The 115,343-nt window shown below is 68.5% G+C and carries 102 protein-coding genes, 1 pseudogene and 1 riboswitch (2 of these 104 only partly in view); of the genes and pseudogenes, 63 read left to right on the forward strand and 40 right to left on the reverse strand.

All coding sequences use genetic code 11. From position 1 onward, the window contains the following. From ACIBH2_RS21965 to ACIBH2_RS21980, 4 genes are all read left to right on the forward strand, one after another. Positions 1–370, forward strand: the 3' portion of a protein-coding gene (locus tag ACIBH2_RS21965) for an ArsA-related P-loop ATPase (RefSeq protein WP_397120146.1). 1,295 nt of this gene lie to the left of the window's left edge; the window shows 370 of its 1,665 coding nt (coding positions 1,296–1,665); its start codon lies off the left edge, out of view; it ends in the stop codon at positions 368–370. After that, on the forward strand, positions 367–1,485 hold the full coding sequence (locus ACIBH2_RS21970) for a hypothetical protein (RefSeq protein WP_397120148.1): 1,119 nt from the start codon (positions 367–369) through the stop codon (positions 1,483–1,485). Before ACIBH2_RS21965 ends, ACIBH2_RS21970 begins: the two co-directional genes overlap by 4 nt. Beyond that, positions 1,482–2,486, forward strand: coding sequence for an ROK family glucokinase (locus tag ACIBH2_RS21975; protein WP_397120150.1), 1,005 nt, complete (start codon positions 1,482–1,484; stop codon positions 2,484–2,486). The genes ACIBH2_RS21970 and ACIBH2_RS21975 overlap by 4 nt, the downstream gene beginning before the upstream one ends. A gap of 257 nt (positions 2,487–2,743) precedes the next feature. Next, complete coding sequence (locus tag ACIBH2_RS21980; RefSeq protein ID WP_397120152.1) at positions 2,744–3,469, forward strand: lysophospholipid acyltransferase family protein; 726 nt, start codon at positions 2,744–2,746, stop codon at positions 3,467–3,469. A gap of 94 nt (positions 3,470–3,563) precedes the next feature. Here ACIBH2_RS21980 and ACIBH2_RS21985 read toward each other — a convergent pair whose 3' ends face one another. Continuing rightward, positions 3,564–4,064 (reverse strand): polyadenylate-specific 3'-exoribonuclease AS, encoded by a 501-nt coding sequence (locus ACIBH2_RS21985; protein WP_397120959.1) that lies wholly within the window; start codon positions 4,062–4,064, stop codon positions 3,564–3,566. Positions 4,065–4,292: 228 nt separating this feature from the next. Between ACIBH2_RS21985 and ACIBH2_RS21990 the strand changes: the two genes are divergently transcribed. Beyond that, positions 4,293–5,681 (forward strand): class II 3-deoxy-7-phosphoheptulonate synthase, encoded by a 1,389-nt coding sequence (locus tag ACIBH2_RS21990; RefSeq protein ID WP_397120154.1) that lies wholly within the window; start codon positions 4,293–4,295, stop codon positions 5,679–5,681. Between the two features lie 63 nt (positions 5,682–5,744). Here ACIBH2_RS21990 and pknB read toward each other — a convergent pair whose 3' ends face one another. After that, on the reverse strand, positions 5,745–7,745 hold the full coding sequence (gene pknB / locus ACIBH2_RS21995) for a Stk1 family PASTA domain-containing Ser/Thr kinase (RefSeq protein ID WP_397120961.1): 2,001 nt from the start codon (positions 7,743–7,745) through the stop codon (positions 5,745–5,747). A gap of 107 nt (positions 7,746–7,852) precedes the next feature. On the opposite strand from pknB, the gene ACIBH2_RS22000 reads away from it, so the two are divergent. Then, a complete protein-coding gene (locus ACIBH2_RS22000; RefSeq protein ID WP_397120156.1) occupies positions 7,853–8,221 on the forward strand; it encodes an Rv2175c family DNA-binding protein in 369 nt (122 codons plus the stop codon). 708 nt (positions 8,222–8,929) lie between these two features. Here the strand turns inward: ACIBH2_RS22000 and ACIBH2_RS22005 are convergent. The 4 genes from ACIBH2_RS22005 to ACIBH2_RS22020 form a co-directional block, all read right to left on the reverse strand. Then, positions 8,930–10,102 (reverse strand): phytoene/squalene synthase family protein, encoded by a 1,173-nt coding sequence (locus ACIBH2_RS22005; RefSeq protein WP_397120158.1) that lies wholly within the window; start codon positions 10,100–10,102, stop codon positions 8,930–8,932. Next, positions 10,099–11,646 (reverse strand): alpha-(1->6)-mannopyranosyltransferase A, encoded by a 1,548-nt coding sequence (locus ACIBH2_RS22010; RefSeq protein WP_397120963.1) that lies wholly within the window; start codon positions 11,644–11,646, stop codon positions 10,099–10,101. Before ACIBH2_RS22010 ends, ACIBH2_RS22005 begins: the two co-directional genes overlap by 4 nt. Positions 11,647–11,844: 198 nt before the next feature. Beyond that, positions 11,845–13,425 carry a phytoene desaturase family protein gene (crtI, locus tag ACIBH2_RS22015; protein WP_397120160.1) on the reverse strand — a complete coding sequence of 527 codons (1,581 nt, stop codon included), beginning with the start codon at positions 13,423–13,425 and terminating at the stop codon, positions 11,845–11,847. A 51-nt stretch (positions 13,426–13,476) separates the two neighbouring features. After that, a complete protein-coding gene (locus ACIBH2_RS22020; protein ID WP_397120162.1) occupies positions 13,477–14,598 on the reverse strand; it encodes a polyprenyl synthetase family protein in 1,122 nt (373 codons plus the stop codon). Between the two features lie 789 nt (positions 14,599–15,387). Here ACIBH2_RS22020 and ACIBH2_RS22025 point away from each other — a divergent pair. The 4 genes from ACIBH2_RS22025 (at position 15,388) to ACIBH2_RS22040 (ending at position 18,984) form a co-directional block, all read left to right on the forward strand. Continuing rightward, positions 15,388–16,386, forward strand: coding sequence for a methylenetetrahydrofolate reductase (locus tag ACIBH2_RS22025; RefSeq protein WP_397120164.1), 999 nt, complete (start codon positions 15,388–15,390; stop codon positions 16,384–16,386). 78 nt (positions 16,387–16,464) lie between these two features. After that, a complete protein-coding gene (locus ACIBH2_RS22030; protein WP_397120166.1) occupies positions 16,465–17,364 on the forward strand; it encodes a hypothetical protein in 900 nt (299 codons plus the stop codon). A gap of 137 nt (positions 17,365–17,501) precedes the next feature. Further along, positions 17,502–18,074, forward strand: coding sequence for a hypothetical protein (locus ACIBH2_RS22035; RefSeq protein WP_397120168.1), 573 nt, complete (start codon positions 17,502–17,504; stop codon positions 18,072–18,074). Then, a complete protein-coding gene (locus tag ACIBH2_RS22040; RefSeq protein ID WP_397120170.1) occupies positions 18,067–18,984 on the forward strand; it encodes a hypothetical protein in 918 nt (305 codons plus the stop codon). The genes ACIBH2_RS22035 and ACIBH2_RS22040 overlap by 8 nt, the downstream gene beginning before the upstream one ends. A 6-nt stretch (positions 18,985–18,990) precedes the next feature. Here ACIBH2_RS22040 and ACIBH2_RS22045 read toward each other — a convergent pair whose 3' ends face one another. From ACIBH2_RS22045 to ACIBH2_RS22065, 5 genes are all read right to left on the reverse strand, one after another. Beyond that, the gene (locus ACIBH2_RS22045; RefSeq protein WP_397120172.1) at positions 18,991–20,166 is read right to left on the reverse strand and encodes a glycosyltransferase; all 1,176 of its coding nucleotides are present in this window, start codon (positions 20,164–20,166) and stop codon (positions 18,991–18,993) included. Beyond that, on the reverse strand, positions 20,163–20,909 hold the full coding sequence (locus tag ACIBH2_RS22050; RefSeq protein ID WP_397120965.1) for an LppM family (lipo)protein: 747 nt from the start codon (positions 20,907–20,909) through the stop codon (positions 20,163–20,165). The genes ACIBH2_RS22045 and ACIBH2_RS22050 overlap by 4 nt, the downstream gene beginning before the upstream one ends. Before the next feature lie 45 nt (positions 20,910–20,954). Beyond that, complete coding sequence (locus tag ACIBH2_RS22055) at positions 20,955–21,812, reverse strand: carotenoid biosynthesis protein (RefSeq protein WP_397120967.1); 858 nt, start codon at positions 21,810–21,812, stop codon at positions 20,955–20,957. 331 nt (positions 21,813–22,143) lie between these two features. After that, positions 22,144–23,733, reverse strand: coding sequence for a phytoene desaturase family protein (locus ACIBH2_RS22060; protein ID WP_397120174.1), 1,590 nt, complete (start codon positions 23,731–23,733; stop codon positions 22,144–22,146). 388 nt (positions 23,734–24,121) lie between these two features. Continuing rightward, positions 24,122–24,727 (reverse strand): GNAT family N-acetyltransferase, encoded by a 606-nt coding sequence (locus tag ACIBH2_RS22065; protein ID WP_397120176.1) that lies wholly within the window; start codon positions 24,725–24,727, stop codon positions 24,122–24,124. 181 nt (positions 24,728–24,908) lie between these two features. Between ACIBH2_RS22065 and ACIBH2_RS22070 the strand changes: the two genes are divergently transcribed. From ACIBH2_RS22070 to ACIBH2_RS22190, 25 genes are all read left to right on the forward strand, one after another. Then, a complete protein-coding gene (locus ACIBH2_RS22070) occupies positions 24,909–25,349 on the forward strand; it encodes an SAV_6107 family HEPN domain-containing protein (RefSeq protein WP_397120178.1) in 441 nt (146 codons plus the stop codon). Between the two features lie 126 nt (positions 25,350–25,475). After that, positions 25,476–25,898, forward strand: a complete 423-nt coding sequence (locus ACIBH2_RS22075) for a DUF3040 domain-containing protein (protein WP_397120180.1) — start codon at positions 25,476–25,478, stop codon at positions 25,896–25,898. A gap of 422 nt (positions 25,899–26,320) precedes the next feature. Then, a complete protein-coding gene (mraZ, locus tag ACIBH2_RS22080; RefSeq protein ID WP_397120182.1) occupies positions 26,321–26,752 on the forward strand; it encodes a division/cell wall cluster transcriptional repressor MraZ in 432 nt (143 codons plus the stop codon). Positions 26,753–26,961: 209 nt separating this feature from the next. Next, positions 26,962–27,942: a 16S rRNA (cytosine(1402)-N(4))-methyltransferase RsmH gene (gene rsmH, locus ACIBH2_RS22085; RefSeq protein ID WP_397120184.1), complete on the forward strand. Its 981-nt coding sequence runs from the start codon at positions 26,962–26,964 to the stop codon at positions 27,940–27,942. A gap of 49 nt (positions 27,943–27,991) precedes the next feature. Then, a complete protein-coding gene (locus ACIBH2_RS22090; protein WP_397120186.1) occupies positions 27,992–28,864 on the forward strand; it encodes a hypothetical protein in 873 nt (290 codons plus the stop codon). Positions 28,865–29,345: 481 nt separating this feature from the next. Further along, positions 29,346–31,133, forward strand: a complete 1,788-nt coding sequence (locus tag ACIBH2_RS22095; RefSeq protein ID WP_397120188.1) for a peptidoglycan D,D-transpeptidase FtsI family protein — start codon at positions 29,346–29,348, stop codon at positions 31,131–31,133. Positions 31,134–31,286: 153 nt separating this feature from the next. Then, complete coding sequence (locus ACIBH2_RS22100) at positions 31,287–32,996, forward strand: UDP-N-acetylmuramoyl-L-alanyl-D-glutamate--2,6-diaminopimelate ligase (protein ID WP_397120190.1); 1,710 nt, start codon at positions 31,287–31,289, stop codon at positions 32,994–32,996. Next, positions 32,993–34,477 (forward strand): UDP-N-acetylmuramoyl-tripeptide--D-alanyl-D-alanine ligase, encoded by a 1,485-nt coding sequence (gene murF / locus ACIBH2_RS22105; protein WP_397120192.1) that lies wholly within the window; start codon positions 32,993–32,995, stop codon positions 34,475–34,477. Before ACIBH2_RS22100 ends, murF begins: the two co-directional genes overlap by 4 nt. Then, complete coding sequence (gene mraY, locus ACIBH2_RS22110) at positions 34,474–35,547, forward strand: phospho-N-acetylmuramoyl-pentapeptide-transferase (RefSeq protein ID WP_397120194.1); 1,074 nt, start codon at positions 34,474–34,476, stop codon at positions 35,545–35,547. Before murF ends, mraY begins: the two co-directional genes overlap by 4 nt. A 52-nt stretch (positions 35,548–35,599) precedes the next feature. Beyond that, the gene (gene murD, locus ACIBH2_RS22115) at positions 35,600–37,036 is read left to right on the forward strand and encodes a UDP-N-acetylmuramoyl-L-alanine--D-glutamate ligase (RefSeq protein ID WP_397120969.1); all 1,437 of its coding nucleotides are present in this window, start codon (positions 35,600–35,602) and stop codon (positions 37,034–37,036) included. Continuing rightward, complete coding sequence (ftsW, locus tag ACIBH2_RS22120) at positions 37,033–38,553, forward strand: putative lipid II flippase FtsW (protein WP_397120196.1); 1,521 nt, start codon at positions 37,033–37,035, stop codon at positions 38,551–38,553. The genes murD and ftsW overlap by 4 nt, the downstream gene beginning before the upstream one ends. Beyond that, positions 38,550–39,689: an undecaprenyldiphospho-muramoylpentapeptide beta-N-acetylglucosaminyltransferase gene (gene murG, locus ACIBH2_RS22125; RefSeq protein WP_397120198.1), complete on the forward strand. Its 1,140-nt coding sequence runs from the start codon at positions 38,550–38,552 to the stop codon at positions 39,687–39,689. The genes ftsW and murG overlap by 4 nt, the downstream gene beginning before the upstream one ends. Then, positions 39,686–41,191 carry a UDP-N-acetylmuramate--L-alanine ligase gene (gene murC / locus ACIBH2_RS22130; protein ID WP_397120200.1) on the forward strand — a complete coding sequence of 502 codons (1,506 nt, stop codon included), beginning with the start codon at positions 39,686–39,688 and terminating at the stop codon, positions 41,189–41,191. Before murG ends, murC begins: the two co-directional genes overlap by 4 nt. A gap of 6 nt (positions 41,192–41,197) precedes the next feature. Next, on the forward strand, positions 41,198–42,010 hold the full coding sequence (locus tag ACIBH2_RS22135) for a cell division protein FtsQ/DivIB (RefSeq protein ID WP_397120202.1): 813 nt from the start codon (positions 41,198–41,200) through the stop codon (positions 42,008–42,010). A gap of 318 nt (positions 42,011–42,328) precedes the next feature. Continuing rightward, a complete protein-coding gene (ftsZ, locus tag ACIBH2_RS22140; RefSeq protein ID WP_397120204.1) occupies positions 42,329–43,591 on the forward strand; it encodes a cell division protein FtsZ in 1,263 nt (420 codons plus the stop codon). A 161-nt stretch (positions 43,592–43,752) separates the two neighbouring features. Further along, positions 43,753–44,325, forward strand: coding sequence for a hypothetical protein (locus tag ACIBH2_RS22145; protein WP_397120206.1), 573 nt, complete (start codon positions 43,753–43,755; stop codon positions 44,323–44,325). 107 nt (positions 44,326–44,432) lie between these two features. Further along, a complete protein-coding gene (gene pgeF / locus ACIBH2_RS22150; protein ID WP_397120208.1) occupies positions 44,433–45,173 on the forward strand; it encodes a peptidoglycan editing factor PgeF in 741 nt (246 codons plus the stop codon). Continuing rightward, on the forward strand, positions 45,170–45,946 hold the full coding sequence (locus ACIBH2_RS22155) for a YggS family pyridoxal phosphate-dependent enzyme (protein WP_397120210.1): 777 nt from the start codon (positions 45,170–45,172) through the stop codon (positions 45,944–45,946). The genes pgeF and ACIBH2_RS22155 overlap by 4 nt, the downstream gene beginning before the upstream one ends. Before the next feature lie 107 nt (positions 45,947–46,053). Next, entirely contained in the window at positions 46,054–46,839 is a 786-nt protein-coding gene (locus ACIBH2_RS22160; protein ID WP_397120212.1) for a cell division protein SepF, read from the forward strand. 129 nt (positions 46,840–46,968) lie between these two features. Continuing rightward, complete coding sequence (locus ACIBH2_RS22165) at positions 46,969–47,259, forward strand: YggT family protein (protein WP_067518664.1); 291 nt, start codon at positions 46,969–46,971, stop codon at positions 47,257–47,259. 83 nt (positions 47,260–47,342) lie between these two features. Then, the gene (locus tag ACIBH2_RS22170) at positions 47,343–48,164 is read left to right on the forward strand and encodes a DivIVA domain-containing protein (RefSeq protein ID WP_397120215.1); all 822 of its coding nucleotides are present in this window, start codon (positions 47,343–47,345) and stop codon (positions 48,162–48,164) included. 90 nt (positions 48,165–48,254) lie between these two features. Next, entirely contained in the window at positions 48,255–48,458 is a 204-nt protein-coding gene (locus ACIBH2_RS22175; protein WP_397120217.1) for a hypothetical protein, read from the forward strand. Between the two features lie 307 nt (positions 48,459–48,765). Beyond that, positions 48,766–51,939 carry an isoleucine--tRNA ligase gene (gene ileS / locus ACIBH2_RS22180; protein WP_397120971.1) on the forward strand — a complete coding sequence of 1,058 codons (3,174 nt, stop codon included), beginning with the start codon at positions 48,766–48,768 and terminating at the stop codon, positions 51,937–51,939. A gap of 248 nt (positions 51,940–52,187) precedes the next feature. Beyond that, positions 52,188–53,552, forward strand: coding sequence for an MFS transporter (locus ACIBH2_RS22185; protein ID WP_397120219.1), 1,365 nt, complete (start codon positions 52,188–52,190; stop codon positions 53,550–53,552). 81 nt (positions 53,553–53,633) lie between these two features. Continuing rightward, a complete protein-coding gene (locus ACIBH2_RS22190; protein ID WP_397120221.1) occupies positions 53,634–54,437 on the forward strand; it encodes a hypothetical protein in 804 nt (267 codons plus the stop codon). Positions 54,438–54,440: 3 nt separating this feature from the next. Here the strand turns inward: ACIBH2_RS22190 and ACIBH2_RS22195 are convergent, their stop codons facing one another. After that, entirely contained in the window at positions 54,441–54,854 is a 414-nt protein-coding gene (locus ACIBH2_RS22195; RefSeq protein ID WP_397120223.1) for an organic hydroperoxide resistance protein, read from the reverse strand. 76 nt (positions 54,855–54,930) lie between these two features. Between ACIBH2_RS22195 and ACIBH2_RS22200 the strand changes: the two genes are divergently transcribed. Further along, positions 54,931–55,509, forward strand: a complete 579-nt coding sequence (locus ACIBH2_RS22200; protein WP_397120225.1) for a TetR/AcrR family transcriptional regulator — start codon at positions 54,931–54,933, stop codon at positions 55,507–55,509. Here ACIBH2_RS22200 and ACIBH2_RS22205 read toward each other — a convergent pair. Next, positions 55,457–56,524, reverse strand: a complete 1,068-nt coding sequence (locus ACIBH2_RS22205; RefSeq protein WP_397120227.1) for an alpha/beta hydrolase — start codon at positions 56,522–56,524, stop codon at positions 55,457–55,459. The two genes, ACIBH2_RS22200 and ACIBH2_RS22205, sit on opposite strands and share 53 nt — an antisense overlap. A gap of 233 nt (positions 56,525–56,757) precedes the next feature. On the opposite strand from ACIBH2_RS22205, the gene ACIBH2_RS22210 reads away from it, so the two are divergent. After that, positions 56,758–57,294: a C40 family peptidase gene (locus ACIBH2_RS22210; protein WP_397120229.1), complete on the forward strand. Its 537-nt coding sequence runs from the start codon at positions 56,758–56,760 to the stop codon at positions 57,292–57,294. A 65-nt stretch (positions 57,295–57,359) separates the two neighbouring features. Then, positions 57,360–58,361, forward strand: a complete 1,002-nt coding sequence (locus tag ACIBH2_RS22215) for an SMP-30/gluconolactonase/LRE family protein (RefSeq protein ID WP_397120231.1) — start codon at positions 57,360–57,362, stop codon at positions 58,359–58,361. Between the two features lie 76 nt (positions 58,362–58,437). Here ACIBH2_RS22215 and ACIBH2_RS22220 read toward each other — a convergent pair whose 3' ends face one another. After that, positions 58,438–59,316: a UTP--glucose-1-phosphate uridylyltransferase gene (locus ACIBH2_RS22220; RefSeq protein ID WP_397120233.1), complete on the reverse strand. Its 879-nt coding sequence runs from the start codon at positions 59,314–59,316 to the stop codon at positions 58,438–58,440. A gap of 251 nt (positions 59,317–59,567) precedes the next feature. Here ACIBH2_RS22220 and ACIBH2_RS22225 point away from each other — a divergent pair, with 251 nt between their 5' ends. The 3 genes from ACIBH2_RS22225 (at position 59,568) to ACIBH2_RS22235 (ending at position 65,004) form a co-directional block, all read left to right on the forward strand. Continuing rightward, entirely contained in the window at positions 59,568–60,893 is a 1,326-nt protein-coding gene (locus ACIBH2_RS22225) for a DNA polymerase IV (protein WP_397120973.1), read from the forward strand. A 146-nt stretch (positions 60,894–61,039) separates the two neighbouring features. After that, on the forward strand, positions 61,040–61,576 hold the full coding sequence (locus ACIBH2_RS22230) for a hypothetical protein (protein ID WP_397120235.1): 537 nt from the start codon (positions 61,040–61,042) through the stop codon (positions 61,574–61,576). A 137-nt stretch (positions 61,577–61,713) separates the two neighbouring features. Further along, positions 61,714–65,004 (forward strand): arabinosyltransferase domain-containing protein, encoded by a 3,291-nt coding sequence (locus tag ACIBH2_RS22235; RefSeq protein ID WP_397120975.1) that lies wholly within the window; start codon positions 61,714–61,716, stop codon positions 65,002–65,004. A gap of 55 nt (positions 65,005–65,059) precedes the next feature. Here ACIBH2_RS22235 and ACIBH2_RS22240 read toward each other — a convergent pair whose 3' ends face one another. The 3 genes from ACIBH2_RS22240 to ACIBH2_RS22250 form a co-directional block, all read right to left on the reverse strand. Further along, complete coding sequence (locus ACIBH2_RS22240) at positions 65,060–65,518, reverse strand: VOC family protein (protein ID WP_397120237.1); 459 nt, start codon at positions 65,516–65,518, stop codon at positions 65,060–65,062. 83 nt (positions 65,519–65,601) lie between these two features. After that, complete coding sequence (locus ACIBH2_RS22245; RefSeq protein WP_397120239.1) at positions 65,602–66,312, reverse strand: hypothetical protein; 711 nt, start codon at positions 66,310–66,312, stop codon at positions 65,602–65,604. After that, positions 66,309–67,202: a hypothetical protein gene (locus ACIBH2_RS22250; RefSeq protein WP_397120977.1), complete on the reverse strand. Its 894-nt coding sequence runs from the start codon at positions 67,200–67,202 to the stop codon at positions 66,309–66,311. The genes ACIBH2_RS22245 and ACIBH2_RS22250 overlap by 4 nt, the downstream gene beginning before the upstream one ends. Before the next feature lie 214 nt (positions 67,203–67,416). Between ACIBH2_RS22250 and lspA the strand changes: the two genes are divergently transcribed. From lspA to ACIBH2_RS22270, 4 genes are all read left to right on the forward strand, one after another. Beyond that, positions 67,417–68,160: a signal peptidase II gene (gene lspA, locus ACIBH2_RS22255; protein WP_397120241.1), complete on the forward strand. Its 744-nt coding sequence runs from the start codon at positions 67,417–67,419 to the stop codon at positions 68,158–68,160. Next, positions 68,157–69,083, forward strand: a complete 927-nt coding sequence (locus ACIBH2_RS22260) for an RluA family pseudouridine synthase (RefSeq protein ID WP_397120243.1) — start codon at positions 68,157–68,159, stop codon at positions 69,081–69,083. The genes lspA and ACIBH2_RS22260 overlap by 4 nt, the downstream gene beginning before the upstream one ends. An 8-nt stretch (positions 69,084–69,091) precedes the next feature. Continuing rightward, a complete protein-coding gene (locus ACIBH2_RS22265; protein WP_397120245.1) occupies positions 69,092–69,763 on the forward strand; it encodes a hypothetical protein in 672 nt (223 codons plus the stop codon). Between the two features lie 94 nt (positions 69,764–69,857). Further along, complete coding sequence (locus ACIBH2_RS22270) at positions 69,858–70,433, forward strand: dihydrofolate reductase family protein (RefSeq protein WP_397120247.1); 576 nt, start codon at positions 69,858–69,860, stop codon at positions 70,431–70,433. On the opposite strand, the gene ACIBH2_RS22275 is transcribed toward ACIBH2_RS22270, so the two are convergent. Both ACIBH2_RS22275 and ACIBH2_RS22280 read right to left on the reverse strand, forming a co-directional pair. Next, a complete protein-coding gene (locus ACIBH2_RS22275) occupies positions 70,415–71,119 on the reverse strand; it encodes a helix-turn-helix domain-containing protein (RefSeq protein WP_397120979.1) in 705 nt (234 codons plus the stop codon). The two genes, ACIBH2_RS22270 and ACIBH2_RS22275, sit on opposite strands and share 19 nt — an antisense overlap. Positions 71,120–71,164: 45 nt before the next feature. Next, positions 71,165–72,364, reverse strand: a complete 1,200-nt coding sequence (locus ACIBH2_RS22280; protein WP_397120249.1) for an erythromycin esterase family protein — start codon at positions 72,362–72,364, stop codon at positions 71,165–71,167. A 112-nt stretch (positions 72,365–72,476) separates the two neighbouring features. Between ACIBH2_RS22280 and ACIBH2_RS22285 the strand changes: the two genes are divergently transcribed. Then, positions 72,477–73,169: a MerR family transcriptional regulator gene (locus ACIBH2_RS22285; RefSeq protein WP_397120251.1), complete on the forward strand. Its 693-nt coding sequence runs from the start codon at positions 72,477–72,479 to the stop codon at positions 73,167–73,169. Positions 73,170–73,309: 140 nt separating this feature from the next. Further along, positions 73,310–74,221: an ADP-ribosylglycohydrolase family protein gene (locus ACIBH2_RS22290; RefSeq protein WP_397120254.1), complete on the forward strand. Its 912-nt coding sequence runs from the start codon at positions 73,310–73,312 to the stop codon at positions 74,219–74,221. Position 74,222: 1 nt separating this feature from the next. Here the strand turns inward: ACIBH2_RS22290 and ACIBH2_RS22295 are convergent, their stop codons facing one another. Further along, positions 74,223–75,053: a PhzF family phenazine biosynthesis protein gene (locus ACIBH2_RS22295; protein ID WP_397120256.1), complete on the reverse strand. Its 831-nt coding sequence runs from the start codon at positions 75,051–75,053 to the stop codon at positions 74,223–74,225. Positions 75,054–75,150: 97 nt separating this feature from the next. After that, complete coding sequence (locus tag ACIBH2_RS22300; protein WP_397120258.1) at positions 75,151–77,592, reverse strand: HAD-IC family P-type ATPase; 2,442 nt, start codon at positions 77,590–77,592, stop codon at positions 75,151–75,153. Between the two features lie 193 nt (positions 77,593–77,785). Between ACIBH2_RS22300 and rarD the strand changes: the two genes are divergently transcribed. Further along, a complete protein-coding gene (rarD, locus tag ACIBH2_RS22305; protein WP_397120981.1) occupies positions 77,786–78,667 on the forward strand; it encodes an EamA family transporter RarD in 882 nt (293 codons plus the stop codon). Between the two features lie 125 nt (positions 78,668–78,792). Next, positions 78,793–79,197 carry a VOC family protein gene (locus ACIBH2_RS22310; protein WP_397120983.1) on the forward strand — a complete coding sequence of 135 codons (405 nt, stop codon included), beginning with the start codon at positions 78,793–78,795 and terminating at the stop codon, positions 79,195–79,197. Positions 79,198–79,249: 52 nt separating this feature from the next. Here the strand turns inward: ACIBH2_RS22310 and ACIBH2_RS22315 are convergent, their stop codons facing one another. The 3 genes from ACIBH2_RS22315 to ACIBH2_RS22325 are packed head-to-tail and all read right to left on the reverse strand — an operon-like array spanning position 79,250 to position 82,006. Then, on the reverse strand, positions 79,250–80,302 hold the full coding sequence (locus ACIBH2_RS22315; RefSeq protein WP_397120261.1) for an ABC transporter substrate-binding protein: 1,053 nt from the start codon (positions 80,300–80,302) through the stop codon (positions 79,250–79,252). Between the two features lie 2 nt (positions 80,303–80,304). Further along, positions 80,305–81,210 (reverse strand): ABC transporter permease, encoded by a 906-nt coding sequence (locus ACIBH2_RS22320; RefSeq protein WP_397120263.1) that lies wholly within the window; start codon positions 81,208–81,210, stop codon positions 80,305–80,307. Then, positions 81,200–82,006, reverse strand: a complete 807-nt coding sequence (locus tag ACIBH2_RS22325; RefSeq protein WP_397120264.1) for an ABC transporter ATP-binding protein — start codon at positions 82,004–82,006, stop codon at positions 81,200–81,202. The genes ACIBH2_RS22320 and ACIBH2_RS22325 overlap by 11 nt, the downstream gene beginning before the upstream one ends. Positions 82,007–82,215: 209 nt before the next feature. Between ACIBH2_RS22325 and ACIBH2_RS22330 the strand changes: the two genes are divergently transcribed. The 3 genes from ACIBH2_RS22330 to ACIBH2_RS22340 all read left to right on the forward strand — a co-directional run bounded on the left by ACIBH2_RS22330 (position 82,216) and on the right by ACIBH2_RS22340 (position 86,048). Next, the gene (locus ACIBH2_RS22330) at positions 82,216–83,874 is read left to right on the forward strand and encodes an ATP-binding protein (protein WP_397120985.1); all 1,659 of its coding nucleotides are present in this window, start codon (positions 82,216–82,218) and stop codon (positions 83,872–83,874) included. Further along, positions 83,856–84,539: a response regulator gene (locus ACIBH2_RS22335; protein WP_397120266.1), complete on the forward strand. Its 684-nt coding sequence runs from the start codon at positions 83,856–83,858 to the stop codon at positions 84,537–84,539. Before ACIBH2_RS22330 ends, ACIBH2_RS22335 begins: the two co-directional genes overlap by 19 nt. Positions 84,540–84,620: 81 nt before the next feature. Beyond that, a complete protein-coding gene (locus ACIBH2_RS22340) occupies positions 84,621–86,048 on the forward strand; it encodes a DUF222 domain-containing protein (protein WP_397120268.1) in 1,428 nt (475 codons plus the stop codon). Positions 86,049–86,419: 371 nt separating this feature from the next. Here ACIBH2_RS22340 and ACIBH2_RS22345 read toward each other — a convergent pair whose 3' ends face one another. The 3 genes from ACIBH2_RS22345 to ACIBH2_RS22355 are packed head-to-tail and all read right to left on the reverse strand — an operon-like array spanning position 86,420 to position 89,325. After that, positions 86,420–87,268: a class I SAM-dependent methyltransferase gene (locus tag ACIBH2_RS22345; RefSeq protein WP_397120270.1), complete on the reverse strand. Its 849-nt coding sequence runs from the start codon at positions 87,266–87,268 to the stop codon at positions 86,420–86,422. Between the two features lie 4 nt (positions 87,269–87,272). Continuing rightward, positions 87,273–87,890 (reverse strand): class I SAM-dependent methyltransferase, encoded by a 618-nt coding sequence (locus ACIBH2_RS22350; RefSeq protein WP_397120273.1) that lies wholly within the window; start codon positions 87,888–87,890, stop codon positions 87,273–87,275. A gap of 46 nt (positions 87,891–87,936) precedes the next feature. Further along, a complete protein-coding gene (locus ACIBH2_RS22355) occupies positions 87,937–89,325 on the reverse strand; it encodes an alpha/beta hydrolase family protein (RefSeq protein ID WP_397120275.1) in 1,389 nt (462 codons plus the stop codon). Positions 89,326–89,472: 147 nt separating this feature from the next. Here ACIBH2_RS22355 and ACIBH2_RS22360 point away from each other — a divergent pair, with 147 nt between their 5' ends. Together ACIBH2_RS22360 and dnaE are read left to right on the forward strand one after the other, a co-directional pair. Next, positions 89,473–90,723 carry a serine hydrolase domain-containing protein gene (locus tag ACIBH2_RS22360; RefSeq protein ID WP_397120277.1) on the forward strand — a complete coding sequence of 417 codons (1,251 nt, stop codon included), beginning with the start codon at positions 89,473–89,475 and terminating at the stop codon, positions 90,721–90,723. Positions 90,724–91,028: 305 nt separating this feature from the next. Next, positions 91,029–94,580 (forward strand): DNA polymerase III subunit alpha, encoded by a 3,552-nt coding sequence (gene dnaE, locus ACIBH2_RS22365; protein WP_397120279.1) that lies wholly within the window; start codon positions 91,029–91,031, stop codon positions 94,578–94,580. A gap of 9 nt (positions 94,581–94,589) precedes the next feature. Here the strand turns inward: dnaE and ACIBH2_RS22370 are convergent, their stop codons facing one another. Beyond that, positions 94,590–95,219, reverse strand: coding sequence for an MspA family porin (locus tag ACIBH2_RS22370; RefSeq protein ID WP_397120281.1), 630 nt, complete (start codon positions 95,217–95,219; stop codon positions 94,590–94,592). Positions 95,220–95,284: 65 nt separating this feature from the next. After that, positions 95,285–95,500 carry a hypothetical protein gene (locus ACIBH2_RS22375; protein ID WP_397120283.1) on the reverse strand — a complete coding sequence of 72 codons (216 nt, stop codon included), beginning with the start codon at positions 95,498–95,500 and terminating at the stop codon, positions 95,285–95,287. Between the two features lie 103 nt (positions 95,501–95,603). Between ACIBH2_RS22375 and ACIBH2_RS22380 the strand changes: the two genes are divergently transcribed. Both ACIBH2_RS22380 and ilvA read left to right on the forward strand, forming a co-directional pair. Continuing rightward, complete coding sequence (locus ACIBH2_RS22380; protein ID WP_397120285.1) at positions 95,604–96,038, forward strand: nitroreductase family deazaflavin-dependent oxidoreductase; 435 nt, start codon at positions 95,604–95,606, stop codon at positions 96,036–96,038. Positions 96,039–96,116: 78 nt separating this feature from the next. Beyond that, on the forward strand, positions 96,117–97,472 hold the full coding sequence (gene ilvA / locus ACIBH2_RS22385) for a threonine ammonia-lyase IlvA (RefSeq protein ID WP_397120287.1): 1,356 nt from the start codon (positions 96,117–96,119) through the stop codon (positions 97,470–97,472). 37 nt (positions 97,473–97,509) lie between these two features. Here the strand turns inward: ilvA and ACIBH2_RS22390 are convergent, their stop codons facing one another. Next, on the reverse strand, positions 97,510–97,878 hold the full coding sequence (locus ACIBH2_RS22390; protein WP_397120289.1) for a winged helix-turn-helix domain-containing protein: 369 nt from the start codon (positions 97,876–97,878) through the stop codon (positions 97,510–97,512). 190 nt (positions 97,879–98,068) lie between these two features. Between ACIBH2_RS22390 and ACIBH2_RS22395 the strand changes: the two genes are divergently transcribed. Then, entirely contained in the window at positions 98,069–99,301 is a 1,233-nt protein-coding gene (locus ACIBH2_RS22395; protein WP_397120291.1) for a DUF2235 domain-containing protein, read from the forward strand. On the opposite strand, the gene treY is transcribed toward ACIBH2_RS22395, so the two are convergent. The 4 genes and pseudogenes from treY to ACIBH2_RS22415 all read right to left on the reverse strand — a co-directional run. Further along, positions 99,298–101,703, reverse strand: coding sequence for a malto-oligosyltrehalose synthase (gene treY / locus ACIBH2_RS22400; protein WP_397120293.1), 2,406 nt, complete (start codon positions 101,701–101,703; stop codon positions 99,298–99,300). The genes ACIBH2_RS22395 and treY overlap by 4 nt on opposite strands. Before the next feature lie 11 nt (positions 101,704–101,714). Continuing rightward, entirely contained in the window at positions 101,715–103,835 is a 2,121-nt protein-coding gene (glgX, locus tag ACIBH2_RS22405; RefSeq protein WP_397120295.1) for a glycogen debranching protein GlgX, read from the reverse strand. Between the two features lie 9 nt (positions 103,836–103,844). Then, positions 103,845–104,036 carry a hypothetical protein gene (locus ACIBH2_RS22410; protein WP_397120297.1) on the reverse strand — a complete coding sequence of 64 codons (192 nt, stop codon included), beginning with the start codon at positions 104,034–104,036 and terminating at the stop codon, positions 103,845–103,847. 193 nt (positions 104,037–104,229) lie between these two features. Then, positions 104,230–104,442, reverse strand: a pseudogene (locus tag ACIBH2_RS22415) (cupin domain-containing protein); the annotation flags it as partial. A gap of 29 nt (positions 104,443–104,471) precedes the next feature. Between ACIBH2_RS22415 and ACIBH2_RS22420 the strand changes: the two are divergent. Continuing rightward, the gene (locus tag ACIBH2_RS22420; protein WP_397120299.1) at positions 104,472–104,924 is read left to right on the forward strand and encodes a MarR family winged helix-turn-helix transcriptional regulator; all 453 of its coding nucleotides are present in this window, start codon (positions 104,472–104,474) and stop codon (positions 104,922–104,924) included. 4 nt (positions 104,925–104,928) lie between these two features. Here the strand turns inward: ACIBH2_RS22420 and ACIBH2_RS22425 are convergent, their stop codons facing one another. Continuing rightward, the gene (locus ACIBH2_RS22425; protein WP_397120301.1) at positions 104,929–105,873 is read right to left on the reverse strand and encodes a GNAT family N-acetyltransferase; all 945 of its coding nucleotides are present in this window, start codon (positions 105,871–105,873) and stop codon (positions 104,929–104,931) included. A gap of 133 nt (positions 105,874–106,006) precedes the next feature. Here ACIBH2_RS22425 and ACIBH2_RS22430 point away from each other — a divergent pair, with 133 nt between their 5' ends. Then, entirely contained in the window at positions 106,007–107,278 is a 1,272-nt protein-coding gene (locus ACIBH2_RS22430) for an adenosylmethionine--8-amino-7-oxononanoate transaminase (protein WP_397120303.1), read from the forward strand. On the opposite strand, the gene ACIBH2_RS22435 is transcribed toward ACIBH2_RS22430, so the two are convergent. After that, on the reverse strand, positions 107,275–107,586 hold the full coding sequence (locus ACIBH2_RS22435; RefSeq protein ID WP_397120305.1) for a hypothetical protein: 312 nt from the start codon (positions 107,584–107,586) through the stop codon (positions 107,275–107,277). The genes ACIBH2_RS22430 and ACIBH2_RS22435 overlap by 4 nt on opposite strands. Before the next feature lie 107 nt (positions 107,587–107,693). On the opposite strand from ACIBH2_RS22435, the gene ACIBH2_RS22440 reads away from it, so the two are divergent. The 3 genes from ACIBH2_RS22440 to ACIBH2_RS22450 all read left to right on the forward strand — a co-directional run bounded on the left by ACIBH2_RS22440 (position 107,694) and on the right by ACIBH2_RS22450 (position 110,870). Beyond that, positions 107,694–108,848, forward strand: a complete 1,155-nt coding sequence (locus ACIBH2_RS22440) for an 8-amino-7-oxononanoate synthase (RefSeq protein WP_397120307.1) — start codon at positions 107,694–107,696, stop codon at positions 108,846–108,848. Next, positions 108,845–109,528, forward strand: a complete 684-nt coding sequence (gene bioD, locus ACIBH2_RS22445) for a dethiobiotin synthase (RefSeq protein ID WP_397120309.1) — start codon at positions 108,845–108,847, stop codon at positions 109,526–109,528. The genes ACIBH2_RS22440 and bioD overlap by 4 nt, the downstream gene beginning before the upstream one ends. A gap of 190 nt (positions 109,529–109,718) precedes the next feature. Continuing rightward, complete coding sequence (locus ACIBH2_RS22450) at positions 109,719–110,870, forward strand: alpha/beta fold hydrolase (protein WP_397120311.1); 1,152 nt, start codon at positions 109,719–109,721, stop codon at positions 110,868–110,870. A gap of 1 nt (position 110,871) precedes the next feature. On the opposite strand, the gene ACIBH2_RS22455 is transcribed toward ACIBH2_RS22450, so the two are convergent. The 4 genes from ACIBH2_RS22455 to ACIBH2_RS22470 form a co-directional block, all read right to left on the reverse strand. After that, entirely contained in the window at positions 110,872–111,897 is a 1,026-nt protein-coding gene (locus ACIBH2_RS22455) for an ABC transporter substrate-binding protein (protein ID WP_397120313.1), read from the reverse strand. Further along, positions 111,894–112,688 (reverse strand): ABC transporter ATP-binding protein, encoded by a 795-nt coding sequence (locus ACIBH2_RS22460; RefSeq protein ID WP_397120315.1) that lies wholly within the window; start codon positions 112,686–112,688, stop codon positions 111,894–111,896. The genes ACIBH2_RS22455 and ACIBH2_RS22460 overlap by 4 nt, the downstream gene beginning before the upstream one ends. Continuing rightward, complete coding sequence (locus ACIBH2_RS22465) at positions 112,685–113,716, reverse strand: FecCD family ABC transporter permease (RefSeq protein WP_397120317.1); 1,032 nt, start codon at positions 113,714–113,716, stop codon at positions 112,685–112,687. Before ACIBH2_RS22465 ends, ACIBH2_RS22460 begins: the two co-directional genes overlap by 4 nt. A gap of 33 nt (positions 113,717–113,749) precedes the next feature. Further along, positions 113,750–113,885: riboswitch (cobalamin riboswitch) on the reverse strand. Between the two features lie 67 nt (positions 113,886–113,952). Continuing rightward, positions 113,953–114,537: a TetR/AcrR family transcriptional regulator C-terminal domain-containing protein gene (locus tag ACIBH2_RS22470; protein ID WP_397120319.1), complete on the reverse strand. Its 585-nt coding sequence runs from the start codon at positions 114,535–114,537 to the stop codon at positions 113,953–113,955. Positions 114,538–114,645: 108 nt separating this feature from the next. Here ACIBH2_RS22470 and bioB point away from each other — a divergent pair, with 108 nt between their 5' ends. After that, positions 114,646–115,343, forward strand: the 5' portion of a protein-coding gene (bioB, locus tag ACIBH2_RS22475; RefSeq protein WP_397120321.1) for a biotin synthase BioB. 340 nt of this gene lie beyond the right edge of the window; the window shows 698 of its 1,038 coding nt (coding positions 1–698); it begins with the start codon at positions 114,646–114,648; the stop codon falls past the right edge of the window.

Raw genomic sequence — 115,343 nt, forward strand, 5'->3', positions numbered from 1 at the left:
CCTCGCGGCGCTGTCCGGTTTGTCCGTCGGGGTCGATGCGAGTGGCGAGTGGGTAGGAACCGAACCGGTCCCTATGCTGGGCTCAGAGGCAGCGGGCGTGCCCGTCGTCACCGGTGAGCCCATGGTGCGTTTGGAGTCCGGCGCGGGGGTGCATTCGGTGTACGCACTGCGCATGCACCTGCCCGTGGTCGACGCGTCGACCCTGCGACTGGGACGAGTGGAGGACGATTTGATCGTGGGAGCGGACGGAGTCCGGCGCCGCCTGCGCCTGGCCCCGGTATTGCGGCGGTGCACGGTCGATGGCGCCGAACTAGACGGCGAACACCTCATCGTCCGCTTCCGACCCGACCCCCAGGTATGGCCGAAATGACCGACCACGACCCGCGCGCCGCGCACGGCCCCCGCGAGGAGAACCTCGCCGAATTCGTCGACGAGCTGCGCCTGCTCGCCGAAGCCGTCCTCGAACGCGTGGAACCGGTACTGCGCAAAACCGCCGCCGACGGCCGCACCGAATGGTCCAGCTGCAGTTGGTGCCCCGTCTGCGCCGCCGCGGCCCTGCTCCGCGGTGAACACCACGACGTGGTGGCCGCCATCGCCGAGCACGGCACTTCGATAGTCACGGTCCTGCGCGAAGCCCTGGCGGGCGTCCCGGTCGACCCCCTCATTCCACCGGAGCTCGACCCGGACTCCCCGGAATATGCTGCGGCCCACCAGCGCTCGCACCACCACCCCGCACCGCCCGGAGACGACGCGACCACCGGCGACGAACCCGCCACCACCGGCGCGGACACCACCACAGCCGACCACCCGGCGAATCCCCAAGCGCCAGCCCCGGATTCGTCGCCCACCACCCCGCCGCCTTCCGGCAAAACCTCCTTCTGGAGCAACGTCGCCACCAATCTCCGCTCCTCGAGCCGAGATTCGGGCCACCCGCCCACCGGATCGGGTGCCGACCAGGCCCCGCAAGCCCGCGCGGGCGGACCGGAACCGTTCGGCGGCACCGGCCCAACCCCGAGCCGCGCCAACTGGTTCACCTCCGGCGCGGACCCGACCGTCGGCCGCGGGCCGGGGCAACCCGGCGACGCCGCCGGGCACAACCGCTCGTTCGGCCAGGAAGGGCCGACGTCGGCGGGCGCGGCCGGACAGCCGGGAAGCGTCATGGGGCGCGGGACTTTCGGTGAACGCGGTGGCGCGCCGACGGGCGAGGCGGGACGGTCCGGCGTTGCGGGACCTTCGGCCGGAGCGTATGAACGGAGCGCCCAGCCGTCAGATAGCACGGGTTCGGTGCGGCCGCAGGGTGGCGCTGGACGCGGCGACCGGGCGGCCGGACATGGCGTGGGTGCCGCGGGCACTGGGCGTGGCGCACCGCCCGAGGCGGCTGGGCGCGGCGGGTTGGGGCGCGGCGCGCCGGGGACCGGGCGTGCGTCGGGGGCGCGCGGCGGCTATGTTCCTATCTCCGTGACCATCAAGCCTCCTACGACATGAGCGTCGGCAACGGGCAGCCGTTGACCGTCGGCGTCGATGTCGGCGGTACCAATATCCGCGCCTCCGTGGTCGACGGGTCCGGTGAGGTGCTCGATACCGTGACCGCGCCGACCCCGCAGTCGGCGCAGGCCCTCGAAGACGGGCTGGCGCGGGCGGTGCGGGAACTGTGCGGACGCCATCCGATCGGGGCGGTCGGACTGGCCGTGGCCGGATTCGTGGACGAGGACCGGGCCACCGTGCGGTTCGCGCCGCACCTGCCGTGGGAGGACGCGCCGGTCGCCAAGCGGCTCACCGACCGGCTCGGGCTGCCGGTGATCCTGGAGCACGACGCCAATTCCGCCATGTGGGCCGAGTACCGCTTCGGCGCGGCGGCGGGCGGACACAATGTGGTGCTGGTGGCCATCGGCACCGGTATAGGAGCCGCCCTGCTCGTCGGCGGCCAGCTCTACCGCGGAAGCTACGGCGTGGCACCGGAACTCGGCCACGTGCAGGTGGTGCCCAACGGCCGCGCCTGCGCCTGCGGCAAACGCGGCTGCTGGGAACGGTATTGCAGCGGAACGGCTTTGGCGGACACCGCGCTCGAGGCCCTGGCCATCGACCCGCGCCGCTCCACCATTCTCGCCCGCGAGGAGTTCCGCGACCCGGGCTCGCTCACCGGCCGCCGCGTCGCGGGCGCCGCCCAGGACGGCGACCCGGTGGCCCTCGCCGTCATGGCCGATTTCGCCCGCTGGCTCGGCCTCGGCCTGGCCGCCGTCAGCGATATCTTCGACCCGGACATCATCGTCATCGCGGGCGGCGTGAGCACCTCGGCCCCGCTGTTCCTCGACGATGCCCGCGAGCACTACGCGCAATCCATCACGGGCGCCAAACACCGCCCGCTGGCCCGCATTCGCAGCGCTCAACTCGGCGAGGCCGCGGGCATGATCGGCGCGGCCGAACTGGCCCGCGCCGCCCTGGTCGCCAATCCGGACGCCGTCCCCGCCGGACGCCGCAACTGCTGAACGCCAGCACCTTTCGCCGAATCCGTTGGGCGCGTCGGCGAGTCGATCACGTCAACCCGACTCGGCATCCGTTTCACCGCCGCGTGACCGGGAACGCCGCATTCGTGAGGAACCGCTGTTCATCTCATGAGAGATTTCGCTCGAGTAGTGGACGACGGTTGGTCACGTCACGGTCTCGGCGGTAGAGTCCCTATCATCTGACGGTGGTGCCCGCGACGAGGCCGGTCCCGATCAAGAAAATCAGGGGAAAGGACGCGATGTTCTACTGGCTGCTGAAGTTCGTATTGGTGGGGCCGCTCATGCACCTCATCAATCGGCCCGAGGTCGAAGGCGTGGAGAACATCCCGGCGAAGGGCGCAGCCATTCTGGCCGGAAACCACCTGTCGTTCACCGACTGGCTGTTCACGCCGCTCATGAGCCCCCGGCGCATCACGTACCTGGCCAAGGCCGAGTACTTCACCACCCCCGGTCTCAAGGGCCGTCTGCAGAAGTTCTTCTTCTCCGGCACCGGCCAGTACCCGATCGACCGCAGCGGCGCCGACGCCGCCGAATCCGCCCTCAACACCGCGCGCAAGCTGCTGGGTGAGGGCCGTCTCGTCGGCCTCTACCCGGAGGGCACCCGCTCCCCGGACGGCCGTCTGTACAAAGGCAAGACCGGAGTGGCACGCCTCGCCCTGGAGACCGGTATCCCGGTGATCCCGGTAGCGCTGATCGGCACCGACGAGGTGTGCCCACCCGGTCCGTTCCGCTGGCGCAAGAAGAAGGTCATCGTGAAATTCGGTGCGCCCATCGACTTCTCCCGCTACGAGGGCATGGGCGGCAATCGCTTCGTCGAGCGCGCCGTCACCGACGAGATCATGTACGAGCTCATGCGGATGTCGGGCCAGGAGTACGTCGACGTCTACGCCGCCAGCCTGAAGAAGGGCGTGCCCTCGGGCTCCCGCCCGGACGCCGACCGCATGCCGCAGACCATGGCGGGCTGAGCCGAAACACCGTCGTCCCCCGAATTACCGAACGGGCCCGAGAGACACCGTCTCTCGGGCCCGTGTCGCGTCTCGGCGGATCGGGGTGTGCCGCTCAGGCCGAAGCCTGGCGGCGGCGATACGCCTCGATCGCCTCGAACTTGGCGAAATTGTGCCGGGCATCGGCCAGCGCGTCGTGCGCGTCCTGCGGAATCGGCGGCAGCGGCGGGCGGCCGTGCTGATCCCAGTGCTGGCGCAGCTCATTGGTGTAGCGCGGCAGATTGTTCGGCAGATCCACCATGGAACCCCACAGCTGGCACAGCGCCACATGGTCGTAGGCGCTCACCCACGCCCACATCTCCGGCTCGACGCCGGTGCGGGGGACCAGGAATCGGTACAGGTCGTCGCGAATGCGCTCCCGGCTGCGCCACAGCGGCGACGCGGGCGGCGGCAGCTTCGGCAGCACATTCTTGCGGACGAACGGCCCGGCCTTGGATTCGTCGAATTCTGTTGAGACCGCGTAAAATTCGCGGCCATCCTCGCAGACCACGGCAATGGAGACGAGGTCGATGGTGACGCCGTCCTCGATGAATTCGCAGTCGTAAAAGTACCGCAGGTCGGTCTGCTCCTCGGTGCGCGGCCGGTAGCGGCGGCCACCGACCCGAATCGTCGCGTCCCGGTCGGGACGTCCAACCATCCACCCTAGGTTCCGACCCATGGGACGGTTTCGGCGGGCATACCCGTCGAAACCGCGAGCGACCGGTCCGAACTGTTTTGTCCGGTGTGGGTGATTCCCACCCTGGGTGTAGTCCACCCGTCGATCGCGGGTCCGTATTCTGAACGGGTGAACTGGACCGTCGACGTACCGATCGATCGCTTGCCGGAACTGCCCCCGTTGCCCGCCGAGCTGCGTCGACGGCTCGATGACGCACTGGCGCGCCCGGCGCTGCAGCAGCCCTCCTGGGACCCCGAACTGGCCGCCAAGATGCGGACCGTCCTGGAGAGCGTGCCGCCCATCTGCGTGCCCGCCGAGGTGGAGGAGCTCAAGCTACGCCTGGCCGAGGTGGCGCGCGGTGAGGCCTTCCTCATGCAGGGCGGCGACTGCGCGGAGACCTTCGCCGACAACACCGAGCCCCACATCCGCGGCAATATCCGCACACTGCTGCAGATGGCCGTCGTGCTCACCTACGGCGCGAGCCTGCCCGTGGTCAAGGTGGCGCGGATCGCGGGCCAGTACGCCAAGCCGCGCTCGGCCGATATCGACGCGCTCGGCCTCACCTCCTACCGCGGCGATATGGTCAACTCCCTGGTCGCCGATCCCGCGCTGCGCGAACACGATCCCTCGCGCCTGGTCCGCGCCTACGCCAACGCCTCGGCCGCCATGAACCTGGTGCGCGCCCTCACCAACGCGGGCATGGCCGATCTGCACAAGGTGCACGACTGGAACCGCGAATTCGTGGCGCAGTCCCCGGCCGGTGCCCGCTACGAGGCCATGGCCGCCGAGATCGACCGCGCGCTGGCCTTCATGAACGCCTGCCGCGTCAACGACCCGAACCTGTCCACCGCGCGCCTCTACGCCAGCCACGAAGCGCTCGTGCTGGACTACGAGCGCGCCATGCTGCGCCTGAGCGAGCACCCCACCACCGGTGAGCCGGTGCTCTACGACCTGTCCGCGCACTTCCTGTGGATCGGTGAGCGCACCCGTCAGCTCGACGGCGCGCACATCGCCTTCGCGGAGCTGCTGGGGAATCCGATCGGCCTCAAGATCGGCCCGACCACCACGCCCGAGATGGCGGTCGAGTACGTGGAGCGCCTGGACCCCAACAACGAGCCCGGCCGCCTCACCCTGGTCGCGCGCATGGGCAATGGCAAGGTGCGCGATGTGCTGCCCGCCATCATCGAGAAGGTGCAGGCCACCGGCCACCAGGTGATCTGGCAGTGCGACCCCATGCACGGCAACACCCACGAGGCGTCCACCGGCTACAAGACCCGTCACTTCGACCGCATCGTCGACGAGGTGCAGGGGTTCTTCGAGGTGCACCACGCGCTCGGCACCCATCCGGGCGGCCTGCACATCGAGCTCACCGGTGAGAACGTCACCGAATGCCTCGGTGGCGCGCAGGACATCTCGGATCTGGATCTGCAGGGGCGCTACGAGACCGCCTGCGATCCGCGTCTGAACACTCAGCAGTCCCTCGAACTGGCCTTCCTGGTCGCGGAAATGCTGCGCTGAGAACGGCTTTCACGACTGTGGCCCGTGCCGATCGGCACGGGCCACAGGTCGTTCAAAGGGGTATCAGGGCAAGGCGACCAACGTAATGGTGCTTCCCGGCTCGACTTTCGCGCCCGGGACGCTGCTCTGCGAGATGACGATCGAGGAATCACTGGGGGCGAGCTGTTTCACCGAGACCTCCAAGCCGAGCGCTTGGAGCTTGGTTCTCGCATCGCCGACGCTGGAGCCGAGCACCCCGGGTATCTCCACCGCGTTCGAGACGATGAGCGTCACGCCGCCCCCGGAGTCGACCGTGGTGCCGATGGCCGGGTCGGTGCCGATCACCTGGCCCGCCTTCATCTTGGCGTCGAACTCGGTTCTGGTGCCGCTCACCGCGATTCCGGCGTTCTCCAGGGCCGTTCTGGCCTCCTCCTCGGTCTTGCCGCGCACGTCGGGGAGTTTGACCGGGGCCGAGCCCTTGCTCTTGTAGACCTTCACGTTCGCGCCCATGGGCAACACCGTGCCGGGAGCCGGATCCACCTTGGCGACAGTGCCTTTGGCGGCGGTACTGGAGACCTCCCCGGCGTCCACGGGGGTGAGCCCGGCATCTCTGATGGCCTGGTTCACCGACTTGACGTCTTGTCCCGCTTGGATATTCGGCACCGTGGGCTTGCCGCTGGAGATGAGCACCGCCACCGTGGAGCCCTTGGTGGCCTTGGATCCGGCCGACGGGTCGGTGCCGACCACATTGCCCACCGGAATGGTGTCGGAGGCCTTGTCGCGCACCTCGGCGGTGAATCCGGCGGCCTCGACGGCGGCGACCGCGCGATCCTTGTCCAGGCCCGCGGTCACCGGAACCGCTTCGTAGCGGCCGACTCCCAGCCACCAGCCGCCGATGCCGAGCAGCAGCGCCAGCACCACCACGATGCCGAGCCAGACCATGACGGTGCGCCGGGATTTGCCGCGGTCCTCGATGAAGTCGGGGTGCTGTGCGCGGTGCGGCATCGGCGCGGGCTGCGGGTAGTCCGGGGCGATCTCGCGCGCGGCCGTCATGACCCGGGTGTTCTGATGCGGCGGATGCGCCGACGGCGGCGGGGTGCGCGTGGTGGGCGGATCCGCGGGTAGTCGGGTCGTCATTTCCGTGGCGTGGGCGGGTGCCGGGCGCTGCCGGGCCTCGTGTGGCGCGGGGGTGGGGCCGACCCGGTAGCGGGTGCTGAGGTGTTCGGCCGACTCCTTGGGGGCGGGCACCCGGTAGGCGGGCAGTTGCAGCTGCTGGGCGATCCGGCGGATCTCGGCGGCCATCTCCGCGCCGTCGGCGAAGCGGTGGCCGGGTTCGCGGGCGGTGGCGTGCGCGACGAGATCGTCGAATTCCGGTGGGACGCCGGTGATCAGCTCGCTGGGGCTGGGCACGTCGTTCTCCACCCGCTGCAAGGCGATGGAGAGCGAATTGTCGCCGGTGAACGGGGTTCGGCCGGTGAGCATTTCGAAGATGAGCACGCCCGCGGCATAGACGTCGGAGCGGGCGTCGGCGGTGCCGCTGGTCACCTGCTCGGGGGAGAGGTAGGCGGCGGTGCCCAGAATCACGCTGGCGGAGGTGATGTTCGCGGCGGCCACCGCGCGCACCAGACCGAAGTCGGCGATCTTCACCTCGCCGGAATCGGAGATCAGGACGTTCTCCGGTTTGATATCGCGGTGCACCAGCCCGGCCGCGTGCGCCACGCCGATGGCCTGCATGACCGGTTCGATGACGGCGCGCACGGCGTGCGGCGGCATGGGCCCGCGCTCGCGCAGCAGTTCGCGCAGGGTGCCGCCCTCCACCAATTCCATGATGAGGAAGGGGTGATCGCCGTCCACGCCCTGGTCGTACACCGCGACCAGGGCCGGATGCTTGAGCTTGGCGACCGCGCGCGCCTCGAGTTCGAAGCGGGTGAGGAATTGCGGATCGGCGGCGAACTTGGGGTCCATCACCTTGATGGCGACCGGTCTGTCCAGGCGGGTGTCGACACCCCGGAACACCATGGACATACCACCGCGCGCGATCGGCGCATCGATGCGGTAGCGCCCTTCCAGCATCTGGCCGATCAACACTTGCCCTTCCAGTTCGTCATGGCCGTCGGAGTGCGGCCCAACCGATCGTAGTCGGGTCGGGGTGTGATGCGACGTTGCCGCCGCCAGGGACTACCGTTATCCCCGTGAGTGCCTTTCCTTGCAGCGACGATGTCCTCCCCGAGTCGGTAACCCTGCTGACGCTGCCCGACGTCGCCGACCAGCTCGGCATGGTGGTGACCCGGGTCCATCAGATGCTGCGCGACCACCAACTGATCGCGGTCCGCCGCGACGGTGTCGCCGGTATCCCGAAGGACTTCTTCGACTCCACCGGAGCCGTCGCCAAACACCTGACCGGTCTGATCACCGTCATGCGCGACGCGAAATACACCGACGAGGAAATCCTCGAGTGGATCTACACCGAGGACGACACCCTCCCCGGCCGCCCCATCGACGCCCTCCACGGCCCTCTGGCCCGCGAGGTCCTCCGCCGCGCCGCCGCCGACCCGTTCTGAGCGGCAACCGACTCTCGGGTCTCGTGTCCCCGATGCTGACGCATCGGGGACACAGAAGAAATATGGATAAAGGAGCCCGACCGGCCTCGACGCCCTAGTGAGCCGACGCTTCTTTGACGGCGACACCACCTGGCGAGCGCCTGCCGCATCGATGGCGAGACCAGCTGGCGAGCGCCTGCGACATCGCGTGACCCCATTCCCTGGCCCCGGCGTCGGACGGCCTCGCCACGGCTGTGCGCGCGCCCACCTTTGTCGCGAGGGGGAAGTGGTGGCGGCGTCGCCCGAGAGGCATCCGCCATCAGTGCCACCTGATCTTGTCGCGGGTCGCCATCGCCCGCTCGATTCCCACAGCGTTGGGTTGGGGCGGTCTTCGCGGCATCGGTGGCTTGGTTTCCTGATCCCGCGCGTGGTGCGGGAGGGACCTCAGCTCCACCTGATCGTGTTCTGGTGGGGTCAGCGGGGTTTGGTGGCTATCCAGTGGCCGGTGATGTGCCAGGAGGCGAGGATGAGGGTGGCCAGGGGTGGGACTTCGGTGAGGGCGATGACGAACATGTCCGACGTGTCGGGGTGCGGATGTGGATCGTCATGATTCCCCCAATTCGTTGTGCCACGGCACTCTATCGCGGAGGCTGGCCGCGATCCGAGCTGGAGTGCGCGGGGGCGAAGCGCTTGCGGGTGGATGACGGTGCGCGCCAGTGGGATCGAGGGCTACGCGCTCTGGGTGTGCGGTCGGCGGAAGGGGTGGGCGGTGGCGAATTCTTTTGCGGCGACGCGGAATCGGCGGTGGCGGGGGACTACGGCGCGGTGGGTGAAGATCTCGTAGTCGGTGTGTTCTATTTCGTCGAGGATGCCCGCGTAGAGGGTGGCGGCGGTGCGGATGGCGGGGCGGACGCGGGGGAGTAGGAGGTCGATTCCCGGTGTGGCCGTGCGGTATAGCGCGCGGTTGGCGGCTATGAGGTTGGCGAGGGCGCGGCGGACGCGGGGGTCGGTGCGGCCTCGGCGGCGGCAGTCGCGCAGGAGTTCCGGGTCGACGCCGAAGGCTGCCAATTCGTCGGCGGGTAGGTAGATGCGGCCGCGGTCGAGGTCCTCGGCCACGTCGCGCAGGAAGTTGGTGAGCTGGAAGGCTTCTCCGAGGGCGGCGGCCGCCGGTTCGGCCTCGGCGCGGGGGCCGACGGTGCCCAGGATCGGGAGCAGTTGTAGTCCGATGGCGGCCGCGGAGCCGCGCATGTACTCGCGCAGGGCGGCCATATCGGGATAGCTGGCACGGAAGAGCGGGCTGCCGGGAACGTCCATGCGCATGGAGTCGAGGAAGACCCAGAAGTGTTCGGCGGCAATCGAATACCGGGCGACCGTGTCGGCGACAGCCAGCAAGACCCGGTCGGTGTCGTCGAAACCGACCCGCGCTGGGCGAGTGGTGTCGTCGGCACCGACCCGCACTGGGTGAGCGGCGTCGTCGGCACCGACCCGCACTAGGTGAGCGGCGTTGTCGGCATTGAACCGCACTCGGTGAGCGGAGTCGTCGGCACCGAGCCGCGCCGCGCGGGCGGTGTCGTCGGCAGCGTCGCGCACCGGGCGATCGGCTTCATCGATACCGGTTTCTCCTGCCGGGCTGCTCGGCGTCGCCGCAGAGGTCCGGCGCGCCAGTCGGTCGCGCAACTCCCGCTCGATCCGATCCAATTGCGCGGCACTGAATTCCGCGCGTTCGGGGGCGTCCGCGGCATCGACGATGTCGTCGACCGTGCGGGCGAAGGCGTACAGCGCGTGGATGGCCGGTCGCCGCCCCGGCTCCAATAGTCGGGTGGCCAGGAAGTAGGTGCGCCCGTGGGCGGCGGCGATGCGGCGGCAGTCCCGGTAGGCGCGGTCGAGCTCGCCCGCGCTCATGGGGTCGGCGTCACCGTGGGGGTGGTGACGGCCGGGAGACGGGTCGAGTGCTCCGCGCCGAGGCGCAGCGGGTCCACGGTGCGCAGCGAGATCGCCGCCACCACCGCCACGAAGGTCGCGGCCGCGACATGCCACCAGTTGTAGAGACCGATGGACCCGTCCGGTTGGAATACCAGCATCAGCCAGGTACAGATCCCCACCAGTATCTGCAATGTCCTGGTGGACAGGGCGAATCCGGCCGCCAGCGCCAGCGGCCACGAGTAGTACCAGGGCAGCGCCGCGGGCGAGAGAATCACGATGGCGACGAAGGCGATGGTGATGCCGAGAATCGCCTCGCGCTCACTGTGCCGGAACCGCCACCACGTCCACACCAGAATGGCCGCCAGCGCCAGCGCGCAGAGGTTGCGCAGGATATCCAGCACCTGCCCCTCGGCCCGGAACGGCGTCACCCAGGAGACGACATAGGACATGGCGGTCGGCGCGGAGAGCCAGTTGATGATCTTCTTCGACCCCGACAGCGCGGTGAGCCAGCCGATTCCGACCCCGGCCAGCGCCGAGGCGGCGGCGAACACCACCGCGAACACCGACAGCCCCAGCCCGGCGATCTTGGCGAACATGAGCGTGGGATGCGGCAGATCGCCCTCACCCTGCTCCTGACGGCGCTCGCGCTCGTGAATCATCCAGATCCACACCAGGAATGGCAGCGCCACACCCGCCGTCGCCTTGATCGCCACACCGATGGCCAACACCACGAACCCGGCCACATGATGCTTCTCCAGCACCAGCGCGATGGCCGCGGCCATCAGCCCGACCATGAGCATCTCGTTGTGCACGCCGCCGATGAGGTGGATCAGCACGAGCGGATTGAGCACCGCCAGCCACAGCGCGGTGGTCGGCTTACCGCCGAGGTGTTTGGTCAGATGCGGCACCGCCCACATCATGAGCGCCAGACCGGGCAGCATGACGAGCCGCAACGCGATGGTCCCCGCCACCACATTGTCACCGGTGATTCGGGTGATGCCGTCGCCCAGCAGCAGGAACGCCGGACCGTACGGCGCGGTCGTGGTGGTCCAGACCGCCGAGACATTGTCCAGCAGCACACCGGGATTCACGACCGGCCCGACCTCGTAGGGATTGAACCCGTCGCGCAACAGCGCGCCCTGCGCGAGATACGAATAGGCATCGCGGCTGAACATGGGCACCGCGAACAGCAGCGGGAAGATCCAGATGCCGACAATGGCGCGCAATTCGTTGAGCGTCACCATGGGCCCGGGCACCGTCCCGATGGTGACGCGGCCCAACCGCACCCACGCGGTGATCATGGCGAGCACGCCGATCCACACGAACAGCGTGGAGAGCGCGTACCCGTGCCCGAATCGCAGCCACGACAGATGCGCCGCCTCGAGCAGCGGGTCGTTGCGGCGCACACTGCCCGCCCCGAACCCGCCGAAGGTGATCATGATGGCGCCGAAGAAGCCGAGCAGCGCCGCCTTGCCCTCCGGGTTGCGCGCGAAGTCCGCGTAGCGAACCCATCGGTTCGTCATGGGGTTCGGCGGCTCCGTCCCGGCGGTTCCCGATTCGTAGGCCGCAGTGCTCACCGCGCCGCCGGGAATGGCGGTGCGGGTGCCGGTACTGGCATCCGGTGACGTGACGGCATCCATATCGGGGGTCGGCATATCTGGTCGTTCCCCCCGGAAAGGTCGGCGGTCGGTTTCCCGCATCGGTTCTGGACGCGGGTCAGTCTAGTGCGTGCGCGACGGTGCTACCGCCTGGGTAGCAACGCCATGGCTCTCGGCATGTCGCAGATCACCTGTGATTCGCGCCGCGGCCAGTTTTCCGGACAGCAGCACGGTGGGTACTCCGACCCCCGGTGTGGTGCCGCAACCTGCGAGGACGACATTGTCGCGGCCGCGCGGCAGGTTCCTGGTGCGGAACGGTCCGGTCTGGCGAAACAGGTGCGCCGCCGAGAATGGAGTCCCCGCGAGCATGCCCCGCTCCGCCCAGGTGCGCGGCGTGTCGAGGTGGTCCACCCGGAAGTGCTCGGAAATGCCTTGGTAGCCACGGGCTTCCAGGATTTCGAGGAGCTCGCGCAGATAGGCCGGGCCGAGCCGGGCCCAGTCGAGCGGGGCGGCATCGAGATTGGGGCAGGGAGCCAGCAGGGACAGGGGTTCCCGCACACCCGCACCAGTCCGATCGATGAACTGGCTCGGGTCGGTCAGCGCGGGGCGGGTGAGCAGGAGCGACGGGTCGGTCATGAGCTTGCCGCGGCCGGGGCGGGCGGCGATCTCGGTGAAGGTGCGATCCCACTCGTGACCGAATTCGATGGTGTGATGCGCCCGCACCGGCCAGGTCGCGGCGATATCGGCGGGAATGGTGCCGTGCGCGACCACCGCCGAGGGGGAGGCGCGCAGGAAGCGGCGGCGGCGCAGGCCGAAGCGGTCCAGGGAGCCGAGGTCGGCGGTGAGGACGACGGCGTCGCAGGGGAGGATGCGGCCATCGGTGAGGCGGACGGCGGTGGCACGGCGACCCGCGTAGTCGATGCCCCCGACCTCGGTGTTCAGCGCGAGGGTGCCGCCCGCCGCGGTGAAGGCCCGGGCCATGGCGGCGGCGATGGCGCGCATACCGCCCTCGGGGTAGTACACGCCGAGGCAGGTGTCCATGTAGGGGATCGCGCCGTACACCGCGAGCGCCTGCGCCGGACCCATCCCCGCGAACAGCGCCTGGAAGCTGAACAGTCGAGACAGCTTCTCGTCCCGGATGATTCGCCGCACCCGCGGCCCGAGCCGCCCGAACGCGCCGATCCGCACCAGCTCGGCGAGCGCGACCCGCTTCTCGGGAATGCGCACCATATCCAGCGGCGAATCGAAGTTGGTGTCCATGAAGGTGCCGAATTCGGCGTCGTACACCCGATGCAGCCACGCCCGCAGCCGCCGGTACCGCTCCCCGGCCCCAATGCCGCGCGCCCGCGTGACCTCGGCCGCCATCTGCTCCGGATCGGAGTACACCCCGATCACCGAGCCGTCCGCGAACCGCGCCTGATACGCCGGAGCCATCTCGAGTATCCGCAGCCCCACCGATTCCCGACTGTGGCCCACGGCGGCCAGCGCCTCGTCCACCAGCTCGGGCAGGGTGAGAATGGTCGCCCCATTGTCGATCTCGTAGTCCGGGCCGCGGTACGAGCCCACCCGGCCCCCGACATGGTCGGCGCGCTCCACCAACGTCACCTGCCGCCCGGCCCCCGTCAAGTGCAGCGCAGCCGCCAATCCCGCGAGCCCCGCACCCACCACGACGACCCGATCGGTCTGCCCCGCAACAGTTCTCATTCCACCCGCTTCGCCAGAGTGATCAACTTCTCGATGTCGCCGAGACCGGTCTCAATACGCGCGGGCGGTGGCGGCCTGGGCCATCTTCCGCAGCTGCGCCTTGGCCTCGTCGGTGGCGGTGCTGCCCGCGAGCGCGGTGAGGCCACGGTCGGTGAGATCGCCGATGCGTCGCTCCACCGCGTCCACCGCGCCGAGTTCGGTGATGACGGTGCGCAATCGGGTCACCTGGTCGGCGTCGAGGTCCGCGCCGAGGCTGTCGCGCAGGAGCAGGGCCGCCGCCGGATCGGTCTCGTCGGCGCGTTGCAGCGCCTCGGCGACCAGAACGGTGCGCTTGCCCTCGCGCAGATCGTCGCCGGAGGGTTTGCCGGTGATCGCCGGATCGCCGAAGACGCCGAGCAGATCGTCGCGCAGCTGGAAGGCGATGCCGATATCGGTGCCGAATTCCCTATACGCCGCAACGAGTTCCGCGTCCGCGTCGGCGAGCGCGGCGCCCAGGTGCAGCGGTCGCTCGATGGTGTAGGCGGCGGTCTTGTACCGGTTGATGCGCAGCGCGGCCGCCACCGATTCGTCACCGCCCGCCTCACCGTGGATGTCGAGGAGCTGTCCGCCCAGCACCTCGGTGCGCATGGCCGCCCACACCGGTGCGAAACGGATCTGCGCGGCGGCGTCGAGCCCCGCCTCCCGGGTCATGTCGTCGGCCCACGCCAGCGCCAGATCTCCGATGAGAATAGCGACGCTGGCCCCGTAATGTCCTGCGTCCCCGGCCCATCCGCCGCCCCGATGCCGCTGCTCGTAGTCCACGTGCACGGTCGGGAAGCCGCGCCGAGTCCGCGAGGAGTCGATGATGTCGTCGTGGATGAGCGCGCACGCCTGCACCAATTCCAGTGCCGCGCAGGCACTGAGCACCGCATCCGCCGCCGGGTCCGCCGGATCCCCACCGGCCCCCAACCATCCGGTCCACGCGAAGGCGGGCCGAGTCCGCTTCCCCCCGCGCAAAACGAACTCCTCCAACGCCCGCGCCGCGTCCACGAACACCGGCCCGAGCGGTTCCACCAGGGCCCGACGCCCCACGAAGAAGTCGGCCAGTCGCTGCTCGACGGCATCGACCAGCGACCCCGCACCCACCACGGGCGCGGCCGGGTGACGGGTCGGCGTACCGGGTCCGGCGGACACGGGAAACCTCCTCGATAGCAACAACTCGGATGCCGCGCTGGCGGAAGTAATTCGACGCGGCCGCGACCAGGGGTTGGCCGCACAGCACTACGCGCTCGACTGTACTCAGCACCCCACCCACCCGCCCCCGTCGGTAGGGGTAGGAACCCCACACCGTTCCCTGCGGCCCCGACCCCGCAAGCGCGTGTCCCTCACCCGCTCGCGCCGCAACGGTAAGGCGTGGTCCTTACCCTGCCGCGAGGGAGAGGCGAGCTCCTTACTCCGCTCGCGACAAACCTCTAGCCATGCACGCGAAGCCCGATCACCTCCGGCGAATCGCACGTGCAGCGCGAAAGGCATCACATGGAGCGGTACGCGATCCGGACGATTCGTCGCGGCGGCAAAGTGTGAGAGGGCAGCGCCACCAGTTCCCCCTCGTGGTGGGTGCGCGGCGTCGGCGCACTGGTGGTGGGAGTGCTCGGGCGGGTGCCTCGGCTCGCGCCCCTTGGCGCGCGCGTTACCCGCGCCGGGGTGCGGCATCGACCAGGTACTGGTGGAGGGGCGCACTCGGCCTTTGCCGCCACCAGTACCTGGTGATCATGGAGACCGGCGGGCGGGAGGGGTGGGGGCGTGGGGCTTCGGGGGTTTCTGGGCGTGATCTCGAGGACTTTTCGGGGGTGGGTAATTCCCCCGTTTCTGCGGGAAATGGGGTGTTCGGGGGGCTGTTCGGGGGTCCCGCCGCCGGTCGGAGGGGGTGCGGGAGGTTGGGTGGCGGTCGAGTGGGGGGTTTGGGACCCCTACACTGGATCGGTGAGTTTCGACAACGTACGGGGATCTTCGACCCCAGGCCGAGTTTCCCGCACGCTGCAGGTTTCCGGAACTCCCTCCGTTGTGCAGCAGCTGGGACCTCGGCCGGACGGGTCCATTCCGTTCTCGGTGGAGTTCAATCCGCCGCGTGATGCCGCCGGTGAGGCGCGGTTGTGGCGGGCCGCGCGGGAGTTCGAGCGGATGCATCCGGCATTCGTGTCCATGACCTACGGGGCGGGCGGGTCCACGCGCGATCGCACCATTCGGGTGACCGGGCAGCTGGCGCGCGAGACCACGCTGCTCACGGTGGCGCATCTGACCGCCGTGGACCACAGCGTCGCCGAATTGCGCTCCATCGTCGGCGCGTACGCCGATTGCGGGATCCGGAATCTGCTCGTCCTGCGCGGTGACCCGCCGGGCGATCCCCTGGGCGAGTGGGTCAAGCATCCCGAGGGTGTCGAGTACGCCGACGAACTGGTGCGGATGGTGCGCGATCTGGGCGATTTCCACGTGGGTGTCGCCTCGTTCCCGCAGGGCCATCCGCGCTCGCGCGACCTCGACGAGGACACCCGCTTCCTGGTGGCGAAACTGCGTGCGGGAGCGGAGTATTCGATCACCCAGATGTTCTTCGACGTCGAGCACTACCTGCGCCTGCGCGACCGCGCCTTGGCCGCCGACCCGGTGGACGGCGCGAAGCCGATCATTCCCGAGCTCATGCCCATCACCTCGCTGCGCACGGTGCAGCGCGCCGAGGAGCTCTCCGGCCGTCCGCTGCCGGAGAAGGTGATGGAACGCCTGCGCAAGGCCGCGGGCACCGGCCCGGAGGAGAATCGCGAGGCGGTGCGCGCCGCCGGTATCGAGATCGCCACCGAAATGGCGCAGCGCCTCATCGACGAGGGTGCGCCGTGCCTGCACTTCATCACCCTGAATTTCGCCAAGGCCACCGGCGAGGTGCTGGCGAATCTCGGGTACACGGTCTCCCCGGCTCCGGTCCGCGCCTGACCACACCGGGGCAAATCCCCGGAATGCGCTGGTCACGGGAGTAGCGTCCGATCCGACCGCGACTCGGAGGAGACAGGCATGCCCGTGTTTCAGAATCTCGTCCGTATCGCAGGCGCCTGCGGCGTCTGCGCCCTGCTCGCGGGCCCGGCGGCCGCCGCCCCGGTGGAGAACCTTCCCGACGGTCGAGCCGCCGTGGAGACCGGCGGCCGGGTCGCCCTCGAGAGCATCTCCAATGGTCGAGTCGCGGTCGACAGTGCCGACCGGACCTACGGCGGCACCTCGGTCGACGACCTGGCCGGGGCCATCGCCCGCGCCACGCGACCCGTCGCCGGTGCCGAAAGACCTGGCGCGCAAGGCGATTCCACCCTGGATGCCACCGCCGCCGCCATCACGACAGCCATGGAGACCGCCGCGCCCGGCGACTGGCTCAATGCCTACGGCGACTCGGTAGATGGCTTGCGAGCCTTGGGCGTCGAACCCTTCCTCTATCCCACCGCCGCCCCGTTCTGCCTGAACTCCACCACCCTCGGCCTCGCCCCCGCCCTCGCGGGAGCCATCCCCGGCCCCTGGCCGCGCTTCGCCATGGACATCCCCGGCCTCGACCTCACCGCGGTGAAGGCGGGCCAGACCATGTTCGCCTTCGTCCCCTACGGTCTCGGTGCCGACAGCGCCGACACCTCCGGCATGCAGGTCGCCTGGCTCAATGTCGAGACCGGCCGCTTCGGCCTCACCCCGATGGGTTCGCTCGCCCAAGTGCTGCGCGCCATGGTCCCTCCGCAGGTTCCCGCCGAACTCCGCCCGCTGGTGGAGCAGGCCGTCACCGAGTTCTTCGCCTCCACCCTGCCGCGCGGCGGCGTCCGCGCCGTCCCGGTGAACACCGGCTCCGGCACCGTCCTGGCCGCCGTCTTCGGCGTGGTCCGCAATGGCGCGGCCTCCTGCGTCTTCCTGCCGACCGTAGGTATCACCGAGGTGCCCTGAAGCAGCGCCGGATGACCTTGCGGCCCAACCGTGCCCGGCCGCGCTGTCGCCTGGGAATTCTCGTGCGCCGACGCTCCGGTTGCTGAACAATAGGCTTCCACGACCTCGACGTTCGAGGTGCTGTTCGGGGAGCTCGAATGCGCGGACCGACACTGATTGTGGCCATTGCCGCCGCCCTGGCGGTGCTCGCGGGGTGCGATACCGCTGCCCCACCTCCCGGTGACAGCCCGGCCGGTCCGGCCGTCGGCAATCCCGGGGAGGAAGGCGAGGGCGGTGGGGGAGCGAAGGGCCTGCCGGAGATCGAACTGGGAGCCGAGCTGTACCAGGGCCAATCCCTCGATGACGCCTTCGAGGGAATCGAAACCCAGGTGGCGACCAAGTGCGCGGCACGTGGACTCGCTGCGGACTGCGTCGCCGTGGTCAAGGCCACCGACAAGGAAAGTGATGCGCCACAGTGCAATTCGGTGACCTATCCCGACGGTCCGATCGTGATGTACACCCGCACCGATCCGCCGCTGCCCGGTACGCCGGAGAGCGCTTTCGTCGTGGTGGGCGGCAAGGTAACCGTCTACGGCAGACTGTGTGAATCGGAGACCACGGAGCCGTCCACGCCGGAGTCGACGAAACCGGTGTCGCCGACGAAACCGCCCACGGGAACACGCCCGCCCACGACGACACGACCACCCGTGACCACCGGGTCCGATGGCTGACACGGAGCCCACCGGCCAAGGCGCGCAACGGCATTCGTCGCTCGCCGAGGTGTCGCAGGTGGCGCAGCTCATAGCGCAGTTCGTCGCACCGGCGACACTGTTGGCCGGACTGCTCTACTACTGGGGCTACTTTCACGCCCGCGGCTTCTGCCTCTACCTCGGCGTGGACTCCACCTCCCTGGGATTCAGTACCACGGAGTACGTAATGCGCAGTGCGGACGGGCTTTTCGTCCCCATCGCGACAATCGCCGCAGTGGCTCTCGCTGTCCGATGGTGGCGCTTGGCGCTGCCCGACCGGCTGCGCACCCGCCCAGCGCCACGGTGGTTACCCGTCGTCCTCGCCATTGTGGGCGGGCTGCTGCTGCTCAACGGGCTGTCGCAGTTGCGATTCGAGACACCGCTCAACCGACCGGTCGGTGTCGGACCGGCCTGTCTGATCGCCGGGTTGCTGCTGCTGTGGAGTGTGGTGAAGCAGCGACGGCAGCGACTCGCGGCGGCGACGGGCACGGAGGGGCCCGCGACCGCACCGCTCGAGTGGGGGCTGGTGCTCGTCCTGGTCGCGGGGACCTTCTTCTGGGGCGCGACCTCCTACTCCCTGGCCGTGGGGAAGGGGCGTGCGATGCTCTTCGAGCAGTCGCTGCCGAGAGCCGCTGGCCTGACCCTCTTCACCGAGAAGGCCCTGGATCTGACCGCGCCGGGCGTCGTCCGCTCCGTGTGCGCCGATCCGGGGTCGGCGTACCGCTACCGCTACGACGGCCTCGTACTGGTCCTCACCACCAGCGCGAATTTCGTGCTGGTTCCGCGCACCTGGACCTACTCGCAGGGTCGCGCAATGGTGTTGCCGCGCAGCGGATACGGTGCGGTTCGGCTGGAATTCACGAGAACGGTGCCTACGGCGGTCAGCTGCTGAACCGTCCTACCTAGCAGCTGGCAACGGTCGATTCTTCCAGGTCAACCGGCCTGCCTCGACCGCGCGATGAGAGCGCAGCGTCAGACGCAGATACGCGGCGATCGACAGTGGATGTGCCAAGGACGCAACGATATCGGCGGTTGTCAGGCGGCGGGATTCTGTCGAGCGGGCCAGCAACCGGGAGGTCACAGCCGCCGCGTACCCGAGTAAACCGATACGGCGCAGGCGGTTTCGGCCGAGGAGTGCCGCGAGCGGCGGCACCCAGTAGGCGAGGACAGCCGTGCCCGCGACCGCCGCGCTGCCCGCCGGACCACCGTAGGCGGACCACAACCACCGCGTGTACCCAGCATCGAGTTCTTCTGCACCGCAATACATCCGGGTGGACGCGTGGGGACCGGCGGCTGTGAGGGTGGTGCGCTCTCCCGCATGTCGGAGAGCGCGCGCTATCGCCAGATCCTCGGTGATTTCCGCCGCGACCGCCGCATGCCCGCCGATGGATCGGTAGGCGGCGGCGTCGAAGACGAGGAACTGGCCGCACGCCACCGCTGTCGAGGGGCGCAGGCTGCGGTTGGCGAGGGCTACTGGCAGGGTGGCCGCCCACGACCACGCCAGCAGCGGTTGGACCAGGTGTTCGGCGGGGGAGTCGGCGCGCTGCCGCGGCCACGGGCACACCAATGCGGCTCGGCTTCGGCGCAATTCGGTGATGGCGGCGGCGAGCGCGTCGGGAGCCAGGCGCACATCGGCGTCGAGGAATACCAGCGCGCCGGGGTGGGGACCGAGGTCGGAGATGGCCGATCGGTCGGCGAGTTCGGCGAGCCGTGCACAGGCCGCTGTCTTGCCGGTCCATCCGGCTGAAGGCTCGATATCGTTGCGCACCAGCGTGAATCGCTCGTCCGCGCCGATCGCGGCGGCGGCCGCCTCGTAGGTGCCGTCGGTCGACGCGTCGTCGAGAACGAACACCCGCAACCGCGGAATCCCCACCTGCGCACGCAGATCCGCGATCAGCGCGGGCAGCCGGTCGGCCTCGTCACGGGCCGGAACGCAGACGGTGACCGGTTCGATCACCGACGCTCCCGCCCGCAACCGCCGCATACTCACGCGATTCACCAGCGCGATCCCCGCGTTGAGACCCGCGATCGTGCTCGCGGCCAACACGATTCGGCCGAGCGAACCCTCGCTCACTCGCCGGTCGGCCGGTGCCCGCTGTGGCTGCGGTCCGGGCGGATCCAGCGGGCCGCGCGAACGTACTCCGGTGCGTCCGGATTGCGGTTCATGTAGGCCAGTACCGCCACGACGACGGCGACCGCCAGGGTGAGGCCGCCGACGATTCCGGCCCATCCGGCGAAGGAGCGGGTATTCGGGTCGGCGTAGCCGACTTCCGCGCGCAGGGTGGAGGACTCTCCGGCGGGCAGCTTCCAGGTGACCATGGAATCGCCCTCGCGGGTGCCGTTGGTGGTGCCGACGCGGGCCGGGAAGGCGACGGTGAACTGCACGTCGGAGCCGTGCGGCGGCAGGGATTTGAGATCCACGCTGCCGGTGAGGGTGACCAGGTCGCCGACGCGTTTGAAGGCGAGGTTGAACATGCCCTGGGTCTGGTCGGAGAGGGCGCTCAACTGCTGCACCTCACCGAAGGTCAGATCCTCGAAGTAGACCTGGCTGCCGACATAGCCGTCCTGGGAGTAGGACTCCACCCGCACCTTGCCGCTGAGCGGTTCCGGGGCTTTGAGCTGCGGCCCCTTGTCCCCGTCGGCCTGCGGTACGGCGGCGGCGACAATCCGCCCCGACACGCGATCGTTCGAGGACACACCCATGGAGGCCTGCACCCGCAGACAGCCCGCGAGCAGCGGCACGATCAGCGCCGCCAATACCAATACGGCCCATACGCGTACACCTCTGCGCGGACGCCGCGGCGAGGGCGCGGTCACGAGCGGGTCGGCGGCATTGGCGATATTCGGACTCGGCTGCACGGCTCACATCGTGCCATGACCCGAGGTCCCCAGCGTGATTCGACGGGCGGACAACGCCCACACCAGCGGTATCCCCACCACCCCCATGCCCACCAACCCATACCCAGCCGACACCGGCAACCCCAAGAACACCGCGTGCGCCAGCGCCGAACCCAGCCACGTCCACAGGAAAACAGCCACCGGCACGAGATCGCGCCCCACCGACACGCGCTGCTCAGCCGCTCCGGTGACGCCGACGCCCGGCGCGGCCACGGCCGACGGTGTGCGGCCGGTCCGCTCCCACACGGCCAGCAACCCGCCCATCACCACTGCCACCCCGAGCCACCCGAGGTAGTTGGTGACCGGAATGCCCGGCAACCCAGGTAACCCGGGCCAGCGCGAACACCACGTCCACTGCCCGTCCGCCACCATCTGCGGATCGAGGTACAGATCCCATCCGACGGCCCCGAGCGCGGTCATCGAAACCCGCACCGACACACGGGAATACAACGTCCCGCAGACGATCCAGATCGGATACACACCGCCGGTCCACGCCAACGCCACGATGAGCGGCACACCCGCGATCTCCGGCCCGATCCGCCCACTGGCGTAGTCGTAGCAGCCGAACGGAAAGCCCGTCGCGGTGCCCACCACCTCCGCCACGAGCCCGGCCCCCGAGACAATCACCAGCAACCCCAGCGCCCACCGGACTCCACGAGTCAGCGCCGCGTGAACCAAAGCCGTTCCCGCCGACAACAACACAACCGCCACGGTCACCCGATCCCGCGCCGCCCCGTCCGTGAGCGGATACAGAATCTGCGCACCCACCCACAGCACAGCGGGCACCCCGCCGACCGGCCACCACGTCGCGACGGCCCGCACCCGCCTCACCGCGCGACCCTGACGACGGAGCCCCACCGCGCCGTCGGGCGCGCGCTGCCCCGGCGGACTGGCCGCCTCGCAATTGCCGACGAGGTTGTCGCCCTGGCGCTGTGACGCCACTCCACAACTGCCTCCGCCACGTCGCGACGGCTTGATTTCGCCTGACCGCGGTGGGCTGGTGGTTGCACCCACCGCGTTGGCGGCCGGATCGATGTCAGCCACCGCGTGCGCGCCGACAACTGGCGCGCGGCCGCGCACAGTTCGGCCGTCGGGAACGCCGAGGCCAGGAGTTCGCGACCCGGGATGGTGATCGTGTCGAATCTCGCGGCCTTCATCGGCGGAGGAACCGCAGGCGCGGGCGCAGGTCGCGCTGGATCAGCCGTGCCACGGTGCGGCCGCTCGCGCCGGATACGCCGCCGCCCGGGTGGGTGGAGGCGCCGGTCAGGTACAGGCCGGGTGCGCCGGGGACGCGTTGGCCGGAGAGTTCGGGGAGTGGTCGCCACAGGAACATCTGGTCGAGGGACATTTCCACGTGCATGACATTGCCGCCGCGCAGGCCCATTTCGCGCTCCAGGTCGGCGGGGGTCTGGACGTGGCGGGTGAGGATGGTGTCGGCGAAACCCGGTGCGTGGCTGTCGACTTCGGCGATGATGCGGTCGGCTTCGCGATCGGCGTGTGCGCTCCAGTCACTGCCGTCAGCGAGGGCGTAGGGGTGCCACTGCGCCCAGAGGGAGAGCTGATGCTGTCCGGTGGGCGCGATGCTCGGGTCGAGGGCGCTGAAGCTCATGGCCAGCACCACGGGGCGCGGGGGCAGGTCTCCGGCCAGGGCGGCACCGTGCGCGCGGCGCAGGTGGCGGCGGTCGGTGGCGAGAAGTTGCAGGCCGTGGGCGGATTCGGTGGTGTCGGCCCCGGGGTAGCGGGGGAGGGCGCTGGTTGCGGCGCGCACCACCATGCCGATGCCGGGGCCGACGCGAATGCGGCGTCGCCACTGCGCCAGCGGCGCGGCGTCGAATCCGCCCGCCGCCAACAGATCCAGGGTGGTGAGGATATGCGATCCCGCGATCACGGTGTCGGCGTGCAGGTTTCGGCCGCTCTCGGTCCGCACCCGCCACCCTTTCCCGTCGCGGGCCAGCGCGGTGACCGCGTCACCGGTGCTGACCACGCCGCCGTCGGCGCGCAACCGCGCCGCCAACGCCTGGGTCAATGCGCCGCTCCCGCCGACCGCGCGACCGGGCGGCAGCGTGTGCATGAGCGCCGCGAACCCCACCATCGGCGCGGTCCCGGGCTCCGACATGGGCGGCCCGGACTGCGCGCCGAACCACGCCAGCGCCGCCTTCAACCGCTCACTGTCGAAGAGACTGTCCAGCAACGCGTCCCCGGTCTGCAGGAACTCCCGCGACAGCGCCCCGCCATCGCCGCGCCCCGTGGCCCCCGCCGCCTCGCGCGCGTCCAGCCCCCAGAACGACCGCAGCAACTGCCCACCCGTGGGCGCGCCGGAGAACGACCGCATCACCCGCGCCGCGCGCGGCCCCCACACCCGCACGAACCGCCGATACGCCTGCGCGTCCCGCTCCCCACAAGCCTCGGCGATCGACGCGCAGGTCCGCTCGACATCCCGTTGAAAAACGATCGGCGGCTCGTCACTCCCCGGCGGCGCTGGCGCGAAACCCCAAGGATTGCAATCGATATACCGCAACCCGAACCGCTCGAGCTCCAGAGCCTCGATGATCCCGGTATGCCGCACCATGATGTGCGCCGACGACCCCCTGTCCACCTGATGCCCGGGAAACCGCTCCACGGTCGACACCGCCCCGCCGATCACGGTGTCCCGCTCGAGCACCTCCACCGCATGCCCGTCCCGAGCCAGATAGCAGGCCGCGACCAGCGCGTTGTGCCCGGACCCCACAACGACAACGCTCACATCCACGCCCTTCCGCGCCCCACGGTGCAACAAGCGAACCGACCGATCGACCACGCGTCGGAGGAACCCGCGAGCACAGCCGTCCCGCGCGTCCGCCCGGCTCCTCGTACTCGCCCATCGAATTCACGCGACCCGATCCGAGCCGATCCAGGAAGGAGCCGTCGGTTCACGAGACCACGCACCCCGCAGTCGTGAAATGCCGTCGCGTCGAACTGCTCCGGATCGTGACAGCGCGCCGCATTGTTCGGGTGGGCTGTATCGCCTACGTCGGCTCCGACATCCGAGCGTGCCGCGCCCATCGAGACCGCCGTGCCTTCCGAATACGCCTCGCCCATGTACGCCGCCGTGCGCAACTGGGACACCGACCCCGCGCCCGAAAAGGCCACGCTCACAACGGCAGCTGCCGACCGAGGACCGCGAAACGGCGGGTATCCCCGGAGAACACGAAGTGGCGGACGATATCGCCGAATCCCTCGCGGCGGTAGAGCCGCCACGCGCGGTTGGCCTCCTCGTCCACCTCGGGGGTGGACAGCAACACCATGCGTTCCGGTCGGTTCGCCAGCAGGCGGTTCAGCAGCGTCGCCCCGATGCCGCGGCCCTGGGCGGCCGGGTGGACGTGCAGTTCGGTGAGTTCGAAGTAGTCCGAAAGCAGATCGCGGGCCGCGTATTCGGGCCAACCGGTCCGTCGCATGCCGGTGTAGACCTGCTGATGCCACCACTGGTGCGGCGCGCCGCGATAGCCGTACGCGATGGCCAGGACAGGGGCCTTGCGCACATCCACCCGTCCGTCGTCATCGGGCAGCAGCGCCGCGACGGCCTGCCATCCGGGCCGCGTGGTGTGCTCGGTCCACATGGGCGCGCGATGGTGTTCGGTACCCGGCGGATAGTCCATGGCCGCGACATATACCGACAGGGCGTCGTGCAACCGGGCGCGCATGGTGGCCGCCGACAGGTCGACGACGACGGGCGTGGGTTTCGGGGTAACGGCGGTCATGTAGGGCAGACGCGGCTTCCGTGAGCGCTGGGTTCCGGGCGGAACTTGTCGGTGGCTGTCTCTATATTCAAACCTAATTGAATCCTTCGAATACCTGTTCGATCTTCGATGGTGACTTTCACGAGTCCGACGATGAGCGAAGTGCCTGGTGGATCAGGGTATGCGAGTGGGGAGGTACCCGATGACCGGGAAAACTGAACGTCCGGGCCAGCCCGGCCGGGCGGGCGAACTGTTGAAGCGCGCCGACGGGCTGCTCATGCAGGCGGCGGGGGAGAAGGATCCGACCGAGCGATTCCGCACCGCGTATCTGGCCGCCCTGCGCGGCGCGGGCGCGGTGCTCGCCCTGACCGGAGCCGACCAGGCCCCGCGGGCGCGTTCGCGCAACGCCTGGGATCTCATGCAGCGCGCCGCGCCCGAATTCATCATGTGGTCGGACTACTTCCGCGCCCAGTCCGAGACCCGCGCCGCCCTGGAGGCCGGATTGCCGCGCGAGGTCGACGACACCCGGGCCGCCGAGTTCGCTTCTCGGGTAGGCGCATTCCTGCACGATGTGGAGGATCTGCTCGCCGCGGCGACCAAAGTTCGGCCCCCCGGGGGATGGATTGCGGGAATGCTCGCCTGAACATCGGCCGAGTAGGTGGTCGCTCTCTGATCGAACTCGTATCATTGGTGTCAGACAGCCGCCAACGTCGGCTATCTGTCGCTATCCCGGAAGCGACCGCCACTACCTAGTGCCGGGGGAGGTACCGTGCCACTCTCCGAGCACGAGCAGCGCATGCTCGAACAGATCGAGAGCGCTCTCTATGCTGAGGATCCCAAGTTCGCATCAACGGTTCGAGGCGGGCGGCTACGCTCGGCGACCGGACGACGCAGACTTCAATCAGCGGCTCTTTTCGTCCTCGGCCTGTTCCTACTCGTCGCGGGCATTGCCGCCCCGATCAAGCTCGGGGATTTCCCGATCATCAGCCTGATCGGATTCATCGTGATGTTCGGCGCCGGTGTGCTGTTGCTGATGGGTGGCCCCAAGCTGGGCGCCCAGAACGGCGGCACCGACGCGCATCCCGCCTCCGGCGGGACGCCCAGTAGTGGACGAGGCCGACAGAAGAAGCAGGGCGGATTCTCCGCCCGTATGGAGGATCGCTTCCGGCGTCGGTTCGAAGAAGGTAACTGACGCACGACTCGCCTCGGCGAGTCAATCGATCAAGCGCGACACGCCGCAGCGCCACACCGATTTACGGGTGTGGCGCTGCGGCGTGTCTTAGGCGTGTCGCGGTTCCCCCACCCTTGATTCCACCCTTCCCCACACTGCCCCACGGGCGTTCCCCACCTACCCCCACCGCCGTCGGATATGCGTGCTATCTGCGGGTTTGCTGATGGTTGTCGGGTGGTCGACACCGTGCGTCGCGCGTGTCGGGGGAACTGCGGCGAAAGTTCCCCACCTCGGTGATAGCTGGTGTGACCTGCGAAGTTCGCCAAGCGGGGACCGAGATCACCGCCGCTTTCGATTGAAAGTGGGGGAAAGTGGGGTAATGTGGAGCGCGCACTACAGGAGGCCGAACAGCTGAGGGGTGATCCAGTAGGAGGTGTCGGGAGTTGTTTCTCGGTACCTATACCCCTCGACTGGACGACAAGGGGCGACTGACGTTGCCTGCGAAATTTCGCGACGAGCTGGCGGGAGGGTTGATGGTCACGAAGAGCCAAGATCACAGCCTTGCCGTGTATCCCAAGGAAGAGTTCACCGCGCTCGCGCGGCGAGCCGCGGCCGCGTCCCGAAGCAACCCGCAGGCAAGGGCTTTCGTTCGCGCACTCGCGGCATCCACGGATGAACAGCGCCCGGACGGACAGGGCCGGATCATGTTGTCGGCCGAACACCGCCGCTACGCGAACCTGACCAAGGATTGCGTGGTGATCGGCTCGGTCGACTTCCTCGAAATTTGGGACAAGGCGGCGTGGGATTCCTACCTCGCCGAGCACGAGGAGGACTACTCGCAGGCCAGAGACGAGTCGCTGGGCGGAATCTTCTAGCCCGCAGCGAGGCGAGTGCCCTGCGGCCTCTGCCCGACGCCGACCCTGACGTACTTCCCCAACGCCAGGTGCGGTGCTTCGGTCAGAGACCACGGGGCATTGGCCCCCGACGCTGAAATCACGCCCTGAACATCTCAGCGTGAAGTCCCATCGCAAGCGACCCGTGTGGCCGTGCGAACGAACGTGAGGCAGGAATCCGGGAGGTCGAGGTGCACCGAAACACTGACGGTCCCCGCCACGTTCCGGTTCTCCTCCATCGCGCCGATGAAATCCTCGGTCCCGCACTGCATTCCGAGGGCGCCGTCTACCTCGACTGCACCCTCGGCCTCGGCGGCCACGCCGAGTACTTCCTGCGGACCTACCCGAACATCCGGCTCGTCGGCCTCGACCGCGATACCAATGCCCTGAAGTTGGCGGGTGAGCGGCTGAGCCCTTTCGCCGATCGAATCACCCTGGTGCACACCAGGTATGACGGGATCGCCGCCGCCCTCGAGGAGGCCGGACTGCCCGCCACCGGTTCGGTGAGCGCGATTCTCATGGACCTCGGCGTGTCGTCCATGCAGTTGGACGAGGCCGATCGCGGTTTCGCCTATTCGGTGGATGCCCCGCTGGATATGCGCATGGACCCCACCACCGGTATCACCGCCGCCGATGTGCTCAACACCTACAGCCACGGCGACCTGGCCCGGGTGCTGAAGAACTACGGCGACGAACGGTTCGCGGGCAAGATCGCCTCCGAGGTGCTGCGCCGCCGCCAGCAGAAACCCTTCAGCACCAGCGCCGAACTGGTGGAGCTGCTCTACGCCACCATTCCCGCCGCCGCCCGCCGCACCGGCGGCCACCCCGCCAAGCGCACCTTCCAGGCGCTGCGGGTGGAGGTGAACCGGGAACTGGAATCGCTGGAGGCGGCCCTGCCCGCCGCCCTGGACGCACTCGCCCCCGGCGGCCGGATCGTGGTGATGAGCTACCAGTCCCTCGAGGACAAGGTGGTCAAGGCCGAGCTCGCCAAGCGCTCCGCCTCGCGCACGCCATTGGACCTGCCTGTCGAATTGCCGGGTATGGGACCGGAATTCAAGATCCTCACCCGCGGCGCCGAGAAGGCGACCGATCAGGAGATCGAGGAGAACCCCCGGGCCGCGCCGGTGCGTATGCGGGCGGCCGAACGTATCGCAGGGGAGGAGACGGTATGACCCGGAGTCGACGACCGCGCGCGGGCGCAGACGGCGGTGGGGTGGTTCTATGACCATGACGCAGGGCAGACTGCAACGCCGGGAGGATCGCCCCGCCCGTCGGGTGCAGGCCGCTGATCGTGTGAAATCCGGTGCGGCGCAACGGGCCTACGCCAAGCGCCGCAATCGCGAACAGGACCGGGCGGGATCGCCGACGCTGCCCCGGGGCGGCGAGCCGGTGCTGGCGGGCCGAATTCCCTTCGTGGCCAGCATTATCGCCCTGCTCGGCTGCGGCCTGGCCCTCACCCTCCTGCTCACCACCCGCGCCGCCGAGGACAGCTACCAGCTCGGTGATGCCCGCGCCGTGAACACCCAACTCTCCGATGAGCGCGCCGCCCTGCAACGTCAGGTCGAGGCCGCGGACTCCGCGCCCGAACTCGCCGCCCGCGCCCGCGAACTCGGCATGATCCCGGCCCGCGACCCCGCGCGCCTGGTGATCGCCCCCGACGGCTCCGTGACCGTGGTCGGCACGCCCGCGCCCGCCCAGGGTTCGCCCGCGCCGCCGCTCAACACCACGCCGCCCGCTCCGGGCGCGACCCCGCCGAAACTGGTTCAGGCCCAAGGTGAACGCGTCGTCCCGGTGACGACCACCCCGAACGCGCCCCAGCCTCCGGCCAATCAGGCTCCCGCCAACCAGAACCCGGCCGTACTGGCGGCGCCCCAAACCACCGCGCCCGCACCACAACCCGCCGCGCCGCAGCAGGCGACCACCCCGCAGCCGTATCCGGTTGCCCCGGTCCAGGATCCGGCCGCCCAGCAGCCCGCCCCGGCGGATCCAGCCCCCGCACCGGTGACCCAGCCGGAGCCGAATCCGGCCGCTCCCGTCGCCCCGCAGCCGGTCCAGGCCACCCCCGCCCCCGTCATGCCGGGGGTGCCGGAGTGACGCCGACTCCCGCGAAAGCCTCTCCCGCGCCGCGTATTCGAACGGTATCGGTGCTGCCGACCCCAGCCACCACGCGGTCTGCCCCCGCAGGCGGTGCCGCGGCGAGCGGAGCTCCCGCCCGCCCGCACGCCGTGTTGACCGAGCGGACCGCGACGCCGCTGCCCACTACGGGTCGGATCCCCACCCGCACGCACGCCGCGACGCCCGCCCACACGGCCACCGCGCTGACAGCCGGGGACGGGGTTTCCGAGTGAGCCCCTCAGGGATGACACGAGGCCGTGATTCCGGCCGCGGCCGCGCCGAAGGTGGGCGGGGCCGCGGCCGTTTCGGTAGCGGACGCGGGGAATCCGGTGCGGGGCGCGGGAATTCGGGCGGTCGCACCCAGGCCGTGAACCGGTCGGGCAGCGGCCGGAGCGCGTCCGCGCCACCGCGCCCGCGCAAGGCCCCCAGACGCAGGCCCGCACCGGGGCTGGACGCCTCCATGCGGTTCCGGTTCGGTGTGGGGCGCATTGTCATGCTGGTGGCGCTGCTCGTCGCCGCCCTGCAATTGCTGTGGATTCAAAGTATCGCCGCGCCTCGGCTGTCGGCGGAGGCCGCGCAACAGCGCACCTGGGTGCAGCAGGATCTGGCCACCCGCGGGCCGATTCTGGACCGCAACGGGAAATCCCTGGCCTTCACCATCGCCGCCAAGAATCTGACCTTCCAGCCGGTGCGGGTGCGCAAGGAATTGGCCGACGCCCGCGAGAAGGATTCCACCAAACCGGAACCGGATCAGCGACTACAGGCGATCGCCAAGTTCATTCACGAGAAACTCGGCACCGCCGCGCCGGAACAGGACGTGCTGACCAAACTGCGCAGCGACGAACCGTTCGTCTATCTGGTGCGCAATGTGGACCCGCGCACGGCGACCGATATCAACGAGAAGTTCCCGGAAGTCGGGGCCGAGCGCAAGGATATGCGCGAATATCCCGGTGGTTCGCTGGCCGCCAATGTGATCGGCGTGACCGGCTGGGACGGCCACGGCCAGATCGGCCTGGAGACCGCCCTGGACTCCACCCTCGCCGGAACCGACGGCTCGCACACCTACGACCGCGGCTCCGACGGCGCGGTCATCCCGGGCAGTTGGCGCGACAATCAGCCCGCCGTGAACGGCAACGGCGTCGAACTCACCATCGACTCCGACCTGCAGTACTACGTGCAGCAGCAGGTGCAGCAGGCCAAGGAGCTGTCCAAGGCGCAGGCCGCCTCGGCGGTGGTGCTCGACGCGCATACCGGCCAGGTACTGGCCATGGCCAACGACTCCACCTTCAATCCCGCACTGGGATCGCAGTATTGGAACTCCTCCGACCTGGGCAATCCCTCGGTCCAGGAGGTCTACGAACCCGGTTCGGTGAACAAGATCGTCACCGCGGCCGCCGCCATCGAGTACGGCCTCACCACGCCCGACGAGGTGCTGCAGGTGCCCGGCAATATCTTCATGGGCGGCGTCACCGTCAACGACGCCTGGGCGCACGGCACCACGCCGTTCACCACCACCGGCATCTTCGGGAAGTCCTCGAATGTGGGCACCCTCATGCTGGCGCAGCGCGTCGGCGAGGACCGCTTCTACGACATGCTCATGAAGTTCGGCCTCGGCCAGCGCACCGGCGTCGGCCTACCCGGCGAATCCGGTGGCGTGGTGCCCTCGCGCGACCAGTGGTCCGGCTCCACCTTCGCCAATCTGCCCATCGGCCAGGGCCTTTCGATGACGACGCTGCAAATGACCGGTATGTACCAGGCCATCGCCAATGACGGCGTGCGTGTTCCGCCGCGCATAGTCAAGGCCAAGGTCGCCCCCGACGGCACCCGCACCGACGAAGAGCAGCCCGAGGGCGTCCGCGTGGTGAGCGCGCAGACCGCCGCCACGCTGCGCGGCATGTTCCAGGCCGTGGTGCAGAAGGACCCGCGCGGCATCCAGAACGGCACCGGCGCGCCCGCCGCCATCGACGGCTACCAGGTGGCCGGGAAGACCGGTACCGCACAGCAGATCGACCCCGCGTGCCGCTGCTACTCCACCGACCGCTACTGGATCACCTTCGCCGGTATGGCCCCCGCCGACAATCCGCGCTATGTGATCGGCCTGATGCTCGACGCGCCGCAGCGCAGCTCCGACGGCACCGGCGGACAGTCGGCCGCGCCGCTGTTCCACTCCATCGCCTCCTGGGCGCTGCAACGCGACCGCGTGCCACCGTCGCCACCGGCCGCACCGCTGATCCTGCAGGCGCAATAGGGCTGGAAACTCATGCGTGTCCAGGCCCGAGAACACCACTCGAGGACCGACGGGTGACCGAACCACGCCGTGCCGATCGCACGTCGAAACCACACGGGTAACCTGACTCGTCGATCCGAACCAGCAGCACCGTTTCACACCACCGACACAACCATGACCACCGAATCGGAGAGGAGCTTCGTGCCCGCGCAGCATCCGCGTAGCGGAAGTTCGGCAGAGCCGCAGGTGCTTCGGCCCGCCGCACCACCGACGACCCCCCTGCGCACGGTGGCCGAGCTCACGGGCGCGCGGCTCGCGCCCCGCGCCGCGGCGGAGACCGCCGATACCGCCGTTCTCGACGACGTGGTCGTCACCGGAATCGAGCAGCGCTCGAACGCGGTTCGGCCGGGTGACCTCTTCGCGGGTCTGGCCGGGGCACAGGCGCACGGTGCGCGCTTCGCCCACGACGCCATCGCGCGCGGCGCGGTCGCGGTGCTGACCGACGCGGCGGGCGCGGAACTCATCGGCGCGGTGGACGTTCCGGTCCTGGTGCGGGAGAACCCCCGTGCCGTTTTGGGCGAATTGTCCTCTGCCCTCTACGGAAATCCCTCCGAGCGACTGCGCATCGTCGGCATCACCGGCACCTCGGGCAAGACCACCACCGCCTACCTGGTGGAGGCCGGACTGGCCGCCGCCGGATTGCGCACCGCGCTGATCGGCACCATCGAGACCCGCATCGGCGGCCGTCGCGTGCCCAGCGCGCTGACCACCCCCGAGGCCCCGCAGCTGCACGCCATGTACGCGCTCATGGTCGAACAGGGCGTCGGGGCCGTCGTCATGGAGGTCTCCAGCCACGCGCTGGCCCTGGGCCGCGTGGACGGCGTGCGCTTCGACGTCGGCGCGTTCACCAATCTCTCCCAGGACCACCTGGACTTCCACTCCGACTTCGAGGACTACTTCGCCGCCAAGCGGCGCCTGTTCGTCGCCGCGGCCGACCGCCCCGCGGTGACCGCCCGCACGGCCGTGGTGTGCGTGGACGACCAGTGGGGCCGCCGCCTGGCCGAGGAGATCCGTGCCGCGCGCGAAAGCTCTTCCGCCGCTGGCGCATCGAGCCCCGCCGCCTCCGACACCCTGATCACCATCGCCACCCGCCCGGATATCGACGCCGACTGGCTGGCCAGCGCCTCGGCCGTCGGCGCGGGCGGCACGCAGTCGTTCACCGCCTCCGGCCTGGACGTGAGCGTCCCTGTGCGCCTGCGCCTTCCGGGCAGCTACAACATCGCCAACGGCCTGCTCGCCGTCGCCGTCTGCCAGGCCGCCGGGGTCGACGCCGCCGTGGCCGCCGCCGCGCTCGCCGAGGTCGACGTGCCCGGCCGCATGCAGCGGGTGGAACGCGGCCAGGACTTCCTCGCCGTGGTGGACTACGCGCACAAGCCCGCCGCCGTCGAGTCCGTCATCGCCACGCTGCGTGGACATCTCGCCGAACAGGGCGGTGGCCGCCTGGCCGTGGTGGTGGGCGCGGGCGGGGACCGCGATGCCGGGAAGCGCCCGCTCATGGGCGAGGCCGGGGCGCGCGGCGCGGATCTGCTGATCATCACCGACGACAACCCGCGCACCGAGGATCCGGCCGCCATTCGCGCCGCCGTCCGCGCGGGTGCCGAGACCGTGCCCGACGACGAGCGCGGCGAGGTGCGAGAAGTGGGAGATCGAGCGGCCGCCATCGCCGCCGCCGTCGACTGGGCGCGCCCCGGCGACGTGGTGCTGGTGGCGGGCAAGGGACATGAGACAGGGCAGGAGATTTCGGGTGTGAAGTATCCGTTCGACGACCGCGAGGTGCTCGCGGCGGCCCTCTCGGAGAAGACGAAGGACCTGACGGTTTCATGATCGAGATGACACTGCGGGAGATCGCGGAGGTCGTGGGCGGCACGCTGCACGACTGTCCCGACCCGGAGGTGACCGTGACCGGCGCGGTCGAATTCGATTCGCGCCGCATCGGATCGGGCGATCTGTTCCTGGCGCTGCCGGGCGCGCAGGTGGACGGCCACGACTACGCCGAGCAAGCCGTCGCCGCCGGTGCGGTGGCGGTGCTCGCGGCCCGACCGGTCGGTGTGCCCGCCATTGTGGTCACACCCCGCCCCAGCGCCCCCAGCCGCGCCGTCGCCCTGGCCGCCGACACCGACGGCTCCGGCGCCGCCGTCCTCGACGCGCTCGCCGCACTGGCCCGCGCCAGCGTGGAACGACTGGTCGCCGCGGGTGGTCTCACCGTCATCGGCGTGACCGGCTCCTCCGGCAAGACCTCCACCAAGGATCTGCTCGCCGCCGTCCTCGCCCCGCTGGGACCCGTTGTGGCCCCGCCCGGTTCGTTCAACAACGAACTCGGCCACCCCTGGACCGCGCTGCGCGCCAATGCCGAAACCCGTTTCCTGGTCCTGGAATTCGGCGCGCGCGGGGTCGGCCACATTCGCGCCCTCACCGAGGTGGCCCCGCCCAGCATCGCCGTGGTCCTCAATGTCGGCGTCGCGCACCTCGGCGAATTCGGCAGCCGCGCGGCCATCGCGCAGGCCAAGGGCGAACTGGTGGAGGCACTTCCGGCCACCGGGCTCGCGGTGCTCAATGCCGACGACCACCTCGTCGCGGCCATGGCCGCGCGCACCTCGGCGCGGGTGGTCCAGGTCGGCCTGGGCTCCGGCGCGGACGTGCGCGCCACCGATATCTCCCTCGACGAGCAGGCCCGCGCCCGCTTCACCCTGCGCCGCGGCGAGGAGACCGCCGAGGTCGCGCTGTCCGTGCACGGCGAACACCAGGTCGGCAATGCGCTGGCCGCCGCCGCGGTCGCCCTGGAGTGCGGCGCGGAGCTGAAGTCCGTCGCCGAATCCCTCTCCGCCGCCCGCGCCGCGTCCGCGCGCCGCATGGATGTGCGCACCCGGGCCGACGGCGTCACGGTCATCAACGACTCCTTCAACGCCAATCCGGATTCGGTGCGCGCCGCCCTCAAGGCCCTCGTCACCATGGCCAAATCCGCCGACACCCCGCGCCGCAGCTGGGCGGTGCTCGGCGAAATGGGGGAACTGGGCGAGGAATCCGTGCTCGAACACGACAAGATCGGCCGCCTGGCGGTGCGCCTGGACGTGGACCAGTTCATCGTCGTCGGCGCGGGCCGCCCGGTGCGCGCCATGTTCCAGGGCGCGGTACAGGAGGGCTCCTGGGGCGAGGAGGCCATCCACGTGCCCGATATCGCCGCCGCCATCGACCTGCTCGACCAGGAACTGGCCCCCGGTGACGTGGTGCTGGTGAAGGCGTCCAAGTCCGTCGGACTCTGGGCCGTCGCCGAGCACTTGACCGCCGCGCAGGAGGCCACCCGATGACTCAGATTCTCTTCTCGGCGGCCATCGCGCTCGCCGTCTCGATTCTGCTCACCCCCGTGCTCATCTCCATGTTCGCCAAACAGGGCTTCGGACAGGAGATTCGGGTCGACGGCCCGGAGAGCCACAAGGCCAAGCGCGGCACCCCCACCATGGGCGGCGTCGCCATCCTCGCCGGTATGTGGGCCGGATATCTCGGCACCCACCTCATCGGCATGAGCTACGGCCAGCCCGGACCGTCGGCCTCCGGTTTGCTGGTGCTGGGTCTGGCCACCGCGCTGGGCGGCGTCGGCTTCCTCGACGACTTCATCAAGATTCGCAAGCAGCGCAATCTGGGCCTCACCGCGGCGGGCAAGTACATCGGGCAGCTCTCCTCGGCCGCCATCTTCGGTGTGCTGGCGCTGAAATTCCGCAACGACGCCGGGCTCACCCCCGCCAGCAAGCACCTGTCCTACGTTCGCGACATCACCACGGTGTCCATGAGCGTGGCCATCTTCCTGGCCTTCGTCTGCCTCGTGGTGGTGGCCTGGTCGAACGCCGTGAACCTGACCGACGGCCTCGACGGCCTGGCCGCCGGATCCATGAGCCTGGTGCTCGGCGCGTACATGATCATCACCTTCTGGCAGTGGCGCAATGCCTGCGTCGACTACCCGGAGGCCGGGTGCTACAACGTGCGCGATCCGCTGGACCTGGCGCTGGTCTGCGCCGCCGGTGGCGCGGCGTGTATCGGATTCCTGTGGTGGAACGCGGCCCCCGCCAAGATCTTCATGGGCGATACCGGTTCGCTGGCGCTGGGTGGTCTGCTCGCGGGCCTGTCCATCACCACGCACACCGAACTGCTCATGATCGTCATCGGCGCGCTGTTCGTGGCCGAGGCGGCCTCGGTGGTGCTCCAGGTGGCGGTCTTCCGGACGACCCGCAACAGGTTGTTCAAGATGGCGCCGTTCCATCACCATTTCGAACTGAGTGGCTGGGCCGAGACGACGGTGATCATCCGATTCTGGATGCTCGCCGGTATGGCGTCCGCGGTCGGGCTGGGTCTGTTCTACAGCGAGTACTTGTCGGTCGGGTAGGTCAGAGGCGATGGTCGAACATTCTCCGCGGGTCCTCCGTTCACCGGGACCCATGCTCGAATTCCTGCGTGGCCGTGACGTTCTCGTCGCCGGTTGGGGAGTCTCGGGGCGCTCACTCATCGAGCCGCTCCAGGACATCGGCGCCCGCCCGGTGGTGACCGACGGCGGCCAGAAGGCGTTGGCCGAAGCGGCCGAACTCGGTCTGGCGACCGCCACCGCCGAGGATCTCCTCGAGCCCGACGCGCTTGACCGGTTCGCGCTGGTGATCACCAGCCCGGGCTGGCGGCCGGATTCGCCGGTCTTGGTCACCGCCGTGACCTCCGGCATTCCCGTCTGGGGCGATGTGGAGTTCGCGTGGTGGGTGGACCAGGCCCGCATCTACGGCCCGGTCCGCAAGTGGCTGGTGATCACCGGCACCAACGGCAAGACCACCACCACCAATATGACCCACTCGATTCTGCGCGCCGCCGGAATCTCCAGCGTGGCGTGCGGCAATATCGGCACCCCGATCCTGGACGCGCTGCGGCGCAATCCGGGACCGCAGATCCTGGCCGTGGAACTGTCGTCGTTCCAACTGCATTGGGCCCCCTCGGTGCGACCCGAGGCCGGTGTCGTGCTGAATGTGGCCGAGGATCACCTGGATTGGCACGGCGGGCTCGACGCCTACGCCGCCGCCAAGGCGCGCGCGCTCACCGGGCGCGTCGGCGTGGTCGGCCTGGACGACGCCGTCGCCGCCGCGCTGGCGCGAAAGTCCAAGGCGCGCCGCACCGTCGGCTTCCGCATCGGCGTGCCCGCCGACGGCGAACTCGGCGTCGTGGACGGCAAACTGCTCGACCGCGCCTTCACCAAGGCCGCCATTCTCGCCGAGGTGGGCGATATCAGCCCGCAGGGCCCGGCCGGGGTGGCCGACGCCCTCGCCGCCGCCGCGCTCACCCGATCCATCGATGTGGCACCGCAATTCGTGAAGGAAGGGTTGCAGGAGCACAAGGTCGGCCCGCACCGGGCCGCGTTCGTGCGCGAGCTGATGGGCGTCGAATTCGTCGACGACTCCAAGGCCACCAACCCGCACGCCGCGCGCTCGTCGATTCTGGCCCACCCCAATGTGATCTGGGTGGCGGGCGGTCAGCTCAAGGGCGCGGGCGTGGAGGATCTCGTCGAAGAGGTCCGCGAACACCTCGTCGCCGCCGTCCTGTTCGGCCAGGACGCCGCCGTGATCGCGGCCGCACTGGCGCGACACGCCCCCGACGTCCCCGTCGTGGAGCTGGGTTCGGGGGACTATGCACAGATGGTCGCCTCCGAAAATGGACCGGACGCGGTGATGGCCCTGGCGGTTCGGGCCGCCGCCGGATTCGCCGGGCGCGGCGACACCGTTCTGCTCGCACCCGCCGCCGCCTCCCTCGACATGTTCACCGACTACACCCATCGCGGCCGCAGTTTCGCCGCCGCGGTGGCGGCCCTCGACGAAAAGGACATCGGGAGCCCGCAATGACGGCCCCCGCGCGACGGAGCCGAACCGACTCGAGCGGTTCGGCCTCGGCGCGCCGGGCCCGGGCCGGATGGTTCGGCGCATGGCTGGCGCGGCCGCTCGCCTCGTTCCATCTCGTCGTCACCATCGCGGTGCTGCTCACCGTGCTCGGACTCGTCATGGTGCTGTCGGCCTCCAGCGTGGAGGCCTACGCCGGTGGTAGATCGGCGTATTCGATGTTCATCCAGCAGGCGGTGTTCGCCGTCTTCGGCGCGGTGGTGTTCTACATCGCGCTGCGAATTCCCTTGCGGGTCTTGCGGCGACTGTCGTTCCCGGCCTTCGCGCTGTCGGTCGTCATGCTGGTGCTCGTGCTCATCCCGGGCATCGGCACCAAGGTGCAGGGCTCGCGCCGCTGGTTCGACTTCGGCTTCGTCTCGGTGCAGCCCTCGGAGATCGTGAAGATCACCCTCGTGGTCTGGGGCGCGCACCTGCTCGCCTCGCGCCGCGCCGAATACGCCGACGGGCATGTGGGATACAAGGAGATCCTCATGCCGCTGGTGCCCGCCGGTCTGCTGGTCTGCTTCCTGGTGGTGCTCGAACCCAATCTCTCCACCACCATCGCGCTCGGCATCGTGCTGGCCGCGCTGCTCTGGTTCGGTGGCCTGCCGCTGCGCATGTTCGTCACCATCGCCGTCTCCGGCGGTGTTGCGGCCGCGATCCTGGCGCTCTCGGCGGGCTACCGCTCCGACCGCATGCGCGCCTTCTTCAACCCCGGCGACGATCCGCAGGGCATCGGCTACCAGGCCCGCCAAGCGCTGTATTCCCTTGCCGACGGCGGGATCTGGGGCCGCGGGCTGGGCCAGAGCCGGGCCAAGTGGAGCTATCTGCCCAACGCGCACAACGATTTCATCTTCGCCATCATCGGCGAGGAGCTCGGATTCCTCGGATGTGCGCTGGTGCTCGGGCTTTTCGCGCTCTTCGCCTACACCGGCCTGCGCATCGCCGCGCGCTCGGTGGACCCGTTCCTGCGCCTGGTCGCCGCCACCGCCACCACCTGGATCACCGGGCAGGCCCTGATCAATATCGGCTATGTCGTGGGTTTGCTGCCCGTCACCGGCCTGCAGCTGCCGCTCGTCTCGGCGGGCGGCTCGTCGCTGGCCATCACCCTGCTCATGTTCGGCATCGTGGCCAACTGCGCCCGACACGAACCGGAGGCGGTGGCCGCCCTGCACGCCGGACAGGACGGGCGCTTCAGCCGCATGCTGCGACTGCCCAAACCGGAGATCTACTCACCCGGCCGCGCCTCGGCCGCTCGCGCCCGCGCCGCCGCCAAACGCTCCGCCAAGAAGGCCGCCAAGGCCCCCGCCAAACAGCGGCGCGGCCTGCCGCCGGGCGGTCCGGGCGGCGCGCAGCGGCATCGGTCGATAGATTCGGATTCGTCGCGTCGACGATCGGCCTCCACCGAATCCTGGCGCAGCACCCGGGCCTGGGAGCCCAGCTATCCGATGAACCATGCGAGAGAACGGGGAAATTCGAGGTGACAGGGGAGCGGCCGCTCTCGGTGATCGTGGCGGGCGGTGGCACCGCGGGACATGTCGAACCCGCGCTGGCCGTGGCCGACGCGCTGCGGCGCATCGACCCGACGATTCGGGTGACCGCGCTCGGCACCCAGCGCGGACTCGAGACACGCCTGGTGCCCGAACGCGGGTATCCGCTGGAGCTCATTCCGCCGGTACCGCTGCCGCGCAAGCCCACCATGGATCTGGTGAAACTGCCGGGCCGTGTTCGGGCCTCGGTCCGGCGCACCCGCGCGATCATCGACGCGGTCGAGGCGGATGTCGTGTTCGGCGTGGGCGGCTACGTGGCGCTGCCCGCGTATCTGGCCGCGGGCCGGGGTGTGCTGCGCCGCCGCCGCGCGGTGCCGGTGGTGGTGCACGAGGCCAATGCCATGGCGGGCATCGCCAACAAGGTGGGTGCGCGGCTGGCCGCGCGGGTGCTCGCGGCCGTACCCCATTCGGGTGTGGCGGCGCGCGGTCGCGCCGATGCCGAAGTCGTCGGTATTCCGGTGCGCGGCAGTATCTCCGGGCTCGACCGGGCGGCGCTGCGGGCGGCGGCGCGCGAGGAATTCGGGCTGCCCGCCGACGGACCGGTCCTGCTGGTGTTCGGCGGCTCGCAGGGCGCGCGCACGCTCAACGAGGGCGTGTCGGGTGCCGCCCAGCAGCTCATCGCCGCCGGGATCTCGGTGCTGCACGCGCACGGCCCCAAGAACACCCTCGACGGCCTGCCCGACGCCGACGCCGAGACCGGCGCGAAATACGTTGCCGTGCCCTACCTCTCGCGCATGGACCTGGCCTACGCCGCCGCCGACGCGGTGGTCTGCCGCTCGGGGGCCATGACCGTCGCCGAGGTGTCGGCCGTGGGCCTGCCCGCCTTCTACGTTCCGCTGCCGCACGGCAATGGTGAACAGGAACTCAATGCCCGGCCGGTGGTCTTCGCCGGTGGTGGCAGAATCGTCGCGGACGCGGAGCTGACTCCGAAATACGTGATCGACGAGGTGATACCGCTGCTCATGGATTCCGATCGGCTGACGGCAATGGGACGCGCGGCGGCGAATGCCGGACACCGCGACGCCGCCGACGAAGTGGCGCGCATCGTGCTGGAGGTGGCGGGTCGATGACGGAAGAAGCGGCGGTAGCACAGCAGGCCGACCTCCCCGAGGAACTGCACCGGGTGCACATGATCGGCATCGGCGGTGCGGGCATGTCCGGTATCGCGCGGATTCTGCTCTCGCGCGGCGGACTCGTCTCCGGGTCCGACGCCAAGGAGAGCCGCGGCGTGCTCGCGCTGCGGGCGCGCGGCGCGCAGGTGCGCATCGGGCACGACGCCAGTGCGCTGGACCTGCTACCCGGCGGCCCGACCGCCGTCGTCACCACCTACGCGGCCATCCCCAAGACCAATCCGGAACTGGTGGAGGCGAATCGGCGCGGCATCCCCGTACTGCTGCGCCCCACCGTGCTGGCCTCGCTCATGCAGGGGCACCGCACCCTGTTGGTCTCCGGCACGCACGGCAAGACCTCCACCACCTCCATGCTCGTGGTGGCGTTGCAGCACTGCGGATTCGATCCGTCCTTCGCCGTCGGCGGTGAGCTCAACGAGGCCGGAACCAATGCCCATCACGGCACCGGCGGCATCTTCGTGGCCGAGGCCGACGAGAGCGACGGCTCGCTGCTGCAGTACGCGCCCGACGTCGCGGTGGTCACCAATATCGAATCCGACCACCTGGACTACTTCGGTTCCGACGAGGCCTACGTCCAGGTCTTCGACGACTTCGCCGACCGTCTCGTCCCGGGCGGGAAACTCGTGGTGTGCCTGGACGATCCGGGCTCGCGGGCGCTCGCCGAGCGCACCGTGGCGCGCTTCGCCGACGACGAGCGCGGCATCCAGGTGATCGGGTACGGCTCCGGCGACAGCGCCACCGAGGTGCCCATGGGCGCGCGGCTGCTCTCCTTCGAACCGCGCGATGTCGGCGGTGTCGCGGTCTTCCAGCTCACCGACGAACCCGCCCCGCGCACGCTGCGGCTGTCGGTCCCCGGCCGCCATATGGCCCTCAACGCCCTCGGCGCGCTGCTGGCCGCCCAAGCCGGGGGCGCCGATATCGGCGAAATCATCCAGGGGCTGGAGGGTTTCGGCGGCGTACACCGGCGCTTCCAGCTCGCGGGCCGGGAGAACGGCGTGCGCGTCTTCGACGACTACGCCCACCATCCCACCGAGGTGCGGGCCGTGCTCGGCGCGGCCGCCGAACTCGTGGCGCAGGAGGCGCGCGACGGCGCGCGCTCGCGCCAGGGCCGGGTGATCGTGGTGTTCCAACCGCACTTGTACAGCCGCACCGCCACTTTCGCGACCGAGTTCGGGGCCGCCCTCGATCTCGCCGACGAGGTGGTGGTGCTCGACGTCTACGGCGCGCGCGAGGAGCCGCTGCCCGGCGTCAACGGCGCCCTGGTGGCCCAGGCGGTCACCAAACCCGTGCACTATCAGCCGGATATGTCGCGTGTCGGTCGCCAGGTGGCGGCGTTGGCCCGGCCCGGCGATGTCGTGATCACCATGGGCGCGGGCGATGTCACCATGCTCGGCAGCCAGATCCTCGACGGGCTGCGGGCCCGGCCCTCGCACGGGCGGTGAGCGCGCGTGCGCCGCGGGGGAGCCGAGACCGAAACCGACGATCCGACCGAGGATTACGACGACACCCACGCTGACGGCGAGGCGGTGACCGAGGGCGCGGGCGCGCGTCGGGCCCGGCTGCGGCGCGGGCGTCGGGACTCGGCGTGGACGCGCGCCCTCGAATCCCGGCGGGTGCGCATCGGGGTGGCCGCGGGCGTGGTCGTCGCGCTGGCCGTCGCGTTGGTGGCCTACTTCTCGCCCCTGCTGTCGGTGCGTACCGTCGAGGTCGAGGGCATTTCGGCCATTACCGACCAGCAGGTCCAGGAAGCGCTGCGGGTACCCGAGGGCCGGTCCATGCTGCGGCTCGACACCGACGCCATGGCACAGCGCGTCTCCGAGCTCCCCAAGGCGCGTTCGGTGCGGGTGCAGCGCGTCTTTCCGTCCACGGTGCGGGTCACCGTCGAGGAACGCACCCCGGTGCTCTATTTCGAAGCGCCCGACGGCGCGCACCTGATCGATTCCGACAGTGTGGAATTCGCCATCGAGCCCGCGCCGATCGGAGTGCCGAAATTGGTGACCGAGCATCCGGGTGGCTACGACGCCGTCACCCGCGCCGCCGTCACCGTCATGGCCGCCGTCCCGCCCGCGTTGCGGCTCGAGGTGGGACAGATTGCGGCCCGCTCGGTTTCGGACATCCGACTCGAATTGCGGGACGGCAAGACCGTGCTGTGGGGCGGTGCGACCGATTCCGAACGCAAAGCGGCGGTCGTCGTTCCACTGCTCGGTCAGCCCGGCGAGGTATTCGACATTTCGAGTCCCAACCTGGTCACGGTAAAGTGAGCGATACCCTTTGGGCCACCGAAATTTTCGGCGGTCTCCCGGAACGCTTCCGGCTGTCATACGGCACCGGAGAGCAACCGTCCACGATACGATGCGAGGCGGGTCGCACGAGCTGAATCACACAAGATTCTGAATCTCGTTTCGGCGCGCCTGCGCGCGTAACGCGGTGGCTGCGAATAGCGTTCCGCAACAGTCGGATACTTGACATAACGCTAAACCTATGGTTGAGGGTTTATAGGACCGAGACCATTCAGGTGCTGGCTTACGGCGAGCATCCGAAGACACCAAGCTTGTTGGATCGAAGGAAGGCGAGAGTCCATGACGCCCCCGCACAACTACCTTGCAGTGATCAAGGTCGTCGGTATCGGCGGCGGCGGCGTGAACGCCGTCAACCGAATGATCGAACAGGGACTCAAGGGAGTCGAGTTCATCGCGGTCAACACCGACGCGCAGGCGCTGCTGATGAGTGACGCGGACGTCAAGCTCGACGTCGGCCGCGAACTCACCCGCGGGCTAGGCGCGGGGGCCGACCCCGAAGTGGGCCGCAAGGCGGCCGAGGATCACAAGGACGAGATCGAAGAGGTGCTCAAGGGCGCCGATATGGTCTTCGTGACCGCCGGTGAGGGCGGCGGCACCGGTACCGGCGGCGCGCCGGTGGTGGCCAGCATCGCCCGCAAGCTCGGCGCGCTGACCATCGGCGTGGTGACGCGGCCGTTCTCCTTCGAGGGCAAGCGCCGCAGCAATCAGGCCGAGGCGGGTATCCAGTCGCTGCGCGAATCCTGCGACACCCTCATCGTCATCCCCAACGACCGACTGCTCCAGCTCGGCGACGCGGCGGTGAGCCTCATGGACGCCTTCCGCTCGGCCGACGAGGTGCTGCTCAACGGTGTGCAGGGCATCACCGACCTGATCACCACCCCGGGTCTGATCAACGTCGACTTCGCGGACGTCAAGTCCGTCATGTCGGGTGCGGGCAGCGCGCTCATGGGTATCGGCTCCTCGCGCGGTGAGGGCCGGTCGGTGAAAGCCGCTGAGGCCGCGATCAATTCGCCGCTGCTGGAGGCCTCCATGGACGGCGCGCACGGCGTGCTGCTCTCCATCGCGGGCGGCTCGGACCTCGGCCTGTTCGAGATCAACGAGGCCGCCTCGCTGGTTCAGGAGGCCGCCCACATCGAGGCCAACATCATCTTCGGAACGGTCATCGACGACTCCCTCGGCGACGAGGTGCGCGTCACGGTGATCGCCGCGGGCTTCGACGGCAGCGGTCCGGCGCGGCGCATCGAGACGGGCATCACCACCCGGTCGACCACCTCCACCATCGGCACCGCCAGCGCGGGCGGGATCGCCCCGGCCCCGTCGCGCGGCAGCGAATACTCCTCGCGCACACCGGACCCGGTCCGCGAGCCCGTCCGGGAACCCGCACCGGCCCCCGAGGTCCCGGTCTCGCGCGGCCCGGCCCCCTCCTACGGCTCGCCCCGGCCCTCGGTCGATCCGACCGTGGCGCACAACAACCGCTCGCACATTCAGCCGCCGGACGCGGACGACGACGATGTCGACGTCCCCTCCTTCATGCGCCGCTGAACCGACCCCCTCGACGCACCGGCCACCCTCGGGTGGCCGGTGCGTCGTCGTTCGTGGCCGCGCACTCCCTGACCCACGGCCTGCTACCGTGGCCCGTCGATAGGTTGCCAGAAAGTTGCGGTTATTGAGTCGGCGCGGGTAGCGCCACCAGGAGGATGGTCATGGGTAGGTCGGTGGGGCGCACTTCGCGCTGTGTGATGGCGGTTGCCGCGATCGGAAGTCTCGGTGCGGCCGCAGTTGCCCACGCGTCGCCCGGCGTCGAGCTCGTGGCCGCGGAGAATCTGGTCGTGAACGGCAACTTCGCCGGTGGCCTGCAGGGCTGGGAGGGCCACGTCTACAACGCCGAGGCCAATGGCGGCAATGCCACCGTGCACGACAGCGGCTATGTGGGCCAGGACGTTCCGGTCACCAAGGGCTCGGAGTACACCGTCTCCCTGCGCGTCGGCGCGGCCCCCGGCGGCGGCGTCATGGCCCTGGCCCTGGACTCTGCCACCAGCGTCGCCTACTTGAGCCGCACGGTCACCGACCCCGCGCCCACCACCGTCACCCAGACCTTCACCGCCACCGGCGACACCGTGTACCTGGCCTGCCAGGCCACCGGCGGCCCCGGCGGCTGGTGCGGCGACTTCAGCGTCGTCGCCACCGGAAACAGCGGCGGCGGCACCGGCTCCGCGAGCGGTTCGGCGGGTAGCTCCTCGGGCTCCTCCGGCTCGGCCAGCGGCTCCGCCCGCTGACCCGGACGCCACCACCTCCGGCACCGGCTGAGCCGTTCGTCACCCGACCCGACGCCCACCTGCGGTGGAGGCGGGATTGCCCGGTGGTGGCTACTACCCTCGGAGACATGACTTCTGCTGCACCGGTACTGCGTACTCGGCGAGTGACGACGACGCGGGCGGGCGGGTTCTCGCAAGCGCCCTACGACACCTTCAATCTGGGAGATCACGTCGGGGACGATCCGGAGGCGGTGCGGCGCAACCGGTTACGGCTCGCGGACAGTATCGGGCTGCCGCCGCGGCGGCTGATCTGGATGGAGCAGATCCACGGGCGCAATGTGGAGGTCGTGGACGGGCCGCGCACCGAACCGGTGCCCGCCACCGACGCGCTGGTCACCACCGAACGCGATCTGGCGCTGGTGGTGCTCACCGCCGACTGCGTGCCGATCCTGCTCTCCGATGACGAGGCCGGGGTGATCGCCGCGGTGCACGCGGGCCGCATCGGCGCGCGCATCGGCATCGTCCCGCGCGTGCTCGAGGCCATGGTCGCCCTCGGCGCCGAGCCCGCGCGCATCGGCGCGTTCCTCGGCCCGGCCGCCAGCGGTCGGCAGTACGAGGTGCCCGCCACCATGCGCGCCGATGTCGAGGCGCATCTGCCGGGCAGCGCGACCACCACCGTCAAGGGCACCCCTGGCCTGGACCTGCGCGCGGGTATCCGCCGCCAGCTCGAGGCCGCGGGCGTCGGCGCGGTCGCGGTGGATCCGCGCTGCACCATCGAGGACAAGACCCTCTTCTCGCACCGCCGCGGCGCGCCGACCGGCCGAATCGCCGGTGTGATTTGGATGTCATCGACGGAAGCGGACGCATGACCTCCGAAACACCCACCGCCGCAACGAATCCCGCGAGCACCGAGGAGACCCGCGTCACGGCGCGCGCCGCGGAGCTATCCGCGAACCTCACCGCACTGCTCGATCGCATCGACGCAGCCTGCCGGGCGTCGGGGCGATCCACCGACTCGGTACGCTTGCTCCCGGTCACCAAGTTCCACCCGGCCTCGGATATCGAGATCCTCTATGGACTCGGCCGCCGTGAATTCGGCGAATCGCGCGAACAGGAGGCCAGTGCGAAGGTGGCGCAACTGAGCCATCTGACGCATGTGCGCTGGGAGTTCATCGGCCGTCTCCAGCGCAATAAAGCGAAACACGTTGCACGCTGGGCAAATACCGTCTATTCGGTCGATTCGGACAGGTTGGCGGCCGCTCTCGACACCGCCGTGACCGCCGCCCTCGAGGCGGGGGAGCGCGGCACGCCGTTGCGCGTGCTGCTGCAAGTGAGCCTCGACGCCGACCCCACCCGCGGCGGCGTCACCCCCGATGATCTCCCGGCCCTCGCCGACGCCGTTGCGTCCAGTGCATCGTTGCAGCTAGGAGGCCTGATGGCCATCCCGCCGCTGGGTGCCGATCCGGAGCCGGAATTCGCCCGACTCGCGCGGCTACACGAACGAATTCTGACCGAACATCCCCAGGCCAGCGAGCTGTCGGCGGGTATGTCAAACGATTTGGAGGCCGCGATCCGCCACGGATCGACGTGCGTGCGTGTCGGTACCGCGTTGATGGGCGCGCGACCGATAACCTCGCCTTAGCAAAGAAACCTCATCAGTCACATTTGAAACATATGCTTGGTGACGGACGAGGACTGAGCAGGACTTCAACACCCCAGGCCAACCGGGGCCGAAGGAAGGTCGACCAGATGAGCACGCTGCACAAGTTCAAGGCGTACTTCGGCATGGTTCCGCTCGAGGATTACGAAGACGACTACGTCGACGACCGCGGGGCGGGTCCACTCCGGAGCAACGTCGACGAACGCGGCCCTCGTCGGCCTCGTCCGCGCGAATACGAGCGCGAGTACGACCGGTACGGCGACGACCGCTACGACGACGAGCCCGGCTACGCGCCGGAGCCCGCGTACAAGCCGCCGTATCAGCCGGGGTACAGCGTGGCGCGGCGCGACGACTACGCCGACAGCTACGCGGACGACCGCTACGAGCCCGCGCGCCGTCCCACCCGCATCGATACCGCCCCGTCCAGCCGGACCCGCAGCATGGGCGGCAGCGCGCCCATGGTGCGCGGCACGACTCGCGGTGCGCTGGCGGTGGATCCGGAAGCCGAGCGGCGCATGGAAGAGCTGCGGATGGAGGAGCGCCGGATCGAGACCGCGCCCGCGCGCCGGTCGGGGCTCTTCGAGGAAGGCAGCACCTTGTCCAAGATCACGACGCTGCGCCCCAGCACCTACGCCGAGGCCGCGATCATCGGTGAGCGTTTCCGCGACGGCACCCCGGTGATCATGGACCTGGTCGAGATGAGCAACTCCGACGCCCGCCGCCTGGTCGATTTCGCGGCCGGTCTGGCCTTCGCCCTGCGTGGCTCCTTCGACAAGGTGGCGACCAAGGTGTTCCTGCTCTCACCGGCCGATGTCGACGTATCGGCGGAAGAACGTCGCCGTATCGCCGAAACCGGTTTCTACAACCAGAAATAGAGCGCGATAAGACGGGTGCGGCTATACTGCCGCACCCCACGGCCGCAGGCCGTCGACCGGGGGGAAGGCGCGCTCATCTGACCGGCGCGCATATTTTGCAGGACACCGTTTTTCAGGCAGAGTGAACGCGTGGCCCTGTTCCAGGTGTTGTACCTACTTCTGTTCCTCTTCTGGCTGTTGCTCATCAGCAGAGTGATCGTAGAGTTCATTCGCGCCTTCGCGCGGGACTGGAAGCCCACCGGCTTCGTGGTCATCATCTTGGAGGTGATCTTCACGATCACGGATCCTCCGGTGAAACTGCTGAGGCGTTTGATACCGCCTGTGAATCTTGGGGGAATTCGCCTCGACCTGTCGATTATGGTCCTGCTTTTCATCGTCTTCATCCTCATGTCTTACGCGGGCAGCCAAGGCACCGCGTAGCTGAGATGTGACAGAATGGGCCGAGAAGAAAGCTTGTCTGATCTAGTGCTAGATCTCCGTACGAAGCGTGAAGGGATCCGTCCATGCCGCTGACCCCAGCCGATGTTCATAACGTCGCGTTCAGCAAACCACCGATCGGGAAGCGCGGCTACAACGAGGATGAAGTCGATGCCTTCCTCGACCTGGTCGAGCAGGAGCTCTCACGCCTCATCGAAGAGAACGCCGATCTGCGCCAGCGGGTCGCCGAACTCGATGCGGAACTCGCCGATGCCAAGAAGAATCGCGGTCCGGTCGCCGCGGTGAAGCAGGCCCCGCCGCCGGAGCCGCCCAAGCCCGCCCCGGCCCCGCAGCCCGCTCCCATGCCGGTCGCCGCACCGCCCACCGCCAAGGACGCCCCCTCCGCGGACGCGAATCTGCAAGCGGCCAAGGTGCTTTCGCTCGCGCAGGAGATGGCCGACCGCCTCACCTCCGATGCCAAGACCGAGGCCGAGCAGCTGCTGGCCAACGCCAGAGCCAATTCCGAGCGACTGGTCAGCGATGCGCGCACCCGCTCCGAGGCCATGGTCGGCGACGCCCGCCAGAAGGCCGAGGCCATGCTGTCCGACGCCCAGACCCGTTCGGACAACCAGCTGCGTCAGGCCAAGGAGAAGGCCGATGGCCTGCAGGCCGACGCCGAGCGCAAGCACACCGAGATCATGGCCACCATCACCCAGCAGCGCAGTGTGCTGGAGAGCCGGATCGAACAGCTCAAGACCTTCGAGCGCGAATACCGCGTGCGGCTCAAGTCGTACCTGGAGTCGCAGCTCGAGGAGCTGGAGAACCGGGGTTCCGCGGTACCGGTCGATGGTGGCGAATTCGGCGAGGGCGCGTCCGGGAACGGCGCACTGCTCAAGGGCGGCAAGTAAAGCCGCCCAGACGACGCTCCCCGGCGCTGTGCCCGCAGCGCAGCGCCACCACCGGTTCGGCGGTTTCGTCCACACGAGGGGGTGGTGCCCGTGCTCGTTGCGACACTCGGCCTCGCGGCAATCGGTTTCGCCCTGCTGGTGACCGCCCTGACCACCGGTTCGGTGATCTGGGCGTGGGCCTGCATCGCGGTCTGCGTGATCGGCGCGGTGCTGCTGCTGATCAGCGCGCTGGCCATGCGCGAGGACGATGACGAGACGCAGACGAGACCCGGCGGCAAGCACGCCAAACACTGAGCGTGCGCAGGACCGATCAGGAGCGCGGGTCCGCGGAATATCCGCTGGACCGCGCTCGCTAGACTGGATACAGCAGTACGGCGTAGATCCGGCAATCACCGGGGAGCCTTCGGAAGAACGGCGATTCGCTACCGCGAGGCGCTCAGTAGAACCGAACGGGTGAGCCCGTCACAGCTCGTAACGAGAGGTTCGGGCACTCCTCGGTCGAGGGGTCCGGACAAGCGGGGTGGTACCGCGGTGAGAGCGCACAGGCGCTCCCGTCGTCCCCGTGCCCACTGTGAGATGGCACGAGGAGACGGAGCCCGCGATGGCGGACGAGGCGCACAGCACAGCCAACCGAAACGCGTACCCCCGCGTCGAGCTGGCGCAGACCAGCGGCCAGGTGTCCTTCCCGGACCTGGAACAGCGCGTCCTGGAGTACTGGGCCGCCGATGACACCTTCCGTGCCAGCATCGAGAACCGTTCCGATGCAGCCGAATTCGTCTTCTACGACGGTCCGCCGTTCGCCAATGGTTTGCCGCATTACGGACATCTGCTGACCGGATATGTCAAGGATTTGATCCCGCGCTTTCAAACCATGCGTGGGAAGAAGGTCGAACGACGATTTGGTTGGGACACTCACGGTCTGCCCGCGGAAATCGAAGCGGAGAAGCAGCTCGGTATCACGGACAAATCACAGATCGATGCCATGGGCTTGGCGGAATTCAATGCCGCGTGCAAGTCTTCGGTTCTTCGCTACACCGGCGAGTGGCGCAACTATGTCACCCGGCAGGCGCGGTGGGTCGACTTCGACAACGACTACAAAACCCTCGACCTCGACTTCATGGAGTCGGTCATGTGGGCGTTCAAGTCGTTGTACGACAAGGGATTGATCTATCAGGGCTTCCGCGTTCTGCCCTACAGCTGGTACGAGCAGACTCCGCTGTCGAATCAGGAAACGCGACTCGACGACGCCTACAAAATGCGCCAGGACCCGGCGGTCACCGTCGATATGGCGCTGTCGGTCCCGGCCGACCACCCGCTGCGCGAACTCGACGGCGCGAACGCGCTCATCTGGACCACCACGCCCTGGACGCTGCCGTCCAACCTCGCCATCGCCGTGCACCCCGACGTGACCTATCACCACGTCAAGGCCAAGGACGGCAAGCGGTACCTGCTTGCCGCCGAACGGGTCTCGCACTACGCGCGCGAACTGGGCGAGGAGGCCGACGGCTTCGAGGTGCTCTCCGAGCATGCGGGCGCGGCCCTGGTGGACCTGCGCTACGCGCCGCCGTTCGACTTCTTCGTCGGCCACCCGAACGCGCACCGCGTGCTCGCCGCCGACTACGTGACCACCGACTCCGGCACCGGCATCGTGCATCTCGCCCCCGCCTTCGGTGAAGAGGATATGGATGTCGCCTCGGCGGCCGGGATCGAACTCGTCCAGCCCCTGGACGCGGGCGGCAAGTTCACCTCCATGGTGCCGCCGTACGAGGGCCTGATGGTCTTCGACGCCAACCCGGTCATCATCAAGGACCTCAAGGCCGCCGGAAAGCTGTTGCGGCACGAGACCATCGAGCACTCCTACCCGCACAGCTGGCGCTCCGGCCAGCCGCTGATCTACATGGCGGTGCCGTCCTGGTTCGTGGCCGTCACCAAGTTCCGCGACCGCATGGTGGAGCTCAACCAGGAGATCACCTGGGTGCCCGAGCACATCCGCGACGGCCAGTTCGGCAAGTGGCTCGAGGGCGCGCGCGACTGGAACATCAGCCGCAACCGCTACTGGGGCTCGCCGATCCCGGTGTGGGTCTCCGACGATCCGGCCTACCCGCGCGTGGACGTCTACGGCTCGCTCGACGAGCTCGAGCGCGACTTCGGCGTGCGCCCCGACGACCTGCACCGGCCCATGATCGACGACCTGGTGCGCCCGAATCCCGATGACCCGACCGGGAAGTCGATGATGCGGCGCACCCCCGAGGTGCTCGACTGCTGGTTCGAATCGGGTTCCATGCCCTTCGCGCAGGTGCACTACCCGTTCGAGAACAAGGACTGGTTCGACGGCACCGCCACCGAAGCGGGCCACAACCCGGGCGATTTCATCGTCGAGTACAACGGTCAGACCCGCGGGTGGTTCTACACCCTGCACGTGCTGGCCACCGCGCTCTTCGACCGCCCGGCCTTCAAAACCGTTGCCGCGCACGGCATCGTGCTCGGTGACGACGGGCTGAAGATGTCCAAGTCCAAGGGCAACTACCCGAATGTCAACGAGGTCTTCGACCGCGACGGCTCCGATGCCATGCGCTGGTTCCTGATGGCCTCGCCCATCCTGCGCGGCGGCAATCTCATCGTCACCGAGCGCGGTATCCGCGAAGGCGTCAGCCACGCGCTGCGCCCGCTGTGGAACGCGTGGACCTTCCTGCAGCTCTACGCCTCGAAACCCGGTACCTGGCGCACGGATTCGCAGCATGTGCTGGACCGCTACATCCTCGCCAAACTGGCGCGCACCCGCGACGCCATGACCGAGGCGCTCGAGGTCTACGACATCGCCGGGGCCTGTGACGAACTGCGCTCCTTCGCCGACGCGCTCACCAATTGGTATGTGCGCCGGTCGCGTTCGCGCTTCTGGGAGGAGGACCGCGACGCCATCGACACCCTGCACACCGTGCTGGAGGTGACCACCCGGCTCGCGGCCCCGCTGCTGCCGCTGGTCACCGAGGTGATCTGGCGCGGGCTCACCGGCGAGCGCTCGGTGCACCTGGCCGACTGGCCCGCCGCGGCCGACCTGCCCCAGGATCCGGAGCTGGTCGCCGCCATGGACGAGGTGCGCTCGGTCTGCTCCACGGTGCTGAGCCTGCGCAAGGCCCAGAACCTGCGGGTGCGCCTGCCGCTGTCGGAGGTCACCGTGGCCGCCGAGGACGCCGAGCGGCTCGCGCCGTTCACCGACCTCATCGCCGACGAGGTGAATGTCAAGAAGGTCGACCTCACCACCGATGTGGCCGCGCACGGCCGCTTCGAACTGGTCGTCAACGCCCGCGCCGCGGGTCCGCGCCTCGGCAAGGAGGTGCAGACGGTCATCAAGGCGGTGAAGGCCGGACAGTGGTCCGAATCGGCCGAGGGTGTGGTCAGCGCGGCGGGTATCACCCTGCTGCCCGAGGAGTACACCCAGCGGTTGGTCGCCGCCGAACCCGACTCCACCGCCGCGCTGCCCGGCAATGCCGGTCTGGTGGTGCTGAATTCGGAGGTCACCGAGGAACTCGAGGCCGAGGGCTGGGCGCGCGATCTCATTCGCGATCTGCAGGAAACGCGAAAGGCCAAGGGGCTCGACGTTTCCGACCGCATCACCGTGGTGTTGGAAGTGCCCGCCGAACGGCAGGCGTGGGCGCGAACGCACCGCGATCTGATCGCCGGTGAAATCCTCGCCACCACACTGACTTTCGGTGCCGCGGGCGCGGACGCCAATGAGATTGTCGGCGGCGTGCGAGTAGCGGTCGGCAAAGCCTGAGACAAGTCGGAGCACACGTCCGGGGCGGGATATCCGCCCCGGACGTTTCTCATTTGTTCGCCCGTCGCATTCGCGCCATGCGATCCATGTCACAATGACCTTGTATGCGCAGGTAGCCCGCGCAGATTCGGGGGCTGTCCGCAAGCATCGATGTTTGCTGGATCCGCTTCCTGGGTACGCAATATTTTCGTGTGTGCAGTAAAGCTCCGCGCGCACGACCGATATAGCGATAGGGAAGAGAGGCGCGCATGACGAGCCGCGACCCGAAATCCGGACAACAGACCCGTTCGGTGGCCGCAGCGGCCATGGGCAACGCTACCGAGTGGTTCGACTACGGCGTGTACGCGGCAGCGGCCACCTACATCACCGCCGCCTTCTTCCCGGGCGAGCTGGGCACGCTCGGCACCATGCTGGGCTTCGCCGTCTCCTTCGTGCTGCGCCCGCTGGGCGGCATGGTGTGGGGACCCCTCGGCGACCGCATCGGCCGCAAGGCCGTCCTCGCCACCACCATCCTGCTCATGGCCGCCGCGACCGGCGCCATCGGCCTGCTGCCGAGCCACGCCACCGCGGGTGTGTTCGCGCCCATCATGCTGATCCTGCTGCGCGTCGTGCAGGGCTTCTCCACCGGCGGTGAATACGGCGGCGCCGCAACCTATCTCGCGGAATCCTGCAACGACCGCCGCCGCGGCTTCCTGGGCAGCTTCCTGGAATTCGGCACGCTCGGCGGTTTCGTCGGCGGTTCGGCCGTGGTGCTGGCCTGTCAGCTGGCGCTGGGCTCGGACGCCATGCACGAGTGGGGCTGGCGTATTCCGTTCCTGATGGCCGTGCCGCTGGGCCTGATCGGCTGGTACCTGCGCTCGCGGCTCGAGGAGTCCGCGGTCTTCACCGAGGTGCAGGAGCAGGAACACCCCAAGACCGGCCTGCGGGTGCTGGTCACCGAGTACAAGCGGGAGCTGCTCACCCTGGGCGGTCTGGTGGTCGCGCTCAATATCGTGAACTACACGCTGCTCACCTATCAGCCCACCTATCTGCAGGACACCATCGGCGTCGGGGAATCCACGACTACCACCATGATGCTCATCGGCCAGGTCATCATGATGCTGGCGCTGCCGTTCTTCGGCCGCCTCTCCGACAGCGTCGGACGGCGTCCCATGTGGCTGTTCTCGCTCATCGGCCTGGGCATTCTGGCCATTCCGATGTACATGCTGATGGGCCAGGGCACCGGCTGGGCCGTCCTCGGCTTCGTGGTGCTGGGGCTGTTCTACATTCCGCAGCTCTCGACCATCACCGCGACCTTCCCGGCCATCTTCCCGACCCATGTCCGCTATGCGGGCTTCGCGCTCGGTTACAACGTCTCCACCGCCATTTTCGGTGGTACCGCGCCGCTGGTGAACGACGCCGTCATCCGGGCCACCGGATGGTCGCTGTTCCCGGCGTTCTACATGGTCTTCGCGTGTGTGATCGGCCTGATCGCGCTGCGGTTCCTGCGCGAGACGGTCGGCGCGTCGCTGCGCGGCACCGACGTGCCCATCACCGACGAGATTCCGGCCATCGCCAAGCCGACGCCGCCGCCGGTGATCGGCGGCGCGACCGCGACGATCACGAAGCCGTGATCGGGCGGCCACCTCCCAGCTTGTTGAGCAGGCGTTTCCTTCGGGAATGAGGGGCTACTCAGTGGCTGGGAGGTGGCCACCATGCCATATGGACCGCAGTTCGTCGTCACCGTCAGATACGGGGGCGCTGAAAGATCCGGTACCAATGGAGCCGTACATCTGCGGCTCGGTGACACCATCGCCAATGGCGATGGGCGCGAAGGCAGTTGGACTGGCGAGATCGAGGTGCATCTGCCCGGCGACCCTGCCGAGCTCGGTCGCGAGGAGTGCGGGGTGCTGGCCTTCGACACACCCCTCGAGGATGTGAAATCGCTGGAGGCGCGGGTGGATTCGCCCACCTCCACCTGGACGCTGGCGGCCCTGGACTGGTTCCAGATCGAGGATGTCGAACGGCACACGCTCTGGCAGAGCAGTCCGATGCCGGAGACCGAACAGCGCTTCGCCGCGGGCGTGCAGCCCGCCGAGACCGGGAGCCGCGAGATCGTGCTGACCCGCGACTTCGCCCTCGACCGGCTGCCGTCGGCCCGCTACGCCGTCACCATCGAGACCGGCACCGAACCGGGCGCGGGTACCAGCGCCAATGTGTTGGTGCGCCTGCTCGGGGCCACCGACTGCCACCTGACCTGGCTGGCGCTCAACGATCCGGACGAGAGCGTGCGCAGCGGCGCGCATCGCCGCTACGGCCCGTTCACGTACGTGGATCACGATCCGCCGACCGAGGTGGAGGTGCGGCTCGAGGATATGACCGCCGATTCCGACCGGTGGCAATTGCTGCGTGTGGTCATCGAGAATCTCGACACCGGCCGGACCTGGATCGCCGACTGCGACAGCTGGTTCGACTGGACCTCGGTGCAGCAGACGTTCCCCTTGGCGGAGAAGGAATGAGGGCTATTCGACGACCAACTCGACGGGGATGTTCCCGCGCGTGGCGTTGGAATACGGGCACACCTGATGGGTCGCCTCGAGCAGCGCCTGACCCTGCTCGTTGTGCAGGTGCTCGGGCAGCTCGACGCGCAGCACGACCGAGAGGCTGAACCCGCCTTCGTCGGATTTGTTCAGCCCGACCTCGGCGGTCACCGACGCGTCGTCGGCCTCCAGCTTCATGCGCTTGGCGACCAGCTGCAGCGCGCTGGCGAAACAGGCCGAGTATCCGGCGGCGAAGAGCTGCTCCGGATTGGTGCCCGCGCCATCGCCGCCCATGGCCTTGGGGCGGGCGAGGGTGAGGTCGAGAATGCCGTCATCGCTGAAGGACCGGCCCTCCCGGCCGATCGACGTGGCCACTGCGGTGTACATGGGAGCCATGATTTCCTCCTAGACAGATCTGTCTGTTCACTGGGCTCGTTCAGAGTAGACAGATCTGTCTGCTATCGTCAAGGGTATGAGTGCGGCCCGCGAGCGATTGTTGGAGACGGCCACTCGGCTCTTCTACGCCGAGGGCATCCACACCGTGGGCATCGACCGGATCATCGCCGAGGCCGGAATCGCCAAGGCCACGTTCTACCGGCACTTCAAGACCAAGGACGATCTGGTCGTCGCCTACCTGACGCGGGAATACGCGCGCCAGCGCGAGGTGCTCGACGCGGTGTCCGGCTCCGGAATCGACAGTGTCACCGCGATTTTCGAACGACTGGGGGAGTTGAGCTGCGGTCCCGGCTTCCGGGGGTGCCCATTCCTCAACGCCGCCATCGAATTTCCCGATCCGGCGCACGCGGTGCGCGCGGTGGTGGCGGACTATCGAGGCTGGTTCCTGGACCTCATGCGCGAGCGCCTGGTCGCGGCGGGGCACGAGGACCCCGAGACCGCCGCGCACTATCTGCTGCTGGTGCGCGACGGGGTGGCGCTCAGCGGCGGGGTGGGCGATGCCGAGACCGTCCAGGCGGGTGTGCGAACCGCCTTGGGGCAGATCAGTTCTCGGGTAGCTCCAGGCCCCGCGCCAGCACCGGCCACGACTTCTTGAGCGCGTCCTCCCAGTAGCCCCAGGAGTGCGTGCCGTTAGGTAGCAAATCCGCGGTTACCGGGATGTCCAGCTCGTCGAGCTTGTTCACGAGGCTGCGGGTGCACCAGTCGGTGGCCGCCTCGATGATGCCGCCGACGACGAGCTGCTGGATCAGGCCGCCGTCGGCGGGGCCGAGGCTGCGGATATCGCCGGGGGTGTCGTGCGGTCCGGGCAGGCCGGTGCCGTTGAACAGGTACAGCTCCAAGCCGCGCAGGCCCTCGGCGTTGACGTACGGGTCGTTGGCGACCCAGGCCGGATCCTCGGGCGGGCCGTACATATTGGTGGCGTCGCCGCCGCCCGCCGCGACCACCAATTTCACGAACTGCTGGCCGATTCGGTCGCTGATGCGCGCGCAGCCGCTGTAGGCGGCCACCGCCCGATAGAGGCCGGGCGCGGCGATCGGCAGTTGGAGTACCGAGGTCCCGGACATCGACATTCCGGCGATGGCGCGAATCTGGTTGGTGCCCAACGCGCCATCGATGATGGGCGGCAGCTCCTCGGTGAGGAAGGTGCGCCACTTGTTGGTGCCGAGCTTGGGATCCGGTGCGCGCCAATCGGTGTAGTAGGTGAAGCCGCCGCCGATCAGCTGCACGACATTGACGTCCTTGTCGGCGAAGAACTGCGCGGCATCGGTATTGCGCCGCCAGGTCGCCGTATCCTGGCCGCCCCCAGCGCCATTGAGCAGATACAGCACCGGGCGCGGCACCGAGGTGTCGGCGGGGCGCTGCACCACGACCTCCACATCGCGGTCCATGGCCTCGGATCTGATGGTGATCTCGACGGTGCGGCTGTCGCGGATGCGATAGGCGGTGATGCGGGAACCGTCCGCGGAAACCGGTGTGGCGACCAAGGTTCCGGTGCTGGTGACCGGATCCGGGGTGCCCGCCGCGGCGGGATCGGAGGTACTGGGCAGTGCGCAGGCGAAAACGACCAGAGGTGCGAGCAGCAGCGCTCGCACCCGAGTGCGACGAGTCAACAGGGCCCCTGTGATAGCTGGCGGTCTCGGACTCCCGGATCCCCCGACGGGAACGGGCGAAATGTTACGTATGCCCCTAATTACAGGGGGAGTATTCGTCGCGATTTGTGACAGGTCTCTCACGACACGCGTGCGGCTTGGTGCCACGTCCCATCGGATCGATGAGTTACAAACGATAAGATAGCTAATTCGTGGTTAATGATCGTTGGCAGTGCTGACCGAAGGGCGAGCACGTGAAACGAAAACCGATCCACGCCATCGTTCGGGCCGTCTCGGCCGCCGCCATCCTCCTCTCGACCGGCACCCTGTGGGCCGGTGTCGCGCACGCCGATACCGGCAGCGCCTCGGGTTCCGGTTCCGGCAGCGCGAGCGGCTCCGGGTCCGGAAGTGCCTCCGGCTCGGCCCAATTGCCGATCGCCAGCCCGCGCGCCATGGCGGCGTTGGGCCTGGCCACCACCCAGACCGGCAAGCCCTATCTCTGGGGCGGCACCGGCCCCGATGCCTGGGACTGCTCCGGATTGGTGCAGTGGGCCTTCCGCAGCGTCGGCATCGATATGCCGCGCACCACCTGGCAACAGGCCGAGACCGGGCTGAACGTACCGGTCGGCGCGATGCAGCTGGGTGATGTGGTCATCCTCAATGGCGATGCCTCCCACGTGGGCATCTACGCCGGGAACGGACAGCTGTTCAATGCCCACTCGCCCGGTGTGCCGATCGGGCTGACTCCGCTCAACGAGTTCGACATCTACTCCATTCGCCGTTACTACTGAGAACCCACCCGAAATGAATTGCCGCTCTTAGACTGTCGTCGGGGGCGCGTTCGGAGGTGGGTGGCATGTCCGAGTTGTCGACGGCCGCGCGATCGAGCGGCAGGCGAGCGCGGTACGCGGCCGGAATCGCTGTCCTGGCACTCGTCACGGCCTGCGGTGGCGCGGGCGGCGACGGGGGCGGCGGGCTGCGCGGCACCACCGTGCCGGTGGCCGGTGGCTCGCCCGGTACCCTCACGAAACCCGGAGCCATAGAAGGGTTTTCGGTTCCGGAGAGTGTGGTGTTCGCCGGTGACAGCTGGCTGGTGTCGAATCTGGGGCGCGTCGACCCGGATCCGGCGGCCAAGGACGGCGATGGCTTCCTGACCGAACTGAACGCGGTGGGAACGCTCACGGCGCGCCGCGCCATGCCGAGGCCCGGCGATCCGCCGTTGCACGCGCCGAAAGGTATGGCGGCGGTGGACAATCGGGTCTTCGTCGCCGATGTCGACCGCATCGTCGGCTACGACACCAGCAGTCACGGACAGGTCTTCGAGGCAGCCCTCGGCGACGGGGCACCGGCGCTGCTCAACGACATCGTCGCACTGGACTCGCGCACCCTGCTGGTCACCGACACCTACCGCGACACCGTGTACCAGCTCGACATCGAGACCAAGCACTTCGAACCGCGCGCCACCGGAATCCCCGGAGCCAACGGCATAGCGATCGACGACTCGGGCAGAACCGCCTACGTGGTCGCGGACGGCGAGGCGTTCGAGGGCGGCGACCTCTGGCGACTCGACCTCACCCAGACCCCGGCCGTGCCGCAACGCGTCGGCGCGGTCCACGGCATCCTCGACGGCGTCGCGGTGCTCTCGACCGGCAATATCGTGGTATCGGACTGGATATCCACCCAAGGCGACAAGTCCGGCACACTCACCGTCTACCGCCCGGACGGCACCCCCGCCACCCAGCTCCGCCTCCCCGACAACCTGCACGGCCCAGCCGATTTCGCCGTCGACCCCGCGGGCCGCAACATCTGGATCCCAGCCATGCCCGACAACCGCCTCGTGATCGTGCCGCTGCCGTAGCGGCTTCCGGCCGCCGAAGCCCTACTGCCCCAGGGGTTTCAGGGGCGAAGCCCCTGAAAGTCCCCGAGAGTTGGGTTCATTCGCAGCAGAGACCGCGCAGCAGGGGGCCGTACTCCGGATTGTTGAGGGCGGAGGCGAACTGGGCGACGAGGTAGTCGGCGGGGTTGCCGGTGTCGTACCAGCGGCCCTGAATCACCTGGCCGTACACCGGGTTGTCGGCGGCGAAGATGTTGATGGCGTCGGTCAGGTACACCTCGCCGGTGCGGTGGGTGTACCACTTGTCCACCTGGCGGCGCAGCTCCTCGATGATGCCGGGCGTCACCACGTAACCGCCGATGGCGGCGAACTGCGAGGGCGCGTCGGCGGGCTTGGGCTTCTCCTTGAGGCCACTGATGCGCATGAGCCCGCTCTCGTGCTCCTCCTCGACCACCGGCACGCCGTAGCGCTGCGATTCGGCCGGATCCATGGGCATGAGGGCCAGCACCGGCGCATCGGTCTTCTCGTAGGCGTCGATGAGCTGCTGGGCGCGCGGCACCTCGGCGACGAAGACGTCGTCGGGCCACAGCACCAGCATGGGCTCGTCGCCCAGCGTGCGGGCGGCATTGAGCACCGGCGTGCCATTGCCGTACGGACCGTGCTGGTCGAGATAGGTGATGTGGCCGAGGCGACCCAGCTCACCGACCTCCTCGACGGCATCGGCGTAGGCCTGCTTGCCATCGGCGCGCAGCTGCGCCACCAACGCGGGATTCGGGCGGAAGTGGTCCTGGATCAAGGACTTTCCGGCACTGACCACAATCGTGATATCGGTGATTCCGGACGCCACCAGCTCGCGCACGGTGTGCTCGATCACCGGCTTGTCCCCGACCGGCAGCATCTCCTTCGGAATCGCCTTGGTCAACGGCAGCAGGCGCGAGCCGATGCCTGCGGCGGGGATCACGGCCTTGCGAATCGTCATGAACCGATCATCACACATCCGCGCCGTCGTACCTGTCGGTAGCCGGGCGTAGATTTTCCTCCATGACCACCTCCGCCGACTCCCTACCCGGGCATATCGCGCCTGGTCAACGGGCTGACGCGGAGTCGGATCGAGCCACCGGAGAGTCCTGGTCGGTTGGCCAGAACTCGCAGCCGATCGGCAGCGAACTCCCAGCCGACACCCGGCGCGACACCGCCACCGCGAGTCGCCGCTGGGTGCTGCACATCGATATGGACGCCTTCTTCGCCTCGGTGGAACAGCTCACCCGCCCCACACTGCGCGGCCGCCCGGTCCTGGTCGGCGGTATGGGCGGCCGCGGCGTGGTGGCCGGAGCGAGCTACGAGGCGCGGGTGTACGGCGCGCGCTCGGCCATGCCCATGCACATGGCCCGCCGCCTGGTCGGCGGCTCCGCGGTGGTGATCCCGCCGCGCGGCGCCGTGTACGGCGAGCTGAGCGGGCAGGTGTTCGAGGCGCTGCGCTCGCGAATCCCGGTGCTGGAGACCCTCTCCTTCGACGAGGCGTTCGGCGAACCGGCGGAACTGGCCGGTGCCACCGCGGCCGAGGTGCTCGAATTCTGTGAGCAGCTAAGGGCTTTGGTGCGCGAACGCACCGGCCTGGTGGCCTCGGTCGGGGCGGGAACGGGTAAACAGCTCGCCAAGATCGCCTCCGGTCTCGCGAAACCCGATGGGGTACGGGTGGTCTCACCCCTCGAACAGGGGTCCATGCTGGCCGCGCTGCCGGTGCGCAAACTGTGGGGGATCGGCCCCGTGGCCGAAAGCCGTTTGCGCGCACTGGGAATCGAGACCGTCGGCGCGTTCGCGGCCCTGCCCGAGGCGGAGGCGTCCTCGATTCTCGGCGGCAGCGTCGGCGCGGCCCTGCACCGACTCGCGCGCGGTATCGACGACCGGCCGGTGGCCGAACGCGCCGAGGCCAAACAGATCAGCGCCGAAACCACCTACGAGACCGATATTGTCACGCTCCCGCAGCTGCGCCCCGCCATCGAGGCCATGGCCGCCGCCGCGCACCGCCGCCTCACCGCCGACGGCCGCGCCGCCCGCACGGTGGTACTCAAACTCAAGAAGGCCGATATGAGCATCGTGACCCGCTCGTCCACATTGCCCTATGCCACCGAGGATTTGGCCACCCTCACCGCCGCCGCGCAGCGCTCGGCCATCGATCCCGCGGAACTCGGCCCGATCCGCTTGGTCGGCGTGGGCTTCGCCGGACTGTCGGAGATTCGGCAGGAATCGCTGTTCCCGGAGCTGGACCGCACCGTCGAGACCGACGAATCGGTCTCGGACGAGCCGACTCTCGGGCTCGCGGACGTCCCCGAACCCGAGGTGCCGCCCGCGACGCGCTCCTATACGACCCAACTCTGGTACCCGGGCCTCGATGTCGAACACGGCGAATTCGGCCACGGCTGGGTGCAGGGCGCGGGCCACGGCGTGGTGACCGTGCGCTTCGAGACCCGTTCCACCGGGCCGGGTCCCGCGCGCACCTTCGCCGCCGCCGACCCCGAACTACGCCGCGCCGACCCGCTGCACAGTCTGCGCTGAATGGCGCGGAGTCTGCGCGCGGCCTGTCGAAACTCTGTGGATTCGGTCTGAAAGTGCGTGCGGGCGGGGCTCGGGAACAACTTTCGGGGCATGCCGCTGTTAGCCTGGTGCCTCGTGCAGCGTCGCCGTCGGGTGGTGGCTGTCACATGGACGAACGGACCTACTCGAACGTAAAGGACGAGCAGTTGAAGCTTCAGAAGACTGGACGTATCGCGGTCGCCACCCTGGCTGTCGTGGCCGCACTCGGACTGTCGGCGTGTGGCAGTGGTGACAAGACGGAGAAGCCCGCGAAGAAGACCACCACTTCTCAGACGACCGCGGCCGCGAACCTGCCGCCGGTGCCGACCCCGGCCGACCTCAACGCGGAGCTGCAGCGCGGTCTGGACCCGAATGTGCCGAACTCCGAGAAGCTCGAGCTCATGCAGGGCGTCAGCGCCGATCCGGATCTGCCGACCCGACTGGTCGAGGCGGTCCAGCAGAACAATGCCGCCATCACCGTCACGGGCGTGACCGATCTGGGCGACGGCACCATCACCGCCGACGCGCAGGTGTCGGTCGCCGGTGGCGCGCCGCAGCAGGCGGTCGTGCCGTTCGTGGCCGAGGACGGCAAGTGGAAGGTCCAGAAGGAGTGGATCTGCAATATGCTCACCGCCGCCAACCAGACCTCCCCGGCCTGCCCCTAGGCGATAGCCCCCCGACGGGTCCGGTGTCCCTCGCGGATGCCGGACCCGTTCGCGTATGACCCGCCGCCACCGCCTCGACCGGCGCGATCGGCCGTTTCCGGAATCGTTCGATAACATCGCCCTCCGTGACCGATGTGATGGTGAAGGCGGACGCGGACCCCGCCGACAGAGCGGAATCGGCGACCATCGATCGGAGAGCGGGATGGGCGCGGCCCGTCGCACTGATCGCGGGCCTGATCGCGGTCCTCTCGGCGCTGGCGGTGCCGCTGCTGCCGGTGACCGTGGACGAGACGACACTGTCCTGGCCGCAGGGTGATTCGTCGCGGAGCATCGAAGCGCCGCTGGTCTCCTACGCACCGGTGAGTTTCGACACCGAGATCCCGTGTTCGGCTGTGGCGCAACTCGTTTCGAACGGCGGCGGCACGCTCGTCGCCACCACGCCCAATGGCGCGCCCGACCGGTGGCGCTACGGGTTCATGGCGTGGGTGACGCCGACCGAGACGGCGGAGGACGGCACCACCAAACCCGCTCGGCTGCAAGCGGTGCTGCGGGACCAGTCGCTGGTCAGCGTGCCGGTCGACGAACTCGGCGCGGACTGCGCGCTGGTCGTGCACGCCGGAATGACCCAGACCACCGCGACCCTCACCGGTTCGACGGTCGCCCCGGTCACGCTCGACGGCGACTACCGGCCGCAGGTCGTCGGCATCTACAGCGATCTGGCCAGCGCCGACGGCGCGAAGGCCACCGCGCAGGTCGACAGCCGCTTCTCCTCGACGCCGACACTGCTGAAGCGGGTGGCGATCTGGACCGCGGCGATCGGCACGCTCGTCGCCCTGTTCGCGCTGTATCACCTGGATCGCCGCGACGGCAGGCGCACGCGCCGCTTTCTCCCGCGGCGCTGGTGGAAGTTTCAGCCGGTCGACGGCGTGGTGCTGGGCACGCTGGTGCTGTGGCATTTCATCGGCGCCACCACCGCGGACGACGGCTACCAGTTCAATATGGGCCGGGCCTCGATCCCGTCGGGCTACATGGCCAACTACTTCGCGTACTTCGGCGTTCCCGAGAACCCGGTCGGCACACCGTATTACGACCTGCTCGGACGACTGGCGGAGATCTATCCGTCCAGCCCCTGGGTACGTCTGCCCGCGCTGCTGGCGGGCATCATCTCCTGGCTGGTGATCAGCCGCGAGGTGATACCGCGACTGGGAGCCCGGATCTCGCGTCACCGCATCGCGGTCTGGACCGGCGGACTCGGTTTCCTGGCGGTGTGGCTGCCCTACAACAACGGTCTGCGACCCGAAGCCATGGTGGCGCTGTCGCTGCTGCTCACCTGGGTGTCGGTGGAACGTGCCATCGCGACGCGCCGCCTGCTGCCCTACGCGGTGGCGGCCGCCATCGGGGCCTTCGCCTGTACCGCCGGGCCCTCGGGCGTGATCTGTATTGCCGCGCTGCTGGCCGGGATCCGTCCGATGTGGCGGATTCTCGATGCCCGTGCGCGCGATCTGAGCAAGCCCGTCGCGGCCGAGGCCGGGTTCTGGACCGTGCTGCGCACCCGCTTCCTCGCGTATCTGAGCCTGCTCGTGCCGGTGGCCGCGGCCGGAACCGCGGTGCTGGCAGTGGCTTTCGCCGATCAGACCCTGGCCGCCCTGCTCGAAATGCAGCGCGTCCACGAGATCGTCGGCCCGAATGTCGCCTGGTACGACGAGTACCTGCGCTACCAGTACCTGTTCATGCCTACCATCGACGGTTCGGTCGGCCGCCGCTTCGGCATGTTCATGTTCTGGACCGGCCTGCTGGCGTGCGCGTTCGTCCTGCTGCGCAAGGGCGGTCGGATTCCGTTCACCGCCGCCGGACCGGTGCGGCGACTGCTCGGCACCAGCGTCGGCGTGATGCTGCTGATGATGACGACGCCCACCAAGTGGACCCACCACAACGGCGTCTATGCCGGACTCGCGGGCGCGGTGGCGGTTGTCGCCGCCGTGGCGCTGGGTCCGCGTGTGCTGCGCTCCCCGCGCAACCGCGCCCTCTTCGCGGCCACCATGGCGTTCCTGCTGGCCATCACCTTCTCCAGCATCAACGGCTGGTGGTACGTGTCCAACTGGGGTATCCCCTGGAACGACAAACCCGTCGTCCTGGCTGGCCTCGGCGTCAACAAGCTGTTCCTGCTGCTGGCCCTGCTCCTGCTGGCGTTGGCTGGCTGGTTCCACGCACGTGGGCCCGAACCCGGTACGCCGCACCGTATTTCCCGCCGCACCTGGCGATTGCTGACCATCCCGCCACTGACCGTGGTGGCCGCCTTCATGGTGCTGTTCGAAGTGGGATCGCTCGCCAAGGGCGCGGTCGCGCAGTATCCCGGTTTCTCGCTGGCCAAGTCGAATGTCGACGCGGTGCTCGGCAAGCCGTGCGGTATCGCGAACGAGGTGCTGGTCGAGCTCGACCCCAACGCGGGCATGCTCGCGCCGGTGGCCGGTGACGCGTTCAGCACCTTCGGCGCGGAGTCGGTCGGCTTCACCCCCGGTGGAGTGGCGACCGATCTGAAGGCCGACGACGAGGTCGACACCAGTGCGCTCAACACCGCGCTCGACAGTGCGGAACAAGACGACGCGTCCGGAACCACCACGGCCGCACTGCCGTTCGGCCTCGACCCGGCCGCCACCCCGGTGCTGGGCAGCAATGGTACGAGTGAGTCGGTCGCGAGCCTCACCACCGGCTGGTACCGACTGCCCGCGGCGAACGAGCGCGACGGCATTATCGCGGTGGCCGCGGCCGGTCGCATTCGCTCGGTGGACGCCTCCGGTGTCGCCACCTCCGGCCAATCGGTCGAAATCGCTTACGGCACCACTGATTCCGCGGGTGAGATGCAGGAATTGGGTCGGGTGGCGCCGATCGACATCGGCCCCGCGCCGACGTGGCGCAATCTGCGTTTCCCCTTCGCCAACATCCCCGCCGAGGCCACGGCGGTCCGACTGGTCGCCACCGATCGTGACCAGAACTGGAAGCAGTGGATCGCGTTGACCCCGCCGCGCGTGCCTCAGACACGCACGCTGCAACAGGTGGTCGGTTCCGATGCGCCGGTGCTGCTGGATTGGGCGGTGGGACTACAGGTTCCGTGTCAGCGGCCTTACGCGCACCACGACGGCATCGCGGAAACCCCCGAGTGGCGCATCCTGCCCGACCGCGGCGGCGCGAAGGACACCAACCGCTGGGAGAGCCATGACAGCGGCGGCCCGCTCGGCTGGAGTGCGCTGTTGCTGCGCCCGCAGACCATCGCCACCTACCTGAACCACTCGTGGCGCACGGACTGGGGCGAGTTGCAGCGGTTCACCCGTCTCGACACGTCGGCGGTTCCGGCGCGGCCCGAGATCACCACCGCGAACCGCTCCGGTCTGTGGAGTCCCGGCCCTATCGACGTGCTGGGCTGGCGCTGACAGCGGTCCGCACCCGTTTCGCCTTTGAAGCGGGTGCGCCAGGTGGGTCGGGCGGTCAGCCCAGTTGGGCCATGCGCTTTTCCATTTCCTCCGGGCTGACATCCTCGACGTGCGTGGCCACCGTCCACCGGTGGCCCCACGGGTCCTCGAAGACCGCGGTGCGGTCGCCGTAGAACTGGGTGGACGGGGCCTCGACCTCGCGGGCTCCCGCGTTCACGGCGGCGGTGTGCGCGGCGTCGGAGTCCTCGACGTAGACGTAGAGATTGACGGGGGTGCCGCCGATCGCCTTGGGATCGAGGAACCCCAGCTGCGGCGCCGGATCGCCGAGCATGACCAGGGAATCGCCGAATTGCAGTTCGCAATGGGCGATCTTGCCGTCGGGGCCGGGCATGCGGAAGCGTTCGGACGCGCCGAACACCCGCTTGTAGAAGTCGATGGCATGGGATGCGCCGTCCACCGCGAGCGCGGGACAGACCACCGGGTAACCCTCGGGAATGGGATTGACTGCGGGCATCGGAAGAACCTCCGATCGATGTCGTGTAGGACACACCGAGCCTAGGCCGGGGTACCGACAGAATCGCCCGATCGATCGGGGGCTCAGGGCCCGGCGATACCCTGCAATTTCCGCACCTGCGCCGCCGTCACGGCGCTGAGCTGCTGCGGATCCGGTTCCTCCGGAGCTGTCAAGGCCACTTGCACCACGGTGCTGCCGACCAGCGTCAGGCTCACCGCGGTATGCAGCGTGACGCCCTCGCTGGCGGTGTCGACCGTGAACGCGGTGGAGGCGTCACCGATCGTCGGCTGCTGCAAACCGCCCAGCCGGAATTCCACCGTGGTCTGATCGGAGGCGGTACTCGTGTAGCGGGTGCATTCCCGCAACACCGATTGCGCGGCCGAGAAGGCCTGCGCCGCCGCGCCATTGGCGTATCCGGCGGCGTCGATGTCGATACTGGTGAAATTCGTCCCCTCGAATTGCGCGACGGCCCGCGAGACCGCGTTGGGGGACTGTTCGGCGATGGGGGCCAACACCTTCGCGCACTGCTTGGGGTCCACGCCCTCGGCCGCGCCGCCGTCACCGGGCTCCGGATCGGGCAGGGCGGTGTATCCGGCGGGTAGCTGGCTGGCGGCGAGCAGATCCGAGCGCAGCGTCGGCGAATCGGGTACCGCGGCGGCGCCCGTCGTCGACGGCGGTGTCACCTCCGGTCCCAACGGCGACAGGTTCGGCCCGGAATCCTCGGAGCCGCAAGCCGATACGGCCATTCCCGCGAGCGTCGCCACCAGGGCGGCAGTCACAGTCCGTCCGTTCATTCGCCCCACAGTACCTGCGTGCGCAGGGTCTGCCGCAGGGTCACCGCACTGCGCGGATCCTGGTAGGTCTGGTTGCCGCCGACCGTCACCGCGCCCGAGACCGGCAGCGGCATACCGAGATCCACGGTGATGATGCCGGTGCCGTGCATGAGGTAGTCGACGATATCGAGGGTGCCAGCGTCATTGGGTAGATCCCACACCTTGGTCTTCGGGGTCTGGGTGACGTCGATGGCGATGGTCAGCCGATTGCCGTCGACGTGCGTGAGCGTGGCGGTGGTGACCTGGTCGAGCGGCACGCCACCCGAAACCTGTTGCCGCACCGTCCACACCGCGCCCTCCCCGACCGGGGTCTCCGGGAACGCGATGGACTGGTAGACCGCCTGATAGAACGCCTGCTCCAGGGCGGCGCGCGCGGTATCGGAGGTGGCGGTGTTGGGGGCCAGCCGCAGCGCGGTGATCGCGCCGTCGTCGGTCATGTCCAGGCCCGCGCGGGAGCCGTCGGCGGGCAGCAGCGCCTTGGCGAGCACCGGGTCGTTGGAGGTGACATTGCCGAGCACCAGCTCGACGCCGTCCTCGGTGGTCTGCGCCGAGAGCGGAATGGTGACCGCGGCGGGCGAGAAGTCGCGCATCGCCTGGTCGTTCATCTGCTGCTCGATGTGGTGGTCGGTGCGCAGCGTCACCTCTTGGGTGGTGCCGGTCGGGAAATCGCGCCGCAGCACGCTGCGTGGTTCCGCGCCCGGATCCACGACGGTGGTCACCACCGCCGCGATGGGCATGGTGACCTCGGCCTTGTTGAGCCCCGCGGGTTCCGCGCCATCACCCTCGACCGCCGCCTCCGAGCTGTCGCCGCAACCGACGCCGAGAGCCGAGAGCGCGACCGCGAACACCATCAACAGCACACTGGAGCGAGTGGTGCGCAACCCAGAACGCGGTTTGCCGGAGCGTGCGGTGGCGGTCGCCGGGCAAGGGGGAGAAGACAACACCGTCACGTCGAACAGGGTACGGCGCGATCCTGAGGATCAGCTGGGTTGCGGGGCCGCTCGCGCCTACCTATTTCTCAGGGCGGTACGGCGAGCGACAGGGCCGCAATGGCGATAGGGGATGATGTCAAGCGTGAGTACCGACCGGCCGCGCGATATCGACGCTGACCAGACCGACCCGCCGCCCGGCGACACCGCCCCCGACACCGATCCCGCCGCACCGGATTCGGCGCGGTCGGAGGTTGATTCGGCGCAGGTCGGCGGCGTGAACGGGCAGTCGGGGTCGGCCGCCGCCGAGTCATCGGACGAATCGACGGCCGACGCCGCGAGCCCGCGTCAGCCGTTGCGGCTGCGCACCCTGCTGATCATCGCGGCGGTGTTGCTGGGGCTGGATCTGCTGACCAAGACCATCGTGGTGGCGACGCTGAAGCCGGGGCATCCCATCTATCTGATCGGCGACTGGGCGCGGCTGAGCCTGGTGCGCAATCCGGGTGCGGCCTTCTCCATGGCCACCGGCATGACCTGGCTGCTGACCCTGGTCGCGACCGCCGTGGTGATCGGCGTGATCCGGATCGGTCGCACGCTGCGCTCGCTGTGGTGGGCCATCGGCTTGGGCATGGTGTTGGGTGGCGCGCTGGGCAATCTCATCGACCGGCTGTTCCGCTCGCCCGGTCCGCTGCAGGGGCATGTGGTGGATTTCGTGGCCGTGGGCTGGTGGCCGGTCTTCAATGTGGCCGATTCGGCCATCGTGTGCGGCGCGATCCTGCTGGTGGTGTTGACCGTCTTCGGCTTCGAACCCGACGGCACCCGGGCCCAGCACGGCGACGACAACGCCGACGACAAGAACGCTGAGGAGAAGACGGTATGAGGGAAACCCGCAGCATGCCGGTGCCGGACGGTTTGGACGGCATGCGTGTCGACGCCGGACTGTCGCGGCTGCTCGGCCTCTCGCGCACGGCGGTGGCGGCACTCGCCGAGGACGGTTCGGTGCAGATCGACGGCACCGCCGCCGGGAAATCGGATCGGCTCACCGCGGGGGCGTGGCTGGAGGTCGAATTCCCCGAGCCCAAGCGCGAACTCACCGTCGAGGCCACCCCCGTGGACGGGATGAAGATCCTCTACGCCGACGACGATATCGTCGCCGTGGACAAGCCGGTGGGCGTGGCGGCGCATACCGGGGTGGGCTGGTCCGGGCCGACCGTGGTCGGGGGACTGGCGGCCATGGGCTACCGCATCTCGACCTCGGGAGCCCATGAGCGCCAAGGCATTGTGCACCGCTTGGACGTGGGCACCTCCGGTGTGATGGTGGTGGCGCAGTCCGAGCACGCCTACACCCAGCTCAAGCGGGCGTTCAAGTACCGGACCGTGGACAAGCGGTATCACGCTCTGGTGCAGGGCCATCCGGATCCGTCCAGCGGCACCATCGACGCGCCGATCGGGCGCGCCCGCGGCAACGACTGGAAATTCGCGGTGACCGCCGACGGGCGGCCCAGCGTCACCCACTACGACACCATCGAGGCGTTCCAGGCCGCGAGCCTGCTCGACATCCACCTGGAAACCGGTCGCACACACCAGATTCGCGTGCACTTCTCGGCGGTGCGCCATCCGTGCTGCGGTGACCTCACCTACGGGGCGGACCCCCGGCTGGCCGAGCGCCTCGGCCTGGAGCGCCAGTGGCTGCACGCGCGGCAGCTGGGCTTCAACCATCCGGCCGACGGCCGCTGGGTCGAGATCACCAGCGAGTACCCCCCGGACCTCGAACACGCCCTGGACGTGCTGCGAAACGCCTAGGGGCACAGGTGGACAGGCAGTTGGTGCGACGCGTCACCGCCGCGGTTTCGGCGGCGCTCGTGGCGGTCGTGGTCATGGTGTTGGGCTGGATCAAACCGCCCGTCACCCCCGTGGTCACGACCGACCGGCTCGGCCCCGAGAACGGCGAGGCGATCGCCGACTATCTGAATCGAGCGCGGGAGTCGTTGCGGGGCAGCGATTCCGACCAGCACTGGGCGCTGATCTCGTTCACCGCCGCGATATCCGCCGACCGCATTCCGGAATACGCGGGCGGACTGCGTATTTCGGAGGTGCTCTACCACGTCGAGCTTCCCCGGGTGGTGACGCCCATCGTCGCCGTACCGGTGGCCGCCGGTGACGCCGCCGCACTGCGTTCGGTCCAGCTGGCGGCGGGGGAGTTGGCGCACGAGGCGACCGTCGAGGGCGCGCGGACCCGTGCGGGCCGGATCGCCGCCGTGGCCGCCGCCCGGCTCGCGGCCAACTGCGCCTGTACGGTCGGCCTGGTCGTGCGCGGCACACTCGACCAGCTGCGAAACCTGTCCTCCCACACCGATATTCGCGCCGTCGAGGCGCTCCCGGCCGCGGCGGCCGGTGGCACGTTCGCGGTCGTACCGCTGCTGCCCGAATATCAGGAGTTCGCCGCGCCCGGCTCCGACGACGGCCCGGTGCCCGACCAATAGATGTCGTTTCTGTCCAAGACGGCGGCGCCACGGCTCCCTAGGCTCATGACGGACAGGAGACGCCGGGTCTCCGCCGGTGATTGGAGGAGGAACTGTGGCACGCGAATTGGTCTACACGGGATTCATGTCACTCGATGGCGTCGTGGATTCGCCGGGCGGCAAGGAGGAGGGGCACCGCAGCGGCGGCTGGGTGCTGGAGACCGAATTCGTCCCCGAGGTGTTCGCGCTCAAGGGCGAGGAACTCGCCGAAACGTCGGCCTTGATGTTCGGCCGCCGCAGCTACGAGGCATTCGCCCCGATCTGGCGCGACTCCGAGGACCACGCCGCCTACAAGGACCTGCCCAAATACGTGGTCTCGACGACCCTGAAAGACGATGAGCTGATCGAGGGTTGGGGCGAGATCACCCTGCTGCGGTCGGTCGAGGACATCGCCGAACTGAAGCGTGGCGAGGGCGGTGCCATCTTCATTCACGGCAGCGCCGAACTGGCCCGCCGACTCGCCGACGCCGATCTCATCGACCGCTACCACCTGCTTGTGTTCCCGGTGTTGCTCGGCGAGGGCAAGAGCCTGTTCAGCAAGGCCGAGCACGACAAGCGGCAGCTGCGGCTGCGCGACTGCGCGAGCTACTCCAACGGCGTGACCAAGCTGATCTACGACGTGGTGCGCTGACCGAGATCGAGGGCGAGCGCACCGCCGCTGCCCTCGCGCAGCTGTCCGGCGGTGCGCCCGACGTAGCGGCGCAGCGCGCGGGCGAGGTGGGGTTCGTCGTAGTAGCCGAGCTTGTCGACGACCTGGCTCGGGGCTTCGCCCGCGCTCAACAGCAGGGCCGCGGATCGAGCTCGCCCGATCTGGCGCACCGCGCCCTGGGTGAGACCGGTCGCCGCCCGAAACCGGCGCTCCAGGGTGCGTTCGGTGGTCGCCGGGAGCTGCCCGCTCAGGGCCGCCGAGACCAGCGGGTCACGCACCAGCACCTCGTCGCGCACCAGGCGCTCGACGAGCGCTTCGGCGGTGTCCGCCCGGGGCGTCTCCCAGTGGCTGCCCGCCAGCCAGAACTTCCGGTCGGTCACATCGGGTAGCAGGATGCCGCCGTCGACCAGGGTCGGCGCGGATACCGCGCGCAGCGAGGTGCCCACGGTGAACTGCACCCCGACGAAGTCCGCCCCCTCCGGTACCGGCGCTGTGCCGCAGCGGGTTTCGGGGCCGGAAATCCCCGCGAACGCCACGTCCTCCTGCACCCAGAAGACGAGGCCCCAGTTCTGGCTGGCCACACAGGTCATCTCGGTGACGTGCTCACTGCGGCACGTCCACACCGAATCGATCCACGGCGAATCCGAACCGCGTGTTTCGAAGACCATTCCCACCAGCCGAATCCTACTGCGGCAGCGGCGCACCCGCCGCTCTCACCAGTACTGATGCTGGGACCCGTCGGTATCGGTGAGGAAGACGAGGGCGTCGGCGCGGGCCAGATCGGTAGGGGTGAGCGGGATGTGTCCGCGCACGATCGGTTCGGCCGCGGACTGGGTCGGGGGCAGGGCATCGCGCAGGGCCGGGGTGGGGAACAGGGTGCGGCGCACGGTCGCCTCGGACAGGGCGGCCTGGAGCGTGCCCGGGGCAGGGGCGAGACCGGCGTCGGTCGCGAGGAACAGATAACGGTCGCCGAGGGCGAGGTCCACGAACGCGCCTGCGCTGCAACAGGGTTGCGCGTCAGCGGGCAGCTGGCGCTGGAGCAGGATGTTGTGCGCGAAGACCAGCGTCGGCCCGCGGTGGCGTTCCCGCGCGACGAGCGCGAGGAGATTCTCGGCCATCATGTCGGCGCGATGGCTGAGCAGGTGCGCGATGCGGTCGGGGCCGCCGCGCGCCATGGCCGCGTGGTAGCGCAACAGCCCTTGGGCGGCACGGGCGTGAGCGGCGGCGCGGGTGTAGGCAGCCGGGTCCGCGGTGTACAGACCGGGGGCGGCGCGGCGCAGTGCGCTGGCGAGATCCTCGGCGACGCGTCGGAGCAGGTGCGCGCGAGAGGAGTCGCCGACCGAGGCCGCCGGGTCGAACATGGCCGCCGGATCGGACCAGTCGGAGTCCGCGCCGAGCAGCGCATCGAGGGCTCGGGCGGATTCCGGACGCATTGCCTCGGGCAGGTGGTCGTGGACCGCCGTCAGGGCTTCGCGTGGGCTCGGCGCACTCGCGAACTCCACCGGGGCGTCGAAGCCGTGGAAGCGCACGCGATCGCGCGGTGCGCGCCCGGCGTTGTACTCGCGCAGCCACTCGACCAGGTCGCGATTGGCCGGTATCGCGCCGAATCCGTGGCTGAACCCGGTGGCGAGCACCGTGTCGAGATCGGCGGATGCTCCGTTCACGTAGTCGTCGACCAGGGCGGCGGCGAAGATATCGGTCTCCAGCGCGATCGACCGGAATCCCCGCCGCACGAGATGCGTGAGGATGTCGTTGCGCAGCAAGGGAAATGCCGCGACGCCGTGTGCCGGTTCGCCGAGTCCGAGCAGGGTCGGCTCGCCGTGCGCGTCGAGCAGTTCGTCGAGGGCGCGGCCCAGCTCGGTCTGATCGTCGAGTGGGCGGCCGATTCCACGCAGTGCGGTGGCGGTAGACATGAAACACCTCTTCCGGAAGGGACTGCCTTCGACGCTATCGTTGAAGAATCGGGTGAGACTTTCGCGACAACCACCTGCGATCAGTGGTCGAAAGCTTCAAAGTAGGGATGCCGTGCGACCTATCGATCTCGCCCGCGAACACGGATTGTCCGCGCAGGCGATCCGTAACTACGACGACGCGGGCATCCTCCCGCCGACCGAGCGCAGCGCGACCGGGTACCGGCGCTACACGCCCCTGCATGCCCAGGCGCTGCGGGCCTTTCTCGCCCTGCGCGGCGGCCACGGACATCAGCGCGCCGCGGATATCCTGCGCGCGACCCACCGCGGTGACCTCGAGACCGCGTACCGGCTCATCGACGCCAGCCACGCCGACCTGCTCACCGAACGCGCCATCCACACCGAGGTGGCCGCCGCGCTGGCCGCCCTCGCCGCCGTCCCCGCCCCGGCCACCGGCCGACCGCTGACCGTCGGCGAACTGGCCCACCGCCTGAACGTGCACCCGGCGACCTTGCGCACCTGGGAGACCGAAGGCATTCTGCGCCCCACCCGCGACCGCGCGACCGGCTACCGCGAATACGGTCCGACGGCCGTTCGCGACGCCGACATCGCCCGCCAGCTGCGCCGTGGCGGTCAGCCGCTACGGCGGATAGCGACCTTCCTCGACACCTTGCGCGAGGCGGGCAGCCCGGACACCCTGCGCGTCTTTCTCGACTCCTGGCAATCCCGGCTCACCACGCGTAGCCGCGATCTGCTCACCGGCGCGGCCCAATTCGACGCCTATCTCACGCTGCTCGATCGAGCTTGATCCCCTGGACCATGGAAGTGTTTGCGCCGCAGTCGATCCGGCAACTACCGATCATGATCTTCCGACGTGCTCCCCGGCGGTGTCGGACCGCTGTGCGAGAGTTGGGGGCGAACTCGGACAACTGTGAAGGGGTTGGGGCGATGGAATTGAGCGAGCGGCAGGCGGACCGGGCGGCGGGGGTACTGCTCGGAACGGCGGCGGGGGACGCCCTGGGAGCCGGATACGAGTTCACCCATCCGGGGCCGGAGGTGCCGATCTTCATGAAGGGCGGCGGGACGTTCTTCTGGGCGCCGGGGGAGTGGACCGACGACACCTCCATGACCATCGCGGTGGCGCGCGCCGCCGCCGACGTCGGCGACCTGCACGAGGAGACCGGACTCGACGCGGTGGCGGCCGAGTTCGTGGCATGGTGGGACTCCGTACCGCCGGATATCGGCAACCAGACCCGCATGGTGTTGGAGGCGCGCAGCCCCAACGCGCGGGAAATGCGCGAGCGCGCACGGGATCTCCCCGGCCGGAAGGCGGGCAACGGGTCGCTCATGCGCACCGCGCCGGTGGCACTGCTCTACCTCGACGACGCCGACAACTGCGCCAAGGCCGCGGCCTGGGTCTCCGCGCTCACCCACTACGACCCGCAGGCCATCGACGCCTGCGTGCTGTGGTCGCTGGCCATCCGCCACGCGGTCGTGCACGGCACCTACGACGGTCTGCGCGAAGGACTTTCGGCCGTCGACACGGCATTCTGGACGCCGCTGCTGGACCAGGCCGAGACCGGCACACCCGCCGATTTCGCCAACAACGGCTGGGTGGTGCACGCGCTGCAAACCGCGTGGTGGGCCATCACCCACGATGAATCCCTCACCGGCGCATTGGAATTGGCGGTGCGCGCGGGCGGCGACACCGACACCACCGCCGCCATCGCGGGCGGGCTGCTCGGCGCGGTCCACGGCGCCTCCGCGATACCGGCGGACTGGCGCGAGATCCTGCACGGCTACCCGGGGTACCGTGCCGAGGACCTGCTGAAACTAACCGAGCGCATCACCACCCGCTGACTCAATCCGGCAGGCGCACAACACCATCCAGATAGCGGCGGCAGCGGCCCGACAGCAACACCCGATCCGTGCTCAGCGTGCACCGCAGGGCCCCACCGCGCGCGGAGAGCTGCCGCGCGGTGAGCGAGGTGCGCCCGAGCTCCCGGCTCCACACGGGAGTGAGCTGCGCGTGCGCGGAACCCGTGACCGGATCCTCGGGGACGCCCACACCCGGTGCGAAGAACCGCGAGACGAAATCCACCGATTCACCGGCCGCCGTGATGATCACGCCGCGGTGGATGGACGGGAACGCGGAGAAATTTGGACGAGCCTCGCGTACTTCGTTTTCCGAGGTGACCATGAGCACCACATCGGTGCCATTGAGCGCGCGAATAGGACGAACCCCCAAGGCCTGGGCCAGGTTGTGCGGCAGATCGGCCTGCACGTCGAGGTCCTCGGACGGGACGGCGGGCAGATCCATGACGAGATCGCCGTCGGCTGTGCGGTCCACGCGCAACCAGCCGCTGCGAGTGTAGAAGTGCACGCGATCCGCGCCCGGGTGCATATCCTCCAGAATCTGCGCGGCCGTGGCGAGGGTGGCGTGACCGCACAGATCCACCTCCACCGCGGGGGTGAACCAGCGCAGATGGAACGCGGGCGAATTGTCCGGTGCGGGTCCGGCCTCGGGCGGTAGCGCCGAGGTGTAGAAGGCGGTCTCGGCGAGATTGTTCTCCTCGGCGACCTGTTGCAGCAGTTCATCCGGGAGCCACGACAGCAACGGCATGACCGCCGCGGGATTCCCGGAGAACGGTGCGTCGACGAACGCGTCGATCTGATGCAGCAGGACCTCCATACCGCACAAGGTACCCACAATTTTCAATAACAGCCCTGCACAAGGAAGTTCACGGCGAGCCAAACCATGCGACCAGTTTGCTGTGTCGCGGTTCGGCCTACTCCTGCTCGCCCACCGCGGGCAGCAGCTGGTGCTTCTCACCGCGCAACCGCGCGCTGACCCACCACGCCAACTCCACCAGTACGACACCGATTCCGCCCAGCACGAAGGCGGCGGTGGTGAGCCCGATATTGGACGGATCGAGCTTGAAGAACTCCCGGGTGAACGGCAGCGAGAACAGAATCACGTACCCCGCAACCGATCCCGCGACCAACAGCACCTTCCACCACACCCACGGCCGCGCCACGATGGCCAGCACCCACACCGCGATGATCAGCAGCGTGATCAGCGCGGTGGTGCCCGCCTGCACCTTCTCGGTCTCGGTGGCGTCGGGCCCCTGGTAGGCCAGCAGATAGGAGATGAAGGTGGTGACGCCGATGACCACGCCCGACGGAATGGCCAGGCGCATAACGCGTCCCACGAATCCGGTGCGCGCGCGTTCGTTGTTGGGTGCCAGCGACAGGATGAACGCCGGAATGCCGATGGTGAACCAGGCGGCGATGGTGACGTGGCGAGGCAGGAACGGATAGCCGATCGCCTCGTAGTGGAAGATCTGCGAGCCGACGCCCGCGATACCGATGAGGAAGGCCAGCACCACCGAGTAGACGGTCTTGGTGAGGAACAGATTCGAGACCCGCTCGATATTGCCGATCACCCGGCGGCCCTCGGCCACCACGTAGGGCAGCGTCGCGAACTTGTTGTCCAGCAGCACGATCTGCGCCACCGCGCGGGTGGCCGGGCTGCCCGCGCCCATGGCGACGCCGATATCGGAATCCTTGAGCGCCAGCACATCGTTCACGCCGTCACCGGTCATGGCGACGGTGTGGCCCCGCGATTGCAGGGCGGAGACCATGGCGCGCTTCTGATCCGGCCGCACCCGCCCGAAGGTGGTCTGGTGGTCGAGCACGTCGGCGAGCTCGTTCTGATCGCTGGGCAGCTTGCGGGCGTCCATGGCGTGGTCGCCGCCCGGCAGCCCCAGCGACGAGGCGACCGCGCCCACCGAGACCGCGTTGTCACCGGAGATGACCTTGATGTCGACATTCTGGGAAGCGAAGTACTCCAACGTATCCCGCGCGTCGGGCCGCACCCGCTGTTCGAGCACCACCAGCGCCCGCGGCGTCACCTGACCCGGCGCGTCGGCCGCGTCCACCGGTCGGTCGCTGCTGGCCAGCAGCAGCACCCGCAGCCCCTGCGCGCCGATGTCCTGCGCGGTGATGGCGGTATCGGTGGTCGGATCGAGCAGCACGTCCGGCGCGCCCAGCAGCCAGTTGCCGTGTTCGCCGTAGGAGAGGCCACTCCACTTCTTGGCCGACGAGAACGGCGCTACGCCAGTGGATTTCCAGCCCGGGGCGTCCGGCAGCGCCTCCTTGATGGCCAGCACACTGGCATTCGGCCGAGGATCGTCGGCGGCCAGGGCGGCCAGTACCCGACGCAGTTCGTCGTCGCCGTTCTCCTCGCCGACGGTTCCGGAGGCGTCCACCGGTCGAATCTCGGCCAGCCGCATACCGTTCTCGGTCAGCGTGCCGGTCTTGTCCGCGCACACCACGTCCACGCGCGCCAGCCCCTCGATGGCGGGCAGTTCCTGTACCAGGCACTGCCGCCTGCCCAGGCGCACCACACCCACCGCGAACGCGATGGAGGTCATCAGCACCAGGCCCTCGGGGACCATCGGCACCAGGGCGGCCACCATGCCGTTGACGGCGGGCCGCCACTGCTCCTTGGACGACACCAACTGGTTGTAGATGGAGAGCAGACCCGCCGGAATCAGCAGGTAGGTAATGACTTTCAGAATGGTGTTGATGCCGTTGCGCAGTTCGGAGTTGACCAGCGTGAACTTGCTGGCCTCCTCGGCGAGCTTGGCCGCGTAGGCGTCCTTGCCCACCTTGGTGGCCCGGTACGCGCCGCTGCCGGAGACGACGTAACTGCCCGACATGACCTGCGCCCCGGCCGACTTGTCGATGGGATCGGCCTCACCGGTGAGCAGCGATTCGTCGACCTCGAGGAGTTCGGCCTCGACGACCTCGCCGTCCACCACGATCTGATCGCCGGGTCCGAGTTCGATGATGTCGTCGAGCACCACCTCCTGCGGCGCGACCTCGGTGGCCTGGCCGTCGCGGCGCACCACCGGTTTGGCCTGGCCGACGATGGCCAGGTCGTCCAGGGTCTTCTTGGCCCGGACCTCCTGAATGATGCCCACCGCGCTGTTGGCGACGATCAACAGGCCGAACATGCCGTCGATGATCGAGCCGGTGGCCATCACCAGGATGAACAGCACTCCCAGAATGGCGTTGATGCGGGTGAAGACATTGGCCCGCACGATATCGCGCACCGAGCGGCTGGCCCGCTCGGGCACATCGTTGGTCAAACCGTTCCGGCGGCGCTCTTCCACCTCGGCCGAGGTGAGTCCGGGGCTCGCGAAAGCCTGCGCGGTGATCGACATATGCAACAGCCTAGAACGCCGCCGGGAAAATGCCGGTACACGCTATCGCCGCAGCGCGTGGCCGGGATCGGCGACCGTTCGGCAAATACGGATGAACCGCGATAGTTGCGCACGCTAACGTGATTGTGTGGCAGACGGACCTTCGGCAGTGGGACAGGATCGGCGGGCGGGTGCGCGGCGCACCGGTCGAGAGATGGGCGTCCTGTTCGGGATTGGTTGCTATGCGCTGTGGGGTTCGTTCCCGGCGTTCTTCGGCCTGCTCTCCTTCGCCAGCCCGGTGGAGGTGCTGGCCGAGCGGATTCTGTGGACCCTGGTCGTGGCGCTGCTGGTCCTGGTCGTCGCGGGGCGAATCCGCGAACTGTGGGCAATCGACGCCCGCACGTGGCGCATGGCCGCGGTGGCGTCGGCGGCCATCTCCATCAACTGGGGGACCTATGTCTTCGCCGTCATCTCTGGGCATGTGGTCGAGGCGGCGCTCGGGTACTTCATCAACCCGCTCGTCACGGTGGCGTTCGGCGTGCTCATCTTCCGCGAGACGCTGCGGCGGGCGCAGTGGGCGGCATTGGGGCTCGGCGCGCTCGCGGTGGTGGTGCTGACCGTGGATTACGGGCGGCCGCCCTATATCGCGCTGGTGCTGGCATGCTCGTTCGCCACCTACGGTCTGGTCAAGAAGGTGATCAAGCTCGACGCGCTGCGCGGACTCGCCGCCGAGGGGCTGGTCGCGTTCCCGTTCGCCTTGGCGGCGGTCATCGTCCTGGCGGTCACCGGTCAGGGTGAGATGGGCACGAGCATCAGCCACACCGCGCTGCTCATGTCCTCGGGCCCGGTGACCCTGGTGCCGCTGATCCTGTTCGCGCTCGCCGCGCAGCGAGTTCCGTTGTCCACCATGGGATTGCTGCAATACCTCACGCCCGCACTGCAATTGGCGTGGGGCGTGCTGGTGGTGCACGAGGAGATGCCGCCGTCGCGGTGGGCCGGGTTCGCGCTCATCTGGGCGGCCTTGGCGGTCTTCAGCCTCGACGCGTGGCGGCATGCGCGCCGCTCTCGCGTGGCCGTGCCGATCGAGCCCGCGTGAACGCGATCACTCGACGGTTGAATTCACCGATCGGCGTGCGCTAACGTCGATCGCGTGGCGGTGCTCCCGTTGGTCCCTTGTACCGGCCCGGGGTCGGGACCGTCACGAGTACAGGAGAATTCACTCTGTCCATTCAGTTCAACCACACCATTGTCGCGAGCAAGAATCGCGAGGAATCCGCCGCGTTCTGGGCGGACATCATGGGATTGGAAGTGGGTGAGCCAGCGGGACCGTTCCTTCCGGTTCCGGTAGCCAATGGCTTCACCTTCGACTTCGCCACCCTCCCCCCGCATATCGCGGCGGAGATCCAACCGCAGCACTACGCCTTTCTGGTCTCGGAGGACGAATTCGATGCGGCCTACGCCAAGATTCGGGAACGCGGGCTCACCTATTGGGCGGACCCGCAGATGAAGGGCGTCAACGAGATCAACCACAACGACGGTGGTCGGGGGATCTACTTCCAGGATCCCGCTGGTCACTACATGGAACTGATCACCGTGCCGTACGGCGGTTGGCCCGAAGAGAAGTAAAGCGAGTCGACGGCCGCACACCCCCTCATACGGTGTGCGGCCGTCGGATCGGCTACGGCGCCGTGGTTTTCAACGCCTGTTCGACGAACTGATTGGTGTAGGTGGCGTCGAGATCGATGCGATCGCGCACCGGCTTCACATTCCGCGAGTACTGGCCGAGAATGCGCAGCACATTCTCCGCGCCTTCGCGTTTCATCAGACCGTCGCCATTGAACATGACAATGGAATCGCGGATGGATTTCACGTACAGCTCCGGATCGCCGCCCGCGTACTGGGCGGGCATCTTGGCGGCGATCTCCTCCGGGGTGTGCGCATCGATCCATTGCAGCGTCTGCACGAAGGCATTCGCGAGTTTCTGCACGATATCCGGATGGGATTCGACGGTTTCGCAGCGCATGTACAGCGAGGCCGCCGGGTAGAGGCCGCCGAGCGCGGCGCGGGTGCCCTCCTCGTTGCGCATATCGAGCAGTACCTGCGCCTCACCCGAACTCACCATCTTGGCGACGGTCGGGTCGGTGGTCATACCCGCGTCGATGCCGTCGTGGTTCATACCCGCGATGAAGGTCTGTCCCGCACCGACTTTCACGCGCGTGTAGTCCGAGGTCGACAGTCCCGCCTGCCCCGCGAGGGCCTGGGTGAGGAAGTCGGTGGACGAGCCCAGCGAGGTGACGCCCAGGTTCTTGCCCGCGAAATCGGCGGGGGACTTGATGGTCGCCGCGTCCGCCGTGGACACCAGCTCCACCTCACCCGGCACATCGGCGAACTGCACCACCGTCTTGATGCACTGCTCCTTGGCCTGCAGGTCGATGGTGTGGTCGTAGAACCCGACGACGCCCTGGACATCGCCGCTGAGCATGGCGGTTTCGGCATTCGCGCCGGACTGCTCGCCCAGCAGCTTCACATCGATGTCGTTGCGTTCGAAGTTGCCCAGCTGCTGGGTGAGCATGGCGGGCAGGTAGATCACCTTCTCCAGGCCGCCGACCATGATGGTGATCTGCGGGCGGCCGTTCTCCATCGGAATGGTGCGCGAATCGCGGCAGCCGGTGACCAGCAGCAGCGACGAGACGGCCAACAGGACGGCGGCGATGGTCTTGCGAGGCTTCATGGTCACACCCCGTGGCCCGAGTTGGCCTGCGACGGACGCCATTTCAGCAGTCGTCCCTCGGCGAGCCCGATCAGCCACTCGGCGACCAGCGCCACCACGGTGATGATGATCATGCCCGCGTAGATGCCCGCCGCGTCGAAGGTGCCCTGCGCGTTGGAGATGAGCAGACCCAAACCCTTGCTGGCACCGGCGTATTCACCGACCACCGCGCCGATGAGCGCGAAACCGAAGGCGGTGTGCAGGCTGGACAGAATCCAGGTGGTGGCGCTGGGCAGCACGATGGAGGTCAGCACCTGGCGGCGGCTGGCCCCGAGAATCCGGGCATTGTTGATGACATTGCCGTCGACCTCGCGGGCGCCGGTGAAGGCGTTGAAGAACACCGCGAAGAACACCAGCACCACCACGGTGGCGACCTTGGAGCTCAGCCCCAGCCCGAACCAGATGATGAACAACGAGGCGAGCACGATACGCGGAACGGCGTTGAGCGCCTTGATGAACGGGGCCAGCACATCGGCCCAGTACCGGGAGCGGCCCAGCAGCACGCCGAGGACGACACCCGCCACGGTGCCGATGGCGAAGCCCAGCACGGCTTCCTGCACGGTGGTGTAGATCTGCAACCAGATCGACCCGAATTGTGTGCCCTCGGTGAACCATTCGACCAGGCGGTCCCAGATGAGGGAGGGCTTGGAGTAGAAGAACGGGTCGATCCACAGGGTCGCGGTGAGCTCCCAGGAGCCCAACCACAGCGCCACCAGCAGCGCCCGCAGACCCCAGGTGCGGGCCTTGGCCCTGCGCGCGTTGTTGCGTACCCGCGCGAGAATCTGCTCTTCGGTCTCCACCTCGAATTCCGGTGCGGCGGGGGCGATCTCGCCGATCGCGTCGGCGGTGTCGAGGGTGCTATGCGACACGGGAGGCTCCATTCTCGCGCGCCGCCTCGACCTGATCGCGCAGCGTTTCCCAGATTTCCTTGTAGAGGTCGCGGAACTCCTCGGTGAGCCGCACCTCCTCGACATTGCGCGGCCGCTCCAGGGTGACGCGGAAATCGCCGCACACCGTGGCCGGGCTCGCGGTCATGACCACCACGCGGTCGGCCAGGGCGATGGCCTCTTCGAGGTCGTGGGTCACGAAGATGACGGCGGCATTGGTGCCCGACCACACCCGCAGCAGTTCGTCCTGCATGAGCTGGCGGGTCTGCACGTCGAGCGCGCTGAACGGCTCGTCCATGAGCAGGATCTCGGGCTCGTTCACGAGGGTCTGCGCCAAGGCGACGCGCTTGCGCATACCGCCCGAGAGCTGATGCGGGTAGTACTTCTCGAACCCCGCGAGTCCGACGATGCGCACCCACTCGGCGGCGCGCTCGCGCGCCTGCGCCTTGGCCTTGCCGCGGAAGATCGGCCCGAGCGCGACATTGTCGAGCACCGTGCGCCAGGGGAGGACGGCGTCCTGCTGGAACATGTAGCCGATTCCGTCCGGAATGCCGCGCACGTCGGTGCCGTGCACGAGCGTCCGCCCCGCCGAGGCGGGTTCCAGCCCCGACACCAGCGAGAGCGTGGTCGATTTGCCACAGCCGGTCGGGCCGACCACGGCCACGAATTCGCCCGGATCGACGGTGAAGTTCAGGTTCTTCACCGCGGTGTGAATGCCACCGCCGGTTCCCGGAAAGCGCTTCGTCGCGCCCCGGAGTTCAATGAGTGGGGTACTCATGGACACAGCTCCTGTTTTCGAGCGCCGCGCTGTGATGCGCGACCGATGCAGGAAAGCTAAGTGCCCCAGGTCACAACACTCGAGGTTGTGCGCACAACCCGCGCAACCGGCGATACCGGCGTTGTGCTCATTGTGCTCACCCATTCGAGCCTGCTTAGACTGACGCCGTGAGCGTGTTCGGCCGCCGCGCCCGCCCCGCCGTCGGCGGCGTGCGCCTGCGAACACAGATCGTGTTGCTCCAGGTGGTCGTGGTGGCATTGACCCTGGGCATCGCGTTCGGCGTGTTCGCCTACGTCAGCAATCAGCGCCTGTCCGGGGAGTACGGACAGCGCGCCCTGGCGATCGCGCGCACCGTGGCCTCGGATCCCGCCGTGCGAGCGGAGGTATACCGCTATTCCCTGGCAACACTGTCGACCAGGGATGCGCCCGAACTCGCGGCCGGGCAGGCGCAGCTGATCGCCGACGACGCCCGGAAACGCACCGGCGCGCTGTTCGTGGTGGTGACCGACGACGCCGGAATCCGCCTGGCTCACCCCGATCCCGCCCGCCTGGGGGAGAAGGTGAGCACCGACCCGTCGGTAGCCCTCGGCGGCAATGAGGTCGTGATTCGCGAGCACGGCACGCTCGGCGAGTCCGTTCGAGCGAAAGTCCCGGTCCTGCAACCGAATTCCACCCTGGTTGTCGGTGAGGTGAGCGTTGGCATCTCCACCGAGGCGGTACAGGATCAACTCCTGAACGACCTACGCCGCGCGGGCCTGCTGGTCGGCGTGGCGCTGTTGGCCGGTGTGCTCGGGTCGGTGCTGCTGGCGCGACGCTGGCACGGATTGACCCTCGGTTTGGAGCCGCAGGAGCTGGCGGAGCTGGTACGCGAACAGGACGCCGTCCTGCATGGGATCAGCGAGGGCGTCGTCGCCGTCGACACCGCCTGGCGCGTCACGGTCGTCAACGACGAGGCCCGGCGACTCCTCGGCATCACCGGCGAAACCGGCTGCGCCATAGAAGAACTCGGCTTGACACCCAGGGTGCTGGAGATCTTCCGCGCCACCGACGAACAACCGGAACAGGCCATGGTCGGCGACCGCATAGTGGTCGTCACCGCCCGCGCCGTCCGCCGCGACGACCGCGCGCTGGGTGCCGTTTTGAGCGTCCGCGACCGCACCGATATCGAATCCCTCACCCGACAGCTCGACGCGGTGCGCTCCATGAGCACCGTCCTGCGCGCCCAACGCCACGAATTCGCGAACCGACTGCATCTGCTGTCCGGGTTGCTGCACACCGACCGGCCCACGGAGGCAGCGCAATATATCGACGAGCTGTTGGGTTCCGGGCCGTTGGGTGCGGCGCTGCCCGGTATGGACGCCGTCCACGACCCGTACCTGCAAGCCTTCCTGGGCGCGAAGGCCGCGCACGCCCGCGAGAGCGGGGTGACGCTGCGGCTCGGGCCGAACACTTGGGTGGACGGAAACCTCACGCTGCCAGTGGATGTCACGACCGTGCTCGGAAATCTGCTCGACAACGCCATCGAGGCCGCGCGGGCCGGGGAGTCGCCCGCCAAGGTGGAAGTCGAACTGGTGCAGGAGGATTCGACACTGCACATCACCGTGGTGGACAGCGGCGACGGGATTCCCGCTGAACTCACCGAAGCGGTCTTCACAGAAGGTGTCTCGACGCGCCCTGATACGGGGCTGCCCGGCGGGCGAGGCGTCGGCTTGGCGCTGGCCCGTCAAATCGCCCGCGCTCTCGGCGGCGAGGTCCGGCTGGCCGACGCGGGCGGCGCTACCGAAACCCCCTTGTCCGGAGCGGAATTCATAGCCCGCATGCCCGGCGTCCTGGTGAAAGGAGAACCCCCATGGCCCAACCAGACCTGAACGTCCTGGTCGTAGACGACGATTTCCGAGTAGCCAACCTGCACGCCGGAATCGTCACCGCGATCCCCGGATTCACCGTAGGCGGCACCGCCAACACCCTCGCCGCGGCCCGCGAAGCCATCACCACCCACCCCTTCGACCTCGCCCTCGTCGACGTCTACCTCCCCGACGGCTCAGGCATCGACCTCGTCCGCGAAATCCGTTTCGACGCAATGATGCTCACCGCCGCAACCGAAGCCGACACAGTACGAGCAGCCCTGACAGCAGGCGCACTCGGTTACCTCGTCAAACCCTTCGACCACACCGCCCTCGCCACACGATTGGCCGGATACGCCCGCTACCGCCGAATCCTCTCGGCAGCCGAAGTAACCGCCCGAGACGTCGACGCCGCCCTCGAAGCCCTACGCCCCACAGGCCACCCCGTACCCGCAGCAGCCGCGTCCTCGACAACAAAAGACCTAGTCCTACAAGCCGTCCGAACCGCTGCCACACCCATGTCCGCCGCCGAAGTCGCGGCATCAACAGGAGTCTCCCGAGCCACCGCCCAACGCTACCTAGCCTTGCTGGTCGCAGCAGGAGAAATCCGAATGCAATTGCGCTACGGCACAACCGGCCGCCCCGAACAGGAATACATGCTCCCCGCCGCGTCAAGAAATAAAGAATAAACAAAGAAAACAGACCCTTGAGAATTCCATAACCGGACAAAAGCCGTTCTGCCACAACCATTTTCGCGATAGAATTCATGCATGATACGGGGCGGGGTACAACGAGCACACGACGCGGTCGATTCCTTCGTCGCGGTGGTCGACGAATTGGCGGAGTCGTCGCTGATTCCCTTGCCCGACGACGAATACGTCGAAGCCATGCTGCGGATCGAAACCGCCATGCGGAAACTCGCCTACTTCGGCCACCGCCTCGTCATGGGAGCCTCCGACCGTGGCCTGCCACGCGTGCCCGGACGCTCGGCACTGCACAAATATCTTGTTGAGACCCTGAATCTGTCCAAGGCCGAGGCGTGGCGGCGCATCCAAGCCACGGAGAACCTGGTGCCGTTCCTGGGTGCGAGCGGGGCACGCCACGAGCCGCTGTTGCCGCACACCGCCGAAGCCCAAGCCGAGGGCGCGATCTCCCCGGATCATGTGCGCACGATCATCGCCACGATGAACAGGGTCCCTGCCAGTGTGGCGGCCGCGGATCGCGAGCTGGCCGAGCAGGAACTCGCCGCGCACGCCCGCGAGGTGACCCCGCACGGGATGCGCAGGCTCGGCGAGGCGATCCTCGCCCATCTCGATCCCGACGGGAAGCTCACCAGCGACGCCGACCGGCAGCGCCGTCGCGGTATCACCCTCGCCGGTCAGGGTGTGGATGGCATGTCCGACGGTGTGATGACGTTGACGCCGTCGTTGCGGGCATTGATGGACGTCATGCTCGCGAAATGGGCACGTCCGGGCATGTGCAATCCCGCCGACCCTGAAAGCCCCACCGCCACTTCGGGTCCGGTCGACCCGGAGGTGGTCAAGGCGGCCGCCGCGCGCGATACGCGCACGGCCGCGCAGCGCAATCACGATGCGTTCGAGGCGTTCCTGCGCGCGGGTGGCCCGGAGAACCTCGGCGCACATCGCGGCACCCCGGTCCAGGTGGTTCTGACTATGAGCGTGCAAGATGTCGAGAACGCCGCCGGGTACGCGACGACCGCCACCGGTGGCAGCGTCCCGCTGGGTGAGGCGCTGCGCATGGCCGAGCGCGCGCACCCGGTCTTGATGATCTTCGATCACCGCCGCAGCATGCCGCTGCACCTCGGAGTCGGCCCGCGCCTGGGCAATCGGTGGCAACGGCTGGCGCGCACGGCGATCGAGCGTGGCTGCACTCGCCCGGGTTGCGATGCCCCGGCGACGATGTGCCAAATGCATCATGTCCTCGGCTACGCGCAACGCGGCCCGACCGATATCGAGAACCTGACCCTGGCGTGTGATCGGTGCCATGGGTTGATCACCGGCACGGACGCCGGATGGGAAACCCAAGTGATGGGCGAGGATTCGGAGTTCCCGGGGCGCGTGGCGTGGCGCGCCCCCGCGCACATCGACCCCGCGCGGCGATGGCGAGTGAACCGAGCCCACCACGGCGAAGAGCGCTACGTGGCGAGGCGGCGACGTGCGCCGCATGGCGGGCAGTGATCGCGGCGGGTTCCTCGACGCCTATTGATCACCCCCGCTTTTCGCCCACCAGTCGTTGACGCTTGTGTTCGTGGCCGCCGGTTCTCGTTGACACGCGTGGTCGTTCACGGCCGTAGTCGTTGACCCACCTACCCGTGGACGCTCGTAGTCGTTGACGTTTGTACTCGATGACGCTGGTCATCGTTCACGCTCAACGTTCGAGTCTTGTTCTTGAATCTTGTTTCTCTAAAACAGCATTAGTGCAGTCCGAAGGCTGGGATCGCAGGCTAACGGCTCGCGAGTCGCGTTAGCTCAAGTCAGGAAAGGCAGGCGACGTAACCACACTTGATCTTTAACTCTTTTGCATGCCACCTAGTAGCCAGCGATGCGCCTTATTGGCTACGGACGGCCCGGACGATATGGGGTGGCGCATGGGTATCCGAAACATTTGGGGATTCGGGCGGCAGATACCGAGCTAGGACCTCATTCCCGGTGAAATCCTCGACCTCGTATCCGATCTCGCCGAGCTCCTTACGAATCTCCTCCGCTGTGAAGAAGCTCAGCCAAGGTTCGCCTGCGGCGGCTACTCGGTCCGCGCGGGTTTGGAACGCTGCTTTGGCGTCTGCTTGCTCGGGGATGGTGATGTAGTCGAAGACCACTTGGACCCATGCGTCTTGGGCGGCAATGGCTCGCAGGGTCGAGAGGACGGTTTCTCGGTCGAGATACATTGTCACGCCCAGCCAGACGAAGACCGCTGGTTGTGAGCGGGCGAAACCGGCGGCTGCCAAACCCTCGGACACGGTGCGTGTTTCGAAGTCCACGGGCACGAAGGCCATGGTGGGTGGGATGTCGATGCCGACCTCGGTGAGCAGGGTTCGTTTCCATGCCTGGGTGGCGGGGTGGTCGACCTCGAAGACTCGTACCGAGGAGTAGGGGTTTCGGTAGGCGAAGGTGTCCAGGCCCGCGCCGAGGACGACTACTTGGGTCGCGCCCTGGTCGACCGCGGCTGCGATGGTTTCCTCCGCGAATCTCGCTCGCCCGGCGAGGAAGATTCGTCGGCGCTGCTGCCACAGTGCTTGTTCGGTCGTGTCGGTGTCGGTCTCTCGCACCTCCTCCGGGGGGAACCCCGTGATCCGCACCGCCAGCGGGTCGGTGAAGATCCTTGGCTCGTCGGCGATTTGGTGGAAGGCCCGCGCTCGGGCGGTGGCGAAGGCGGTGAGGCTCGGTCGTCCTTCGTGCATGAGGTCAGGCGGAGACGGCGACGCCGAGGGACAAAGCGCCGAGGAATTTGGGGGCGGCTTTTTCGTAGAAGCGGGATACCTCGCGGGGTTCGAAACCGGCGTCGGTGATGAGGGCGTTGATGTCGCGGTTGAGGTGACAGCCGCCCGCCAGCTTCTTCTGGATGGGGTTGAGGCGGTTTTGCCAGGTTTGCACCTTGGGGTCGGGGGCGAGGCCGTGCTCCACGAAGTGGAAGGTGCCGCCGGGCACCAGGACTCGGCGCAGCTCGGCCAAGGCCGCGCGGACATCCGGGATGGTGCACAGCGTCCACGTGGACAGCGCCGAGTCGAAGGTGTTGTCGTCGAACGGCAGTCGCTGGCCGTCGAGTCCAGCGCGCACCACCGGCACCCGCGCGGCCGCCACCCGCTGCTGCGCCATGCGCCACCCCAGGTCGGCCGGTTCCACCGCGCTCACCGATTTCACGCCCGGCGGATAGAACGGCACATTGCGCCCGGATCCGAAACCGATCTCGACGACGCGACCGTGCAACCCCGCGCACGTCTGCTCCCGCCGAGGGTCCATCGCCTTCATGCCACAGGTCAGATCGACGATGCGCGGTAGCACCCGATCTTCGTAGATTCCCATGACACCACTGTTCCAGCTCCCGGCCGCCGATACCGCCGGATACCCGCTATCGCGGCGGGAATCGCTGCGTCAGCCAGCCGGTGATGTACTCCAGAACCGAGGGATCCATGGTGGTTTCGATGCCCGCGTACTCGTCGGGCGTGCCCTTGTCGGCGGGTTGCATGAGATGGTTCAACCCCTCGAAGGTGTGCACCGTGGCATCCGGGTCGGCGGCCAGCAGCGCCCGCATCGGCCCCTCGTTCTGCGCCGCCGGAACCTGCAGATCCTTGCCGCCGAACAAGGCCAGCACCGGCATCCGCAGCGCCGAAAGCGCCGGGGCGGGATCGTAATTCAACAGCGCCGCCATATACGGGCTGGAGAGCTCGTCGAGCGCCTCGGCCGGGGCGCGCTGATCCGGCGGCAGCGCGTTGTTGTTCCTCGCGACGTAGTCGTTGGCGGCCGGGAGATCACCGATATTCAGGAACGACACCAGCCCCGAGAGGAATCCGATCTGATCGCTGATCTCGTCGGGCGTCGCACCCCGCGCCCGCAGGATCAGGTCGTTCTGCTCCAGCAGCACCTCGGACCCCGGCACCGACGGCCCCGCGATGAGCACCGCGAACGCCACCCCGCTGTCCGGCCGCGCGGCCAACCGCGGCGCGAGATACCCGCCCTCACTGTGACCGAGCAACCCGATCCGCGCCCCGTCGATCTCCGGACGGGTCCGCAGGAAGTTCATTCCCGCCGCGATATCGTCGGTGAGCTGCATGTATGTGGCGTGTTCGAGATTGCCGCCGGTCCCGCCGACGCCACGGTCATCGGTGCGCAACACCGCGAAACCAGCCCGCGTCAACGTGTCGGCCAACAGCAGAAACGGCTTGTGCCCCAAGATGTTCTCATTGCGATCCTGCGGCCCGCTCCCGGTCACCAGCACCACGGTCGGATGCGGCCCAGCCCCATTCGGAATGGTCAACGTTCCCGCGATGGTGATGTCCCCGCTCGGATACGACACGTCCTCCGACTTGTACGGATAAGGCGGCCGCGGTTCCTGCGGCCGCGGCGGCCAGGCCACCAGCCCACGCGTCAGCGTCAGCGGCGCGGTCTGCCCGCCCTGCGTGAAGTCCCCGCGAATGGTGTCGCTGTCCCGGTCGTAGTGCCCCCGGAAACTGGGCTCGCCCGGAATTTTGGGAATCGTGAAGGCCAACGTCTCCGGATGACTGTTCACCCCCGTGAGCGCCATCGACGCGATGTTCTGCGCCGGAATATCGATCCGGGCCTTGCCGTCATTGGCGAAGTTGACCCCCACCGCCAGTGCCTGACCTGGCATTTCGATATTCCCGTGCCAGTCGCCCAGCACCCGCGACGGCGCACTGGGCGCTTGCGTGCGTGAACAGGCACTCGCCACCAAGGCGAGTACGACCGACAGAATCAGCACCAGCGACCGCATCGCGCGCATATCCCCAGAGTAGGCAGTCCGGCACCGTCTACACCTCGGTCACGGCGCGATCACCGCCCGGCCACGCTCGGTAACCACTCGGCACCGCCCCATAACGCTCCCGAATCGTTCGTTGCCGATACGAGGTGTCACTCGTACCGTGGACCTGTGAGCAATGTCGCTTCCCCCTCGGGTTCCGTGGACCTTCCAGCCGGTGTCGGCGGATACAGCACCGCCGAATTCGCCCCGCTGGTACGAACTTTCGCCCGCGTCATGGGCACACGAGCAGGAGCCGGGGGAGCGCTGGCCGTACATCGCCACGGCGAAACCCTCGTCGATATCTGGGCCGGTGACGCCGGTGCCGCCGGAACGTGGGGCCCGGATACCGGCAGCATCGTGTTCTCGGCGACCAAAGGCATTGCGGCCACGGTGATTCACCGCCTCGCCGACCGCGGCCTCATCGACTACGACGCGCCGGTCGCCGAATTCTGGCCGGAGTTCGGCGCGAACGGCAAGGATCGAATCACGGTGCGGCAGATGCTGTCCCACCGCGCCGGACTGTCCGGCCTGCCGCTCATCGCGCGCGGCCTCGACGATATTCTCGACCATCGTCTGATGGAGGAGCGCCTCGCCGCCGCGAAACCCGATCGGCTGCTGGGCATTCCGACCTATCACGCACTCACCTTCGGCTGGCTGTGCGCCGGTCTGGCCCGCGCGGTCACCGGCAGAGGTATGGCGGAGCTGTTCCGCACCGAGATCTCCGAACCCCTCGGCACCAACGGTATTCACCTCGGCCGCCCGCTCGCCGGATCGTCCACCCGGGTCGCGAGTTTCGCGGGCAACCGCCTCGAACTGGTCGGCGCGCCCTACGCCGCCATGTTCCTCGGCCGCGCCTACGGCATTCCGGGAGCCGCCGGTGCCGCCGCCCGCGCCCTGTTCCTGCCCGGCCTGGAAGTGCTGCTCGACGGCGACAATCCGCCCATTCTCGAGACCGAGCTGGGCGCGGGCAACGGCGTCTGCACCGCCTCGGGCCTGGCCACCCTCTACGGCGCGCTCGCCAACGAGGGCATGGTCAACGGCCACCGCTTCCTGTCCCCGAAGACCGTCAAGGCGGTGCGCAAGGTCGAGAGCTACCGGCTCGACCACGCCCTGTTCTACATTCCGATGCTCTGGCACATGGGCTATCACTCGCTGCCCATGCCGGGCGCACGCGCCGGACTCGGCCATATCGGACTGGGAGGCTCCTTCGGCTGGGCCGACCCCCGCTCCGGACTGTCGGTGGGATTCGTGCACAACAGACTCGGCGTGAACACCCTGTCCGCCGATCAGATGGCGTCGGCGTGGGTGCTGCCGCTGGCGGTGCGCGGCGCTCGAGCCGCGCGCCGCGCTCCGGCCGCCATCACCCCGCGCGCGGCCTGACGCCCGTGTCGCCCGACGACGAACTGGCGAGCGGATCGGACGGTCGCCCCCTGCACCGCCTGGTCCGCGCCAGCTGTTCCGGGACGCGGTGACCCCCTGCGCCTTGCCGTCCCGGAACTCGCACCCCCCGCGTCCGAACCGCGGGGGGTGCGGCATTTCCACCGGAAATCCCATGCGTAGTGGGCATTTCCGTGACCTTCACCACGACACGCCGGACGCGGCACGCCGTCGGTCGAGTTGATCGACGTGGCCTTTCCCGCCGACCCGGAGTGGCACTTGGTCATCTGTCGGTGCCGACGCTTACGATGTCTGCCGTGCCGGGATCATTCGTCCATCTTCATAACCACACCGAGTACTCGATGCTTGACGGCGCGGCGAAGATCACGCCTCTGTTCAAAGAGGCGCAGCGGCTGGGGATGAGCGCCGTCGGCATGACCGACCACGGCAATATGTACGGCGCCTCCGAGTTCTACAACTCGGCCAAGAAGCAGGGCATCAAGCCGATCATCGGCATCGAGGCCTATATCGCGCCCGAATCCCGCTTCAACACCAAGCGCGTGCAGTGGGGCGACCCGTCGCAGAAGAGCGACGACGTGTCCGGCTCCGGCGCCTACACCCATATGACCATGGTCGCCGAGAACGCGACCGGCCTGCGCAACCTGTTCAAGCTCTCGTCGCTGGCCTCCATCGAGGGCCAGCTCGGCAAGTGGGCGCGAATGGACGCCGACATCATCGCCGAACACGCCGCGGGCATCATCGCCACCACCGGCTGCCCCTCCGGCGAGGTGCAGACCCGCCTGCGTCTCGGCCAGGAGCGCGAGGCCCTCGAGGCGGCGGCCAAGTGGCAGGAGATCTTCGGCCCGGAGAACTTCTTCCTCGAGATCATGGACCACGGCCTGTCCATCGAGCGCCGGGTGCGCGAGGGCCTGCTCATGGTCGGCAAGAAGCTCGGCATTCCGCCGCTGGCCACCAACGACTGCCACTATGTGCACGAGTCGGATTCGGCCAACCACGAGGCGCTGCTCTGCATCCAGACCGGCAAGACCCTCTCCGATCCGACCCGCTTCAAATTCGACGGTTCGGGCTACTACCTGAAGTCCGCCGAGGAGATGCGCGCCCTTTGGGACGCGGAAGTGCCTGGGGCCTGCGACAATACGGTGCTCATCGGCGAACGTGTGCAGTCCTACGACGAGGTCTGGGCGCACCGCGACCGCATGCCGGTCTTCCCGGTGCCCGAGGGGGAGACCCAGGCCAGCTGGCTGCGCAAGGAGGTCTTCGCGGGCCTGGACCGCCGCTTCCCGAACGGCGTACCCGACGAGTACGTGCGCCGCGCCGACTTCGAACTCGACGTCATCATCGAGATGGGCTTCCCGGCCTACTTCCTCGTCGTCGGTGACCTCATCACCTACGCCCGCTCGGTCGGCATCAATGTCGGCCCGGGCCGTGGTTCCGCGGCCGGTTCGCTGGTCGCCTACGCCATGGGCATCACGAATATCGACCCGATCCCGCACGGGCTGCTGTTCGAGCGCTTCCTCAATCCCGAGCGCGTCTCCATGCCCGATATCGATATCGACTTCGACGATCGTCGTCGCGGTGAGATGGTCCGCTACGCCACCGACAAGTGGGGTAGCGACCGGGTCGCCCAGGTGATCACCTTCGGCACCATCAAAACCAAGGCCGCCCTGAAGGATTCGGCCCGCGTCCAGTTCGGTCAGCCCGGTTTCGCCATCGCCGACCAGATCTCCAAGGCGCTGCCGCCGCCGATCATGGCCAAGGACATTCCGCTCTCGGGCATCATGGATCCCGAGCACGAGCGGTACAAAGAGGCCGCCGAGGTCCGGGAGCTCATCAACACCAACCCGGATGTCAACAAGATCTACGAGACCGCGCGCGGCCTCGAGGGCCTGATCCGCAATGCCGGTGTGCACGCCTGCGCGGTCATCATGTCCAGCGAGCCGCTCATGGACGCCATCCCGGTGTGGAAGCGCGCCCAGGACGGCGCGATCATCACCGGCTGGGACTACCCCTCCTGTGAGGCCATCGGCCTGCTGAAGATGGACTTCCTGGGCCTGCGCAACCTCACCGTCATCGGTGACGCGCTGGTCAATATCAAGAACAACCGCGGTATCGAACTCGACCTCGACACCTTGCCGCTGGAGGACAAGGCCACCTACGAATTGCTCGCGCGCGGAGACACTCTCGGTGTCTTCCAGCTCGACGGTGGCGCCATGCGCGACCTGCTGCGCCGCATGATCCCGACCGGCTTCGAGGATATCGTCGCCGTGCTCGCGCTGTACCGCCCCGGCCCCATGGGCATGAACGCCCACAACGACTACGCCGACCGCAAAAACGGGCGGCAAGAGGTCAAACCCATCCATCCGGAGCTCGAGGAGCCCCTGAAGGACATTCTGCGCGATACCTACGGCCTGATCGTGTATCAGGAGCAGATCATGCAGATCGCGCAGAAGGTGGCCGGGTACTCGCTCGGCCGAGCCGATATTCTGCGCCGCGCCATGGGCAAGAAGAAGGCCGAGGTGCTCGAGGCGGAGTTCGAGGGCTTCGAGAAGGGCATGTTGGAGAACGGTTTCTCCAAGCCCGCCATCAAGGCGCTGTGGGACACGATTCTCCCGTTCGCCGGTTACGCGTTCAACAAATCGCACGCCGCGGGCTACGGCCTGGTGTCGTTCTGGACCGCCTACCTCAAGGCGAACTACCCCGCCGAGTACATGGCCGGTCTGCTCACCTCCGTCGGTGACGACAAGGACAAGGCCGCCGTCTATCTGGCCGACTGCCGCCGCCTCGGCATCCAGGTGCTGCCGCCCGACGTCAACGAGTCCGAACTCGAATTCGCCTCGGTGGGCAACGACATTCGCTTCGGTATGGGCGCGGTGCGCAATGTGGGCGCGAACGTGGTGGCCTCGATCATCGCGGCGCGCAAGGAGAAGTCGAAGTTCACCGACTTCTCCGACTACCTCAACAAGATCGACGCGGTGGCCTGCTCCAAGAAGGTCACCGAATCGCTCATCAAGGCAGGCGCTTTCGATTCGCTCGGGCATCCGCGCAAGGGCCTGCTCATGGTGCACTCCGATGCCATCGACGCGGTCATGTCCACCAAGAAGGCCGAGGCCATCGGCCAGTTCGACCTGTTCGGCGGGCTCGACGACGGCGACGACTCCATTGCCAGCGTCTTCAATGTGAAGGTCCCCGACGAGGAGTGGGAGACCAAGCACAAACTCGCTCTCGAGCGCGAGATGTTGGGCCTGTACGTGTCCGGGCATCCGCTCAACGGCGTCGAGCATGTCCTTGCCGCACAGTCGGATACGCCGATTCCGGCCATTCTGGAAGGCGATGTCAAGGACGGCGCGCAGGTCACCATCGGCGGCATCTTCGCCAATGTCACCCGCCGCGTGAACAAGAACGGCCTGCCCTGGGCGTCGGCGCAATTGGAGGATCTCACCGGTGGTATCGAGGTGCTGTTCTTCCCGCAGTCGTACTCGGTCTTCGGCATGGATGTCACCGAGGATGCCATCGTCCTGGTGAAGGCCCGCGTCTCCGCCCGCGACGACCGCGTCTCGCTCATCGCCAACGACCTTGTGGTGCCGGATCTTTCGGCGGTCGGCGTGGACAAGCCGCTCTCGGTCACCATTCCGACGCGACTGTGCACCCCCGACAAGATCAGCGCGCTCAAGCGCGTGCTGTCCAGCCATCCGGGCACCGCGAATGTGCATATCCGCCATGTCGGCTCGCGTGAGCGCACCACGCTGCTCAAGGTGGCCGACAATCTGCGGGTCTCGCCGTCCTCGGCGCTCATGGGCGATCTGAAGGCGCTGCTGGGGCCGGGCTGCCTGGCGGGCTGAGCCGCGTCGCTACAACCAGGTCGGGTCGCCGAACACCCCGCCCGAATCGTCGACCAGCGGCGACTTGACCTGCATATAGGCGTAGCTGCGGATGGACACCGGTCCGGTGCAGGCATTGACGATGACATGGAAATCGCGGGTGATGGCCCATGCGGTATCGCCCGCGACGACCTGCTTCTCGGCGAGCTTCACCTCTTTGACCTCGCCGGGACCCAGCGTCGCGGTGATCACCGGGGCCACATAGGTCTGAAAACCGTCCATACCGCTGAACGGCGACCCCGGAAGCTCGTCGGGCAGCACGTCATCGGGGTAGATATTGGGCGTCAGGCCCAAGGTGCCGTTGTTCCAATTGACCGCGCACCCGACGTGATACCCCGCGACCAGCGTCCCGACCGCGCCGCCGTCGATACGTCCGTAGAAGGTATTGCTGACCAACGCCTCTCGGGTGGTCCCCACCTGGTTCAGCGGCGGAATCCGATTGACCGACTCGTCCTTGTGCCCGACGGTGAAGCTGCCGATCGGGGAGTTGAAGACGCGCTCGTGCGGGGACAGCGCTTCGATCTCCGCGTGCGCCGCGGGGACACCGAGTAGGGCGGTGCCGGTGAGGGCGAGACACACGATCCCGAATCTTGCGGCCACTCACCGAAATGTAGTAGCCGACATGCATCAATCCAGGTAGGACACGCGGACGGGCGGGGTGGCGCTCAGCCGCGGGCGAGGCCGATGAGCCAGCGGACGCTCGCGACGGCGGCCGCGGCGAGCACGGCGGTCTGCAGCGATCCGGTGATGAGTGCGAGCACCAGGCCGGTCACGAGCGCGACCGCGAGGGCCTCGAGCTTGAACACCGGCCACGCCGTGCCCGCGATATCCACCGTGGTGGAGCGGGGCGCGGTGACCTGCGTTGGGTGAACCACTGCCATGAACACAGGCTACCCGCAGTCCAGAAGTTCGGTCCAGCGAACTTTCTGTCGGGAACATAACAGGGACGGGAACAATACGAAGGCTCGGACTGTTGGCTTCGGCATGCCACTAACCGGAGAGTACGAACCGAGCACCTCGGATTGGGCGCGCGAGCAGGCCGAGAAGTACGAGGCATCCAACGGCGCCGAAGCTAACACCATGCAGGGCAAGCCGATCATTCTGCTCACCACGCGTGGGGCGAAGACCGGCAAACTCCGCAAGACCGCGCTCATGCGCGTCGAGCACAATGGCGAATACGCCGTGGTCGCCTCGCTGGGCGGCGCTCCCAAGCATCCCGTCTGGTACTGGAACATCAAGGCCGACCCGCATGTGGAGCTGCGCGACGGCGCGGTGGTCAAGGATTACACCGCCCGTGAGGTCACCGGCGAGGAGCGCGATATCTGGTGGAAGCGCGCCGCCGAGGTCTGGCCGGACTACAACGAGTACGTCAAGAAGACCGATCGCGTCATCCCGGTCTTCGTTCTCACTCCCCAGTAACTGTCCCCGACCCGTTCCGGCGACCGGCATCCGCCGGTCGCCGGAACCTTGCTGACCGCCCCCGGCTAGGCTGTTCGGGTGTCTGATCCGCTTGTTGTCGCTGAGAAAGTGTCCGGTCCGCTGCCCGAACTGACGGCGGACGAGATCGATGCGGCCGCGAAGCGAATTTCCGACATTATCGAGCCGACGCCGCTGCAACGGATCGCGCGGCTGTCGGCGGCGACGGGTGCCGAGGTCTACCTCAAGCGTGAGGACCTGACGGCGGTGCGCTCGTACAAGCTGCGGGGCGCCTACAACCTGATCGTGCAGCTGACCGCCGCGGAACGCGCGGCCGGTGTGGTCGCCGCCAGCGCCGGAAACCACGCGCAGGGCGTGGCTTTCGCGTGCAAGGCGATGGGCATCAAGGGCCGCATCTACGTGCCGACCACCACCCCGAAGCAGAAGCGCGACCGAATCCGCGCGCACGGCGGCGAATTCGTGCAGCTCATCGCCATCGGCGATACCTACGACGCGGCCGCGGCGGCCGCCGTCGAGGATGTCACCCGTACCGGCGCGACCATGGTGCCGCCCTTCGACGATCCGCGCACCGCGGCCGGACAGGGCACCATCGCCGCCGAATTCCTGGAACAGCTCGACCGCGCCCCCGATCTCGTGGTGGTGCCGGTGGGCGGCGGTGGCTGCCTCGCCGGAATCGGCACCTACCTGCGCGAGCGCTCCCCGCACACCAAGCTGCTGGGTGTGGAACCGGCCGGTGCGGCCTCCATGACCGCCGCACTGGTGGCGGGCGGTCCGGTGACGCTGCCGGAGATCGACCCGTTCGTGGACGGCGCGGCGGTGCGGCGCATCGGCGCGGTGCCCTATCAGGCGGTCTCGCGCTTCGGCGGTCAGGTGCGCTCACACGCCTCGCTGCCGCTGCTGACCAGTACCGAATCCGTCTCCGGCACAGCGGCTTTCCGTATGATGCACGTCGACGAGGGCGCCATCTGCACCACCATGCTGGAGCTCTACCAGAACGAGGGCATTGTCGCCGAACCCGCTGGCGCGCTGTCGGTCTCGGCGCTGTCGGTGCTCGATATCGAACCCGGCTCCACCGTGGTGTGCCTGCTCTCGGGCGGTAACAACGATGTCTCCCGGTACGGCGAGGTGATCGAGCGTTCGCTGGTGCACCAGGGCCTGAAACACTATTTCCTGGTGGACTTTCCGCAGGAGCCGGGCGCGCTGCGGCGCTTCCTGGACGAGGTACTCGGTCCGGAGGACGACATCACCCTGTTCGAGTACGTCAAGCGCAACAACCGGGAAACCGGTGCGGCGCTGGTCGGTATCGAGCTGGGGTCGCCGGATGGGTTGGGGCCGTTGCTGAAACGCATGGAGGCCTCGCCGATCCAGGGTGAGCGCCTGGAGCCCGGCACCCCGGCGTACCGCTACCTGACCTGAGCTGCCCCGCGACTGAGATACCAAGGCCCCGAGTCGATTACGGCTCGGGGCCTTGTGCGCGCAGGCAGTATCCGCTGCCCACCGCCTGCACCAGGCGGGGTGAGCCGAGTTTGCGCTGTAGCCGCGCGATCATCTCGTCCACCTCCTCCGGACCCTCGCAGTGGTCGGCCATCTCGCCACGGTCGACGGTGCCGCCCGCGCGCGTGGCCAGGGTGTCGAGGACCTCGAATTCCCGCGTGGAGAGCGTGAGCAGTATGCCGCCGCGGCGCACCCTGCCGCGCAGCCGGTCCACCACCAGATCGCCGACGGTGATGACGGGGGAGGGCCGGGGCGGACGAGACCGCCGCCCGCGCACCCGGCCCGCGATTTCCTCGAGCACCCGCCTGCTCGTCGACTCCTGCGCCATATGCCTCACGGTGACAGGCGATTCGTGAACAAATCATGAGCGATCGCGAATCGGCCTCCGGGCGTTAACGCCGTCGCGCAGAATGTGAGCGGTTCTCGCTCGGCGGTTAACGGCACAATGCCGCCGCGTCGATGAATTCGAGTAGTGCGCTACGCACGAAACCGAAGAACCTGGGGCGGAGGATCGGTTCATGAAACGACTCATTGTGTGCTGTGACGGCACGTGGAAGGCCGAGTCGGACGCGACGGTCTCCAATATCGTGAAAATCGCGCAGACGGTGCGCATGGCGGGGACCGACGGCAATGGCCGCATTGTCGGTCAGCGCGTGTTCTATGTTTCCGGGCCCGGGGCGCGCGGATTCACCACCGACCGTTTCCTCGGTGGGGCGTTCGGCCTCGGCCTGGAAGCCAATCTCTGGTCGGCGTACTGGCAGGTGGCGACGAACTGGGAGCCGGGCGACGAGATCTACATCTTCGGTTTCAGTCGCGGCGCGTTCACCGCCCGCAGCCTGGCGGGAATGATCCATCGGCTCGGCATCATGACCTATCAGGCCATGATCTGCGGCCACTACAAGGACGCGCAGCGAATCTACCGCCAGCGCAAGAAGCACGTCGATGATCCGGATCCGACGGAATGGGTGGAATTCCGGAAGAACCACAGCCATCCGGAGCGCCCGAAAATCAACTTCCTCGGCGTGTTCGACACCGTCGGGGCAATGGGCATTCCGGGTATCACCGCTTGGCGGCACCGTTTCCACGATGTGCGCCTGTCCAGCACCGTGCACTGCGCCCGGCAGGCCCTCGCCATCGACGAGCGCCGCCGCGCGTTCGAGCCCTGCCTGTGGGAGGTGCCGGTCGAGATCAACGAGAAGTACCGGCGCACCGACCGCGTGAAACAGGTGTGGTTCGAGGGGGTGCACAGTGATATCGGCGGCGGCTACCCGGAGTGCGGGCTGGCCGACACGACGCTGCGCTGGATGGTCGCCGAGGCCGAGCGCGAGGGGCTGCAGTTCGACCACGAGAAGTTGAAGATCCTCATGGGGCTGTGCCCGCCGCAGGAACACGAGAAGCGGCACAATTCCCTGAAGATCGGCTTCCGAATCCTGAACTTCGTTCGCCTGCTGCGCAATCCGCGCAGCCCGCGCTTCTTCTGGGATTCCTGGCGCAAACTGCTCGAGAGCAACGACCACAGCGTGTACTTCGCCTCGACGGTGCGGGTCGGCGACGGCTACACCCCCGCCAACCTGCGCCGCTGGTTCGACCGGAACGCGCTGTCCGGCAAGGGGATTCCGGAGCACCTCATCGAGCCCATCGCGCCCACCACCGCGCTCGACGAGGCACACACCCCCGCCGTGACCGGCGGTGCGGGCGAGGTGATCTCGGGGTTCATGGCGACCGAGAGCGTCGCCGAATCGGTCGCCTAGCGCACCAGCAGCGCCACCGGTAGCCGCGCGAACAGTTTCTCCATGCGCGCGCGGCCCGAGAAGGTGTGACCGGTGAGGCGGTCGGTCCAATCGCCCTGAGGCAGGTCGAGAACCGTATCGGCCCAGCCGGTTTCGGCGAGCCCGACACTGTGGCGGGTGGCCGCGACAATGACCTCGGGGGATTCGCCGAGCCGCCCTCGGGCATAGGAGACCAGGTGCGCCGCGTGGTCGCCGCTGGCGAACAGCGGAGTGTAGGTGCCGCCGACGAAGCAGTCGGGCCGTTCGCGGCGCAGCCACAGCGCGTAGGCGACGATCCACATCTTCGCCGCGCCCGACGGGTCGAGTTCCGGTGTGCCGGTGAGCGATTGCAGCAGCAGATTGCGGTGGGTGAAGTCGACCGGGCGGCGATTGTCCGGGTCGACTAGGGAGTCCTCCCACAGTTCGCAGCCCTGGTAGACGTCCGGGATCCCCGGACCGCACAGTTGCAGCAGCTTCTGGGCGAGGCTGTCGGACCAGGCGTGCGGGGCGAGATCGGCGACCAGTTCGGCGAGTTCGACCCCGACCGGGCCGTCGATGACGGTGTCGATCCAGGTGTGCACCGACTGCTCGAACTCGATATCGGGCTCCTCCCACGAGGACCGGATGCCCGCCTCGCGAATCGCCTTCTCCGCGAACAGATGCACCCGGTCGCGCAGTCCGGGCACGGCGGCGGCCGGGCGGCCGTCGGCGGGCCAGATGCCGAACATGTTCTGCAACAGCAACAGGGTGGTCGCACCGTCGGGTCCGGGGGCGATGTCGTTCCAGGCGGTGACGGCCTGCGCCCAGGTCTCGGCCACCTGCGAGAGCACGCCGATGCGGGCGCGCACATCCTCGCCGCGCTTGGTGTCGTGGGTGGACAGCGTGGTCAGGGTGGCGGGCCAGCGCGCCGCGCGTTCGGCATTGGCGAGGTGGAATTCGATGGGCGAGCAGCCGAATCGCATGGGGTCGGCGCCCATCTCCTGCAGCGACACCAGCCGCACCGCGCGGTAGAACATGGTGTCCTCCACGGCTTTGGCGGTCATGGCCCCGCCCACCTGGTGGAAGCGGGTGGCGGCCTCCCCGCCGACGGCGAGCGCGGTCACCAACACCTGCAGCGGCGCGGTGAGTTCGCTGTTGCGCCGCGCCACCTCGGCCACGACCGCGCCGACGGTTCCGGCCAGCGGCGCGTAGTCGGTGCGGTACACCGGCATATGTGACAGCACCTCGATGGTGGCGTTGGTGAGCGCCATGGTGTCGCAGGTCTGCGAGCGCGCGTCGCGTTTGAGCGCGGCGACCAGACGGCGCACCTCGGGCACCAACATGGTCTCGGCCACCGCGCGTTTGATGCGGTGTTCCTGTTCGCCGAACCAGGCGTGATCGCTGCCGTGCCCGGCGAACTCCCAGGACAGTTCGGTGAGCGCCCGTTCCCCGGCCGGATCGAGCAGTACCCCGCCCAATTCGGCGAGGGCGTCGTAGCCGGTGGTGCCGTCGATGGGCAGGGTGGCGTCGAGGGGTTCCCGTTCGGCGAGCACCTTCTCCACGATGAGCAGCCGCTGCGGGCCGATGAGCCGCCGCAGCCGCCGCAGATACGCGGCGGGCCGGGCCAAGCCGTCCGGGTGGTCCACTCGCACACCGTCGATGAGGTCGTGTTCGCACCAGGCGGCCAGTTCGCGGTGGGTGGCGTCGAAGACGGCGGGCTCCTCCTGCCGGATGGCCGCCAGCCCGCCGACGGTGAAGTAGCGCCGGTACCCGCACAGTCCGGACTTCCAGCTCACCAGTCGGTAGTGCTGTTTGTCGTGAATGCGCAGCGCGTTCTCGCCCTCGGTGCCGGGCGCGATGGGGAAGCGCAGATCGTGCAGGGCCAGCATGGGTTCGGGTCCGGATCGGTCCACGGTGAGCGCGGCGGGATCGTTCTCCCCGGTCAGCACCGGCAGCGCGATGCGCCCGCCCGCGCCGTTGCCGCTGCTCCAGTCGATATCGAAGAAGTGCGCGTACGGCGATTTCTGACCGTTGCGCAGTACGTCCCACCACCACGGGTTCTGGCGCGGGTCGGCGACGCCGACGTGGTTGGGCACCAGATCCACGATCAGGCCCATCCCGCGGCCGCGCACCTCGTCGGAGAGCGCCTTGAATCCGGCCGGTCCGCCCAGTGCCGCGGAGACCGTGGTCGGGTCGGTGACGTCGTAGCCGTGCGTGGAGCCGTGCGCGGCGGTGAGGATCGGGGACAGGTACAGGTGCGAAATCCCCAGCTGTTGCAGGTATTCGGCGATGGCGCGGGCGTCGGCGAAGGTCAGCGCGTCCGGCCGCAGCTGTAACCGGTAGGTGCTGCGCACGGGGATCTGACGCGCGATGGCGTCGGTGCGGTGTTCGGGGAGGCTGGTCATGGCGGTATCGATCATGCAGTACGGCGGAGGACGAGCAGGCAGCGTGCGGGGACTTCGACGGTGGACAGGGCATGGTAGGTGCGGTCGGTGCCGACCCCGGTAGGAGTCGAACAGTCAAGGGCCACAGTCCATTCGGAGCCGTGGTCGGCATCCGGCAGGGTGTAGCCGAGGGTGTTGTCGTGTGCGTTGAAGCACAGCAGGAACGAGTCGTCGACAATGCGTTCGCCGCGCGGTCCGGGTTCGGCGATGGCGTCGCCGTTGAGGAAGACGGTGAGCGAGCGCCCGAACCCGTTGTCCCAGTCGGCGGCGGTCATCTCCGCGCCCTCCGGGGTGAACCAGGCGATATCGCCGGGGCGGTCGTGGTCGGGGGAGGGGCGGCCGTCGAAGAACCGCCGCCGCCGGAACACCGGGTGTTCGGTGCGCAGCGCCACCGCGCGGCGGGTGAATTCCAGCAGATCGGCATTCGTGCGCATGAGCGACCAATCCATCCAGGACAGCTCGGAGTCCTGGCAGTAGGCGTTGTTGTTGCCGTGCTGGGTGCGCCCGAACTCGTCGCCGTGCAACAGCATCGGGGTGCCTTGGGACAGCAGCAGGGTGGCGAGCAGATTGCGCTGCTGGCGGGTGCGCAGGGCCTGGATCTCCGGATCGTCGGTGGGGCCTTCGACACCGCAGTTCCAGGAGCGGTTGTAGGTTTCGCCGTCGCGATTGTCCTCGCCGTTGGCGTCGTTGTGTTTGTCGTTGTAGGACACCAGATCCGCGAGGGTGAACCCGTCGTGGGCGGTGACGAAGTTGATGGATGCGCCCGGGCGGCGACCGGTGGTCTCGTAGAGGTCCGAGGAGCCGGTGAGCCGAGAGGCGAACTCGCCCAAAGTGGCTGGCTGTCCGCGCCAGTAATCGCGCACGGTGTCACGGTATTTGCCGTTCCACTCGGTCCACAGCACCGGGAAATTGCCGACCTGGTAGCCGCCCTCGCCGACATCCCAGGGTTCGGCGATGAGTTTCACCTGACTCACCACCGGGTCCTGGTGCACCAGGTCGAAGAAGGTGGAAAGCCGGTCCACATCGTGCAATTCGCGGGCCAGGGTGGCGGCCAGATCGAAGCGGAAACCGTCGACGTGCATATCGAGGACCCAGTAGCGCAGCGAATCCATGATCAGCTGCAAGGTGTGCGGATGGCGCACGTTCAGACTGTTGCCGGTGCCGGTGTAATCCATGTAGTGGCGCGGATCGTCGTCGACCAGACGGTAGTACGCGGCATTGTCGATTCCCCGGAAGCAGATGGTGGGGCCGAATTCATTGCCCTCGGCGGTGTGGTTGTAGACCACATCGAGAATCACCTCGATACCGGCGGTGTGCAGGGCGCGCACCATGGCCTTGAATTCGGTGACCGCCGCGCCCGGTGCTGGATTGGCGGCGTATTCGTGGTGCGGGGCCAGGTATCCGAAACTGTTGTAGCCCCAGTAGTTCCGCAGGCCGCGATCGAGCAGGACCCGGTCCTGGAGGAACTGGTGCACCGGCATGAGTTCGACCGCCGTCACGCCGAGTGCGAGCAGATGGTCGATGATCGCCGGATGCGCCATGCCCGCGTAGGTGCCGCGCAGTTCGCGCGGCACATCGGGGTGGGTGATGGTCATGCCCTTGACGTGCGCCTCGTAGATGACCGTCTCGTGGTACGGCCGTTTCGGCGCGCGGTCGTCGGCCCAATCGAAGTACGGATTGATGACCACGCTCGTCATGGTGTGCCCGAGCGATTCCGAACCCGGCGTATACGGTGCGGGATCGCTGCCGAAATGCCCGTCGAATGCCTTTCCGTACGGATCGAGCAGCAGTTTGCTCGCGTCGCAGCGCAATCCGCGTTCGGGTGCGAACGGGCCGTGCACCCGAAACCCGTATCGCTGTCCGGGCGCGACGGCGGGCACGTAGGCGTGCCACACATAGCCGTCCACCTCGTCGAGGGGTATGCGCTGCTCGCGATCGTCGTCGTCGAGCAGGCACAATTCGACCCGTTCGGCCACTTCGGAGAAGAGCGAGAAATTGGTCCCGACCCCGTCGTAGGTCGCCCCCAGCGGATACGCGGCGCCCGGCCACACGCCGAGCGGCGTCAGCTCCGGGGTCGCGGGGGACGAAGGCATACCGAGACACTAACGGCCACCGTCGGGCCGGTGATCCGGTGGGGAGCAGACGGGCGCGGTCGGAACGGCCGTGCGCGCCAGCCAACGGTCTTCGTAGCCGGTCCGGCGGGCGAGGCGAGCCAGCACGCCCAGGGTGGCGCGTTGCAACCAGGCCGGGATGCCCGCCAGGTAGCCGTCGTGGTACTCCCACAGCAGGGCCAAGGCAGGCCAGGGGGTTTCTGGGTACGTGGCTGCTCACCGTGGTCTTCCCGGCGGCATCGAGGGCCTGCCACAGCTCGAACATCTCCCAGTGCCGCAGCGGCGGCCGAATCTCGTGATCGAAGGCCGTATCGGCCTCCTCGCTCCAGAACTCGTGCACGACGCCCGCCGCCGCATGCGCCGAATCTCCCGGCTGCACAATCACTTCCGTGCCGCCGATGCGGAATCGCAGTCGTCCGCGCCGGACGGTCCAGCGCTCCACCAACTCCGGATGCCAGTGCGGTCCCGCCTGTCTGCCGGGGGTGGGCAGCACATGGCGCAGCCGCAGATACGGCCCCTGCTCATCGGTGCCCTTGCCGACCCAGGTGACCTGATGACCATTGCGAAACGTGAGTGTGCGGCTGTCCATTTCCCATTTATAAAGGTAACCTTCCTAATGTGTCAATCCTCGAACCTTCCTCCGAGACCCTCTTGAAGCTCCTCGTTCTGACCACCCGCGCCTACGAGCAGCAGCTCAATGCCGAACTCGGCGCCGCGCTCGACCCCGAGCTGCGACCCGCGCACTACGCGGTCTTCCGCTATCTGGACCCGGCCGGATCCCGCATCACCGCGCTCGCGGACGCGGCGGGTATGACGCAGCAGTCGATGGGGGAGCTGGTCACCCATATGGAGCGCCTCGGCTATGTCGAACGCCGGGTGGATCCGGCCGACCGGCGCGCCCGCCTGGTCGTGCTCACCGAATCCGGGCGCGGGGCAATGGCGCTGGCCGGGCGGCACATGGCGGCCATCGAGCGACGGCTCGCGCGGACACTCGGCGCGGACGGGTTGACGGATCTGCGCGGCCTGCTGTCGCGAGCGCGGGAATCCCTTGTCGCGGAGGGGGATCGCTGAGCGCTCAGACCAGTGTGCGCCGCCAGGTCTGGCCCACCAGGTCCTTGCCGAAGCTGTGGTGCGGATTCGACTCCACCAGTTCGAATCCCGCGCGCTCGTAGAGGCGGCGGGCCGAGGTGAGCACATCGTTGGTCCACAGCACCATCTCGCGGTACCCGGCCTCGGCGGCGAAGCTCAGGCACGCGTCGACCAGGGCGGAGCCGACGCCGAGGCCGCGCGCGCCGGGTTCGACCAGCAGCAGGCGCAGCCGGGCGGTGTCGTCGTCCTCGCGCATGCAGTACACGCAGCCGAGCGGTTCGCCGTCGCGGTCGGCGATCCAGGCCCGTTCGCGTCGCGGGTCACGGGTTTTCAGGTAGTCGGCGACAATGCGGGCGACGAGTTCCTCGTAGGAGGCGTCCCAGCCGTACTCGGCGGCATAGAGCGCCGCGTTGCGCTGCACGACCCACCCGTGATCACCCGGGCGCGGCTCGCGCAGCGTGAAAGGCGGTGCGTCCGAGACAGGTTCGAGAATCCGTTCGATGGCGCGCATGGCGGTGACCATGCGCTCGCGCTCGGTCGGCGGGTGCGCGCCGAGCAGCGCCGCCACATCGCGGGTGGAGCGTTCGTCGAGTTCGGCGAATTGATCCCAGCCCCGTTCGGTCAACCGCACCTCCTGCACCCGCCGGTCCCGCTCGGCCCGCCGCCGTTCGACCAGTCCGGCAGCCTCGAACCGGGCCAGGATGCGGCTGAGGTAGCCGGGGTCGAGTTCCAGGGCCTGGCGCAGCCGCACCACTTCCAGGGGGCCGAAATTGGCCAGTTCGAACAGGATTCGCGCCTCGGTCAAGGAGTAGGGGGTGTCGACGAGGCCCTCGCGGAGTACGCCGATCAGCTGGGTGTAGCGGCGATTGAACGCGCGGACGGCGGCAATGTGCTCGGCGTCGATGTCCTGCGCGGCGGTCACGATGCTCATGTCGACTCCAATCCTTTGACTTTGTCAAAGATTATGGTCAAAGAGTACGCCGAAGCCACCGGTCTGGGAACGGATCCGCACCCTCGGTGGTAACTTGAACGGCGTTCAAGACCTCGCCTTCGAAGGACCGACCGTGGCATTGACACCCGAGCGGATCACCGCCCTCGACGCCCAGCACGTCTGGCATCCCTACGGCGGATTCCCGGCCACCACCGAACCGCTCGTGGTCGCCTCGGCCTCCGGTACCCGGCTCACCCTGGCCGACGGCCGCGAACTCATCGACGGCATGAGCTCGTGGTGGGCGGCGGTGCACGGCTACCGGCATCCGGTGCTCGACGCCGCGCTGCTGGAGCAGTCGCGGAAAATGAGCCATGTCATGTTCGGCGGGCTCACCCATGAACCGGCCGTGCGGTTGACGCAATTGCTCGTCGAGCTCACCCCCGAGGGACTCGACAAGGTGTTCCTCTGCGACTCCGGTTCGGTCTCGGTCGAGGTCGCGGTGAAGATGTGCCTGCAATATTGGCGCGGACTGGGCCGACCGGAGAAGCGGCGACTGCTGACTTGGCGCGGCGGCTACCACGGCGACACCTTCACGCCCATGAGCGTCTGCGATCCCGAGGGCGGCATGCACTCGCTGTGGACCGACGTCATGGCGGAGCAGGTCTTCGTCTCCCCGCCGCCGCGCACCTACGCCGACGTCTACGTCGCCGAGCTGGAGCGCGAGATCGCCGCGCACGCACACGAATTGGCGGCGGTCATCGTGGAGCCCGTGGTCCAGGGCGCGGGCGGTATGCGCTTCCACGATCCCCGCTACCTCACCGACCTGCGCCGCCTCTGCGACGAACACGACGTCCTGCTGGTCTTCGACGAGATCGCCACCGGATTCGGTCGCACCGGAACGCTTTTCGCGGCCGACCACGTCGGTGTGCGCCCCGATGTGCTGTGTGTCGGCAAGGCCATCACCGGCGGCTATCTGACCCTCGCCGCGGCACTGTGCACCTCGGCCATCGCCGAAACCCTCAGTGCCGCACACGGTGGGCTCATGCACGGCCCGACCTTCATGGGCAATCCGCTCGCCTGCGCGGTGGCCGTCGCCTCCATCGAGCTCCTGCTGTCGCGGGATTGGCGCGGCGAGGTGAGCCGCATCGAGGCCGAACTGCGCGCCGGACTGGCACCGGCGCGGGAACTGCCCGGCGTCACCGAGGTTCGGGTCTTCGGAGCGATCGGCGTCATCGAACTCGACCACGCGGTCGATATGCGCAAGGCCACCCACGCCGCCGTCGAAGCCGGAGTCTGGGTGCGGCCCTTCCGCAATCTCGTCTACGCCATGCCGCCGTACATCAGCTCTACCGAGGACATCGCCACCCTCACCGCCGCCATGGTCGCGGCCGCCGCCGTCGCCTAGCGCGTCGCGCGGCGCTCCCGGGCGCGGTCGGGTTCCTCGCTGTCGGAGAGCACTTCCCAGACGCGGAAGACGCAGTGGAAGTCGTCGGACCAGCCGCGGGCGATGAGCATGTAATTGTCGCCGTCGCGCAGCACGGTGCGGCGGCTGACGAGTTTCGGGTGGTCCGGGGTGAACCTGGCGACCAGGTCGGGGAGTTTGGCGACGGCTTGCTCACGGGTTCCCACCACTTCGGCAAGCACCTTCGGAGACCAGATCTTGCTGTCCCCGAAGCCGGTCGTCTGTTCGACCACTATCGCCCATCGTGGCATGAGTCACTCCTAGCTCGTTATCAGGATAGCGAGGTGTTGGCGTGTTCATGGGCCGATCGGGCCCGCTCCGCTGTGCCCTGAACGGTGTTCAAGTATGCTGCGGAGCTGTGAGTGTCGATCCGTTGAAGTGGCTGGACGAGCGGGCCGCCGAGCGCGTGCGGGCCGGGTTGCGGCGGGAACTGCGCGCGCGCACGCCCGAGAACGAGGCCATCGACCTGGCCTCCAACGACTACCTCGGGCTGACCCGGCATCCGGAGGTGATCGAGGGGGCCGTGGCCGCGGTGCGGCGCTGGGGCGCGGGCGCCACCGGTTCGCGGTTGGTGACCGGGACGACCACCGAGCACGAACTGCTCGAGGCCGAACTCGCCGAATTCGTCGGCGCGGAAGCGGGATTGGTCTTCGCCTCCGGCTACGCCGCCAACCTGGGCGCGGTGACCGCGCTGGCGGGGCGCGGCGCGCTGGTGGTGTCGGATGCGGGCAGCCACGCCTCGCTGGTGGACGCCTGTCGGCTCTCGCGCGCCCGGGTGGAGGTCGCGCCGCATCGCGATGTCGCGGCGGTGGAGCGACTGCTGGCCGAGCGCGCCGAGGAGCGGGCGCTGGTGCTGACCGATTCGGTGTTCAGCGCCGATGGCGATCTCGCGCCGCTGGCCGACCTGCACCGGGTGACGCGCGCGCAGGGCGCGGTGCTGGTGGTGGACGAGGCGCACGGGCTCGGTGTGCGCGGTGCGGGCGGGCGCGGTCTGGTGCACGAGCACGGGCTGGCGGGGGAGCCGGACCTGGTGATCACCGCGACCCTGTCGAAAGCCTTTGCGGCACAGGGCGGCGTGGTGCTGGCCAGCGAGCGGGTGCGCGCGCACCTCATCGATTCGGCTCGCTCCTTCATCTTCGACACCGGGCTGGCACCGGCGGCGGTGGGCGCGGCCCGCGCCGCGTTGCGGCTGCTGCGCCGGGAGCCCGAGATGGCGGCACGCGTCTTGGCCCGGGCCGCCGACCTCGCCCGCACAGCCGGTGTCGCGCAACCGGATTCGGCCGTCGTCTCGGTGGTTCTCGGCGAAGCCCAGACCGCCTACGACGCCGCGGTGGCCTGTCGTGAACGGGGCCTGAGCGTCGGCTGTTTCCGTCCGCCGTCGGTGCCGGAGGGGACCTCGCGGCTGCGGCTCACCGCCCGCGCGGACCTCACCGAGGCCGAACTCGACACCATCGCAACGGTTCTCGGCGAGGTGTTGGCGCGGGCGCGGGGACAGGAAGCGGTGCCCGCATGAGCCTGTTGTTCGTCACCGGCACCTCCACCGATGTCGGCAAGACCATCGCGACGGCCGCCCTGGCCGCGACGGCCCGGGCGGCGGGGCGGTCGGTCGCCGTCTGCAAGCCCGCGCAGACCGGCGTAGCGCCGGGCGAACCCGGGGATCTGGCGACCATCTCGCGGCTCGCCGACGTCACGCGGACGGTGGAGCTCGCGCGCTATCCGGACCCGCTCGCTCCCGATACCGCCGCTCGCCGCTGTGGTCAGCCGCTGCTGACCCTCGCCGAAACCGCCTCCGCCATCGAATCTCTGGCCGATGCCGACCTTGTGCTGGTGGAAGGCGCGGGCGGATTGCTCGTCCGCATGGGCGAATTCACGCTGTTGGAGCTGGCGCAGCAGCTCGACGCGCCAGTGCTGCTGGTCGCGGCGGCCGGGCTCGGCACGCTCAATCACAGTGAATTGACCACGCGCGCTCTGGCTTCCGCCGGAGTGCGGTGCGCGGGTCTGGTGATCGGGGCGTGGCCGCAGCAGCCCGATCTCGCCTCGGAATGCAATCGCGTCGATCTCCCGGCGGTCACGGGCGTCGATATCGTCGGCACGCTACCCGCCGGTGTCGGCTCCTGGCAGCCGGAGCGCTTCGCGGCCGCGGCCCCCAACTGGTTCGAGCCCGCGTGGGCCGCCCGCTATCTGCACGGGTGAACCCGGCCGATGAGATGACGATCACCGGCACCGTCGCGGACGCCGGGCACAGACCGTCCGGTGGGCCGCCCGCCACCTGATCGTCGCGCGGCCCGACCGGTCATGCGCGCCATGCATACGGGCGCGTGGGGCCGCCGCCCCGGCGCGTGTGGACTGGACGCGCCGGGCCCCGGACCTACAGTGGACTGGTATGTGTGCGTTCCCCGGGAACGGATCGTGGGCGTTCCCGCATCCGGCCAGCGCCGCCGATTACGACGATGACCGGCGGAGGGCGCGCCTGCGGGAAACCCGCGTCGGGCACGGCTGGGGCGACGGGCGGCGGACGCTGCTGCGGCTCACACTGCTCCCGCTGATCCTGCTCATCGCGTTCGTGCAGTACTGGGCCAGCGATATCGCACCCGAGCGGGATCGGCTGGCGAAGACCGTACCCGCGGTGAGCTCCATCGCCGGACCGGCCACCCCGCAGGCGGGGGATACCGCCGTCTTCGACCTGGTGGGGCTGGGCAATCTTGATGCCACCGAAACCGCCAGGGCGCTACCGGCTTTGAGTCAGTTCGGATCGGTGTGGGCGGTGCGCTACGACAACACCGGTATCGACACCAGGGTGATCGCCGACCTCATCGTGCGCGTCACCGACGCCGCCAAGGCCCCGAACGTCATGCTCGTCGGCCACAGCATGGGCGGCGTGATCGCCCTCGAGATCGCCAAACACCTGCATCTCGACAGCGGGAAGCGAGTGCTCGCGGTCATGCTGGACTGCACGCCCGTGGATCTGCACGCCGTACGCGCCGAGAGCCGCGACCAGGGCGAGGAACTCATGCGCTGGATGGGCTGGTTCCCCGGGGCCCGCGAGAGCCGGGGGCTGCGCTTCATCGCCGAAACGTATGCGCGCCGCGACAACTATCTCGGCGGACGCTACGGGCTCGAACCCGGTGAGCTGCGCGAGTCACTGCGAGAAGTGCTGCGCGACAAGATACTCGATACCGATGTGGCCAGTACCGGCCTGATCGAATCCCAGTTCAAGGCCATTGTCGCGAGCGGCGCGGTGGATGATCTGCGCGCACTGGCCAAACCCGCCGACGGCAAACCCGCGCCCGCCATGATCTTCATTCGGCCGCGCAATCCCCATGCCGACGGCGTGGTCGATGTCGAGTACACCCATCAGGCGCTGATCGACCGGGTGGGCGGCGTGGACGGCAATCTGCTGGTGGTCACCACGCGAACCACCGGCCATGCCAACCCGATTCAGCGTCCGGAGGAGTACAACCGGGTCATCGCCCAGCAGGTGCTGCCGTTCGTGCGCGGGGTGCAGCGCGAAGCCGATCCCGCCGCCAGCCGCTGACTCAGCGCACCGCGTCGTCGGAGGTCGGTCGAACGGTCGACGGCGGCACCAGGTTCCAGCGCTCCAGCTGTGCTCGAATCTGTTCGGCGGCATCGATATTGAGCGGTCCGCTGGTCCACATGGCATAGGGGAGATTCAGGAACCGGCCCTCGGTGACCGCGCGCAGCCGATCCATGCCGGGCTTGGCGCGCAGCAGATCGAGCTTCTGCTGGAAGGTCTGCGGCGGGTAGTCGACGAACATGATGGCGTCCGGGTCGGCGGCGGCCAGCCGCTCCCAGGAGACTGCCGTCCAGGTGTCGGCGACATCGTCGAGCGCGTTGCGGGCTCCGGCCGCCTCCAGAATCGCCTGCGGGGCACCGAATTTGCCGCTGGAGAAGATGGTGTCGCTGGCGCTGTCGAACAGGAACACCGTCGGGCGGCGCTCCGGCTGCGGTGCGGCGCGCAACGCCGCGAGGCGACGGTCGATATCGGCGGTGAGTTCGCTCGCTCGGTCGGTACGGCCGGTAATGGCACCGAGATTGGTGAGATCGGTGGTGAGCGCGGTCCACGGATCGGTCACCCCGCGCGGCCGCTCACCCTCGCGCTGACGGCAGCTCTCGGTGAGGGTATAGGCGGCGACGCCGTCGGCGCGCAGCGAATCCGGGGTGAGATTGGCGGCGGCGTCGTAGCCGTAGTTCCAGCCCGCGAGCATGACGTCGGGGCGCTGCGCGAGCACGGTCTCGCGCGAAGGATATTCGGGGGCAACGGCATTCAGCCGGTCCACCACATCGCCGTAGTGCTTGCGCAGGGTGTCGGCGTCGCGTTTGACGCTGGAGACCGCCGCCACCTGGTCCTGTGCGCCCAAGGCCAGCGCCATGGAGATGAGGTTGCCGTCATTGGCGAAGATGCGCTGCGCGGGGGAGGGGAACTTCAGCTCCTCACCGCAATTGGTGAGGGTGAGGTTGCCGGTGGCGGCCTCGGGGGTTCCGCACGCCGCCAGTCCGGCCGCGAGCGCGGCGACGACCAGAAGTCGGGGAAGGTGTTTCACGAGTGGGCCTTTCGCGCGGTGATGAGCAGGTGGGGGAGTCCGGTGTCGGGATGGGTGACGCGGGTGGCGTGCACGCCGAAGACGCGGTCGAGCACCTCGGATCGCAAGGCCACCTCGGGTGTTTCGAGGGGATGCGAGCGGCCGTCGTGCAGGACCAGCACCCGGTCGCAGTAGCGGTCGGCGAGGGCGAGATCGTGCAGGCTCAGCAGCACGGTGCGATCCAGTTCGCGGGCCAGGGCCAGCAGTTCCAGTTGGTGGGTGATGTCGAGGTGATTGGTCGGCTCGTCCATGAGCAGCAGCGGAGTGCGCTGAACCAGCGCCCGCGCCAACAACACTCGCTGCCGTTCGCCGCCGGAGAGCTTGTGCACCGGGCGGTCGGCGAAACCGGCCAGGTCGACGGTGCGCAGCGCCTGCTCGACGGCCTCCCGCTCCCGGGGGCCACCGGCTCCCCACGGCGGCAGATACGGAGTCAGACCCAGCGCGACGACCTCGCCCGCGAGCAGATCCGCGGCAGGTTGCTCGTCCTGGGCCACCAGCGCGACGGTGCGCGCCCGGTGTCGCGCCGAAAGTCCGTGCAGCGCCGTGCCATCCACCACCACCTCGCCGTGCACCGGGCGGATCAATCCGGCGAGGGTGCGCAGCAACGTGGTCTTGCCGCTGCCGTTGGGGCCGACGATGCCGACCGTCTCGCGGGCCAGCACAGTGAAATTCGCGTTGGTGAGGACGGTGCGCGGCCCGGCGGCGCAGGTGAGGTTGCGCACCTCCAGCACGGCCGCGTGCTCGGCGCTCATGCCGCCCCGAAGCGGTAGCGGCGGCGGCCCATGAGCAGCAGGAACACCGGCGCGCCGATCAGGCCGGTGAGTACCCCCACCGGAATCTCGGTGGGCCGCACCAGGACTCGGGTGGCGGCGTCGGCCAACACCAGGAACAGCGCGCCACACAGCGCGCACACCGGCAACAGCACGCGGTGGCGCGGGCCGACCAGCAGCCTGGCGGCATGCGGCACCACCAGGCCGACGAAGCCGATACCGCCGGAGACCGCCACCAGCACCCCGACCAGCACCGCGAGCAGAACGAACAGGCCGATGCGCAACTCCCGCACGGGAACTCCGAGGGAGGCGGCGGTATCCGCGCCCATGCTCAGTGCGTCCAGCCAGCTCGTCGACGCCATGAGGGTGAGCGCGCAGATCGCTACCACGGTGGCGGGCAAGGCGATTCGCGTCCAATCGGCTCCGGCGAGGCTGCCCAGCAGCCAGAACAGCACCGACTGCGCCGCCGCCGGATCGGTGCTGCGGAAGATCAGATAGCTGCTCAGGGCCGCGAACATGGAACCGAGCACCGTGCCCGTCAACACCAGCCGCAGCGGCGTCAACCCGCCCTGGGCGACCGCGATGGCGAATACTGCGGCGGCGGCGGTCAACGCGCCCGCGAGCGCGCCCGCCGACAATGCCCACAATCCGGCCGCCGCGAAGAATCCGGAGGTGATGACGGCCGCCGCGCCCACCCCGGCACCGGAGGAGACGCCCAGGAGATAGGGGTCGGCGAGCGGGTTGCGGACGAGGGTCTGCATGGCCGCCCCCGCCAGCGCCAGGCCCGCTCCGACCACGGCGGCCAGTAGCGTGCGCGGCACGCGCAACTGCCAGACGATGGTGTCGAGTCCGAGATCGCTCGGCGCGAGCCCGCCGATCCGGTGCCGCAACACCTCCACCACCGCGCCGGGGGAGATGGTCTCGGCCCCGAATCCGGTCGCCGCGATCATGGCCGCGGCCAGCAGCAGCCCGAGGACGGGCAGGGCGATCGATGTCCGCGCACGGCTCATCGATGGAGCTCCTTGGGCAAATCGCGGCCTCTCCGAGTTCTGCGCGGTGGGGAGGGGTCTGACTCTCGTGCGCTGGCACGATCACAGTGGCGCGACCGCTCCGGATTCACACCGGATTCCCGCACCCACCAACGATGACGCTGCGGAACTCTACCGCGCGGTCTGAATTGCCCGGCTCTCGGGACTCTCCGGGGCGGACGCCCCGGAAACCCTTGGGCGCGGTGCGGCGAGTGGCTTCAGCGCACCCGGGTGCCCAGCAGATGCCGCACGCCGCTGATGAACAGTTGTAGGCCGAAGTCGAAGCGGGCGGTGGCATCCGGGGTGTCGTAGAGCGGGGAGTGCTCCTCCTGGAGCGCGCCCACCGAATCCATCTGCATGCGCGCCTGCTCGTCGACCGTCTGACCCAGCACGTAGTACAGCAGCGTGAAGGCCGCGAGTTCGGCTTCCTCCCTGGTCATTCCGGCGCGAATGGCCGCACTCGCCAGGCGCTCACGGCCTTTGGAGGTGGTGAGGCGGGACGCGTAGGTGGCCGAGACCAATTCGGCGCCGTCGCGATAGGCCAGCAGGCAGGTGCGCAGGCGATGCGCCAATTCGCTCATCTGCGCGGACCATTCGTCACCGTCGACCGGTTCGTCCATCGGGGCGAGAATGCGGTCGGCCACCGCGCCGAGCAGCGCCTGTTTGTTGGGGAAGTGCCAGTACAGCGCGCCGGGCTGGACATGTAGCGAGCCCGCCAATCGGCGCATGGTCAGATCGGCGAGGCCGTACTGATCCAGAATGGCGATGGCCCCATCGACCACATCGGTGCGGTGCAGTTGCACAGAAAACCCGACCCTTCGTGTTCCGGCTCACTTTTCCGACTGCTAGCCTAGCCTGAACACCGTTCAAGTTGCTCGGCCACATCGGCCGGACGAAGGGATTCGCGCGCAATGACCCAGGCAGCCGTCACCACCGATGCCGGTACCACGGTAGGCGAAGACATTCTGGCCATCGCTCGCGAGCAGGTGCTCGAGCGCGGCGTCGGCCTCACCCAGGAACAGACCCTCGCGGTGCTGCGGCTGGACGACGACCGGCTCGAGGAACTGCTCGCGCTCGCCCACGACGTGCGCATGAAGTGGTGCGGACCCGAGGTCGAGGTAGAGGGCATCATCTCGCTCAAGACCGGCGGCTGCCCCGAGGATTGCCACTTCTGCTCGCAGTCCGGGCTTTTCCAGTCCCCGGTGCGCGCCGCCTGGCTCGATATTCCGAGCCTGGTCGAGGCCGCCAAGCAGACCGCCAAGACCGGAGCCACCGAGTTCTGCATCGTCGCCGCCGTGCGCGGACCCGACGCGCGCCTCATGGCGCAGGTCGCCGCGGGCGTGGAGGCCATTCGCAACGAGGTCGACATCCAGGTCGCCTGCTCGCTCGGCATGCTCGACCAGGAACAGGTCGACCAGCTCGCCGCCATGGGCGTGCACCGCTACAACCACAATCTCGAGACCGCGAAATCGCACTTCCCCAATGTGGTCACCACGCACACCTGGGAGGAGCGCTGGGACACCCTGCGCATGGTGCGCGAGGCCGGGATGGAGGTGTGCTGCGGCGGCATTCTCGGTATGGGCGAATCCCTGGAGCAGCGCGCCGAATT

It is taken from the genome of Nocardia sp. NPDC050406, from assembly GCF_044459025.1.
In the GTDB taxonomy this organism is placed as follows: domain Bacteria; phylum Actinomycetota; class Actinomycetes; order Mycobacteriales; family Mycobacteriaceae; genus Nocardia.

Bases quoted from the DNA above. Each gene is read 5' to 3' on its own strand.
- ACIBH2_RS22215 (WP_397120231.1), top strand. From the start codon at position 57,360: ATGTCCGAGTTGTCGACGGCCGCGCGATCGAGCGGCAGGCGAGCGCGG.
- ACIBH2_RS22235 (WP_397120975.1), top strand. From the start codon at position 61,714: ATGGTGAAGGCGGACGCGGACCCCGCCGACAGAGCGGAATCGGCGACC.
- ACIBH2_RS22280 (WP_397120249.1), bottom strand. From the start codon at position 72,364: ATGTCTACCGCCACCGCACTGCGTGGAATCGGCCGCCCACTCGACGAT.
- ACIBH2_RS22170 (WP_397120215.1), top strand. From the start codon at position 47,343: ATGCCGCTGACCCCAGCCGATGTTCATAACGTCGCGTTCAGCAAACCA.
- mraY (WP_397120194.1), top strand. From the start codon at position 34,474: ATGACTCAGATTCTCTTCTCGGCGGCCATCGCGCTCGCCGTCTCGATT.
- ACIBH2_RS22145 (WP_397120206.1), top strand. From the start codon at position 43,753: ATGGGTAGGTCGGTGGGGCGCACTTCGCGCTGTGTGATGGCGGTTGCC.
- ACIBH2_RS22290 (WP_397120254.1), top strand. From the start codon at position 73,310: ATGGAATTGAGCGAGCGGCAGGCGGACCGGGCGGCGGGGGTACTGCTC.
- ACIBH2_RS22010 (WP_397120963.1), bottom strand. From the start codon at position 11,646: ATGACGAACCGATGGGTTCGCTACGCGGACTTCGCGCGCAACCCGGAG.
- ACIBH2_RS22340 (WP_397120268.1), top strand. From the start codon at position 84,621: ATGATACGGGGCGGGGTACAACGAGCACACGACGCGGTCGATTCCTTC.
- ACIBH2_RS22040 (WP_397120170.1), top strand. From the start codon at position 18,067: ATGGCTGACACGGAGCCCACCGGCCAAGGCGCGCAACGGCATTCGTCG.
- ACIBH2_RS22240 (WP_397120237.1), bottom strand. From the start codon at position 65,518: ATGCCCGCAGTCAATCCCATTCCCGAGGGTTACCCGGTGGTCTGTCCC.
- ACIBH2_RS22435 (WP_397120305.1), bottom strand. From the start codon at position 107,586: ATGCCACGATGGGCGATAGTGGTCGAACAGACGACCGGCTTCGGGGAC.
- ACIBH2_RS22450 (WP_397120311.1), top strand. From the start codon at position 109,719: ATGTGTGCGTTCCCCGGGAACGGATCGTGGGCGTTCCCGCATCCGGCC.
- ACIBH2_RS22200 (WP_397120225.1), top strand. From the start codon at position 54,931: ATGAGTGCGGCCCGCGAGCGATTGTTGGAGACGGCCACTCGGCTCTTC.
- ACIBH2_RS22275 (WP_397120979.1), bottom strand. From the start codon at position 71,119: ATGGTCTTCGAAACACGCGGTTCGGATTCGCCGTGGATCGATTCGGTG.
- crtI (WP_397120160.1), bottom strand. From the start codon at position 13,425: ATGAGAACTGTTGCGGGGCAGACCGATCGGGTCGTCGTGGTGGGTGCG.
- ACIBH2_RS21970 (WP_397120148.1), top strand. From the start codon at position 367: ATGACCGACCACGACCCGCGCGCCGCGCACGGCCCCCGCGAGGAGAAC.
- ACIBH2_RS22005 (WP_397120158.1), bottom strand. From the start codon at position 10,102: ATGAGCGCGGGCGAGCTCGACCGCGCCTACCGGGACTGCCGCCGCATC.
- ACIBH2_RS22335 (WP_397120266.1), top strand. From the start codon at position 83,856: ATGGCCCAACCAGACCTGAACGTCCTGGTCGTAGACGACGATTTCCGA.
- ACIBH2_RS22160 (WP_397120212.1), top strand. From the start codon at position 46,054: ATGAGCACGCTGCACAAGTTCAAGGCGTACTTCGGCATGGTTCCGCTC.
- murC (WP_397120200.1), top strand. From the start codon at position 39,686: ATGACGGAAGAAGCGGCGGTAGCACAGCAGGCCGACCTCCCCGAGGAA.
- ACIBH2_RS22065 (WP_397120176.1), bottom strand. From the start codon at position 24,727: ATGACCGCCGTTACCCCGAAACCCACGCCCGTCGTCGTCGACCTGTCG.
- ACIBH2_RS22095 (WP_397120188.1), top strand. From the start codon at position 29,346: ATGCGGTTCCGGTTCGGTGTGGGGCGCATTGTCATGCTGGTGGCGCTG.
- pgeF (WP_397120208.1), top strand. From the start codon at position 44,433: ATGACTTCTGCTGCACCGGTACTGCGTACTCGGCGAGTGACGACGACG.
- ACIBH2_RS22460 (WP_397120315.1), bottom strand. From the start codon at position 112,688: ATGAGCGCCGAGCACGCGGCCGTGCTGGAGGTGCGCAACCTCACCTGC.
- ACIBH2_RS22100 (WP_397120190.1), top strand. From the start codon at position 31,287: ATGACCACCGAATCGGAGAGGAGCTTCGTGCCCGCGCAGCATCCGCGT.
- lspA (WP_397120241.1), top strand. From the start codon at position 67,417: ATGTCAAGCGTGAGTACCGACCGGCCGCGCGATATCGACGCTGACCAG.
- ACIBH2_RS22390 (WP_397120289.1), bottom strand. From the start codon at position 97,878: ATGGCGCAGGAGTCGACGAGCAGGCGGGTGCTCGAGGAAATCGCGGGC.
- ACIBH2_RS22260 (WP_397120243.1), top strand. From the start codon at position 68,157: ATGAGGGAAACCCGCAGCATGCCGGTGCCGGACGGTTTGGACGGCATG.
- ACIBH2_RS22070 (WP_397120178.1), top strand. From the start codon at position 24,909: ATGACCGGGAAAACTGAACGTCCGGGCCAGCCCGGCCGGGCGGGCGAA.
- ACIBH2_RS22375 (WP_397120283.1), bottom strand. From the start codon at position 95,500: ATGGCAGTGGTTCACCCAACGCAGGTCACCGCGCCCCGCTCCACCACG.
- dnaE (WP_397120279.1), top strand. From the start codon at position 91,029: ATGTCTGCCGTGCCGGGATCATTCGTCCATCTTCATAACCACACCGAG.
- ACIBH2_RS22220 (WP_397120233.1), bottom strand. From the start codon at position 59,316: ATGACGATTCGCAAGGCCGTGATCCCCGCCGCAGGCATCGGCTCGCGC.
- ACIBH2_RS21980 (WP_397120152.1), top strand. From the start codon at position 2,744: ATGTTCTACTGGCTGCTGAAGTTCGTATTGGTGGGGCCGCTCATGCAC.
- treY (WP_397120293.1), bottom strand. From the start codon at position 101,703: ATGACCAGCCTCCCCGAACACCGCACCGACGCCATCGCGCGTCAGATC.
- ACIBH2_RS22250 (WP_397120977.1), bottom strand. From the start codon at position 67,202: ATGGTGTTCGCGGTCGCGCTCTCGGCTCTCGGCGTCGGTTGCGGCGAC.
- rarD (WP_397120981.1), top strand. From the start codon at position 77,786: ATGGGCGTCCTGTTCGGGATTGGTTGCTATGCGCTGTGGGGTTCGTTC.
- ACIBH2_RS22245 (WP_397120239.1), bottom strand. From the start codon at position 66,312: ATGAACGGACGGACTGTGACTGCCGCCCTGGTGGCGACGCTCGCGGGA.
- ACIBH2_RS22090 (WP_397120186.1), top strand. From the start codon at position 27,992: ATGACCATGACGCAGGGCAGACTGCAACGCCGGGAGGATCGCCCCGCC.
- ACIBH2_RS22325 (WP_397120264.1), bottom strand. From the start codon at position 82,006: ATGAGTACCCCACTCATTGAACTCCGGGGCGCGACGAAGCGCTTTCCG.
- ftsW (WP_397120196.1), top strand. From the start codon at position 37,033: ATGACGGCCCCCGCGCGACGGAGCCGAACCGACTCGAGCGGTTCGGCC.
- ACIBH2_RS21975 (WP_397120150.1), top strand. From the start codon at position 1,482: ATGAGCGTCGGCAACGGGCAGCCGTTGACCGTCGGCGTCGATGTCGGC.
- ACIBH2_RS22345 (WP_397120270.1), bottom strand. From the start codon at position 87,268: ATGCACGAAGGACGACCGAGCCTCACCGCCTTCGCCACCGCCCGAGCG.
- ftsZ (WP_397120204.1), top strand. From the start codon at position 42,329: ATGACGCCCCCGCACAACTACCTTGCAGTGATCAAGGTCGTCGGTATC.
- ACIBH2_RS22300 (WP_397120258.1), bottom strand. From the start codon at position 77,592: ATGTCGATCACCGCGCAGGCTTTCGCGAGCCCCGGACTCACCTCGGCC.
- murF (WP_397120192.1), top strand. From the start codon at position 32,993: ATGATCGAGATGACACTGCGGGAGATCGCGGAGGTCGTGGGCGGCACG.
- bioD (WP_397120309.1), top strand. From the start codon at position 108,845: ATGAGCCTGTTGTTCGTCACCGGCACCTCCACCGATGTCGGCAAGACC.
- murD (WP_397120969.1), top strand. From the start codon at position 35,600: ATGCTCGAATTCCTGCGTGGCCGTGACGTTCTCGTCGCCGGTTGGGGA.
- ACIBH2_RS22230 (WP_397120235.1), top strand. From the start codon at position 61,040: ATGGACGAACGGACCTACTCGAACGTAAAGGACGAGCAGTTGAAGCTT.
- ACIBH2_RS22030 (WP_397120166.1), top strand. From the start codon at position 16,465: ATGCCCGTGTTTCAGAATCTCGTCCGTATCGCAGGCGCCTGCGGCGTC.
- ACIBH2_RS22380 (WP_397120285.1), top strand. From the start codon at position 95,604: ATGCCACTAACCGGAGAGTACGAACCGAGCACCTCGGATTGGGCGCGC.
- ACIBH2_RS22185 (WP_397120219.1), top strand. From the start codon at position 52,188: ATGACGAGCCGCGACCCGAAATCCGGACAACAGACCCGTTCGGTGGCC.
- ACIBH2_RS22035 (WP_397120168.1), top strand. From the start codon at position 17,502: ATGCGCGGACCGACACTGATTGTGGCCATTGCCGCCGCCCTGGCGGTG.
- ACIBH2_RS22195 (WP_397120223.1), bottom strand. From the start codon at position 54,854: ATGGCTCCCATGTACACCGCAGTGGCCACGTCGATCGGCCGGGAGGGC.
- ACIBH2_RS22465 (WP_397120317.1), bottom strand. From the start codon at position 113,716: ATGAGCCGTGCGCGGACATCGATCGCCCTGCCCGTCCTCGGGCTGCTG.
- ACIBH2_RS22315 (WP_397120261.1), bottom strand. From the start codon at position 80,302: ATGAAGCCTCGCAAGACCATCGCCGCCGTCCTGTTGGCCGTCTCGTCG.
- ACIBH2_RS22155 (WP_397120210.1), top strand. From the start codon at position 45,170: ATGACCTCCGAAACACCCACCGCCGCAACGAATCCCGCGAGCACCGAG.
- ACIBH2_RS22190 (WP_397120221.1), top strand. From the start codon at position 53,634: ATGCCATATGGACCGCAGTTCGTCGTCACCGTCAGATACGGGGGCGCT.
- ACIBH2_RS22350 (WP_397120273.1), bottom strand. From the start codon at position 87,890: ATGGGAATCTACGAAGATCGGGTGCTACCGCGCATCGTCGATCTGACC.
- ACIBH2_RS22425 (WP_397120301.1), bottom strand. From the start codon at position 105,873: ATGAGCATCGTGACCGCCGCGCAGGACATCGACGCCGAGCACATTGCC.
- ileS (WP_397120971.1), top strand. From the start codon at position 48,766: ATGGCGGACGAGGCGCACAGCACAGCCAACCGAAACGCGTACCCCCGC.
- ACIBH2_RS22225 (WP_397120973.1), top strand. From the start codon at position 59,568: ATGGACGCCTTCTTCGCCTCGGTGGAACAGCTCACCCGCCCCACACTG.
- ACIBH2_RS22355 (WP_397120275.1), bottom strand. From the start codon at position 89,325: ATGCGCGCGATGCGGTCGCTGGTGCTGATTCTGTCGGTCGTACTCGCC.
- ACIBH2_RS22395 (WP_397120291.1), top strand. From the start codon at position 98,069: ATGAAACGACTCATTGTGTGCTGTGACGGCACGTGGAAGGCCGAGTCG.
- ACIBH2_RS22295 (WP_397120256.1), bottom strand. From the start codon at position 75,053: ATGGAGGTCCTGCTGCATCAGATCGACGCGTTCGTCGACGCACCGTTC.
- glgX (WP_397120295.1), bottom strand. From the start codon at position 103,835: ATGCCTTCGTCCCCCGCGACCCCGGAGCTGACGCCGCTCGGCGTGTGG.